112 protein-coding genes (1 of these 112 running past the window's edge) are annotated in these 113,618 nt (G+C 71.9%); 85 read left to right on the top strand and 27 right to left on the bottom strand.

Annotated features, from left to right (window positions below; genetic code table 11):
- A protein-coding gene (locus BFL37_RS12380; protein WP_241534068.1) for an acid phosphatase crosses the window boundary here: on the top strand, positions 1-723 show its 3' portion. The gene continues 537 nt to the left of window position 1, outside the view; only the last 723 of its 1,260 coding nucleotides appear in the window; the start codon falls outside the window, past its left edge; its stop codon occupies positions 721-723.
- Positions 724-802: 79 nt separating this feature from the next.
- Here the strand turns inward: BFL37_RS12380 and BFL37_RS12375 are convergent, their stop codons facing one another.
- The 3 genes from BFL37_RS12375 to BFL37_RS12365 form a co-directional block, all read right to left on the bottom strand.
- On the bottom strand, positions 803-2,467 hold the full coding sequence (locus BFL37_RS12375; RefSeq protein WP_086515424.1) for a catalase: 1,665 nt from the start codon (positions 2,465-2,467) through the stop codon (positions 803-805).
- A gap of 81 nt (positions 2,468-2,548) precedes the next feature.
- The gene (locus BFL37_RS12370) at positions 2,549-4,450 is read right to left on the bottom strand and encodes an amidase family protein (protein ID WP_086515423.1); all 1,902 of its coding nucleotides are present in this window, start codon (positions 4,448-4,450) and stop codon (positions 2,549-2,551) included.
- 115 nt (positions 4,451-4,565) lie between these two features.
- Entirely contained in the window at positions 4,566-4,748 is a 183-nt protein-coding gene (locus BFL37_RS12365) for a PspC domain-containing protein (RefSeq protein WP_086515422.1), read from the bottom strand.
- A gap of 218 nt (positions 4,749-4,966) precedes the next feature.
- Between BFL37_RS12365 and BFL37_RS12360 the strand changes: the two genes are divergently transcribed.
- Positions 4,967-5,545: an ANTAR domain-containing protein gene (locus BFL37_RS12360; protein ID WP_086515421.1), complete on the top strand. Its 579-nt coding sequence runs from the start codon at positions 4,967-4,969 to the stop codon at positions 5,543-5,545.
- A gap of 28 nt (positions 5,546-5,573) precedes the next feature.
- Here BFL37_RS12360 and BFL37_RS12355 read toward each other — a convergent pair whose 3' ends face one another.
- The gene (locus BFL37_RS12355) at positions 5,574-6,593 is read right to left on the bottom strand and encodes a sigma-70 family RNA polymerase sigma factor (RefSeq protein ID WP_086515420.1); all 1,020 of its coding nucleotides are present in this window, start codon (positions 6,591-6,593) and stop codon (positions 5,574-5,576) included.
- A gap of 252 nt (positions 6,594-6,845) precedes the next feature.
- Between BFL37_RS12355 and BFL37_RS12350 the strand changes: the two genes are divergently transcribed.
- Positions 6,846-8,378, top strand: coding sequence for an amino acid permease (locus BFL37_RS12350; RefSeq protein WP_086515419.1), 1,533 nt, complete (start codon positions 6,846-6,848; stop codon positions 8,376-8,378).
- 18 nt (positions 8,379-8,396) lie between these two features.
- Here BFL37_RS12350 and BFL37_RS12345 read toward each other — a convergent pair whose 3' ends face one another.
- The 3 genes from BFL37_RS12345 to BFL37_RS12335 form a co-directional block, all read right to left on the bottom strand.
- Positions 8,397-9,200, bottom strand: coding sequence for a DNA-formamidopyrimidine glycosylase family protein (locus BFL37_RS12345; RefSeq protein WP_086515418.1), 804 nt, complete (start codon positions 9,198-9,200; stop codon positions 8,397-8,399).
- Between the two features lie 69 nt (positions 9,201-9,269).
- A complete protein-coding gene (locus BFL37_RS12340) occupies positions 9,270-14,084 on the bottom strand; it encodes an Lhr family ATP-dependent helicase (protein ID WP_086515417.1) in 4,815 nt (1,604 codons plus the stop codon).
- Positions 14,085-14,165: 81 nt separating this feature from the next.
- Positions 14,166-14,810, bottom strand: a complete 645-nt coding sequence (locus BFL37_RS12335) for an alpha/beta hydrolase (RefSeq protein ID WP_086515416.1) — start codon at positions 14,808-14,810, stop codon at positions 14,166-14,168.
- 140 nt (positions 14,811-14,950) lie between these two features.
- Here BFL37_RS12335 and BFL37_RS12330 point away from each other — a divergent pair, with 140 nt between their 5' ends.
- Positions 14,951-15,505, top strand: coding sequence for an NUDIX hydrolase family protein (locus BFL37_RS12330; RefSeq protein WP_012297862.1), 555 nt, complete (start codon positions 14,951-14,953; stop codon positions 15,503-15,505).
- A gap of 22 nt (positions 15,506-15,527) precedes the next feature.
- Here the strand turns inward: BFL37_RS12330 and BFL37_RS12325 are convergent, their stop codons facing one another.
- The 4 genes from BFL37_RS12325 to BFL37_RS12310 all read right to left on the bottom strand — a co-directional run bounded on the left by BFL37_RS12325 (position 15,528) and on the right by BFL37_RS12310 (position 19,385).
- Entirely contained in the window at positions 15,528-16,151 is a 624-nt protein-coding gene (locus tag BFL37_RS12325) for a TetR/AcrR family transcriptional regulator (protein ID WP_086515415.1), read from the bottom strand.
- Between the two features lie 179 nt (positions 16,152-16,330).
- A complete protein-coding gene (locus BFL37_RS12320; RefSeq protein WP_172403814.1) occupies positions 16,331-17,872 on the bottom strand; it encodes a DEAD/DEAH box helicase in 1,542 nt (513 codons plus the stop codon).
- Positions 17,873-18,108: 236 nt separating this feature from the next.
- Positions 18,109-18,756 carry a DUF1684 domain-containing protein gene (locus BFL37_RS12315; RefSeq protein ID WP_086515413.1) on the bottom strand — a complete coding sequence of 216 codons (648 nt, stop codon included), beginning with the start codon at positions 18,754-18,756 and terminating at the stop codon, positions 18,109-18,111.
- A gap of 53 nt (positions 18,757-18,809) precedes the next feature.
- Positions 18,810-19,385 carry a hypothetical protein gene (locus tag BFL37_RS12310; protein WP_086515412.1) on the bottom strand — a complete coding sequence of 192 codons (576 nt, stop codon included), beginning with the start codon at positions 19,383-19,385 and terminating at the stop codon, positions 18,810-18,812.
- Positions 19,386-19,466: 81 nt separating this feature from the next.
- On the opposite strand from BFL37_RS12310, the gene BFL37_RS12305 reads away from it, so the two are divergent.
- The 3 genes from BFL37_RS12305 (at position 19,467) to BFL37_RS12295 (ending at position 20,978) form a co-directional block, all read left to right on the top strand.
- A complete protein-coding gene (locus BFL37_RS12305; RefSeq protein ID WP_086515411.1) occupies positions 19,467-19,967 on the top strand; it encodes an EVE domain-containing protein in 501 nt (166 codons plus the stop codon).
- Entirely contained in the window at positions 19,951-20,541 is a 591-nt protein-coding gene (locus BFL37_RS12300; RefSeq protein ID WP_086515410.1) for a 2-phosphosulfolactate phosphatase, read from the top strand. The genes BFL37_RS12305 and BFL37_RS12300 overlap by 17 nt, the downstream gene beginning before the upstream one ends.
- Before the next feature lie 134 nt (positions 20,542-20,675).
- Positions 20,676-20,978: a DUF427 domain-containing protein gene (locus BFL37_RS12295; protein WP_043668743.1), complete on the top strand. Its 303-nt coding sequence runs from the start codon at positions 20,676-20,678 to the stop codon at positions 20,976-20,978.
- A 28-nt stretch (positions 20,979-21,006) separates the two neighbouring features.
- Here BFL37_RS12295 and BFL37_RS12290 read toward each other — a convergent pair whose 3' ends face one another.
- From BFL37_RS12290 to BFL37_RS12265, 6 genes are read right to left on the bottom strand one after another with little or no spacing between them, the layout of a single operon-like run.
- Positions 21,007-21,690 carry a CGNR zinc finger domain-containing protein gene (locus BFL37_RS12290; RefSeq protein WP_086515409.1) on the bottom strand — a complete coding sequence of 228 codons (684 nt, stop codon included), beginning with the start codon at positions 21,688-21,690 and terminating at the stop codon, positions 21,007-21,009.
- Complete coding sequence (locus tag BFL37_RS12285; RefSeq protein WP_086515408.1) at positions 21,687-22,196, bottom strand: SprT-like domain-containing protein; 510 nt, start codon at positions 22,194-22,196, stop codon at positions 21,687-21,689. The genes BFL37_RS12290 and BFL37_RS12285 overlap by 4 nt, the downstream gene beginning before the upstream one ends.
- A gap of 36 nt (positions 22,197-22,232) precedes the next feature.
- Positions 22,233-22,763: a hypothetical protein gene (locus BFL37_RS12280; protein WP_086515407.1), complete on the bottom strand. Its 531-nt coding sequence runs from the start codon at positions 22,761-22,763 to the stop codon at positions 22,233-22,235.
- Positions 22,764-22,773: 10 nt separating this feature from the next.
- Entirely contained in the window at positions 22,774-23,958 is a 1,185-nt protein-coding gene (locus BFL37_RS12275; protein ID WP_086515406.1) for a PQQ-dependent sugar dehydrogenase, read from the bottom strand.
- 42 nt (positions 23,959-24,000) lie between these two features.
- Positions 24,001-24,858 carry a spermidine synthase gene (locus tag BFL37_RS12270; protein ID WP_086515405.1) on the bottom strand — a complete coding sequence of 286 codons (858 nt, stop codon included), beginning with the start codon at positions 24,856-24,858 and terminating at the stop codon, positions 24,001-24,003.
- A 53-nt stretch (positions 24,859-24,911) separates the two neighbouring features.
- Entirely contained in the window at positions 24,912-25,580 is a 669-nt protein-coding gene (locus BFL37_RS12265; RefSeq protein WP_086515404.1) for an MBL fold metallo-hydrolase, read from the bottom strand.
- 306 nt (positions 25,581-25,886) lie between these two features.
- Between BFL37_RS12265 and rpoB the strand changes: the two genes are divergently transcribed.
- The 36 genes from rpoB (at position 25,887) to map (ending at position 56,725) form a co-directional block, all read left to right on the top strand.
- Entirely contained in the window at positions 25,887-29,375 is a 3,489-nt protein-coding gene (gene rpoB / locus BFL37_RS12260) for a DNA-directed RNA polymerase subunit beta (RefSeq protein ID WP_086515403.1), read from the top strand.
- A gap of 48 nt (positions 29,376-29,423) precedes the next feature.
- Positions 29,424-33,323, top strand: coding sequence for a DNA-directed RNA polymerase subunit beta' (locus tag BFL37_RS12255; protein WP_086515402.1), 3,900 nt, complete (start codon positions 29,424-29,426; stop codon positions 33,321-33,323).
- 225 nt (positions 33,324-33,548) lie between these two features.
- Positions 33,549-34,028, top strand: a complete 480-nt coding sequence (locus BFL37_RS12250) for a hypothetical protein (protein WP_241534095.1) — start codon at positions 33,549-33,551, stop codon at positions 34,026-34,028.
- A gap of 193 nt (positions 34,029-34,221) precedes the next feature.
- Complete coding sequence (locus tag BFL37_RS12245) at positions 34,222-35,070, top strand: amino acid ABC transporter substrate-binding protein (RefSeq protein WP_086515400.1); 849 nt, start codon at positions 34,222-34,224, stop codon at positions 35,068-35,070.
- A gap of 44 nt (positions 35,071-35,114) precedes the next feature.
- A complete protein-coding gene (locus tag BFL37_RS12240; RefSeq protein ID WP_012039316.1) occupies positions 35,115-35,780 on the top strand; it encodes an amino acid ABC transporter permease in 666 nt (221 codons plus the stop codon).
- Positions 35,767-36,597, top strand: coding sequence for an amino acid ABC transporter ATP-binding protein (locus BFL37_RS12235; protein ID WP_086515399.1), 831 nt, complete (start codon positions 35,767-35,769; stop codon positions 36,595-36,597). The genes BFL37_RS12240 and BFL37_RS12235 overlap by 14 nt, the downstream gene beginning before the upstream one ends.
- A 73-nt stretch (positions 36,598-36,670) precedes the next feature.
- On the top strand, positions 36,671-37,648 hold the full coding sequence (locus BFL37_RS12230) for a hypothetical protein (protein ID WP_086515398.1): 978 nt from the start codon (positions 36,671-36,673) through the stop codon (positions 37,646-37,648).
- 19 nt (positions 37,649-37,667) lie between these two features.
- Positions 37,668-38,093, top strand: coding sequence for a DUF6121 family protein (locus BFL37_RS12225; protein ID WP_241534067.1), 426 nt, complete (start codon positions 37,668-37,670; stop codon positions 38,091-38,093).
- 264 nt (positions 38,094-38,357) lie between these two features.
- Positions 38,358-38,732, top strand: coding sequence for a 30S ribosomal protein S12 (gene rpsL / locus BFL37_RS12220; protein ID WP_012039312.1), 375 nt, complete (start codon positions 38,358-38,360; stop codon positions 38,730-38,732).
- Positions 38,732-39,202 carry a 30S ribosomal protein S7 gene (gene rpsG / locus BFL37_RS12215; protein ID WP_012039311.1) on the top strand — a complete coding sequence of 157 codons (471 nt, stop codon included), beginning with the start codon at positions 38,732-38,734 and terminating at the stop codon, positions 39,200-39,202. The genes rpsL and rpsG overlap by 1 nt, the downstream gene beginning before the upstream one ends.
- Before the next feature lie 47 nt (positions 39,203-39,249).
- On the top strand, positions 39,250-41,364 hold the full coding sequence (gene fusA, locus BFL37_RS12210; protein ID WP_086515397.1) for an elongation factor G: 2,115 nt from the start codon (positions 39,250-39,252) through the stop codon (positions 41,362-41,364).
- A gap of 113 nt (positions 41,365-41,477) precedes the next feature.
- Complete coding sequence (gene tuf, locus BFL37_RS12205; protein ID WP_086515396.1) at positions 41,478-42,671, top strand: elongation factor Tu; 1,194 nt, start codon at positions 41,478-41,480, stop codon at positions 42,669-42,671.
- A 156-nt stretch (positions 42,672-42,827) separates the two neighbouring features.
- Positions 42,828-43,796, top strand: a complete 969-nt coding sequence (locus BFL37_RS12200; protein WP_086515395.1) for a DNA topoisomerase IB — start codon at positions 42,828-42,830, stop codon at positions 43,794-43,796.
- 440 nt (positions 43,797-44,236) lie between these two features.
- Complete coding sequence (rpsJ, locus tag BFL37_RS12195) at positions 44,237-44,545, top strand: 30S ribosomal protein S10 (RefSeq protein ID WP_012039307.1); 309 nt, start codon at positions 44,237-44,239, stop codon at positions 44,543-44,545.
- A gap of 8 nt (positions 44,546-44,553) precedes the next feature.
- A complete protein-coding gene (gene rplC / locus BFL37_RS12190) occupies positions 44,554-45,207 on the top strand; it encodes a 50S ribosomal protein L3 (protein WP_012297754.1) in 654 nt (217 codons plus the stop codon).
- Between the two features lie 2 nt (positions 45,208-45,209).
- A complete protein-coding gene (gene rplD, locus BFL37_RS12185; RefSeq protein ID WP_086515394.1) occupies positions 45,210-45,866 on the top strand; it encodes a 50S ribosomal protein L4 in 657 nt (218 codons plus the stop codon).
- Positions 45,863-46,162, top strand: coding sequence for a 50S ribosomal protein L23 (gene rplW, locus BFL37_RS12180; RefSeq protein WP_012039304.1), 300 nt, complete (start codon positions 45,863-45,865; stop codon positions 46,160-46,162). The genes rplD and rplW overlap by 4 nt, the downstream gene beginning before the upstream one ends.
- A 22-nt stretch (positions 46,163-46,184) precedes the next feature.
- The gene (gene rplB, locus BFL37_RS12175; protein WP_053775257.1) at positions 46,185-47,024 is read left to right on the top strand and encodes a 50S ribosomal protein L2; all 840 of its coding nucleotides are present in this window, start codon (positions 46,185-46,187) and stop codon (positions 47,022-47,024) included.
- Positions 47,025-47,036: 12 nt separating this feature from the next.
- On the top strand, positions 47,037-47,318 hold the full coding sequence (gene rpsS, locus BFL37_RS12170) for a 30S ribosomal protein S19 (RefSeq protein WP_012039302.1): 282 nt from the start codon (positions 47,037-47,039) through the stop codon (positions 47,316-47,318).
- Positions 47,319-47,343: 25 nt separating this feature from the next.
- A complete protein-coding gene (rplV, locus tag BFL37_RS12165; protein WP_086515393.1) occupies positions 47,344-47,736 on the top strand; it encodes a 50S ribosomal protein L22 in 393 nt (130 codons plus the stop codon).
- Positions 47,736-48,533 (top strand): 30S ribosomal protein S3, encoded by a 798-nt coding sequence (rpsC, locus tag BFL37_RS12160; RefSeq protein ID WP_012039300.1) that lies wholly within the window; start codon positions 47,736-47,738, stop codon positions 48,531-48,533. The genes rplV and rpsC overlap by 1 nt, the downstream gene beginning before the upstream one ends.
- A 2-nt stretch (positions 48,534-48,535) precedes the next feature.
- Complete coding sequence (rplP, locus tag BFL37_RS12155; RefSeq protein WP_086515392.1) at positions 48,536-48,955, top strand: 50S ribosomal protein L16; 420 nt, start codon at positions 48,536-48,538, stop codon at positions 48,953-48,955.
- Positions 48,955-49,281 (top strand): 50S ribosomal protein L29, encoded by a 327-nt coding sequence (gene rpmC, locus BFL37_RS12150; RefSeq protein ID WP_086515391.1) that lies wholly within the window; start codon positions 48,955-48,957, stop codon positions 49,279-49,281. Before rplP ends, rpmC begins: the two co-directional genes overlap by 1 nt.
- Positions 49,282-49,283: 2 nt before the next feature.
- Complete coding sequence (rpsQ, locus tag BFL37_RS12145) at positions 49,284-49,580, top strand: 30S ribosomal protein S17 (protein WP_012039297.1); 297 nt, start codon at positions 49,284-49,286, stop codon at positions 49,578-49,580.
- 27 nt (positions 49,581-49,607) lie between these two features.
- On the top strand, positions 49,608-49,976 hold the full coding sequence (gene rplN, locus BFL37_RS12140; RefSeq protein ID WP_086515390.1) for a 50S ribosomal protein L14: 369 nt from the start codon (positions 49,608-49,610) through the stop codon (positions 49,974-49,976).
- A 2-nt stretch (positions 49,977-49,978) separates the two neighbouring features.
- Positions 49,979-50,338 carry a 50S ribosomal protein L24 gene (rplX, locus tag BFL37_RS12135; protein WP_086507724.1) on the top strand — a complete coding sequence of 120 codons (360 nt, stop codon included), beginning with the start codon at positions 49,979-49,981 and terminating at the stop codon, positions 50,336-50,338.
- Between the two features lie 2 nt (positions 50,339-50,340).
- Positions 50,341-50,937, top strand: a complete 597-nt coding sequence (gene rplE, locus BFL37_RS12130; RefSeq protein ID WP_086515389.1) for a 50S ribosomal protein L5 — start codon at positions 50,341-50,343, stop codon at positions 50,935-50,937.
- Positions 50,938-51,066: 129 nt separating this feature from the next.
- Positions 51,067-51,465: a 30S ribosomal protein S8 gene (gene rpsH, locus BFL37_RS12125; RefSeq protein WP_012039293.1), complete on the top strand. Its 399-nt coding sequence runs from the start codon at positions 51,067-51,069 to the stop codon at positions 51,463-51,465.
- Positions 51,466-51,469: 4 nt separating this feature from the next.
- Positions 51,470-52,006 carry a 50S ribosomal protein L6 gene (gene rplF, locus BFL37_RS12120; RefSeq protein ID WP_086515388.1) on the top strand — a complete coding sequence of 179 codons (537 nt, stop codon included), beginning with the start codon at positions 51,470-51,472 and terminating at the stop codon, positions 52,004-52,006.
- Positions 52,007-52,008: 2 nt separating this feature from the next.
- Positions 52,009-52,380, top strand: a complete 372-nt coding sequence (gene rplR, locus BFL37_RS12115) for a 50S ribosomal protein L18 (RefSeq protein WP_012039291.1) — start codon at positions 52,009-52,011, stop codon at positions 52,378-52,380.
- A 35-nt stretch (positions 52,381-52,415) separates the two neighbouring features.
- The gene (gene rpsE / locus BFL37_RS12110) at positions 52,416-53,081 is read left to right on the top strand and encodes a 30S ribosomal protein S5 (RefSeq protein ID WP_012039290.1); all 666 of its coding nucleotides are present in this window, start codon (positions 52,416-52,418) and stop codon (positions 53,079-53,081) included.
- Positions 53,081-53,263 (top strand): 50S ribosomal protein L30, encoded by a 183-nt coding sequence (rpmD, locus tag BFL37_RS12105; RefSeq protein ID WP_012039289.1) that lies wholly within the window; start codon positions 53,081-53,083, stop codon positions 53,261-53,263. The genes rpsE and rpmD overlap by 1 nt, the downstream gene beginning before the upstream one ends.
- Positions 53,263-53,838 (top strand): 50S ribosomal protein L15, encoded by a 576-nt coding sequence (gene rplO / locus BFL37_RS12100; RefSeq protein WP_086515387.1) that lies wholly within the window; start codon positions 53,263-53,265, stop codon positions 53,836-53,838. The genes rpmD and rplO overlap by 1 nt, the downstream gene beginning before the upstream one ends.
- A gap of 124 nt (positions 53,839-53,962) precedes the next feature.
- A complete protein-coding gene (gene secY / locus BFL37_RS12095; RefSeq protein ID WP_086515386.1) occupies positions 53,963-55,285 on the top strand; it encodes a preprotein translocase subunit SecY in 1,323 nt (440 codons plus the stop codon).
- Entirely contained in the window at positions 55,282-55,884 is a 603-nt protein-coding gene (locus BFL37_RS12090) for an adenylate kinase (protein ID WP_086515385.1), read from the top strand. Before secY ends, BFL37_RS12090 begins: the two co-directional genes overlap by 4 nt.
- Positions 55,885-55,888: 4 nt before the next feature.
- On the top strand, positions 55,889-56,725 hold the full coding sequence (gene map / locus BFL37_RS12085; protein WP_086515384.1) for a type I methionyl aminopeptidase: 837 nt from the start codon (positions 55,889-55,891) through the stop codon (positions 56,723-56,725).
- A gap of 60 nt (positions 56,726-56,785) precedes the next feature.
- Here map and BFL37_RS12080 read toward each other — a convergent pair whose 3' ends face one another.
- Positions 56,786-58,792, bottom strand: a complete 2,007-nt coding sequence (locus tag BFL37_RS12080; protein WP_086515383.1) for a BglG family transcription antiterminator — start codon at positions 58,790-58,792, stop codon at positions 56,786-56,788.
- Between the two features lie 210 nt (positions 58,793-59,002).
- Here BFL37_RS12080 and BFL37_RS12075 point away from each other — a divergent pair, with 210 nt between their 5' ends.
- The 17 genes from BFL37_RS12075 (at position 59,003) to glmM (ending at position 72,838) form a co-directional block, all read left to right on the top strand.
- Positions 59,003-59,383 (top strand): PTS sugar transporter subunit IIB, encoded by a 381-nt coding sequence (locus BFL37_RS12075; protein ID WP_086515382.1) that lies wholly within the window; start codon positions 59,003-59,005, stop codon positions 59,381-59,383.
- A 92-nt stretch (positions 59,384-59,475) separates the two neighbouring features.
- Positions 59,476-59,742, top strand: coding sequence for an HPr family phosphocarrier protein (locus BFL37_RS12070; protein WP_012039282.1), 267 nt, complete (start codon positions 59,476-59,478; stop codon positions 59,740-59,742).
- Positions 59,739-61,409: a phosphoenolpyruvate--protein phosphotransferase gene (ptsP, locus tag BFL37_RS12065; RefSeq protein ID WP_086515381.1), complete on the top strand. Its 1,671-nt coding sequence runs from the start codon at positions 59,739-59,741 to the stop codon at positions 61,407-61,409. The genes BFL37_RS12070 and ptsP overlap by 4 nt, the downstream gene beginning before the upstream one ends.
- A gap of 116 nt (positions 61,410-61,525) precedes the next feature.
- Positions 61,526-63,049, top strand: coding sequence for a PTS mannitol transporter subunit IICB (locus BFL37_RS12060; RefSeq protein WP_086515380.1), 1,524 nt, complete (start codon positions 61,526-61,528; stop codon positions 63,047-63,049).
- Between the two features lie 113 nt (positions 63,050-63,162).
- Positions 63,163-63,600, top strand: a complete 438-nt coding sequence (locus tag BFL37_RS12055; protein ID WP_086515379.1) for a PTS sugar transporter subunit IIA — start codon at positions 63,163-63,165, stop codon at positions 63,598-63,600.
- Positions 63,597-64,766: a mannitol-1-phosphate 5-dehydrogenase gene (locus tag BFL37_RS12050; protein ID WP_086515378.1), complete on the top strand. Its 1,170-nt coding sequence runs from the start codon at positions 63,597-63,599 to the stop codon at positions 64,764-64,766. Before BFL37_RS12055 ends, BFL37_RS12050 begins: the two co-directional genes overlap by 4 nt.
- A gap of 232 nt (positions 64,767-64,998) precedes the next feature.
- Entirely contained in the window at positions 64,999-65,220 is a 222-nt protein-coding gene (gene infA, locus BFL37_RS12045; protein ID WP_012039277.1) for a translation initiation factor IF-1, read from the top strand.
- 71 nt (positions 65,221-65,291) lie between these two features.
- Positions 65,292-65,405: a 50S ribosomal protein L36 gene (gene rpmJ / locus BFL37_RS12040; RefSeq protein WP_086515377.1), complete on the top strand. Its 114-nt coding sequence runs from the start codon at positions 65,292-65,294 to the stop codon at positions 65,403-65,405.
- A 154-nt stretch (positions 65,406-65,559) separates the two neighbouring features.
- A complete protein-coding gene (gene rpsM, locus BFL37_RS12035; RefSeq protein WP_015491172.1) occupies positions 65,560-65,934 on the top strand; it encodes a 30S ribosomal protein S13 in 375 nt (124 codons plus the stop codon).
- 43 nt (positions 65,935-65,977) lie between these two features.
- Positions 65,978-66,376, top strand: a complete 399-nt coding sequence (rpsK, locus tag BFL37_RS12030; protein ID WP_012039274.1) for a 30S ribosomal protein S11 — start codon at positions 65,978-65,980, stop codon at positions 66,374-66,376.
- Positions 66,377-66,537: 161 nt separating this feature from the next.
- Positions 66,538-67,533, top strand: coding sequence for a DNA-directed RNA polymerase subunit alpha (locus BFL37_RS12025; RefSeq protein ID WP_086515376.1), 996 nt, complete (start codon positions 66,538-66,540; stop codon positions 67,531-67,533).
- A gap of 52 nt (positions 67,534-67,585) precedes the next feature.
- On the top strand, positions 67,586-68,149 hold the full coding sequence (gene rplQ, locus BFL37_RS12020) for a 50S ribosomal protein L17 (protein ID WP_086515375.1): 564 nt from the start codon (positions 67,586-67,588) through the stop codon (positions 68,147-68,149).
- A 104-nt stretch (positions 68,150-68,253) separates the two neighbouring features.
- Entirely contained in the window at positions 68,254-69,345 is a 1,092-nt protein-coding gene (locus tag BFL37_RS12015; protein WP_241534066.1) for a GNAT family N-acetyltransferase, read from the top strand.
- Complete coding sequence (locus BFL37_RS12010; RefSeq protein ID WP_086515374.1) at positions 69,342-70,331, top strand: tRNA pseudouridine synthase A; 990 nt, start codon at positions 69,342-69,344, stop codon at positions 70,329-70,331. Before BFL37_RS12015 ends, BFL37_RS12010 begins: the two co-directional genes overlap by 4 nt.
- A 151-nt stretch (positions 70,332-70,482) precedes the next feature.
- The gene (gene rplM / locus BFL37_RS12005) at positions 70,483-70,929 is read left to right on the top strand and encodes a 50S ribosomal protein L13 (RefSeq protein ID WP_086515373.1); all 447 of its coding nucleotides are present in this window, start codon (positions 70,483-70,485) and stop codon (positions 70,927-70,929) included.
- Between the two features lie 50 nt (positions 70,930-70,979).
- Entirely contained in the window at positions 70,980-71,465 is a 486-nt protein-coding gene (gene rpsI, locus BFL37_RS12000; RefSeq protein WP_043668864.1) for a 30S ribosomal protein S9, read from the top strand.
- 23 nt (positions 71,466-71,488) lie between these two features.
- Positions 71,489-72,838 (top strand): phosphoglucosamine mutase, encoded by a 1,350-nt coding sequence (glmM, locus tag BFL37_RS11995; RefSeq protein ID WP_086515372.1) that lies wholly within the window; start codon positions 71,489-71,491, stop codon positions 72,836-72,838.
- Positions 72,839-72,871: 33 nt separating this feature from the next.
- On the opposite strand, the gene coaA is transcribed toward glmM, so the two are convergent.
- Positions 72,872-73,831: a type I pantothenate kinase gene (coaA, locus tag BFL37_RS11990; protein ID WP_086515371.1), complete on the bottom strand. Its 960-nt coding sequence runs from the start codon at positions 73,829-73,831 to the stop codon at positions 72,872-72,874.
- Between the two features lie 109 nt (positions 73,832-73,940).
- On the opposite strand from coaA, the gene glmS reads away from it, so the two are divergent.
- From glmS to BFL37_RS11955, 7 genes are all read left to right on the top strand, one after another.
- A complete protein-coding gene (glmS, locus tag BFL37_RS11985; protein ID WP_086515370.1) occupies positions 73,941-75,791 on the top strand; it encodes a glutamine--fructose-6-phosphate transaminase (isomerizing) in 1,851 nt (616 codons plus the stop codon).
- Positions 75,792-75,801: 10 nt separating this feature from the next.
- Positions 75,802-76,161: a holo-ACP synthase gene (locus BFL37_RS11980; RefSeq protein WP_086515369.1), complete on the top strand. Its 360-nt coding sequence runs from the start codon at positions 75,802-75,804 to the stop codon at positions 76,159-76,161.
- Positions 76,158-77,315, top strand: coding sequence for an alanine racemase (gene alr / locus BFL37_RS11975; protein WP_086515368.1), 1,158 nt, complete (start codon positions 76,158-76,160; stop codon positions 77,313-77,315). Before BFL37_RS11980 ends, alr (BFL37_RS11975) begins: the two co-directional genes overlap by 4 nt.
- Positions 77,312-78,991 carry an alanine racemase gene (gene alr, locus BFL37_RS11970; RefSeq protein WP_086515367.1) on the top strand — a complete coding sequence of 560 codons (1,680 nt, stop codon included), beginning with the start codon at positions 77,312-77,314 and terminating at the stop codon, positions 78,989-78,991. Before alr (BFL37_RS11975) ends, alr (BFL37_RS11970) begins: the two co-directional genes overlap by 4 nt.
- 9 nt (positions 78,992-79,000) lie before the next feature.
- On the top strand, positions 79,001-79,618 hold the full coding sequence (gene tsaB / locus BFL37_RS11965; protein ID WP_086515366.1) for a tRNA (adenosine(37)-N6)-threonylcarbamoyltransferase complex dimerization subunit type 1 TsaB: 618 nt from the start codon (positions 79,001-79,003) through the stop codon (positions 79,616-79,618).
- The gene (gene tsaD / locus BFL37_RS14880) at positions 79,615-81,234 is read left to right on the top strand and encodes a tRNA (adenosine(37)-N6)-threonylcarbamoyltransferase complex transferase subunit TsaD (RefSeq protein WP_086515365.1); all 1,620 of its coding nucleotides are present in this window, start codon (positions 79,615-79,617) and stop codon (positions 81,232-81,234) included. Before tsaB ends, tsaD begins: the two co-directional genes overlap by 4 nt.
- A gap of 104 nt (positions 81,235-81,338) precedes the next feature.
- A complete protein-coding gene (locus BFL37_RS11955; RefSeq protein WP_086515364.1) occupies positions 81,339-81,764 on the top strand; it encodes a DUF4190 domain-containing protein in 426 nt (141 codons plus the stop codon).
- Between the two features lie 78 nt (positions 81,765-81,842).
- Here BFL37_RS11955 and BFL37_RS11950 read toward each other — a convergent pair whose 3' ends face one another.
- Complete coding sequence (locus BFL37_RS11950; RefSeq protein ID WP_086515363.1) at positions 81,843-83,045, bottom strand: class I SAM-dependent methyltransferase; 1,203 nt, start codon at positions 83,043-83,045, stop codon at positions 81,843-81,845.
- A 145-nt stretch (positions 83,046-83,190) separates the two neighbouring features.
- On the opposite strand from BFL37_RS11950, the gene groES reads away from it, so the two are divergent.
- The 3 genes from groES to BFL37_RS11935 all read left to right on the top strand — a co-directional run bounded on the left by groES (position 83,191) and on the right by BFL37_RS11935 (position 86,072).
- Positions 83,191-83,487 (top strand): co-chaperone GroES, encoded by a 297-nt coding sequence (gene groES / locus BFL37_RS11945; RefSeq protein ID WP_012039257.1) that lies wholly within the window; start codon positions 83,191-83,193, stop codon positions 83,485-83,487.
- Positions 83,488-83,659: 172 nt separating this feature from the next.
- Complete coding sequence (rarD, locus tag BFL37_RS11940) at positions 83,660-84,613, top strand: EamA family transporter RarD (RefSeq protein WP_086515362.1); 954 nt, start codon at positions 83,660-83,662, stop codon at positions 84,611-84,613.
- 178 nt (positions 84,614-84,791) lie between these two features.
- On the top strand, positions 84,792-86,072 hold the full coding sequence (locus BFL37_RS11935) for an ABC transporter substrate-binding protein (protein ID WP_086515361.1): 1,281 nt from the start codon (positions 84,792-84,794) through the stop codon (positions 86,070-86,072).
- 305 nt (positions 86,073-86,377) lie between these two features.
- On the opposite strand, the gene BFL37_RS11930 is transcribed toward BFL37_RS11935, so the two are convergent.
- Genes BFL37_RS11930 through BFL37_RS11915 form a run of 4 tightly spaced genes read right to left on the bottom strand, consistent with a single transcriptional unit; the run spans position 86,378 to position 90,424 of the window.
- Positions 86,378-87,136, bottom strand: coding sequence for an ABC transporter ATP-binding protein (locus tag BFL37_RS11930; protein WP_086515360.1), 759 nt, complete (start codon positions 87,134-87,136; stop codon positions 86,378-86,380).
- On the bottom strand, positions 87,133-88,056 hold the full coding sequence (locus tag BFL37_RS11925) for an ABC transporter ATP-binding protein (protein ID WP_086515359.1): 924 nt from the start codon (positions 88,054-88,056) through the stop codon (positions 87,133-87,135). The genes BFL37_RS11930 and BFL37_RS11925 overlap by 4 nt, the downstream gene beginning before the upstream one ends.
- Positions 88,049-89,020, bottom strand: a complete 972-nt coding sequence (locus BFL37_RS11920) for a branched-chain amino acid ABC transporter permease (RefSeq protein WP_086515358.1) — start codon at positions 89,018-89,020, stop codon at positions 88,049-88,051. Before BFL37_RS11920 ends, BFL37_RS11925 begins: the two co-directional genes overlap by 8 nt.
- 6 nt (positions 89,021-89,026) lie before the next feature.
- Positions 89,027-90,424 (bottom strand): branched-chain amino acid ABC transporter permease, encoded by a 1,398-nt coding sequence (locus BFL37_RS11915; RefSeq protein WP_241534065.1) that lies wholly within the window; start codon positions 90,422-90,424, stop codon positions 89,027-89,029.
- A 297-nt stretch (positions 90,425-90,721) separates the two neighbouring features.
- Between BFL37_RS11915 and guaB the strand changes: the two genes are divergently transcribed.
- From guaB to guaA, 8 genes are all read left to right on the top strand, one after another.
- The gene (guaB, locus tag BFL37_RS11910) at positions 90,722-92,224 is read left to right on the top strand and encodes an IMP dehydrogenase (RefSeq protein ID WP_086515356.1); all 1,503 of its coding nucleotides are present in this window, start codon (positions 90,722-90,724) and stop codon (positions 92,222-92,224) included.
- A 167-nt stretch (positions 92,225-92,391) separates the two neighbouring features.
- A complete protein-coding gene (locus BFL37_RS11905) occupies positions 92,392-93,489 on the top strand; it encodes a hypothetical protein (RefSeq protein ID WP_086515355.1) in 1,098 nt (365 codons plus the stop codon).
- Positions 93,482-94,600: a GuaB3 family IMP dehydrogenase-related protein gene (locus BFL37_RS11900; protein ID WP_086515711.1), complete on the top strand. Its 1,119-nt coding sequence runs from the start codon at positions 93,482-93,484 to the stop codon at positions 94,598-94,600. Before BFL37_RS11905 ends, BFL37_RS11900 begins: the two co-directional genes overlap by 8 nt.
- A gap of 92 nt (positions 94,601-94,692) precedes the next feature.
- Positions 94,693-95,226, top strand: a complete 534-nt coding sequence (locus BFL37_RS11895; RefSeq protein ID WP_086515354.1) for a cation:proton antiporter regulatory subunit — start codon at positions 94,693-94,695, stop codon at positions 95,224-95,226.
- Between the two features lie 3 nt (positions 95,227-95,229).
- A complete protein-coding gene (locus BFL37_RS11890; RefSeq protein ID WP_086515353.1) occupies positions 95,230-96,744 on the top strand; it encodes a cation:proton antiporter in 1,515 nt (504 codons plus the stop codon).
- Positions 96,744-97,745: an SURF1 family cytochrome oxidase biogenesis protein gene (locus tag BFL37_RS11885; protein WP_086515352.1), complete on the top strand. Its 1,002-nt coding sequence runs from the start codon at positions 96,744-96,746 to the stop codon at positions 97,743-97,745. The genes BFL37_RS11890 and BFL37_RS11885 overlap by 1 nt, the downstream gene beginning before the upstream one ends.
- Positions 97,746-97,754: 9 nt before the next feature.
- On the top strand, positions 97,755-98,297 hold the full coding sequence (locus BFL37_RS11880; RefSeq protein ID WP_086515351.1) for a DUF3817 domain-containing protein: 543 nt from the start codon (positions 97,755-97,757) through the stop codon (positions 98,295-98,297).
- Positions 98,294-99,874 carry a glutamine-hydrolyzing GMP synthase gene (guaA, locus tag BFL37_RS11875; RefSeq protein ID WP_086515350.1) on the top strand — a complete coding sequence of 527 codons (1,581 nt, stop codon included), beginning with the start codon at positions 98,294-98,296 and terminating at the stop codon, positions 99,872-99,874. Before BFL37_RS11880 ends, guaA begins: the two co-directional genes overlap by 4 nt.
- 108 nt (positions 99,875-99,982) lie before the next feature.
- Here the strand turns inward: guaA and BFL37_RS11870 are convergent, their stop codons facing one another.
- Positions 99,983-100,786 (bottom strand): Bax inhibitor-1/YccA family protein, encoded by an 804-nt coding sequence (locus tag BFL37_RS11870; protein WP_086515349.1) that lies wholly within the window; start codon positions 100,784-100,786, stop codon positions 99,983-99,985.
- A 141-nt stretch (positions 100,787-100,927) separates the two neighbouring features.
- Between BFL37_RS11870 and BFL37_RS11865 the strand changes: the two genes are divergently transcribed.
- Positions 100,928-101,992, top strand: coding sequence for a glycerophosphodiester phosphodiesterase family protein (locus tag BFL37_RS11865; RefSeq protein WP_086515348.1), 1,065 nt, complete (start codon positions 100,928-100,930; stop codon positions 101,990-101,992).
- A gap of 136 nt (positions 101,993-102,128) precedes the next feature.
- Positions 102,129-104,579 (top strand): ATP-dependent helicase, encoded by a 2,451-nt coding sequence (locus BFL37_RS11860; RefSeq protein WP_086515347.1) that lies wholly within the window; start codon positions 102,129-102,131, stop codon positions 104,577-104,579.
- Here BFL37_RS11860 and BFL37_RS11855 read toward each other — a convergent pair.
- Both BFL37_RS11855 and BFL37_RS11850 read right to left on the bottom strand, forming a co-directional pair.
- On the bottom strand, positions 104,551-106,449 hold the full coding sequence (locus BFL37_RS11855) for a hypothetical protein (RefSeq protein WP_241534064.1): 1,899 nt from the start codon (positions 106,447-106,449) through the stop codon (positions 104,551-104,553). The genes BFL37_RS11860 and BFL37_RS11855 overlap by 29 nt on opposite strands.
- 187 nt (positions 106,450-106,636) lie before the next feature.
- Positions 106,637-107,458 carry an oxygenase MpaB family protein gene (locus tag BFL37_RS11850; protein ID WP_086515345.1) on the bottom strand — a complete coding sequence of 274 codons (822 nt, stop codon included), beginning with the start codon at positions 107,456-107,458 and terminating at the stop codon, positions 106,637-106,639.
- A 247-nt stretch (positions 107,459-107,705) separates the two neighbouring features.
- Here BFL37_RS11850 and sucC point away from each other — a divergent pair, with 247 nt between their 5' ends.
- From sucC to purH, 5 genes are all read left to right on the top strand, one after another.
- Entirely contained in the window at positions 107,706-108,869 is a 1,164-nt protein-coding gene (gene sucC / locus BFL37_RS11845; RefSeq protein WP_086515710.1) for an ADP-forming succinate--CoA ligase subunit beta, read from the top strand.
- 27 nt (positions 108,870-108,896) lie between these two features.
- Positions 108,897-109,784, top strand: a complete 888-nt coding sequence (sucD, locus tag BFL37_RS11840; RefSeq protein WP_086515344.1) for a succinate--CoA ligase subunit alpha — start codon at positions 108,897-108,899, stop codon at positions 109,782-109,784.
- Between the two features lie 160 nt (positions 109,785-109,944).
- Positions 109,945-111,225 carry a cell division protein PerM gene (locus BFL37_RS11835; RefSeq protein ID WP_086515343.1) on the top strand — a complete coding sequence of 427 codons (1,281 nt, stop codon included), beginning with the start codon at positions 109,945-109,947 and terminating at the stop codon, positions 111,223-111,225.
- Between the two features lie 9 nt (positions 111,226-111,234).
- On the top strand, positions 111,235-111,828 hold the full coding sequence (gene purN, locus BFL37_RS11830; protein ID WP_172403813.1) for a phosphoribosylglycinamide formyltransferase: 594 nt from the start codon (positions 111,235-111,237) through the stop codon (positions 111,826-111,828).
- Entirely contained in the window at positions 111,825-113,453 is a 1,629-nt protein-coding gene (purH, locus tag BFL37_RS11825) for a bifunctional phosphoribosylaminoimidazolecarboxamide formyltransferase/IMP cyclohydrolase (RefSeq protein ID WP_086515341.1), read from the top strand. The genes purN and purH overlap by 4 nt, the downstream gene beginning before the upstream one ends.
- Positions 113,454-113,618 lie beyond the last annotated feature (165 nt).

Raw genomic sequence — 113,618 nt, 5'->3', positions numbered from 1 at the left:
CCCGTGAAGACGTACTTCGACAACCCGCGTCCCTACGTCGCGTTCCCGCTCAAGCTCAAGTACCGCGACAAGCCGAACGGCAACGCGTGGGCCGGCCGGGACGGCTCGTACCCCAGCGGCCACACCTCGCAGGCGTCCTGGCAGGGCACGGCGCTCGCGACGATGCTGCCGGAGCTCGCGCCGCAGATCCTCGCCCGCGCGTCCGACGCCGGGAACAACCGCATCATCATGGGCGCGCACTACCCGCTCGACGTGATGGCCGGCCGCATGATGGGCCAGAAGATCGTCGAGCGCCGTTGGTCCGACCCGTCGTTCCGCACGCTGTTCGAGCAGGCGTCGACCGAGCTGCGCACGGTGCTCGAGGCCAAGTGCGGCGCCGCGCTCGCCGTCTGCATCGCGAAGGACAAGCCGTACCTGCCCACCGCGCAGGCGCTCAAGGTCTACGAGCAGCGCATGAGCTACGGCTTCCCGCTCGTCGGGAACGAGGGTGAGCCGATGACCGTCCCCACCGGCGCCGAGTCGCTCCTCATCTCCAGCCACCCCGACCTCACGCCCGAGCAGCGCCGGCAGGTGCTCGCGCTCACCGCGATCGACTCGGGCGAGCCGCTCGACGCGGGCACCGAGGGCAGCTGGCAGCGCATCGACCTCCCGGCGGCGATGTCCGCGAAGGTCGTCGTCACGGCCGACGGCACGGTCTCGCTCGTGAAGCCGGGGAAGCGCTGACCGGATCCGCATCCGCGCACGCGAGAGGGGCGGGTGGCCGATGGCCGCCCGCCCCTCTCGGCGTCTCAGGTCGTGAGCGCTACGCCGCGTCGACCAGGTTCCGCCGCGCGTCCGGCACGCAGTGCGTCATCACGAGGCCGGTCACGTCCCGCGTCCCGTTGTGCCCCAGGTTCGCGAGGCGGGCCTGCTCCTCCTCCGACAGCGTCTGCGACTGCAGCGGCGGCAGGTCCTTGACCTCGTCCAGCGTGATCCCGAGTCCCTCGCCCACGCGGCGGCCCAGGTCGTCCTCCACGAGGTAGAAGTGCCAGAGCATGCGCTCCTGCACGGGGCGCGCCGCCTGCGAGATCAGGTCGATGAGGTTGGCGACCAGGTCGTCGCGCTCCCAGCCCTCCATGAGCAGGTAGCGCTGGCCGGCCTGCAGGTAGTCGGCGGTCAGCGGGATCCGCTTGCGCGTCAGCCGGCCCGTGATCTCCGGACCCTGGTCGTCGTGCGTCGGGTACTGCCCCTCGCGGAGCCCGCCCGTGATCGACGGCTCGTAGTTGATGTGCGGGTTCTGGCCGCCGTGGTCCTGGTGGAACGTCATCTGCCCGTCGCGCTGGTTCGTCGCCACCCTCGCGTGCTGCGGCGCGTTCACCGGCAGCTGCAGGTAGTTCGGGCCCACGCGGTAGCGCTGCGCGTCCGAGTAGGAGAACGTGCGGCCGACGAGCATCTTGTCGTCGGAGAAGTCGAGGCCGTCCACGAGCACGCCGGTGCCGAACGAGAGCTGCTCGTTCTCGGCGAAGTGGTTGGTCACATTCCGGTCGAGCACCATCTTCCCGACCGTCTTCGGCGGGAAGTCGTTCTCCGGCCACACCTTCGTGTCGTCCAGCGGGTCGAAGTCGAGCTCGGGGTGGTCGCCGTCGTCCATGAGCTGCACGCGGAGCTCCCATTCCGGGAGGTCGCCGCGCTCGATGGCCTCGTAGAGGTCCTTCGACGCGTGGCCGAGGTCGCCGCCCTGCACGACGGCCGCGTCGGCCTCGGTCATGCTGCTGACGCCGACCTTCGGGATCCAGTGGTACTTCACGAGCTTCGTGCCGCCGTCGGCGTCCACCCACTTGTAGGTGTTCACGCCGAAGCCCTGCATGTGGCGGTAGTCCGCGGGGATGCCGCGGGGGCTGAACAGGTTCATCAGCATGTGCATCGACTCCGGCGTCTGCGACATGAAGTCGAAGATGCGCGCGGGCTCCTGGCGGAACGTGACGGGGTCGGGCTTCAGCGAGTGGATCACGTCGGGGAACTTGATGGCGTCGCGGATGAAGAACACGCCCATGTTGTTGCCGACGAGGTCCCAGTTGCCGTCCTCCGTGTAGAACTTCACGGCGAAGCCGCGCGGGTCGCGGGCGGCCTCGGAGGAGTCGCGGCCGCCGATCACGGTGGAGAAGCGGATCGCCACGTCGGTGCGCTTGCCGGCCTCCTGGAAGAGCTTCGCGCGCGTGTACTTCGCGACGGGCTCGTCGCCCCACATGCCGGTGGCCTCGAAGTAGCCGAACGCGACGGCGCCGCGCGCGTGGACGACGCGCTCCGGGATCCGCTCGCGGTCGAAGTGGCTGATCTTCTCGAGGAACTGGTAGTTCTCCAGCGTCGCGGGGCCACGGGCGCCGACCGTCCGCTGGTTCTGGTTGTCGTAGACGGGGTGGCCCTGGCGGTTGGTGAGGACCTCGCGGTCGTCGCCGTCGGCGGGGCCCTGGGAGGAGACGTCGGTCATGGGGAGTCCTTTCGTCGTCGTCCCTCCAGCCTGCCGAGCGGCGCGCGACACGCCCAGGGTCCGGCGGGGACTCCCAGAGGATCAGCCGGGGCGCGCGACGGATCCCCGGCGTCGGCGCACGAGGCCGACCGCGACCGCGATCCCGCCGACGAGCGCGAGACCCGCGGCGATGGCGAGGTTCTCCGCGAGGGTGTTGACGCCGATGCCGTCGATGCGCGCGGCACCTAGGGGCTGGGCGGCGGCGGCCGGGGCGTCGTCCGCGCTCGCGGCGGCCGTCCCCTCGGCGTCGTCCTCGGCGGTCGCGGCGTCGTCCGCGGGATCCGCGACGGCCGCGAGCTCCGGCGTCGTCCCGGGCGCGACCCGGTGCCGCGTCGCCTGCTCGTACGCGTAGGCCATCGCGAGCAGGTCGCCGTCGCGGCTGCGGGGCGCGGCGAGCTCGAGGCCGACCTGCGCGCCGGTGGACGTGGATCCGGCGGGCACCGAGATCGTCGGGATCCCCGTGTTCGCGCCGACGTCGCAGAACGTCGTGCCCGCCCAGTCCGCCGTCGCGCTGGTGGCGCTCGTCGGCATCGCGAGCGCGTCGATCCCCTGCTCGACGAAGAACGCGTCCATCGCCGCCTTGCCCGCGTCCTGCTCGGCGATCGACCGCTCGTACTCGGGGTTCGGGATGTCCTCGTGGCTGAGGAAGTACGCGATGTCGCTGTCGGTGAGCGCGCTCGGCCGGTCGGCCATCACGTCGGCGAAGGAGAGCACGTCGGCGGGCTCGGTGCGGGCCGCGACGCGCGCCGGCCAGGTCGCGGGCGTCTCGCGGAGGAAGCGGTCGATAGCCGGGCGCATGTCCCGCCAGCCGCCGCTCTGCAGCGTCTGCTCCACGAACTCCCGCGTGAGCGGCACCTCGACGACCTCGGCGCCCTGCGCCTCCAGGTCGCGCACGGCCTGCTCCATGACGGCGGCCGTCTCGGCGAGGCCGGGCTTCTCGGGGTCCTCCGCGATGTCCCAGCGCACCCAGCCGATCCGCTTCCCGGCGAGCGCGGTGGTCGACAGGCCGGCGACGTACGCGTCGGTGGCCTGCTGGTCGGCGATCTCCGTGAGCGGATCCGCCGGGTCGCGCCCCGCGAGCACCTCCATGAGGAGCGCGGCGTCGGCGACCGTCGTGGTCATCGGCCCCGAGACGTCCTGCCGGGGCGACAGCGGCACGACGCCGGACGTGCTCGTGAGGCCCATCGTCGGCCGGAAGCCCACGAGCCCCTGGTGCGCGGCCGGTCCGAGGATGGATCCGCACGAGTCGGTGCCGAGGCCCGCCGGCGCGTACGCGGCCGCGACCGCCGCCGCCGTGCCGCCGCTGGATCCGCTCGCGCTCCAGGACCGGTCGTACGGGTTCGCCGTGCGGCCGCGCGCGGAGCTCAGCGTGTACGTCCCGTGCCAGGCGAACTCGGACATGTTCGTCTTCGCGAGGATGATCGCCCCGGCCGCCCGCAACCGCGCGACCGCGGTGGAGTCGGCCGTCGTGCGGTAATCGCGGAGCGCCGCGCTGCCGACCGTGGTGGGCATGTCGGCGGTGGCGTGGTTGTCCTTCACGACGATCGGGACCCCGTGCAGCGGCCCGCGGATCGTGCCGGCCGCGCGCTCCGCGTCGAGGGCGGCGGCCGTCGCGAGCGCGTCCGGGTTGGTGGTGATGACGGCCTTCAGGCCCGGTCCGTCGTCACCGGCGTCGTCGTACGCGTCGATGCGGGCGAGGTAGGCGCGGGTGAGGTCGACGGAGGTGGTGGATCCGGCCTCGAGGAGCGCGACCGCGTCCGCGACGCCCAGGTCGACGACGGCGGGGGCGGGCGCCGCGGGTGCGGCCGCGTCCGCGGCGGCCGATGCCGGGACGGGGCCCGGGGTCATCACGCCGCCCGCCGCGAGGCCGACCGCGAGCGCGGCCGCGGCGAGGTCGCGACCGCCGACGCGGATCCGGGCACGGGCACGTCGACGAGCGGGCATGCGGATCCATCCAGACGGGGGAGAGGCGTCTCCCCAGTCTGGGAACCGGGTGTTGCGGGGGCGTTTCCGGCGCGGGACGATCCCGGGTCGCCGACGCCCGGCGGCCCGGGTCGGGTCATCGCTGCTTGGGGAAGACGATCCAGAGGATCAGGTAGAGCAGGACCTGCGGGCCCGGCAGCACGATGGAGATCACGAACAGCAGGCGGACGAGGAAGCGGCTGATGCCGAAGCGGTCGGCGAGGGCGGCGCAGACGCCGGCGATGATCCTGCCGCGGCGGGGACGGATGAGTGTGGCCATGCATCGAGCATGCCAGGCGGGCCTGCGTCGCCGCCGGGCGGGTGCCCCCGCGGCCATTCCCGACGGCTCCCCGAGAGTCCGCGGCAAAGGCTTTGCACACAAATCCATGGTGCGATACTCGAACGGACGAGCCGGGGCTCGGCGTGTCCTCGCGGTGCCGCGGGTTGCGGGCGGTCCCGCTCCGCGCCGCCGACGCCCCTCCGGACCGGGAGGAGCCCATGGACCAGCACCGTTCGGAGCTGCCCGCCGACGTCGTCGCCGCCGTGCACGCGGCGCGCGACCGCACCGCGTGCCTCGGCCGGATCCTCGCCGCCCTCCTCGAGTCGACCTCGGCGACGGGCGCCGCGGTCGTCCTGCCGCGTGCGGCCGGCGTCGTGGTGGCGGGGGACAGCGGGCCGGTGCTCGGCGCGCTGCTCGAGACGCCGGATCCCGCCGACGCCGACGACGTGCTGCGCATCCCCCTGGCCGACGCACCCGATCCCCGGCGCCACGCGGCGGGGGCCGTCGCGCTGCACCGGGCCACCGGACCCCTCGACGCCCGCGACCGCGCCGTCGCGGGCGAGATCGCCCTGCATGCACGCGTCGCGCTCGCCGCCTGGGACGCGACCGACGACCTCGAGCGCGGCATGGAGTCGCGGACGCTCATCGGGCAGGCCCAGGGGATCCTGATGGAGCGCTTCTCGCTCGACGCCGAGCGCGCGTTCCAGGTGCTCCGCCGCCACTCGCAGGACGGCAACGTGAAGCTCGTCGAGGTCGCGCGCCGCGTGGTGCAGACGGGCGCGCTGCCGAAGGTCTGAGCGGATCCGTCGGCTCTCGCGTTCTGCCTCAGGCCGAGCGGCGGTCGACCCCGCGGGGCCGGATCGGCGAGACGGCGGCGAGCGGCGCCACCTCCGGCAGGGCCTCCGCCTCCCCGCGGGTCAGCTCGGCCCGCAGCGCCCCGAGGATCCGCGCGAGCAGCCGCGACACCTGCATCTGCGTCACGCCGAGCTCGGCCGCGATCTCCGACTGGCTGCACTCGTCGACGAAGCGCAGGTGCAGGATCCGCCGGTCGCGGTCGCTGAGGATGCCGCGCGCCGCGTCCAGCAGCACGGTGCGCTCGGCGCGCGCGTAGCCGGGGTCGTCGTCGCCGAGGGTGTCCGCGAGGGAGGTGCCCTCGTCCTCGTGCACCGTGAAGTCGAGGGACGCGGGCCGGAGACTGGAGTGCGCCGCGAGCGCCTCCCGCACGTCCTCGCGCGCGTGTCCGGTGTGCGCGGCGAGCTCGTCGTCGGTGGGGGTGCGGCCGAGGCGCTGGGTGAGCGCGGGCGCGACCGCGAGCAGCGCGTGCCGCAGCTCCTGGACCTGCCGCGGCGGGCGCACGACCCAGCCGTTGTCGCGCAGGTGCCGCTTGATCTCGCCGGAGATGGTGGGGATCGCGAACGACACGAACGGCGCCCCGAAGCCCGGGTCGTAGCGGCGCGTGGCCTTCACGAGGCCGAGGTAGCCGACCTGGCGCAGGTCGCTCCAGTCGTGGGCGCGGCCCGAGTGCTGGCGGGCGAGCTGGTCGGCGAGCTCCAGGTGGTCGAGCACGATCTGGTCGTGCAGCCGCCGGCGCTCGGCGTCTCCCGCGCGATCCGCGGCCGCGGCGGCGGCGCGCACGAACCGGTCGTGCGTCACCCGGCGCTTCTCGTCCCGGGCCGCCGTGAGCTCCGGCGCGAGGGCTGCCTCGGGCGCGAGGGCCGCGGGACGGGGGAGCGGGGCCGTCCTTGCGGCCGCGGCGGATATCCGGGGAGCGGATGCCCGCGAGGCGGCTCCGCGGGCGGCGGGCGGGGCGGCGGCGAGGGCGCGCGAGCGCAGCGTGTCGGTCACTCAGGACCCTCCGGTGATGGGACGGATGCGGCACGCTGCTTGACCGCTCCTCCAGAGAAGCACTGCTCCTCGAGGGTGCCTAGGTCGGGCGAGCACTTCTCCTCGGCGCTTCTCCCGCTTCTCCGTCGGCCGGGCGTGTCGATGCCCGGCGCATCCGCACCAGCACGGAGCAGCGCCCTCGGACGGGGGCGCCGCCCGCCCGCCGGTAGGCTCGATCCCCGTTCCCCGCCGCCTCACCCGAACGGACGCCCCATGAGCCTGTTCCGCACCAAGAGCATCGAGTCGTCGCTGGCCGACGCCGCAGGAGGCGAGCGCAGCCTCACCCGGTCGCTCGGCACCTGGGACCTGATGCTGATGGGCGTCGCCGTCGCGGTCGGCGCCGGCATCTTCTCCGTCGGCGCGAAGGCGGCCGGCGACTACGCGGGCCCGTCGGTGACGCTCGCGTTCGTGCTCGCCGCCGTCACGTGCGGCCTCGCGATCATGTGCTACGCCGAGTTCGCGTCCGCCGTGCCGGTCGCGGGCAGCGCGTACACGTTCACCTACGCGACCATGGGCGAGCTGCTCGCGTGGATCATCGGCTGGGACCTCATCCTCGAGATGCTCACCGCGGCCGCGGTCATCGCGAAGTACTGGGGCATCTACCTGGAGTCGGCGCTGAAGCTCGCCGGGCTCGACATCCCGTCCACCATCACGGTCTTCGGGCTCGGCATCAGCTGGGGCGCCGTGCTCATCACCGCGATCTTCACCGTCCTGCTGGTGCTCGGCACCAAGCTCTCCAGCCGCGTCTCCAGCGTCTTCACCGTGCTCAAGGTCGCGGTCGTCCTGTTCGTGATCGTCGTGGGCGCGTTCTACGTGAAGGCGGAGAACTACTCGCCCTTCATCCCGCCGCAGCGTCCGGCCGAGGGCGCGTCCGCCGACGTCTGGACCCAGTCCCTCTTCTCATGGGCGAGCGGCCAGGAGCCCACGCAGTACGGCCTCTACGGCCTGCTCGCCGGCGCCTCGCTCGTGTTCTTCGCGTTCATCGGGTTCGACGTCGTGGCCACGAGCGCCGAGGAGGTCAAGGACCCGCAGCGCACCCTGCCGCGCGGCATCTTCGCCGGCCTCGCGGTCGTGACCGTGCTCTACGTGCTCGTGACCCTCGTGCTCACCGGCATGGTGCCGTACACGGTGCTCGCCGACGCCGACGAGCCGTCGCTCACGACCGCGTTCACCGCAGTGGGCGCCGGATGGGCGGCGCAGGTCATCTCCATCGGCACGCTGCTCGGACTCACCACCGTGCTGATGGTGCTGCTGCTCGGCCTCGCCCGCGTCGTCTTCGCGATGAGCCGCGACGGCCTGCTGCCGCGCGGGCTCAGCCGCACGAGCGCCAAGCGCCGCACGCCGGTGCGGGTGCAGATCATCGCGGGCGTCGTGGTCGCGGCCCTCGCCGGCTTCACGGACGTGGGCGTGCTGGAGGAGATGATCAACATCGGCACGCTGTCGGCGTTCGTGCTCGTGAGCATCGGGGTGATCGTGCTGCGGAAGAAGCGCCCGGACATCCGCGCGTCGTTCCGCGTGCCGTTCATGCCGTGGCTGCCGATCCTCTCGGCCGTGCTCTGCGTGTGGCTGATGCTCAACCTCACGACCCTGACCTGGGTGCGCTTCCTCGTGTGGCTCGCGCTCGGCTTCGCCGTCTACTTCCTCTACGGCCGCCGCCACTCGGTGCTCGGCAAGGAGGAGGCGCGCATCGCGGCGGGCGGCGAGCCCGCGCCCGAGCTGCCGTCGGCGTCGACGACCCGGGACTGAGCCGCCGGCGCCCGCGCGTCAGGTCTGGCAGCGCGGGCACCAGTAGGTGACCCGGTCCTGCGAGCCCATGCCCGGCCGCACGGGGTCGCCGAGCTGGCCCTGCTGGATCCGCGTGCCGCACCGCAGGCACGGCTTGCCCTTGCGGCCGTAGACCCAGTCGGTGCGGCCGCGGCGGAGGTCGCCCGTGGTGGTGCGCTCGATGCGGTCGCGGTTGGCGCGCATGGTGCGGCGCGCGAGCGCGACCATCGCGGGCAGGTCCGGCACCTCCCCGACGGGCCGGGTGGGCAGCACGCCGCGGAGGAAGCAGAGCTCGGCGCGGTACACGTTGCCGATGCCCGCGGCGTTGCGCTGGTCGAGGAGAGCCAGGCCGATGGGCCGCTCCGGCTGCGCGGCGATGCGGCGCACGATCTCCTCGGCCGCCGCGTCGCCCCAGTCCGGCCCCAGGATGTCGGGACCGAGGTGCCCGACCACGGTGTGCTCCTGGTCGCGGGGGATCACCTCCAGCACCCCCAGCGAGAACCCCACGGTCACGCGCCCCGCCGTCTCGAGCACGACGCGCGCCTCGAACGCCGGCCGCCGCCACGCGGTGCCGTGCTGGTAGATGTGCCAGGAGCCCTCCATCTTGAGGTGGCTGTGGATCGTGACGTCGCCGACGCGGTGCAGGATGTGCTTCCCGACGCTCACCACCTCGTCGACCTCCTCGCCCGCCAGTTCGAGGGTGGCGAACCGGGGCACGCGGAAGTCGCTGCGCGTCAGCACCCGGCCGCCGATCGCCTCGTGCAGGTGCGCGGCGGTGCGGTAGACGGTGTCGCCCTCAGGCACGCGGGGATCCCGTCGGCGGGGTCGCGCTCGCGCGCCCGATCGCGCTCGCTCCGGCGCCCGTGCGCCCGCTCACGACCGCATCCGCAGCCCGCGCGGCGTCGCCGAGAAGCCGTGCTCCTGGAGCGCGGTGCCGAGCGGCGTGCCGAGGACGAACGCGCCGTTGACCTTCTCGATCGCGAGCTTGGCGACCCCGCCGCGCCGGACGATCCCGCCGAGCGACTCCGCCGCGGCACGCAGCACGGCCTCGTCGTCGTCGAACTGCAGCACGGTCTTGCCGCCGCGCTCCACGTAGAGGACGAGCTCGCCGTCGACCAGCACCACGAGCGCGCCCGCCTTGCGGCCCGCGCGGTGCCCGGTGGGGCGCTCGCCGCGCGCGTCGACGCTGCCGGCCGCCGCGATCGCGCCCACGGCGTCCTCGGCCGGATCCCCGGGCCCGCCGCCCGCGCCGTCGCCCGCGTCGGATCCGCCGCCCGACCCGTCGAGCCGCGGCCACGGCAGCGCCGCCCCGTAGGCGTTCGCCGGATCCGTGGCCGCGAGCGCCAGCGCGTTCAGCGCCCGCTCGCCCGCGTCCGGATCACGCGTGAACCCGCGCAGCCGGTCGACCGTGCCGCCCGTGGAGAACTGCGCGGCACCGAGCGTCTCGATGAAGTACCCGCGCCGGGCGCGCCCGGTGTCCTCGAACCCGGCGAGCACCTTGTAGGTCAGCGCGAAGCCGCCGGGCACGCGCTCGGTCATGACGGACCCGCGCGTGACCACGCCGTACCGCTCCAGCAGCAGCTCGGCCGTGGAGGCCGCGCGCACGGTGGCGTCGGTCTCGGCGAGCGGCACGATCGACCAGCGGCCGGCCGCGGTCGGCGGCCCGGTGCGCGTGGGCATGTCGGGTCGCGGCATGCGCCCGCCCCGGTACATCCGCCCGCGCGGCGCCCGCTGCGGCGTCTTGTGCGCGGTGGATCCGCCCGCCAGCAGCGCCCGTAGCGGGGAGAGCGTGTCGTTCGTGACGAGGCCCGCCCAGACGAGGTCCCACAGCGCCGTGACGAGCGCCTTGTCGTCCGTGGATCCGACGGCGTCGCTCAGCTGCCGGAAGAAGTAGCCGCCGCCCGTGCCGAGCGTGGTGAGGACCTCGCGCTGCAGCTCGTCGGTGTCGTGCGCGTCGGGCTCGGGCAGCGTGAGCGCGACCTGGTCGGCGAGGTGCAGGCTGACCCAGCCGTCGGCGCCCGCGAGCGTGCCGGCGCCCGACCAGATGACCTCGCCCGTGGACGTGAGCTCGTCGAGCATGGCGGGCGTGTAGTCGCGCACGCGGGCCGGCAGCACGAGCGTCTCCCACGCGGAGGCGGGCACGGGCGCGCCGGCCAGCTGCTCGACGACCTGCAGCACGCCGTCCACCCCGCGGAGCCCGCGCTCGCGATCGGCCCCGGCGACGTGCTGCCAGGCGGGAAGGAAGCGCGCGAACGCCGCCTGCTCGACCGGCTCGACCTCGCTGCGGAGCGCCGCGAGCGAGCGGCTGCGGAGGCGCCGCAGCACCTCCACGTCGCACCACTCGCTGCCGGAGGCGCCCGGCCGGAACTCGCCCTCGACCACGCGCCGCTGGGCGCCGAGGCGCGCGAGCGTATCGGCGATGACGGCGGATCCGAGCCCGATGGCGGTGGCCGCGTCCGCGATGGTGAAGGGGCCGTGCGTGCGCGCGTACCGGCCGACGAGGTCGCCGAGGGGATCCGCCACGGGCTCGACGAACGCGAGCGGGGTGCCGATGGGCAGCGGCACCCCGAGGGCGTCGCGGAGACGGCTCGCGTCCTCGATGGCGGCGACGCGCGCGCGCCCGCCGAACGAGACGCGGAGCGCGCGCCTGCCGGTGACGAGCGCGTCGAGGTGGTCGGCGGCGGATGCGGCCTCGTCGGGCTCCAGCCGCGCGGCGACCTCGCCTGCGTCGAGCGGCCCGAGGATCCGCAGCAGGTCGGCCACGCCCTCCAGGCCCTTCGCGCGCCGGTCGGGCGCGGTGCGCTGCAGCTCCAGCTCGGTGCGCGCGATGACCGCGGGATCCAGCAGCTCGCGCAGCTCCGCCCGGCCGAGCAGCTCGGACAGCAGCCCCGCGTCGAGCGAGAGCGCGGCCGCCCGGCGCTCGGCGAGCGGGCTGTCGCCCTCGTACATGAACGCGCCGACGTAGCTGAAGAGGAGGCTGCGCGCGAACGGCGACGCGTCCTCCGTGGTGGTCTCGACGATCTTGATCCGCCGCGCCTCGATGTCCTTCGCGAGCGACGTGAGGGCGGGCAGGTCGTACACGTCCTGCAGCACCTCGCGCACGGTCTCGAGCACGATCGGGAACGCGGGGAACTTCCGCGCCACGTCGAGCAGCTGCGACGCGCGCTGGCGCTGCTGCCACAGCGGCGAGCGACGGCCGGGGTTGTAGCGCGGCAGCAGGAGCGCGCGGGCGGCGCACTCGCGGAACCGCGACGCGAACAGGGCGGATCCGCCCACCTCGCGCGTGACGATGGCGTCGAGCTCGTCGGGCTCGAAGACGAAGAGGTCCGCTCCCGGCGGCTCGCCGTCGGTCTCGGGGATGCGCACGACGATGCCGTCGTCGTTCGCCATGGTCGCGCCGTCGATGCCGTACAGCTCGGTGACCCGCGCGCCGACCGCGAGCGCCCACGGCGCGTGCACCTGCATCCCGTAGGGGGAGTGCAGCACCACGCGCCAGTCGCCCAGCTCGTCGCGGAACCGCTCCACCACGAGCGTGCGGTCGTTCGGCACGTGGCCGGTGGCCTTCTTCTGGTCGTCGAGGAACGCGAGCAGGTTGTTCACGGCGCGGTCGTCGAGGCCCACGCGGCCGGCCCTGGCTCGGGCGTCGTCGACCGCGGATCCGGACAGCTCGCGCACGAACGCCCCGATGGCGCGGCCGAGCTCGAGGGGCCGGCCGAGCCCGTCGCCCTTCCAGAACGGCAGCTTGCCGGGCTCGCCGAACGCCGGCGTCACGAGCACGCGGTCGTGCGTGATCTCCTGGATCCGCCAGCTCGTGGCCCCCAGCGCGAACACGTCGCCGACGCGCGACTCGTAGACCATCTCCTCGTCGAGCTCGCCGACGCGCGACGCCTTCTCGCCGACCATGAACACGCCGAAGAGTCCGCGATCCGGGATCGTGCCGCCGGAGGTGACCGCGAGCCGCTGCGCGCCCGGCCGCCCCTCGATGGTGCCCTCGTCGCGGTCCCACACGATGCGGGGCCGCAGCTCCGCGAACTCGTCCGACGGGTAGCGGCCGCTCAGCAGGTCGAGCGTGGCCTCGTACGCCGAGCGCGGCAGCGTGGCGAAGGGCGCGCTCCGCCGCACGATGTCGAACCACTCCTCGACGCCCACCGACTCGAGCGCGACGGCCGCCACCGTCTGCTGCGCGAGCACGTCGAGCGGGTTGGCGGGCACGCGCAGCGACTCGATCTGCCCGCTCGCCATGCGCTCGGCGGCGACGGCCGAGTGGATGAGGTCGGCCCGGTGCTTGGGGAAGATGACGCCGCGCGAGACCTCGCCGACCTGGTGCCCGGCGCGGCCGACGCGCTGCAGCCCGCTCGCGACCGACGGCGGCGCCTCCACCTGCACCACGAGGTCGACGTCGCCCATGTCGATGCCGAGCTCGAGGCTGGAGGTGGCGACCACGCAGCGCAGGCGCCCGGACTTCAGGTCGTCCTCGATGAGCGCGCGCTGCTCCTTCGAGACGGATCCGTGGTGCGCCTTCGCGAGCACGGGATCCGCGCCCTCCGTGCTCCCGGCCTGCGCCATGACCTCGGCGGGCGGGCGCGCGGGCGCGCGCCGCGTGGCGGAGAAGGCGGTGGCGTCGGCGGTGCCGCCCGTCGTGGTCGAGGTGGCCGACGTGAGCGCCCCGGCCCCCGCCAGCACGGGCACGGCCTCGGCCGCCTCCGCGGATGCGCCCGCGACGGCGTTCCCCTCCGCGTCGATCCGCCCGTCCTCGATGCGCGCCGTGTAGATCTCGTTGAGCCGGGCCGTGAGCCGCTCGGCCAGCCGCCTGCTGTTCGTGAAGACGATGGACGACGTGTGCTGCAGCACGAGGTCGACGATGCCCTCCTCCACGTGCGGCCAGATGGATCCCTGCTGCGGCTGATCCCCCTGCGCCGCCGACCCCTCGAGCGGCGCCGTGGTGCCGAGCTCGGTCATGTCGTCGACCGGCACGATGACGCGCAGGTCGAACTCCTTGGTGTTCCGCGGCGACACGATGGAGACCGGCGAGCGCCCGCCGAGGAACCGCGCCACCTCCTCGGGCGGCCGCACGGTGGCGGACAGCCCGATGCGCTGCGCCGGCTTCTCCAGCAGCGCGTCCAGCCGCTCGAGCGAGAGCGCGAGGTGGCTGCCGCGCTTGGTGGCCGCGACCGCGTGCACCTCGTCGACGATCACGGTCTCTACCCCCGCGAGCGTCTCGCGCGCGGCCGAGGTGAGCATGAGGAACAGCGACTCGGGCGTGGTGATGAGGATGTCCGGCGGCGTCTTCGCGAGCGAGCGCCGGTCGGCCGCCGGGGTGTCGCCCGAGCGCACGCCGACGGTGACCTCGGGCGGCTCGGCGCCCAGCCGCTTCGCGGTCTGCACGATGCCCACGAGCGGCGAGCGGAGGTTGCGCTCCACGTCGACCGCGAGCGCCTTGAGCGGCGAGATGTAGAGGACGCGCGTGCGCCGCATCGGATCCTCCGGCGCGGGCCGCGAGGCCAGCCGGTCGATGGACCACAGGAACGCCGCCAGCGTCTTGCCGGATCCGGTGGGCGCCACGACGAGCGCGTGCGAGCCCTTCTGCACGGCCTCCCACGCACCGGTCTGCGCCGCGGTGGGGCCGGGGAACGCGCCCTCGAACCACTCCCGGGTGGCCGGGGAGAAGCGCGCGAGGACGGGATCCATCTGCCCATCCTCCTCCGCCCCACAGACAACCGGGCGGGCCGGGCGCTCGCCGGACGACCGCCCGGTCGGCCGGGCCCGGCGTCAGCCGGCGTGCTCCCGGATGAACGCCGACACGTCCCGGAGCTCCGGCGCGGAGACGGAGTGCGGCAGGTCCTCGTAGATGCGCTCGGTGAGGTCGGTGTGGCCGCCGATCCACGCGGCCGTGCGCGCGACGGCCTGGTCGGGGATCACCTGGTCGGCCGTCCCGCGGCCCCAGAAGACCGGCGTCGGCGCGGCCGCGAGGGCTGCGTCGCCCGCGTGCTCCCCGCGCACCGAGAACCCGCTGAGCTGGACCGCGTAGGAGAACCGGCCGGGCGCGAGCCGCAGCAGCTGGAGCGCCGTCGCGCCGCCCTGGCTGAAGCCGAGGAGGCCGACCGAGCGCGGCGGCACGGGCAGCGCGTCGAGCCAGTCGAGCACGCCCTGCCCGGCGGCGTCGGCGGCCTCCGGATCCGGGTCGTCGCCGGTGGATCCGGGGACGATCGGGAACCACGCGTGCCCGCCCTGCAGCGCGATCGGCGCCCGCAGCGACGCGACGACGGGCCCGAGCGGCAGGTACGGCGACAGCCCGAAGAGATCGCCCTCGTGGGATCCGTATCCGTGCAGCAGCACGAGCAGCGGGCGGTCGGCGAGCTCGGCGGACGAGGCCGACCAGAGGACGGCGTCGGGATCCAGCGGGAGAGCGGTCACGGTGTCCTGTTCGGTGGGTGCGGGTCGTCCGGCCCGCCCATCCTCGCATCCGTCCCCGGCAGCGGGTCCGGCACCCGTCCCCGTCAGCCGGTCCGCGCGCCGGGTGGTCGGCGCGCTCCGGCCGTGGGTGACAATGGACCATGACCGTTCGCACCCCGGACCCGAACATCCCCGACCCGAACTCCGGCTGGCTGTCGGACGTGGAGCTCGCGCAGATCCGGCAGCGGCTGCCCCTCCTCTACGTGGAGGCCGTGCCCGTGCGGGTCGACGGCATGGGCCGGGTGAAGGACATCGGCGTCCTGCTGCGCGCCACGGTCACCGGGCAGATGACCCGCATGCTCGTCTCGGGCCGCGTGATGTACGGCGAGACCCTGCGCGACGCGCTCTTCCGCCACCTCGAGAAGGACCTCGGGCCGATGGCGTTCCCGCAGCTCCCCGCGAGCCCGACGCCGTTCTCGGTCGCCGAGTACTTCCCGTTCCCCGGCGCGAGCCCGTACACGGACGACCGGCAGCACGCCGTCTCGCTCGCGTACGTGGTGCCGGTGACGGGCACGTGCGATCCTCGCCAGGACGCCCTCGAGATCACGTGGATGACGCCCGAGGAGGCCGCGTCCGACGCCGTCTCGGCCGACATGGAGGGCGGCCGCGGCGCGCTCCTCCGCGCGGCGCTCGCCTCGGTGGGCGTGCTGCCCTAGCCGCGCCGCGCGTGCCGTCGGCTCAGACCGCGGCGGCCCGCTCCGCGAACTCCGGCGGCTCGAGGTAGTGCCGGCGGAGGTCCTCGAAGGCCTGGCTCGCGCCCGCCCCCACGCCGTAGCTGCGCTGCACGTGCAGCCCGTCCATGGCGGAGAGCACGACGGCGGCCGCGGCCGCCGGGTCGAGGTGGGGGTCGATGAGGCCGCGCGCCTGGTCGACGATGACGCCCGACGTGATGCGGTCGAGCTCGCGGGCACGGCGCTCGCGGAAGAGATCGTGCAGCGGATGGCCGGCGGCGGACGCCTCCGACGAGACGACGGCGATCACGCGCGTGAGGCAGACGCTCTGCTCGCCGTCGGCGATGACCACGGCCGCGTGCTCGGCGACGCTCCGGGGCCGGTGCAGCTCGATGGCGGCGGCGAGTCTCTCCTCGCGGCGCTCGAGGACGGCGAGGAGCAGCTCCTCCTTGCCGCTGAAGTGGTGCAGCAGGCCGGCCGGCGTGATCTCGGCGCGTGAGGCGATCTCGCGCAGCGAGCTGCTGCGATAGCCCTGCTCGGAGAACACCTCGATGGCGGTGCGGATCAGGAGCTCCCTGCGCTCCACGCCCTTGCGGTACGGGCCACGGGTGGCGAGGGCGGCGCGTGTCATTGGCACACCGTAACCGGATGCCGCCGAGCGTCCCCGCGACCGTCCCCAGGTGGTGCCTCAGCTGCGGGGACTCGGGGCACGGACGCGTAGTCGGCGGCCCGTCCGGGGACGACGGAGGGCCCCCGTCCGCGGACGGGGGCCCTCGATGCCATGCCGGCGCGCGATGCGCGCCGTGCGGTCTAGCGGCCGCTGCTCACCCGGCGGTGGGTGCGCTCGCGGCCACCGGCCGATGCGCCGCCGGAGGCTGCGGGGCGCTCCTGGCGGGGACGCGCGGTGCCGACGGACGAGCCGCCGCCGAAGCCCTCGGACGAGGTGCTGAAGTTGCGGGGCGCGCCTCCGCGCTGTCCGCCCGAGGCGCCGTCGCGGCGACCCGATGCGGCGCCTTCACGACGACCGCCGCCGACGGGTGCGCCGTCGCGGGCCGCGCGCTTGCGCTGCGCGTTGGCGCCCTGCGAGCGCCCGCCGCCGTTCGCGCGGCCGCCCTGCGACTGGCGCTGGGTGGACTCGCGGACCGACTTCGTCTCGCGCGGCGCGGGCTTCACGTACGCCGCGACGGCGCCCGTCAGCTCGGCCACGGCGGGGGAGGACTCGGTGACCTGCTGCGGGGTGACGTGGATGTCGGCCTTGCGCATGAGGAGCTGCACGTCCTTGCGCTGCGCCGGCAGCATGATCGTGACGACGTCGCCCGCGGAGCCCGCGCGCGCCGTGCGGCCCGAGCGGTGCAGGTACGCCTTGTGCTCGGCCGGCGGGTCGACGTGGATCACGAGCTCGATGTCGTCGACGTGCACGCCGCGCGCCGCGACGTCGGTGGCCACGAGGACCTTGACGTCGCCCGCGGAGAACGCGGCCAGGTTCCGGTCGCGGGCCACCTGCGAGAGGTTGCCGTGCAGGTCGACCGACGGGATGCCCGCGTCGGTGAGCTGCTTCGCGAGCTTCTTCGCGTGGTGCTTGGTGCGCATGAAGAGGATGCGGCGGCCGGTGCCGCCCGCGAGCTTCTGGACGAGGAGGCGCTTGGCCTCGACGTCGGTCGCCTCGAAGACGTGGTGCGTCATGGCCGCGACGGGCGAGTTCGCCTCGTCGACGGAGTGCAGCACCTGGTCGTGCAGGTAGCGGCGGACCAGCTTGTCCACGCCGTTGTCGAGCGTGGCGGAGAACAGCATGCGCTGGCCGGTGTTCGGGGTCTTGTCGAGGATCCGCGTGACGACGGGCAGGAAGCCCAGGTCCGCCATGTGGTCGGCCTCGTCGAGGACGGTGATCTCCACGGCGTCCAGGTTCACGAAGCCCTGCTTCATGAGGTCCTCGAGGCGGCCGGGGCAGGCCACGACCACGTCGACGCCGGCCTTGAGGGCCGCGACCTGGCGCTGCTGCGAGACGCCGCCGAAGATCGTCGTGGTGGTGAGGTCGTACGCCTTCGCGAGCGGCTCCATGGCGGCCGTGATCTGCGTGGCGAGCTCGCGGGTCGGCGCGAGGATGAGGCCGAGCGGGCGGCCCGGACGACGGCGGCCGCCGGCGAGTCCGCCGCCGAGGCGCGCGATCATCGGGATGGCGAACGCCAGCGTCTTGCCGGAGCCCGTCTTGCCGCGGCCGAGCACGTCGCGGCCGTTCAGGGTGTCGGGGAGCGTGTCCACCTGGATGGGGAACGGCGTCGTGATGCCGTTCGCTGTCAAGGCGGAGACGAGGGGTGCGGGCACGCCGAGCGCGCCGAAGGTGTCAGTGGTCATTCGGGGGAGTTGCCTTCCAGGCAGGGGTCCGCCCCGGTGTGCGTTCTCGGGATGTGCTCTCGAGGCACGGAAGCGGAGGATGGCGAAGGCGCCGATGGGCGCATCCGTTCGCCAAAAGAAAGATGTCACTCGGCCCCGTCGGCCTGTGCGGCGATCTGATCGGGGTGAGGAGGGAACGCGTTCTCTCGACGCAGGGAGCACGGTGATGTGCTCGCAAGTTCTGCCACCGTAGCAGGTCAGGCCGGGGAGAAGCCCATCTCGCCCACGGGGACCTCGAAGTCGAGCACGTTGCCGGCCGGCGCGAGGGGGCAGGCCCAGGCCGGGTCGTAGGCGCACGACGGGTTGTAGGCGAAGTTGAGGTCGACCACGATCGAGCCGGGCGAGCCCTGGCCGAGGTCGGATCCCTTCACCGTGTCGAGCAGGTAGCGGCCGCCCCCGTAGGTGCCGCCCTCGCGGCGGTGCGACGCGTCCTTGACGGGCAGGTGCAGGCCGCCCCCGTAGCTGGCGAGGCGCCAGACGTCGAGGCTGCCGGCCTCGCGGCCGTCGACCGCGGGGAGGTGCACGGATCCGAGCAGCTCGAAGGGGACGACGCCGTCGGTGCCCGTCTCGACCTCGTGGCGCTCGTCGCCGCGGTCGTCGTGGATCTCCAGCTCGAACCGCCAGGCCGGGTCGTACTCCGCGACGTCGAGCCGGTCGAAGCCGTCGCGGTGCACGGGCAGGAGCGGCGTGGCCGGGTGGCTGCGGAACATGTCGTCGCGGGTCCGCCGCCAGAGCGCGTGGGCGGCGGCGGGATCCGTCTGCGCGACCCAGCGCACCTCCGCGTACATCTCGTGCGTGCGGCGGCGCCAGTCGGCGACGTGGAGGGCGGTGACGGCGGAGGGCATGGGGACACCGTACGCGTCGGGCCGCGCGGGGCGCCCCCCTCGGGCGCGGGCCGTCAGCGGGCGGACAGCCCCGCGTCGTCGGCCCGGGCGTCGTCGGCGGGTGCGCCGTCCGCGGCGGGGTCGGCCTCCGGCTCCCAGTCGTACGCCCACGTCGGCGCGAGCTGGCGCAGGCGGAACGCGCGCCACTGCCAGAAGGCCCAGAAGGTCGGCCACATCGCGGGGCCGAGGAGGCCCGCCTCGAACTCGAGCTGGTCGCGGAAGAGCGTCTTCACGCGGCCGTCGGCGTCGGGTCCGGCGGGATCCGCCGAGACGGCCATGCTGTGCCGCATGCTCGTGGGGATCGCCATGAGGCCGGAGAGCCCGTGGCCGTCGTCCCGCACGATGCGGACGCCCTCGACGCGCGGCTTCATGTCGCGGAGCCGGATGCCCTGGCGTCCGGCCGCGAACGGGCCGGCCTGCATCACGGCGACGTGCTCGCGGCCGTCCCAGCTCGACGGGAAGCCGCCGTCCTCCAACGGCACGAAGTCGACGAGCGGACCCGCGACCTCGCGCATCACGGTGGGCGAGTGGAGCGCGCGCCAGGCGGCGTCGGGATCGCAGTCGAGGATGGTCTTCAGCAGCACGCGCATGGCCCCAGCATGCTCCGCGCGGCTGGGGGATCGTCCGGCCGCGTCCGCCGCCCGGCCGCGGTGGGACAGGATGGGACGGACATGATCAGGTACTGGGTGGGCGTCGTCTCGCGCGACCGCGTGCTCGACGGCCTCGACCTCGGCATCGCGCAGGTCAACCGCGGCGCCCGCGAACCGGTCGAGCGGCTCGGCGAGGCCGACGGCTTCGTCTACTACTCGCCGCGCGAGTCGTACCCGGACGGGCAGCTCCTCCGCTCCTTCACCGCCATCGGCCGGGTCGCCGACGCCGCGCCGTACCAGGGCCGCGTGGGCGAGTGGCGGCCGTGGCGGCGCCGGATGGACTGGGACCTCGGCGCCGTCGACGCGCCCATCCGCCCGCTCGTCCCCGTGCTCGACTTCACGCGCGACTCCCTCGAGTGGGGCAGGAAGCTCGCGCCCGGGCTCCTCGAGATCACGCGCGACGACTTCGAGGTGATCCGCCAGGCCATGCGCCGCGGGGCGCCCGAGCCGTCGCGCCGCGTCATACGCGGAGGGACCGGCCCGTGGACGCCCGTAGCATCGGATCGTGACCTCCTCCGCTGACGCCGCGCACCCCGACCCGTCGACGCAGGCCCGCTACCAGGTGCGGTTCGACGGCGGCGTGGCCGGCGCCCGCCGCATCGTGACCGGCGCCGACGTCATCGTCTGGGTCGACGCCCTCCCGTCCGTCCCGCCGCCCACGGCCGCGCGCCGCGACGAGGTCCTCGCGACCATGCCCGCGCGCCCGGCCGTCGTGAGCGCCGGCCTCGCCGACGCGCCCGCCGTCGCCGACTGGATCCTCGCCCTCCAGACCGCGCTCGGCCGCCGCGCCTACGTGGCCGTCGTCGCCGCGGGCACCGTCGAGGCCGACGGATCCTGGCGCGCCTGCGCCGAGGACCAGCTCGCCGCGGGCGCCGTGGTCGACGCGCTCGCCGCCCTGGGGATCGACGCGGCGTCGCCCGAGGCCGCCGTCGTGTGCGCCGCGTACCAGCAGCTCCGGCCTGCCGTCGGGCACCTGGTGACCGCGAGCGTCTCCGCGCGCCGGCTCGCCGCCGCGGGGCACGACGGGCTCGTCGCCGAGGCGCTCGCCGCGGGTCCCGCGGACGTGGTCGTGCACCGCCTCCACCGCGACGCCTGAGTCCGCGCGCCGCCGCCGGCCGTCCGCTCCCCGACCGCTCGCCGAACGCCCGGAATGGGCGCCCCGGGACGCGTGTTCCCCTGTGCACCAGGCGCCGCACCCGTGACGACGCCGCGCAACCGGAAGGTCATCACATGAAGGCAGTCATCAACGGCGTCACCGTCGCCGAGGCCCCGAAGGACGAGCTCATCGAGATCGAGGGCAACTGGTACTTCCCGCCGCAGAGCGTCGACATGTCGCTCCTCGCGGAGACCGCCACGCCGTACCACTGCCCGTGGAAGGGCGACACGCAGTACTACTCCGTCAAGGACGGCGAGACCGTGCTGCAGGACCGCGCCTGGTCGTACCCGACGCCCATCCCGTCGTCGTTCGACCGCGTCGGCCGCGACTACAGCGGCTACGTCGCGTTCTGGAAGGAGGTCCGCGTCGGCGAGTGACGCGGATCCGCGCGCACGGCCCGGGGGCTCAGGCCCCCGGGCCGTCGTCGTCCCCGGGGGTCTCCGCGGATGCGGGCCGCAGCGGCGCCACGCGCGCCGGGATCCCCGTCCGCCGCTCCCGCAGCTGCCTCGCGCGGTGCGCGCGCACCTTCGCGCGGTTGCCGCAGCGCCGCATCGAGCACCAGCGCCTCGTGCCCGAGCGTGTGGTGTCGAGGTAGAGCACGGTGCAGTCGTCGGCGGAGCAGCGGTGGATCCGCTCGGATCCGGCGCCGAAGACCGCCACCGCGTCGCGCGCCGCCGACGCGAGCGCCTGCGCGGGCCGGGCGAGCGCGCGGCCGGCCTGGCGGGATCCGCCGTCGAGCGCGGGCGGGAGGTCGGGCGTCGCCGCGTAGAGGTTGAGCACGTCGACGTCACGCGGCGAGGGCTCGCCGCCGTCCGCGATCGCGGCCGCGATGTCGCCGACGGCCTGCCGGAGCGTGCGGGCGTCGGCGAGGTCGCGCTCGGTCGGCTCGGAGACCGGCGCGAGGTGGTCGCTCAGCCACGCGCCGAGGGCCGCCGCGTCGGGCAGCGTCTCGCGCGGCTCGGGATCCCCGAGCGCGCCCGTGTAGGCGAGGTCGAGGCTCACGGCGCCCGTGTCGAGGAACCAGCGGAGCCCGTCCGGGTCGTCGATCCACTGGCCGGTCGGCCGCTCGGATCCCGGCGCCCGGCTCACGCGGCGCCTTCGCGGCGGTCAGGCACCCGAGCGGGCGCGGCGGTGGTGGCCGACGGCACGTCGCGCTTCGTCCACGTGATCAGGTGCGCGGCGTCGAACCGCTTCGAGCACAGCCCGCACGCCAGAGGCCGGGTGGGCTTGCGGTAGCGGAAGTGCGCGTGTCCCGCCGAGCACGCGCCCACCCACGGCGCGAGCTCCTCCGCGACCCGGCCCGAGTGCAGCCGCGAGCCCTCGTAGCCGAGCCCGGCCGCCGTCTTCTTCCACTCCGGCCCGTGCCCCGCGCGGGATCCGGCCAGCGCGTGCGCGACCTCGTGCAGGAGGACCTGGTGGATCTCGTCGTCCTCGAACCGCCCGGCCAGATGCCGGGAGACGGTGATGCGCTTCTCGCCGTAGTGGCAGGCGCCGGCGCGCGTGCGGGCGTGGTCGAAGGCGAACGTCCACGAGGGATCCAGGTGGAGGGCGATCAGGGCGTCGGCCCAGACGCGCACGCGGGCGAGGTCAGCCACGGCCGACCGCCGTCGGCCGGCAGGCGAGGGGACCCATCACGCGGGCTGGGCGGCGATGCGCTCCTTGGCGACGTCGATCGCGAGCGCCGAGCTCTCCAGCTGGTCGCTCGGCAGGCCCTCGCGCGTGCGCAGCGTGTAGGCGTCCTCGAAGTCGCCGAGCGCGAGGCGGTAGTCGCCGCGGTCGAAGTGCACCTTGCCGCGGTGCTGCAGCGCGAACGCCTCCAGCGCGTACCACTCGTGCGCGCGGGCCTCGTCGACGCAGCCGCCGAGGTCCTGCAGCGCGATGTCGAGCTTGCCCTGGTACTGCTGCACCTGCGCGCGGCGGATGCGGCACGCGAGCAGCGTCTCCCGGTCGCCCGTGAAGCGCGCCTGCCGGACGGCCGCGTTCGCCATGTCCCACGCCTCGTCGAGGCGGCCGAGCATGCGCAGCAGCGCGACCTTCTCGGTGATGGCGGAGAGGCTGCGGAGGGCCTCCAGCTCGTCCAGGCGCTCGCCGGCCGCCCGCAGGTCCACCTTCTCCCGGAGGGTGTCCCTGTCGTAGCCGATGATGATCGCGGTGCCTGTCACGAGGAAGAGATTATCCCGCCTGGATCGGCACGAGCTCGACCCGGAGCAGCTTGTCGTCGCCGTCACGCGGGGTGCCGCGTCCGTCGGTGTTGCCGGTGAGCATGCGCAGCGACCCGTCGGGGGCCGCCTGCACGTCCCGGATCCGCCCGAACTCGCCCGTGTAGAACTCGGTCACGCGGTCGTCGGCGATCGGGTCGGTGACCACGGCGCCGGGCCGGATCACCCAGAGGCGCTCGCCGCCGAGGCCCGCCATGAAGATCGTGTCGCCGACGACCGCGATGCCGCTCGGGCTCGCCTCGTCGGTGCCCCACTGCCGCACCGGGTCGATGTACGCGTCCGCTGCCGCGTCGTCGCTCGCGCCCTCCACGACCGGCCAGCCGTAGTTCCCGCCCGGCGTGATGAGGTTCAGCTCGTCCCACGTGTTCTGGCCGAACTCGGACGACCACAGGTTGCCGTCCGCGTCCCACGCGATGCCCTGCGGGTTGCGGTGCCCGAGCGAGTAGACGGGGGATCCGGGCGTCGGGTTGTCCTCGGCGCCCTGGCCGTCGGGGGTGAGGCGGAGGATCTTGCCGGCGAGCGACACCGGGTCCTGCGCGGCGTCGCGCAGGTTGGCGTCGCCGATCGTGGCGTAGAGCATGCCGTCCGGCCCGAACGCGATGCGGCCGCCGTTGTGCGTGGTGTCCCTCGGGATCCCCGTCACGACGTCCTCGGCCGCGCCGAGCCCCAGGGACCCGGGCTCGCCGGTCACGTCCATGCGCACGATGCGGTTGTCGGTGTCGCTCGTGAAGTACGCGTAGAGCTGCGTGCCGCCGTCGACCTCGCGGAGGGCGATCCCGAGCAGGCCGCCCTCGCCCTGCGGGCCCACGCCCGCGATCGTCCCGGCGACCCGCGTGCTGCCGTCGCCGAGCACCTCGACGATCCGCGACGTGTCGCGCTCGCTCACGAGCAGCGCCCCGGATGGCAGCTGCGCCGTCGACCACGGCGACACGAGGTCGGCCGCGATCTGCGTCGGCGTGCCCGACGGCGCGACGCCCGCGGACGCGGCGTCCGTGCTCGTGGGGCTCGGCGCGGGCGGCTCGGTCGCGGACACGTCGACGGGCGACCCGTCGTCGTTGGTGCAGCCCGTGAGCGCGATGAGGGCGGCGAAGCCGAGCGCGGCGAGTCGCGCCGGGCGGGAGCGGGAGCGGCGGTTCATGGGGACTCCGGTGGATCGGCGGGCGTCGGTGCCCGGGGCCGGTCAGGGCTTGGTCTGGAAGATGCTGCGGGCGGGGGAGGGGGACGGGACGGCCGTGGCGTCGGTGACGACGGACGCGCCCGCGATGAAGTCGGCGAGCTCGCGTCCCTCGACGACCTTGGCGGGATGCGGGCCGCCCGCGAGCAGGCGCGGCACGAAGTCGAGCGGCAGCGGGGTGGCGGACGCGGCGAAGACCACGTTGCCGAAGCGCCGGCCCTTGAGCACCTGCGTCTCGGCGAGCGCGGCGACGTGCGGCAGCACGTCCTGGATCGTCGCGGCCTGCCCGCGCGCGAACGCGAGCCCGTGGCCGTCGGCGACGTTGACCGTCATGATCCCGCCGGGCGCGAGGAAGGCGGCGGCCTCCGCGTGGAACTCGCGGCTCGTGATGTGGGCGGGCGTGCGGGCGCCGCTGAAGACGTCCACGACGACCAGGTCCACGGATCCGCGGAGCCCCTGCGGCAGCCGCCCCATCACCTCCCGGGCGTCGCCGTAGCGCAGCCGGATGGAGGCCTTGCGGGACCACGGCAGGTGCTCGCGGACGAGCTCCACGAGGTCCTGCTCGAGCTCGATGACCTGCTGGCGGGATCCGGGCCGGGTCGCCTCGACGTACCGCGGGATGGTGAGCGCGCCGGCGCCGAGGTGCAGCGCCGTGATCGGCTGGCCGGGATCGCCGACGAGGTCGATGACGTGGCCCATGCGCTGCACGTACTCGAAGAACAGCTCGCCCGGGTCGTCCATGTTCACGTGCGACTGGGGCGTGCCGTCGACCACGAGCTGGTACGCGCCCGGCACGAACCGGTCGGGCTCGATGACGGCCCGGTGCCCGCTCAGGGACAGGACGGTCGACGGGTGCTCGGGCATCTCCTCAGCCTAGGCGTCCGCCCTGCGCCGCGGCCCGGCCGCCGGGCGACCCGTCACCAGCCGCGCGAGCGCCACTCGGCGAGGGATCCGCGCTCCGCGCCGAGCGTGGTCGAGTCGCCGTGCCCGGGGTGCACGTGCGCGTCGTCGGGGAAGCGCGCGAACAGGCGCTCCTCCACGTCGTCCATCAGCTGCCGGAAGCGGCCCGCGTCCCCCTGCGTGCTCCCGACGCCGCCCGGGAAGAGCGAGTCGCCCGTGAAGAGGTGGGTGCTGCCGTCGCCCGGCTCCAGGACGAGCGCGACGCTCCCCGGCGTGTGCCCGCGGAGCGCGACGACCTCGAGCGTCACGCCGCCGAACGCCACCCGGTCGCCGTGGGCGAGGCGCCGGTCGGGGTCGACGGGCAGGTCGCCCGCGTCGGCGTCGCCCACGGCGGACGACGCGTCGGTCGCGTCGAGCACGGCCGCGAGCGCGCCGTGGTGGTCGGCGTGCCCGTGCGTGGTGACGACGACGGCGAGGCGGCCCACGGGATCCGGCTCCGCCACCAGGCCCAGCAGCCGGTCGACGTCGGCCGCCGCGTCGACGAGCAGGCGCTCGCCGGAGTCGAGGTCGGTGAGGAGGTACGCGTCGTTGTCCATGGACCCCACGGAGGACTTCCGGATCTCCACGTCGCCCGCCACGTGCACGTGCGAGGGGCCGCCGGGGGACACGTGCCAGGGAGCGCTCATGCCGGGAAGGCTACGCGGGCGAGGAGCCCGTCCGAGAGGGCGACCGGACGTTATACACCGAGACACGCCGGGGATGCAAGATTCCGCTGGACATGGCGCGTCGCGACCCGTATGGTGATCCTTTGCGCTCCCACTCCCTTTTGCCTTCATATTGCGGTCGGTCATCGTGTGCGCTCGGGTCCATCCCGAGCCCATCCCGCGAGGTGTGGCGAGCAACTCCATCAGGATCGGCCAGGGTCACGTCCCGGGTCGGTCTCGGCGTATCGACGACATCGGAGCCCGACGGGGCCCACGGAGGTAATTTCCTTGGCTGCTGCGCGCAACGCAACTCCCACTCCCCAGAACGGTCGCGACGCATCGCGGCTCTCGTTCGCGAAGATCACTGACACCCTCACCGTCCCCGACCTCCTCGCCCTGCAGACCGAGAGCTTCGACTGGCTCGTCGGCTCGGACGCATGGAAGAAGCGCGTCGAGGAGGGCACCGCGCAGGGTCGCACCGACCTGGCGCTCAACTCGGGCCTCGAGGAGATCTTCGAGGAGATCTCCCCCATCGAGGACCTGGGCGAGACCATGCAGCTCGGGTTCACGAACCCGTACCTCGAGGAGCAGAAGTACTCCATCGACGAGTGCAAGGAGCGCGGCAAGACCTACTCCGCTCCCCTCTACGTCGAGGCCGAGTTCATGAACCACCTCACGGGTGAGATCAAGACCCAGACGGTCTTCATGGGCGACTTCCCCCTCATGACGGAGAAGGGCACGTTCATCATCAACGGCACCGAGCGTGTCGTCGTGTCCCAGCTCGTCCGCTCGCCCGGCGTGTACTTCGAGCGCCAGCAGGAGAAGACCTCCGACAAGGACATCTACTCCGCCCGCGTCATCCCGTCGCGCGGTGCCTGGCTCGAGTTCGAGATCGACAAGCGCGACCAGGTCGGCGTGCGCATCGACCGCAAGCGCAAGCAGTCGGTCACCGTGTTCCTCAAGGCCCTCGGCCTCACCAGCGAGCAGATCCTCGAGGAGTTCAAGGGCGTCGCGTCCATCGAGCTCACGCTCGAGAAGGACTCCATCCTCACCAAGGAGGAGGCCCTCAAGGACATCTACCGGAAGCTCCGTCCCGGCGAGCAGGTCGCCGCCGAGGCCGCCCGCGCGCTGCTGGACAACTTCTACTTCAACCCGAAGCGCTACGACCTGGCGAAGGTGGGTCGCTACAAGATCAACCGCAAGCTCGGCATCGACAAGCAGCTCACCGACTCGGTGCTCACGGTCGAGGACATCCTCGCGACCATCAAGTACCTCGTCTCGCTGCACGCGAACGAGACCAAGATGGACGGCACGCGCGACGGCAAGCCCGTCGAGCTGCGCCTCGACGTGGACGACATCGACCACTTCGGCAACCGCCGCATCCGCGCGGTCGGCGAGCTCATCCAGAACCAGGTGCGCACCGGCCTGTCCCGCATGGAGCGCGTCGTCCGCGAGCGCATGACCACGCAGGACATCGAGGCCATCACGCCGCAGACCCTGATCAACGTGCGCCCCGTCGTCGCCGCGATCAAGGAGTTCTTCGGCACGAGCCAGCTGTCGCAGTTCATGGACCAGAACAACCCGCTCGCGGGTCTCACCCACAAGCGCCGCCTGTCGGCGCTCGGCCCGGGCGGTCTGTCCCGTGAGCGCGCCGGCGTCGAGGTCCGCGACGTCCACCCGTCGCACTACGGCCGCATGTGCCCCATCGAGACCCCGGAAGGCCCGAACATCGGCCTGATCGGCTCGCTGGCGTCGTTCGCCCGCATCAACTCGTTCGGCTTCATCGAGACCCCGTACCGTCGCGTCGTCGACGGCGTGGTCACGGACACGATCGACTACCTCACGGCCAGCGAGGAGGACGAGTTCCTCGTCGCCCAGGCCAACGCGCCCCTCACGAAGGACTTCCGCTTCGCGGAGGACCGCGTCCTCGTCCGCCCCAAGGGCGGTGAGGTGGAGCTCGTCGCGAAGGAGAACGTCCACTACATGGACGTCTCCCCGCGCCAGATGGTGTCGGTCGCGACCTCGCTCATCCCGTTCCTCGAGCACGACGACGCGAACCGGGCCCTCATGGGCGCGAACATGCAGCGTCAGGCCGTCCCGCTGCTGCGCAGCGAGAGCCCGCTCGTCGGCACCGGCATGGAGGGCTACGCGGCGATCGACGCCGGTGACGTCCTCACCGCCGACGCCTCGGGCGTCGTGCAGGAGGTGTCGGCCGAGGTCGTCACCATCCAGCTCGACGAGGGCGGCACGCAGACCTACTACCTGCGCAAGTTCGACCGCTCCAACCAGGGCACGAGCTACAACCACCGCGTCCTGGTCTCGGCCGGCGAGCGCATCGAGGCCGGCGAGGTCATCGCCGACGGCCCCGCCACGGAGGACGGCGAGCTCGCGCTCGGCAAGAACCTGCTCGTCGCGTTCATGCCGTGGGAGGGCCACAACTTCGAGGACGCGATCATCCTGAGCCAGAACCTGGTCAAGGACGACACCCTCTCCTCCATCCACATCGAGGAGTACGAGGTCGACGCGCGCGACACGAAGCTGGGCAAGGAGGAGATCACCCGCGACCTCCCCAACGTCAGCCCGGAGCTGCTCGCCGACCTCGACGAGCGCGGCATCATCCGCATCGGCGCCGAGGTCCGCCCCGGCGACATCCTCGTGGGCAAGGTCACGCCGAAGGGCGAGACCGAGCTCAGCGCCGAGGAGCGCCTGCTGCGCGCGATCTTCAACGAGAAGAGCCGCGAGGTCCGAGACACGTCCCTGAAGGTGCCCCACGGCGAGCAGGGCACGATCATCGGCGTCAAGGTCTTCGACTCGCAGGACGGCGACGACGAGCTCGGCTCGGGCGTCAACCAGCGCGTCGTGGTGTTCATCGCGCAGAAGCGCAAGATCACCGAGGGCGACAAGCTCGCCGGCCGTCACGGCAACAAGGGCGTCATCTCCAAGATCCTGCCGGTCGAGGACATGCCGTTCCTCGCCGACGGGACCCCGGTCGACGTCATCCTCAACCCGCTCGGCATCCCCGGCCGCATGAACTTCGGCCAGGTCCTGGAGACCCACCTCGGGTGGATCGCCAAGCAGGGCTGGGAGGTCGAGGGCAAGCCGAAGTGGGCCGAGCGCCTGCCGGACCACGCGCGCCAGGCCCCGGCCGGCACGAAGGTCGCCACCCCGGTGTTCGACGGAGCGCTCGAGGAGGAGATCGCCGGCCTGCTCGACTCGACGACGGTCACCCGCGACGGCGACCGCCTCATCGGGTCCAGCGGCAAGACGCGCCTGTTCGACGGCCGCTCCGGCGAGCCGTTCCCCGAGCCCGTCTCGGTCGGCTACATGTACATCCTGAAGCTGCACCACCTGGTGGACGACAAGATCCACGCGCGCTCGACGGGTCCCTACTCGATGATCACGCAGCAGCCCCTGGGCGGTAAGGCCCAGTTCGGCGGCCAGCGGTTCGGCGAGATGGAGGTCTGGGCGCTCGAGGCCTACGGCGCCGCGTACGCGCTGCAGGAGCTCCTCACCATCAAGTCGGACGACATCCTCGGCCGCGTGAAGGTGTACGAGGCCATCGTCAAGGGCGAGAACATCCAGGAACCGGGTATCCCCGAGTCCTTCAAGGTCCTGATCAAGGAGATGCAGTCCCTCTGCCTGAACGTCGAGGTCCTCTCGGCGGACGGCCAGGCGGTCAGCCTGCGCGACACGGATGACGAGGTGTTCCGCGCCGCGGAGGAGCTCGGCATCAACATCTCCACCCGCTTCGAGTCGTCCAGCATCGACGACATCTAAGCCCGCTCAAGACTTTCGACTCGAAGCTTTCCAAGGAGAGAAGGAAAATTGCTCGACGTAACAACTTTCGATGAGCTGCGGATCGGCCTGGCCACGGCCGACGACATCCGCCGCTGGTCGCACGGTGAGGTCAAGAAGCCCGAGACCATCAACTACCGCACGCTGAAGCCCGAGAAGGACGGCCTCTTCGGAGAGCAGATCTTCGGACCCAGCCGCGACTGGGAGTGCTCCTGCGGCAAGTACAAGCGGGTGCGCTTCAAGGGGATCGTCTGCGAGCGCTGCGGCGTCGAGGTCACCAAGTCCGCGGTCCGCCGCGAGCGCATGGGCCACATCGAGCTCGCCGCGCCCGTCACGCACATCTGGTACTTCAAGGGCGTCCCGTCGCGCCTCGGCTACCTGCTCGACATGGCGCCGAAGGACCTCGAGAAGGTCATCTACTTCGCCGCCTACATGGTGATCAGCGTGGACGAGGATGCTCGCCACGAGGACATGCCGGGCCTCGAGAACGAGCTCCGGCTCGAGATCAAGACCCTGCAGGACCAGCGCGACAGCCAGATCGCCGAGCGCCTCGGGCGTCTCGAGACCGACCTGGCCGCGCTGGAGGCCGAGGGCGCCAAGAGCGACCAGAAGCGCCGCGCGAAGGACGGCGCCGAGAAGGAGATGGGTCAGACGCGCAAGGCGTTCGACGAGGACATCTCCCGTCTCGAGCGCGTCTGGGAGGAGTTCCGCAGCCTCAAGGTCGGCGAGCTCAAGCCCGAGGACGCCGTCTTCCACGAGCTGCAGGACCGCTTCGGCATCTACTTCGAGGCCCACATGGGCGCCGAGGCGATCCAGAAGCGCCTGGAGGCCTTCGACCTCGAGGCCGAGGGGGAGCTGCTCCGCGAGCAGATCGCCACCGGCAAGGGCCAGAAGAAGATCCGCGCCATCAAGCGCCTGCGCGTCGTCAGCTCCTTCCTCGCCACCGGCAACTCGCCGGCCGCGATGGTGCTGCAGGTCGTCCCGGTCATCCCGCCGGAGCTGCGCCCGATGGTGCAGCTCGACGGCGGCCGGTTCGCGACCAGCGACCTGAACGACCTGTACCGCCGCGTGATCAACCGCAACAACCGCCTCCGTCGTCTGCTGGATCTCGGCGCCCCCGAGATCATCGTCAACAACGAGAAGCGCATGCTGCAGGAGGCCGTCGACGCGCTGTTCGACAACGGCCGCCGCGGTCGTCCCGTCACGGGCACCGGCAACCGCGCGCTCAAGTCCCTCAGCGACATGCTGAAGGGCAAGCAGGGCCGGTTCCGCCAGAACCTGCTCGGCAAGCGCGTGGACTACTCGGGCCGCTCGGTCATCATCGTCGGACCGCAGCTCAAGCTGCACCAGTGCGGTCTGCCCAAGCAGATGGCGCTCGAGCTGTTCAAGCCGTTTGTCATCAAGCGCCTGATCGACCTGAGCCACGCCCAGAACATCAAGGCCGCCAAGCGCATGGTCGAGCGCAGCCGCGGACAGGTCTGGGACGTGCTCGAGGAGATCATCCGCGAGCGCCCCGTGCTGCTCAACCGCGCGCCCACGCTCCACCGCCTGGGCATCCAGGCGTTCGAGCCCCAGCTCGTGGAGGGCAAGGCCATCCAGCTGCACCCGCTCGTCTGCGCCGCGTTCAACGCGGACTTCGACGGCGACCAGATGGCCGTCCACCTGCCCCTGTCGGTCGAGGCCCAGGCCGAGGCGCGCATCCTGATGCTCGCCTCGAACAACATCCTCAAGCCGTCGGACGGACGCCCGGTCACCCTGCCCACGCAGGACATGATCATCGGCCTGCACCACCTGACCACCCTCAAGGAGGGCGTCGCCGGTGAGGGTCGCGCGTTCAGCTCGGTGGCCGAGGCCATCCTGGCGAAGGACCAGCTCTCGCTGGACCTCAACGCCAAGGTGCGCATCCGCCTGCACGACATCTACTTCGGCGAGGGCGAGGCGCCCGAGGGCGTCGAGCTCGACGAGAAGGGCAAGACGGTCGGTCCCGTGCTGCTCGAGACCACCCTCGGTCGCGCGCTGTTCAACGAGACCCTGCCGGTCGACTACCCCTACATCGAGGCCGTCGCCGACAAGGGCAAGCTCTCCGAGATCGTCAACGACCTCGCCGAGCGGTACCCCAAGGTGGAGGTCGCGGCCGCGCTCGACCGGATCAAGGACGCGGGCTTCTACTGGGCCACGCGCTCCGGCGTCACGGTCGCCCTCTCCGACGTGCTGACCCCGCCCTCCAAGGCGGCCATCCTGTCGGGCTACGAGAAGCAGGCCGCCAAGGTCCAGGGCCAGTTCGAGAAGGGCCTCACGACGAACGCCGAGCGTCGTCAGGAGCTCATCGAGATCTGGAACAAGGCCACCGCCGAGGTCGCGAAGGCGATGGAGGACAACCTCCCCGCCGACAACAACATCAACCGCATGGTGTCCTCCGGGGCACGAGGCAACTGGATGCAGGTCCGCCAGATCGCCGGCATGCGCGGCCTCGTGTCGAACCCGAAGGGCGAGATCATCCCCCGCCCGATCGTCCACTCGTACCGCGAGGGCCTGACGGTGGCGGAGTACTTCATCTCCACCCACGGTGCTCGGAAGGGACTGGCCGACACCGCGCTGCGCACCGCCGACTCCGGGTACCTCACCCGTCGTCTGGTGGACGTGTCGCAGGACGTCATCATCCGCGAGGACGACTGCGGCACCGGTCGCGGTCTCGACCTGCCGATCGCCACGAAGGCCGCTGACGGCTCGTCCGTCCGCGACTCCAACGTGGAGAACTCGGTGTACGCCCGCTCGCTGGCCGCCGACGCGGTCAACGAGGCCGGCGAGGTCGTCGCCCCCGCGGGCAGCGACGTCGGCGACGTCATGATCGACCACCTGATCGCTGCCGGCGTGCACGAGATCAAGGTGCGCTCGGTCCTGACCTGCGAGTCCGCCGTCGGCGTGTGCGCGGCCTGCTACGGCCGCTCGCTCGCCACCGGCAAGCTCGTCGACATCGGCGAGGCCGTCGGCATCATCGCGGCCCAGTCGATCGGCGAGCCCGGCACGCAGCTCACGATGCGCACCTTCCACACCGGTGGTGTGGCATCGGCGGATGACATCACGCAGGGTCTGCCCCGCGTGCAGGAGCTCTTCGAGGCCCGCACCCCCAAGGGTGCGTCGCCCATCGCGGAGGCCGCCGGTCGCATCACGATCGAGGACACGGATCGCAGCCGCAAGGTGATCCTGACCCCGGACAACGGCGACGAGCCGCACATCTACCCGGTGCTCAAGCGCGCGACCCTCCTCGTCGAGGACGGCCAGCACGTCGAGCTCGGGCAGCAGCTGCACGTCGGCGCCATCGACCCGAAGGAGGTCCTCCGGGTCAAGGGCGTGCGCGAGGTGCAGAAGCACCTCGTGGGCGGTGTCCAGGGCGTCTACCGCTCGCAGGGCGTCCCGATCCACGACAAGCACATCGAGGTCATCGTGCGGCAGATGCTGCGCAAGGTCACGGTCGTCGAGCACGGCGACACGGACCTCCTCCCCGGTGAGCTGGTCGACCGGGCCCGCTACAACGAGGTCAACCGCGCCACGCTGACGGAGGGCAAGAAGACCGCCTCCGCCCGCCAGGAGGTCATGGGCATCACCAAGGCCTCGCTCGCGACCGAGTCGTGGCTGTCGGCCGCGTCCTTCCAGGAGACGACCCGCGTGCTCACGCAGGCCGCCATGGAGGGCAAGTCCGACCCGCTGATGGGCCTCAAGGAGAACGTCATCATCGGCAAGCTGATCCCGGCCGGGACGGGGCTCGCGAAGTACCGCGACGTCACCGTCACCGCGACGGAGGAGGCGAAGGCCGAGCGCTATCCGAACCGCATCTTCACGGATGAGTCGGTGTTCAACGAGTCCGACCTGAGCTTCGTCGACTTCGACAGCTTCAGCTCGGACGACTACACGCCCGGCACCTACAACTAGGAACGCCGGCGCGTGAGCGCAAGACGAGAAGGGCCCCGCTCCGGCGGGGCCCTTCCTCGTCCCCGGGGCCTTTCCTCGTCCCCGGGGCCTTTCCTCGTCCCCGGGGCCTTTCCTCGTCCCCGGGCGCCTGCCGCGACCGCGGGGCGGGGCCGGGCGCCGTCGCGGCGATACAGTGGGCGGGACCCGGCGGCGGCCGACCCGGGGATGCGAGGAGGCGTCGTGCGGATGCTGGAGGACGTGGTCCTGGCGTGGCGGGCGCACGCCCTGCGCTACGCGACGGAGACCCCGACGGGGCCGAGCGGCGGATCCGGTTCCTGTCCCGCCTGCGAGGCCTCGCCCTTCTCGGAGCAGGACGCCATCCCCCGGGATGCGCCCCACACGGCGATCCACCCCCTCATCGCCGCGCTCGAGGTCGCGCGCGCCGAGGCGGCGCGCGAGGCCAGGGAGAGCCTGTACCGCGAGACCCGCGGGCCCGTCTACCGCGAGCACCCCTTCGGCATGCCCGCGTTCGTCGACTACGGGGAGCGCGAGGAGGAGGTCCAGCGCGTGATCGACCACGCGATGGCGGGCGAGCTCGCACCGCTCGCGCCGGTCATCCGGCAGGCCCTCGACCGCTTCGTCAACCTGCGCCTCCAGGAGCTGGAGGGCGAGATCGGCCCGGTGCCCGACGGCCGTGACGGCACGGATCCCGAGCCGCTCTTCTAGCCGCCGGGCGGTACGCCCGACGACCGGCGTCCGTCATGCGACGACATGGGAATACCGACACGGCGACGGCGTTGAGACCATGGCGGTCGGCGTACCCGGACGGCTTCCGGGACGAGGCGCCGCAGCACCGCCCACGCATCACCCGCACGAGGCGATCCCGCACCGGGGATCCGCCGTGACCGCAAGGACCCCCATGACGCTCCGCTCCCGCCCCCGTACCTCCCTCGCCCTCACCGGCCTCCTGGCCGCGGCCGCCCTCGGCCTCGCGGGCTGCGCCTCGGGCGACGCGGGCACGGGATCCGCGGACGGCACCTCCGGCACCCCCGCCGCCGCGACGAGCCTCTCCGACGTCCAGGCCAAGGGCGAGCTCGTCATCGGCACCGAGGGCACGTACTCGCCGTTCTCCTTCCACGAGGGATCCGGCTCCGGCGCGCTCACGGGCTACGACGTCGAGGTCGCGACCGCGGTCGCCGAGAAGCTCGGCGTGGAGCCGGTCTTCGAGGAGACCCAGTTCGACGGCATCTTCGCGGGCCTCGAGGCCGGGCGCTGGGACGTCATCGCCAACCAGATCTCCATCACGGACGAGCGCGAGCAGGTCTACGACTTCTCCGAGCCGTACACGGTCTCGCCCGGCGTCATCATCGTGAAGGGCTCCGACTCGGGCATCTCCTCGTTCGCCGACCTCGCCGGCAAGACCACCGCGCAGTCGCTCACGAGCAACTGGAACGAGCTCGCGACCGAGAGCGGCGCCCGGGTCGAGGCCGTCGAGGGCTTCGCCCAGGCCGTCACGCTCCTCCAGCAGGGCCGCGTCGACGCGACGATCAACGACCGCCTCACGCTCCTCGACTACCAGAAGCAGCAGGGCGACTCCGACCTGCAGGTGGCCGCGGAGACCGACGACCCGTCGCTCAGCGCGCTCGTCTTCCGCAAGGGCAGCGACGACCTCGTGGCCGCGGTCGACCAGGCCCTCGCCGACCTCCGCGCCGACGGCACGCTCGCGTCGATCTCCGAGGAGTACTTCGGCGCGGACGTCTCGCAGTAGCCCGCCGCGTACGCTGACGGACGAGGACGAGACGAGGGGATCGCATGTCGAGGGAGTGGGACCTGTTCTGGTCGTCCTTCGGGCCGCTCGCGCTCGAGACGATCCGCGGCACCATCCCGCTCGCCCTCGTCACGTTCGCCCTGGGGCTGGCCATCGCCCTGGGCCTCGCGCTCATGCGCCTCTACGGCAACCGGCTGGTGTCCGGGATCGCGCGCTTCTACATCTCGGTCGTGCGCGGCACCCCGCTCCTGGTGCAGCTGTTCGTGATCTTCTACGGCCTGCCGTCCATCGGCGTCGTGCTGCCGCCGTGGCCGAGCGCGGTCATCGCCCTGTCGGTGAACGTGGGCGGCTACGCGGCGGAGATCATCCGCGCGTCGATCCTCTCGGTGCCGCGCGGGCAGTGGGAGGCGGGCCACACCATCGGCATGTCCCGCGCGCTGACGCTGCGCCGGATCATCGTCCCCCAAGCCGCGCGCGTGTCCGTGCCGCCGCTGTCGAACACGTTCATCAGCCTCGTGAAGGACACGTCCCTCGCCTCGGTGATCCTCGTGACCGAGCTCTTCAAGCAGGCGCAGCTCATCGCGTCGTCGACCTTCGAGTACATGCTCCTGTACCTCGAGGCCGCCCTGATCTACTGGCTCGTCTGCCTCGTGCTCTCCTTCGCGCAGACCCGCCTCGAGAGGAGGCTCGACCGGTATGTCGCCCACTGATCCCGCAGCCCGCGCCCCGCGCGCGACCGGCGAGCCCGTCCTCACCGTCCGCGGCCTCCGCAAGTCGTTCGGCGACAACGAGGTCCTCCGCTCCATCGACCTCGAGGTCCTCCGCGGCGGCGTGACCGCGCTCATCGGCCCGAGCGGATCCGGCAAGACCACCGTCCTCCGCTCCCTCAACGGCCTCGAGGTGCCCGAGCAGGGCGTGGTCGAGGTCGCCGCGGCCGACGCCGACTCCCGCGCCGGCACCACCGGCCCGCTGCGCGTCGACTTCGCCGCGAAGCCGCGCCACCGCGAGCTGCTCGCGCTGCGCGACCGCTCGGCCATGGTCTTCCAGCAGTACAACCTGTTCCCGCACAGGACCGTGCTGGAGAACGTCATCGAGGGACCGGTGCAGGTGCAGCGGCGGCCCGTCGCCGAGGCCACGCGGGAGGCGGAGGAGCTGCTCGCCCGCGTGGGCCTCGCCGACAAGCGCGACCAGCATCCCTTCCAGCTGTCCGGCGGGCAGCAGCAGCGCGTGGGGATCGTGCGCGCGCTGGCGCTCCGGCCGCAGATCCTGCTGTTCGACGAGCCGACCTCGGCGCTCGACCCCGAGCTGGTGGGGGAGGTGCTGAGCGTCATCAAGGAGCTCGCCGACGAGGCCTGGACCATGGTGATCGTCACGCACGAGCTCGCCTTCGCCCGGCAGGTCGCCGACGAGGTCGTCTTCATGGACGGGGGAGTGGTCGTCGAGCGCGGGCACCCGTCGCGGATCCTGCAGCACCCGGCCGAGGAGCGCACGCGCCGGTTCCTCCAGCGGCTCCTCGAGCCCTTCTAGCCGCGCGCGGTCATCTCGGCGCTCCCCGGCACGCCGCCCCGGCCGCGGCGCGACGCCGAGGTAGGTTCGAGCCATGACCGACGACAGGCCCGCCCCGCACCGACAGCCCGACGAGGCCGACCAGCCGCTGGATCCCCGCACCCCGGACGAGCGCGCCGCCGCCGCCTTCGACGACGGCCCCGCCGACCGGAGCCCCGACTCCGCGCGCTCCGACACCTCGACCTTCGACCAGACGGCGTTCGTCGCCCCGGGCGACGAGGACCGCGAGGCGCGCGAGCGCGAGCAGCGCGAGTCCGACGCCCGGGTCGCCGAGGCCCGTGAGCGCGACGACCGCGAGCGCGAGGCCCGTGAGGCCGAGGCCCGCGAGGCGGAGGCCCGCCAGCGCGACGTCGAGGACCGGGAGCGCCGCGAGCGCGAGGCCCGCGAGGCGGACGCCCGCGAGCGGGAGGAGCGCGACCGTCGCGCCCGCGACGACGAGGCCGCGCGCCAGTCGCAGTCGCAGCCCATCTACGTGCAGGCCCCCGTCCCGCCGGAGAAGCGCGGCAACCGCGGCTTCGGCGTGCTCATCGCCGTCGTCGCCGCCATCCTCTTCGCCCTGCTCTACTCGCTCGGCACGGCGCTGCTGGCCTCCGTGCGGAACCCCGACGCGTTCGGCGACGTCTTCGGCCGCTACCTGCTGTCGCCCGTCTTCTACGTCCCGACCATCGCGTTCCTCGTCCTCTTCGTGCTGCTCGCGCTCCTGGTCAACCGCGGCAAGTGGTGGGCGTTCGTCCTCGGCGGCCTGCCCGTCGCGATCCTCGTCTACGCCGCCTACGTCGGCACCCGCCTCCTCCAGGGCGGCGTCATGGACCTGGCCCCCTCCGAGCAGGCGCTCCTGCTGCAGCGCACCGTGACCTTCCCCGACGGGATCCTCGCGGGCTTCCTCGCCCGCGAGCTCGTCACCTGGCTGGGCGCCGGCATCAGCGCCCGCGGCCGCCGGGTCAAGGCGAAGAACGTCGAGGCCCGCGCCGAGTACGACCGGAAGCTCCAGGAGCAGCCGGACCACCGCTGACGCGTGTCAGGCTGGGGGAGTGATCCCCCTCCTGGCCGCCGTCATGCACGTCGCGCTCGTCGTGTGCGTGTTCGGCTTCGTCGCCCTCCTCGGCGGTGACGACGTGATCCCCGAGCGGGACGCGGGCGTGCTCCTCGGGCCGGTCATGGTCGTGAGCGCCACGCTGGTGTTCGCCGGCGGGCTCGTCCGCACCGCGCGCGAGGCCGACCGCGACAGGCGGATCCCCGTCCTGCCCGTGCTCGGCTGGGGCGCGGGCGCGTGGCTCGCCTACGGCGTGGTCGGCGCGGTCGTCTACCTCGTCGGCGGCGCGGACGTGTTCGCCAGCCTGGCCTTCGCCGTGCGCCATCTGGTGGATCCGTTCGGCATCGCCGTGCTCGGGATCTCGGCCCTGCTGGGGCTCGGCGCCGTCGCCCTGGCGGCGCGCGGCCCCTCGTCCACCGTTTGACCGGCGAGTCGCGGAACTGTATCGTTGCGGGGGTGTGCGCTCAGGCGTGCGCTCGTGTCGTGCCGTGAAGTCGGTGCGGGCGGGCCCACCAGGAGCGCACCGCTCAGGGTTCGTCCATTCGGCCGGCCCCCACGGCATACCCGCCGGCGCCTCCCACTCCCGTGGTCGGCGGACGCGCGGGTCCAGTTGAACTCGATCCCGCTCTCAGGGCTCGAATGCTGACCATCAACCCGCTGTCACCGTGCAGCATCGAGGAGTCCCGTAGTGCCCACCATCCAGCAGCTGGTCCGCAAGGGCCGCACGCCCAAGGTCGTCAAGACCAAGGCGCCCGCCCTGAAGGCGAACCCCCAGCAGCGCGGCGTCTGCACCCGCGTCTACACGACCACGCCCAAGAAGCCGAACTCGGCCCTGCGCAAGGTCGCCCGCGTCAAGCTCAGCAACGGCCAGGAGGTCACGGCCTACATCCCCGGTGAGGGCCACAACCTCCAGGAGCACTCCATGGTGCTCGTCCGCGGCGGTCGCGTGAAGGACCTGCCCGGCGTCCGCTACAAGATCGTCCGCGGCGCGCTCGACACGCAGGCCGTGAAGAACCGCAAGCAGGCTCGCAGCCGGTACGGCGCGAAGATGGAGAAGAAGTAATGCCTCGCAAGGGTCCCGCCCCCAAGCGCCCCGTCGTCGCAGATCCCGTCTACGGTGCGCCGATCGTCAGCCAGCTCGTCAACAAGATCCTGCTCGACGGCAAGAAGGGCCTCGCCGAGAAGATCGTGTACGACGCCCTCGCCGGCGTCGCCGCGAAGAACGGCCAGGACGCCGTCGTCACGCTGAAGAAGGCGCTCGACAACGTCCGACCGGCCCTCGAGGTCCGCTCGCGCCGCGTGGGTGGCTCCACCTACCAGGTGCCGATCGAGGTCAAGCCGCACCGCGCGAACACCCTCGCGCTCCGCTGGCTCACGACGTACGCCAAGTCGCGTCGCGAGAAGACCATGACCGAGCGTCTCACCAACGAGATCCTCGACGCATCCAACGGCCTCGGTGCCGCGGTCAAGCGCCGCGAGGACACCCACAAGATGGCCGAGTCGAACAAGGCCTTCGCGCACTACCGCTGGTAGTCGACCACCTCGTTCGACAGCACCACCAACCCCTTTCGGAGGAACCTGTGGCACAGGACGTGCTCACCGACCTGAACAAGGTCCGCAACATCGGCATCATGGCTCACATCGATGCCGGCAAGACCACCACCACCGAGCGCATCCTGTACTACACGGGCATCACTCACAAGATCGGCGAGGTCCACGACGGCGCCGCCACGATGGACTGGATGGCCCAGGAGCAGGAGCGCGGCATCACCATCACGTCCGCCGCGACGACGTGCTTCTGGAACAAGAACCAGATCAACATCATCGACACCCCCGGGCACGTCGACTTCACCGTCGAGGTGGAGCGTTCGCTCCGCGTCCTCGACGGCGCGGTCGCCGTGTTCGACGGCAAGGAGGGCGTCGAGCCCCAGTCCGAGACGGTGTGGCGCCAGGCCGACAAGTACGACGTGCCGCGCATCTGCTTCGTCAACAAGATGGACAAGCTCGGCGCCGACTTCTACTTCACGGTCGACACGATCATCAACCGCCTCGGCGCCAAGCCGCTGGTCATCCAGCTGCCCATCGGCGCGGAGGGCGGCTTCGAGGGCGTCGTCGACCTCGTCGAGATGCGCGCGCTGACCTGGCGGGGCGACTCCAAGGGAGACGTCGCGCTCGGTGCGAAGTACGACATCGAGGAGATCCCCGCGGACCTCAAGGACAAGGCGGACGAGTACCGGGCCAAGCTGCTCGAGACCGTCGCCGAGACCGACGACGTGCTGCTCGAGAAGTACTTCGGCGGCGAGGAGCTGACGGTGGCGGAGATCAAGGCCGCCATCCGCAAGCTCACCGTCAACAGCGAGATCTACCCCGTGCTCTGCGGCTCCGCGTTCAAGAACCGCGGCGTCCAGCCGATGCTCGACGCGGTCATCGACTACCTCCCCAGCCCGCTCGACGTGCCCCCCATGGAGGGCCACGACGTGCGCGACGAGGAGAAGGTCATCATCCGCAAGCCGGACTCGACCGAGCCCTTCTCGGCGCTCGCGTTCAAGGTCGCGGTGCACCCGTTCTTCGGTCGCCTCACCTACGTGCGCGTCTACTCGGGTCACATCGCGAGCGGCTCGCAGGTCATCAACTCGACCAAGGGCAAGAAGGAGCGCATCGGGAAGATCTTCCAGATGCACTCCAACAAGGAGAACCCGGTCGACTCGGTCACCGCCGGTCACATCTACGCGGTCATCGGCCTCAAGGACACGACCACGGGCGACACGCTCTGCGACCCGACGGACCAGATCGTCCTCGAGTCGATGACGTTCCCCGAGCCCGTCATCGAGGTCGCCATCGAGCCGAAGACGAAGGCCGACCAGGAGAAGCTGGGTGTCGCCATCCAGAAGCTCGCCGAGGAGGACCCGACCTTCCGCACCGAGCAGAACCAGGAGACCGGTCAGACGGTCATCAAGGGCATGGGCGAGCTCCACCTCGACATCCTGGTGGACCGCATGAAGCGCGAGTTCAACGTCGAGGCGAACGTCGGCAAGCCGCAGGTCGCGTACCGCGAGACCATCCGCGGCACCGTCGACAAGCACGACTTCACCCACAAGAAGCAGACGGGTGGATCGGGCCAGTTCGCCAAGATCCAGATCAAGATCGAGCCCATGGAGGTGACCGCGGAGAAGACCTACGAGTTCGACAACAAGGTCACCGGCGGTCGCGTCCCCCGGGAGTACATCCCCTCGGTGGACGCGGGCATCCAGGACGCCCTCCAGGTCGGCATCCTCGCCGGCTACCCGATGGTCGGCGTGAAGGCGACGCTGCTCGACGGCGCCGCGCACGACGTCGACTCCTCGGAGATGGCGTTCAAGATCGCCGGCTCGATGGCCTTCAAGGAGGCCGCGCGCAAGGCGAAGCCCGTGCTGCTCGAGCCGCTCATGGCCGTCGAGGTCCGCACGCCCGAGGAGTACATGGGCGACGTCATCGGCGACCTGAACTCCCGTCGTGGGCAGATCCAGGCGATGGAGGACGCGAGCGGCGTGAAGGTCATCACCGCGAACGTCCCCCTGTCGGAGATGTTCGGCTACGTCGGCGACCTGAGGAGCAAGACCTCCGGCCGCGCGGTGTACTCGATGAGCTTCGGCAGCTACGCCGAGGTCCCGAAGGCTGTCGCCGACGAGATCGTCCAGAAGAACAAGGGCGAGTAGCCCTCCAGTTCGAGCGGCATCCGCCGTTTCAGTACCATAAGCAAGATCTCCAACACGCAGGGCGTCCGGGAACGACCGGACGCCCCGCAACCGAGTCCTGAGGAGGACCCACAGTGGGTAAGGCCAAGTTCGAGCGGACCAAGCCGCACGTCAACATCGGAACGATCGGTCACGTCGACCACGGCAAGACGACGCTGACGGCAGCGATCTCCAAGGTCCTGGCGGACAAGTTCCCGTCCGCGACCAACGTGCAGCGCGACTTCGCGTCCATCGACTCCGCTCCCGAGGAGCGCCAGCGCGGCATCACGATCAACATCTCGCACGTCGAGTACGAGACGCCCAAGCGTCACTACGCTCACGTCGACGCCCCGGGTCACGCTGACTACATCAAGAACATGATCACGGGCGCCGCCCAGATGGACGGCGCGATCCTCGTGGTCGCCGCCACCGACGGCCCCATGGCGCAGACGCGTGAGCACGTGCTGCTCGCGAAGCAGGTCGGCGTGCCGTACCTGCTCGTCGCGCTCAACAAGTCCGACATGGTCGACGACGAGGAGATCCTCGAGCTCGTCGAGCTCGAGGTCCGCGAGCTGCTCTCCAGCCAGGACTTCGACGGCGACAACGCCCCCGTCGTCCAGGTCTCCGGCCTCAAGGCGCTCGAGGGCGACGAGAAGTGGGTCGAGCAGATCGTCAAGCTCATGGACGCGGTCGACGAGTCCATCCCGGAGCCCGTCCGCGACAAGGACAAGCCGTTCCTCATGCCCGTCGAGGACGTCTTCACGATCACCGGTCGTGGAACCGTCGTCACGGGTCGCGCCGAGCGCGGCACCCTCGCCATCAACTCGGACGTCGAGATCGTGGGCATCCGTCCCACCGTCAAGACCACCGTCACGGGCATCGAGATGTTCCACAAGCAGCTCGACGAGGCCTGGGCCGGCGAGAACTGCGGGCTCCTGCTCCGCGGCACCAAGCGCGAGGACGTCGAGCGCGGCCAGGTCATCGTCAAGCCGGGTTCGGTCACGCCGCACACGGACTTCGAGGGCACCGCGTACATCCTCTCCAAGGAGGAGGGCGGGCGTCACAACCCGTTCTACGCGAACTACCGTCCGCAGTTCTACTTCCGCACCACCGACGTCACCGGCGTCATCACGCTGCCCGAGGGCACCGAGATGGTCATGCCCGGCGACACCACCGACATGAACGTCGCGCTGATCCAGCCGATCGCCATGGAGGAGGGCCTCGGCTTCGCCATCCGCGAAGGTGGCCGAACCGTCGGCGCCGGCACGGTCACGAAGATCGTCAAGTAGCACAGCTCCACCAGCACGACCAGCACCACCTCCGACAGGGTCGGGCCGTCATGGCCCGGCCCTGTCGGCCGTTAAGGGGGCTCGATGTGTCACGGCTGGCCGGGAGCCCTCGCATCGTGCACTAACCGACGGCGGCGGGACGCGTAGGTTCGATCAATGGTCAGACTCCGGCGCAGCGACGCCACCGGCAAGGGCTACACCCGCAAGAGGGCCGGCAAGGGCTGGACGTACCTCGACGCCGACGGGAACCGCGTCACCGACAAGGCGCTCCGCGCGCGCATGGAGCACCTCGGCATCCCGCCGGCGTGGACCGACGTCTGGATCGCGCCGTACGAGAACGGCCACGTGCAGGCCACGGGCATGGACAGCGCCGGCCGCCGGCAGTACATCTACCACCCGACCTGGCGCGAGCAGAAGGACCGGATCAAGTTCGACCGCGCGCTGCAGCTCGCCGAGTCGCTGCCGGCCGCCCGTCGCCAGGTCACCATCCACCTCCGCCAGGACGGGTACACGCGGGAGCGGGCGCTGGCCGCCGGCTTCCGGATGCTCGACACGGGCAGCCTCCGGGTCGGCAGCGAGCGGTACACGGAGTCGAACGGCAGCCACGGGCTGTCGACGCTGCTCTGCTCCCACGTGACGGTCCACGAGGACACCGTCCACCTCGAGTTCCCCGCGAAGAGCGGCCAGGAGTGGTCGAGCGACATCCGCGACCGCGATCTCGTCCAGGTCGTGCGGGGGCTGCAGGACCGGGGTCCGAACGCGCGGCTGCTGGCGTACGAGGACGGCGACGCGTGGCATCCGCTCGGCGCGGCCGACATCAACGAGTACGTACGCGAGCGCACCGGCGGCGAGTTCACCGCGAAGGACTTCCGCACGCTGCACGGCACCGTCGCCGCCGCGATCAGCCTCGCGAAGCACGGACCGGAGGAGACGAAGGCCAAGCGGCAGCGCGCGCTGGCGCAGGCCTACCGGGACGCCGCGGAGGTCCTGAGCAACACCCCGACCATCGCGAAGAACAGCTACGTGGATCCGCGCCTCGTCGACGAGTACGCGCACGGCCGGACCATCGACCCGCACCGCCTCGCCTCGGGGGAGACGGAGCTCCGGAACCTGCTGTTCCGGTGAGCGGGACGGGGTTCCACGCGCCTCCCCTCGGGGCGCCGCCAGCCCCGGAAACACGGGGGTGCGAGCGCGACACGCCCGGGTTGCACGCATGGCCGGACTATGACAAACTCTTCTAGTTCAACATTCCGACGCACGCCGCCCTGCGCGCGAGACGTCGGATCACTGCCAGGCAGTGCATAGCCGCCCGGAGCGCACGTCGCTCCCGGAGCAGGTTAGGCCGCGGGCAGCAGAGCAGAGGCACACGACACCCACCGGATGAGCACCGCTCGTCCGCGCCCGCATGCGGGCGGGTGCACGAGCTGCCCGAGGCCGCGTCCCACGATGCGCGCCCGGGTGCACGACGGAGGCGACGCGCCATCAGGCGCAGCGCACCGAGCGAGGGACACACGCGTCCAATACGGTCCGAGGCCGCATGACGCACGAAAGAGAGAGAGTCACACATGGCGGGACAGAAGATCCGCATCCGACTTAAGTCGTACGACCACTCGGTCATCGACTCCTCGGCCCGGAAGATCGTCGACACGGTGACCCGCGCGGGCGCCACGGTCGTCGGCCCGGTGCCGCTGCCCACGGAGAAGAACGTGATCTGCGTGATCCGTTCCCCCCACAAGTACAAGGACAGCCGCGAGCACTTCGAGATGCGCACGCACAAGCGTCTGATCGACATCGTCGACCCGACGCCGAAGGCGGTCGACTCGCTCATGCGACTCGACCTCCCGGCCGACGTCAACATCGAGATCAAGCTCTAAGGGAACCCATGTCTACCGCTAACAGGACTTTCACCGGTCTGCTCGGCACGAAGCTGGGCATGACGCAGGTGTGGGACGAGAACAACAAGCTCATCCCCGTGACCGTCGTGCAGATCACCCCGAACGTCGTCACCCAGGTGCGCACGCCCGAGGTCGACGGCTACGGCGCCATCCAGATCGCCTACGGCCAGATCGACCCGCGCAAGGCCGACAAGCCGAGCACCGGTCACTTCGACAAGGCCGGCGTGACGCCGCGCCGCCACCTCACCGAGGTCCGCACGGCCGACTTCGCCGAGTACACGCTCGGCCAGGAGATCACCGTCGGCGCCTTCGAGCCCGGCACCAAGGTCGACGTCGTCGGCACCAGCAAGGGCAAGGGCTTCGCCGGCGTCATGAAGCGCCACAACTTCAAGGGCGTCTCCGCCTCGCACGGTTCGCACCGCAACCACCGCAAGCCCGGCTCCATCGGCGCCTCCTCGACCCCCAGCCGTGTCTTCAAGGGCATGCGCATGGCCGGTCGCATGGGCGGCGAGCGCGTCACCGTGCTGAACCTCGTCGTCCACAGCGTGGACGCCGAGAAGGGCCTCCTGCTCGTCAAGGGCGCAGTGCCCGGCGCGCGTGGCCGCATCGTCTTCGTCCGCAACGCAGTGAAGGGGAAGTAGTCATGGCTACCGACACCCAGCTCGACGTCCTCGACGCGACCGGTGCAGTCACCGGCTCCGTCGACCTGCCCGCGTCGATCTTCGACGTGCAGACCAACGTCCCGCTCATCCACCAGGTCGTCGTCGCCCAGCTCGCCGCGGCGCGCCAGGGAACGCACAAGACCAAGGGCCGCGGCGAGGTCTCCGGCGCCGGCCGCAAGCCGTTCAAGCAGAAGGGAACCGGTCGCGCTCGTCAGGGCTCGATCCGCGCCCCCCAGATGACCGGCGGTGGCATCGTCCACGGACCCACGCCCCGCAACTACTCGCAGCGCACCCCCAAGAAGATGATCGCCGCGGCTCTGCTCGGCGCGCTCTCCGACCGCGCGCGCGGCGCCCGCCTCCACGTCATCGAGAGCCTCTCCGCCGGAGACGTCCCCTCGACGAAGACCGTGGTCGCGCTGCTCGACGGCATCGCCACGAGCAAGCACGTCCTCATCGTCCTGGAGCGCACCGACGAGGTCAGCCTCCGCAGCGTGCGCAACATCCCGACGGTCCACGTGCTGTCCTACGACCAGCTCAACGCGTACGACGTGCTCGTGAGCGACGACATCGTCTTCACGAAGGGCGCGTTCGACGCGTTCGTCGAGTCGAAGACGGCCAAGGAAGAGGTTGCCGCATGAGCGCCACCCAGAAGGACCCCCGCGACATCATCATCGCGCCGGTCGTCTCCGAGAAGAGCTACGGCCTGATCGACCAGGGCAAGTACACGTTCATCGTGGACCCCCGCTCGAACAAGACCGAGATCAAGCTCGCGATCGAGAAGATCTTCGGCGTGCAGGTCGCGTCGGTCAACACGCTCAACAAGCAGGGCAAGACCCGCCGGACCAAGTTCGGGATGGGCAAGCGCAAGGACACCAAGCGCGCCATCGTCTCCCTCAAGTCGGGCTCCATCGACATCTTCACGACTGTCGGCTGAGACCGGGACTAGGAAAACACCAATGGCTATTCGCAAGTACAAGCCCACGACCCCGGGTCGTCGCGGTTCGTCCGTCGCCGACTTCGTGGAGATCACGCGCTCGACGCCCGAGAAGTCGCTGCTCCGCCCGCTCTCCAAGACCGGTGGCCGCAACAACCAGGGTCGGATCACGACCCGTCACATCGGTGGTGGCCACAAGCGCCAGTACCGCGTGATCGACTTCAAGCGCAACGACAAGGACGGCGTCATCGCGACCGTCGCCCACATCGAGTACGACCCCAACCGCACGGCGCGCATCGCGCTCCTGCACTTCATCGACGGCACGAAGCGCTACATCCTCGCGCCGAACAAGCTGAAGCAGGGCGACAAGATCGAGTCGGGCGCCCAGGCCGACATCAAGCCCGGCAACAACCTGCCGCTGCGCAACATCCCGACGGGTACCGTCATCCACGCCATCGAGCTCCGCCCCGGCGGCGGCGCGAAGATGGCCCGCTCCGCCGGCGCCTCCGTGCGCCTCGTGGCGAAGGACGGCCCCTACGCCCAGCTGCGCCTGCCCTCCGGCGAGATCCGGAACGTCGATGCGCGCTGCCGCGCGACCATCGGCGAGGTCGGCAACGCCGAGCAGTCGAACATCAACTGGGGCAAGGCCGGCCGCATGCGCTGGAAGGGCGTCCGCCCGACCGTCCGCGGTGTCGCGATGAACCCCGTCGACCACCCGCACGGTGGTGGTGAGGGCAAGACCTCCGGTGGACGCCACCCGGTCAGCCCGTGGGGCCAGAAGGAAGGCCGCACGCGCCACATCAACAAGCCCAGCGACAAGCTCATCGTTCGCCGCCGCAACGCCGGCAAGAAGCGCAAGTAGGAGTTGTAGAAGATGCCACGCAGTCTGAAGAAGGGCCCCTTCGTCGACGACCACCTGCTCCGCAAGGTGATCTCGGCGAACGAGGCCAGCAGCAAGAACGTGATCAAGACCTGGTCGCGCCGCTCGATGATCATCCCGGCGATGCTGGGTCACACCATCGCGGTGCACGACGGTCGCAAGCACGTCCCCGTGTTCGTCACGGAGTCCATGGTCGGACACAAGCTCGGCGAGTTCGCGCTCACGCGCACCTTCCGCGGCCACGTGAAGGACGACAAGAAGGGTCGTCGCCGCTAGCGCGGCGACGAGAAGGAGGAGAGAAATGGTGGAGTCGATCGCACGCGTGCGTCACATCCGCGTCACCCCCCAGAAGGCCCGTCGTGTCGTGGACCTGATCCGTGGCAAGCAGGCCGAGGAGGCCCTGGCCATCCTGAAGTTCGCGCCGCAGGGCGCGAGCGAGCCGATCTACAAGCTGGTGGCCTCGGCCATGGCGAACGCGCGGGTCAAGGCCGACGCGTCCAACAGCTTCCTCGCGGAGCAGGACCTCTACATCGCCAAGGCGTTCGTGGACGAGGGCACCACCCTCAAGCGGTTCCAGCCGCGCGCACAGGGTCGCGCATTCCGTATCAACAAGCGCACCAGCCACATCACGGTCGTCCTCGCGACGCCGGATGAGGCGGACGTGGCGACGACCACGAAGAAGGCGAGCAAGTAATGGGACAGAAGGTCAACCCGTACGGGTTCCGTCTCGGGATCACGACCGACCACGTGTCGCGTTGGTTCTCGGACAGCACGAAGAAGGGGCAGCGTTACAGCGACTACGTCGCCGAGGACGTGCGCATCCGCACCATGCTGAAGACGAGCCTCGACCGCGCCGGAGTGGCGCGCATCGAGATCGAGCGCACCCGTGACCGTGTCCGCGTGGACATCTACACGGCCCGCCCGGGCATCGTCATCGGCCGCCGCGGCGTCGAGGCCGAGCGCATCCGCGCCGACCTCGAGAAGCTCACGGGCAAGCAGATCCAGCTGAACATCCTCGAGGTGAAGAACCCCGAGGCCGAGGCGCAGCTGGTCGCCCAGGGCATCGCCGAGCAGCTCGCGGGTCGTGTGGCGTTCCGCCGCGCGATGCGCAAGGGCCTGCAGGGCGCGCAGCGCGCCGGCGCCAAGGGCGTCCGCATCCAGGTGTCCGGCCGCCTCGGCGGCGCCGAGATGAGCCGTTCGGAGTTCTACCGCGAGGGCCGCGTGCCGCTGCACACCCTCCGCGCGAACATCGACTACGGCTTCTACGAGGCCCGCACGTCCTTCGGCCGCATCGGCGTGAAGGTCTGGGTCTACAAGGGCGACATCACCAACAAGGATCTCGCTCGCGAGCAGGCGAACCAGAAGTCGTCGCGCCCCGAGCGTCGTAACGACCGTTCCGACGGTCGAACCGGAGATCGCCGCACCAACGCGCCGCGCACCGCGCCGGCCGCCGAGGCAGCGCCGGTCGCCGCAGCAGGAGTTGAGGCGTAACCATGTTGATCCCCCGTCGAGTCAAGTACCGCAAGCAGCACCACCCCGGCCGTTCCGGCCAGGCGACCGGTGGCACCACCGTGTCGTTCGGTGAGTACGGCATCCAGGCCCTCACGCCCGCCTACGTCACCAACCGCCAGATCGAGTCCGCTCGAATCGCCATGACGCGTCACGTCAAGCGCGGCGGGAAGGTGTGGATCAACATCTACCCCGACCGCCCGCTCACCAAGAAGCCCGCCGAGACCCGCATGGGTTCCGGAAAGGGCTCGCCCGAGTGGTGGGTCGCGAACGTCAAGCCGGGTCGCGTCCTCTTCGAGCTCGCCGGCGTCGACGACGTCACGGCGCGCGAGGCGCTCACCCGGGCCATCCACAAGCTGCCCCTCAAGGCACGCATCATCAAGCGCGAGGAAGGCGACGCATAATGGCGATCGGTTCCAAGGAGCTCGCCCCCGTCGAGCTGGACACTTTCGAGGACGAGCGACTCGTCGAAGAGCTGAAGAAGGCCAAGGAGGAGCTGTTCAACCTGCGCTTCCAGTCGGCCACCGGTCAGCTCGACAGCCACGGCCGCCTCCGCGCGGTCAAGCGCGACATCGCTCGGATCTACACGGTCATCCGCGAGCGCGAGCTGGGCATCCGTGCCACGCCCGTCCCCGTCGAGGTCCCCGAGAAGCCCGAGAAGAAGAAGGCGACGAAGAAGGCCGCGAAGGCCGACGACGCCGCCGTCACCGAGAAGGCTGAGGAGGCTTGATCATGGCGAACGCCGAAGAGAAGAACACGGCTGACACCGCGACGGCCGACCGCGGCTACCGCAAGTCCCGTCGTGGCTACGTCACCAGCGACAAGATGGACAAGACCATCGTCGTCGAGGTCGAGGACCGCGTGAAGCACCCGCTGTACGGCAAGGTCATCCGCCGCACCTCCAAGGTCAAGGCGCACGACGAGGCGAACACCGCCGGCATCGGCGACCTGGTCCTGATCAACGAGACCCGTCCCCTCAGCGCCTCCAAGCGCTGGCGCCTGGTCGAGATCCTCGAGAAGGCCAAGTAGCCCCGGCTGCTTGGATAAGGAGCAACAGTGATTCAGCAGGAATCCCGCCTCAAGATCGCCGACAACACGGGTGCCAAGGAGATCTTGACCATCCGCGTGCTCGGTGGCTCGGGTCGCCGCTACGCCGGCCTCGGTGACATCATCGTCGCGACCGTCAAGGACGCGATCCCCGGCGGAAACGTCAAGAAGGGCGAGGTCGTCAAGGCCGTCATCGTCCGCACCAAGAAGGAGACGCGCCGTCCCGACGGCTCGTACATCAAGTTCGACGAGAACGCCGCCGTCATCCTGAACAGCAACGGGGAGCCCCGCGGCACCCGCATCTTCGGACCGGTGGGCCGCGAGCTCCGGGACAAGAAGTTCATGAAGATCATCTCGCTGGCACCGGAGGTCATTTAGTCATGGCGAACATCAAGAAGGGTGACCTCGTGCAGGTCATCACGGGTCGCACGCAGGCCAAGGGCGGCGACCGGGGCAAGCAGGGCCGCGTCCTGTCCGTCCTGGTCGAGCGCAACCGCGTCGTCGTCGAGGGCGTGAACTTCATCACGAAGCACGTCCGCGTCGGCCAGACGCAGCGCGGCTCCAAGACCGGCGGCATCGAGACCGTCGAGGCGCCCATCCACATCTCCAACGTCGCGCTCGTCGACCCCGAGTCCAAGAAGCCCACGCGAGTCGGCTTCCGGACCGAGCAGGTCGAGAAGGACGGCGTCTCCAAGACCGTCCGCGTCCGCTACGCCAAGAAGTCAGGTAAGGACCTCTAGCAATGACCGACACCGCAACCGCTGGCACGGCCGAGGGCACGCAGCTCCCGCGCCTGAAGCAGAAGTACCGCTCCGAGATCGTCAGCCAGCTGACCGCTGATCTCGGCTTCACGAACGTGCACCAGGTGCCCGGGCTCACGAAGATCGTCGTGAACATGGGCGTCGGCGACGCGGCTCGCGACGGCAAGATCATCGACGGCGCGGTCGCCGACCTCACCAAGATCACGGGCCAGAAGCCGCAGGTCACGAAGGCCCGCAAGTCGATCGCCCAGTTCAAGCTGCGTGAGGGCCAGGCCATCGGCACCCACGTGACGCTGCGCGGCGACCGCATGTGGGAGTTCCTCGACCGGCTGCTGTCCCTCGCCCTGCCCCGCATCCGCGACTTCCGCGGGCTCAGCCCGAAGCAGTTCGACGGCAACGGCAACTACACGTTCGGTCTCAACGAGCAGTCCATGTTCCACGAGATCGACCAGGACCGCATCGACCGGGTCCGCGGCATGGACATCACGGTCGTCACGACCGCTCGGACGGACGACGAGGGGCGCGCGCTGCTCAAGGCGCTCGGCTTCCCGTTCCAGACGCCCGAGAACACGCCGTAACCAGCACCACCCGCACGACCAGCACCACCGCACGATCGGCGCCGGGCACCTCCGCCCGGCGCCGCCACCACCACAGGTCGTCATCCGTGTCCGGATGAACGAAACCAGGCGAGAGAGGCACCACCAGATATGACAATGACCGACCCGGTCGCTGACATGCTGACCCGACTCCGGAACGCGAACTCCGCGCACCACGACACGGTCTCCATGCCGCACTCCAAGCTCAAGTCGCACATCGCCGACATCCTCAAGTCCGAGGGCTTCATCGCCGGCTGGGACGTCGCGGACGCCCGCGTCGGCCAGACGCTGACGCTCAGCCTCAAGTTCGGCCCGGACCGCGAGCGCTCCATCCGGGGCATCAAGCGCGTGTCGAAGCCCGGCCTCCGCGTGTACGCGAAGTCCGCGGAGATCCCCCAGGTCCTCGGTGGCCTCGGGGTCGCCATCCTGTCCACCTCCTCGGGGCTCCTCACGGACCGCCAGGCTGCGAAGAAGGGCGTGGGTGGGGAAGTCCTCGCCTACGTGTGGTAACGACATGTCCCGCATCGGAAGACTCCCCATCGACGTCCCCGCAGGGGTCGACGTCACCGTCACCGGCCAGGTCGTCACGACCAAGGGCCCCAAGGGCGAGCTGAGCCTCACCATCGCCCAGCCGATCCGCGCCGAGGTCCAGGACGGACAGGTGCTCGTCACCCGTCCCGACGACGAGCGCGAGTCGCGCTCGCTCCACGGCCTCACGCGCAGCCTCATCGCCAACCAGATCATCGGCGTCACCACGGGCTACACCAAGGGCCTCGAGATCGTCGGCACGGGTTACCGCGTCGCGATCAAGGACAAGGGCGTCGAGTTCGCGCTCGGCTTCTCGCACCCCGTGTACGTCGAGGCGCCCGAGGGCATCAGCTTCACCGTCGAGGGCGTCAACAAGATGACCGTCGTCGGCATCGACAAGCAGCTCGTCGGCGAGACGGCCGCCAACATCCGCAAGATTCGCAAGCCCGAGCCCTACAAGGGCAAGGGCGTCCGCTACGCCGGCGAGAACGTTCGCCGCAAGGCCGGAAAGAGTGGTAAGTGATCATGGCTCTCGGAGTTAGAGGAAAAAGCAAGTCCGCCGCCCGCGGCCGCAGGCACGCACGCCTGCGCAAGAAGGTCGAGGGCACCGAGCTGCGTCCGCGCCTGGTCGTCACCCGTTCGGCCCGTCACGTCTTCGTGCAGGTCGTGGATGACAGCCGTGGTCACACCGTCGCGTCCGCGTCGACCCTCGAGGCCGACATGCGCACGTTCGACGGCGACAAGACCGCCAAGTCGCGCAAGGTCGGCGAGCTCGTCGCCGAGCGCGCCAAGGCGGCCGGCGTGGAGAGCGTCGTATTCGATCGTGGTGGCAACCGCTACGCAGGACGCGTCGCGGCCATCGCCGAAGGAGCTCGAGAGGGTGGTCTGAGCCTGTGAGCGCAGCCGAGAACAACAACAAGGAGCCCGAGGTCGTGGCAGTGGCGGAGACGCCCGTCGAGACCGCGGCGTCCACCGCACCCGCGCAGAACGAGGGCCGCGAGGGCCGTCGTGGCGGGCGTGACCGGAACCAGGGCGGCCGCGACAGCCGCGGCGGCCGTGATGCCGACAAGAGCCAGTTCCTGGAGCGCGTCGTCACCATCAACCGCGTGTCCAAGGTCGTCAAGGGCGGTCGTCGCTTCAGCTTCACCGCGCTCGTGATCGTCGGAGACGGCAACGGACTGGTCGGCGTCGGCTACGGCAAGGCCCGCGAGGTCCCGACCGCCATCTCCAAGGGGGTCGAGGAGGCGAAGAAGAACTTCTTCCGCGTCCCCCGCATCGGCCTGACCATCCCGCACGCCGTGCAGGGTGAGGCCTCCGCCGGAGTCGTCCTCCTGCGTCCCGCGTCCGCGGGTACCGGCGTCATCGCCGGTGGCCCCGTCCGCGCGGTGCTCGAGTGCGCCGGCATCCACGACGTGCTGAGCAAGTCGCTCGGCTCGTCGAACACGATCAACATCGTGCACGCCACGGTCGAGGCGCTCAAGCAGCTCGAGGAGCCGCGCGCCGTCGCAGCTCGTCGTGGGCTCGAGCTGGAGCAGGTCGTCCCGGCCCGCATCCTCCGCGCCCAGCGTGCCGAGGCCGACGCGAAGGCAGGTGTCTGATGGCTCAGCTCCGAGTGACGCAGATCAAGTCCAAGATCAGCGAGAAGCAGAACCAGCGCGACACCCTGCGGAGCCTCGGGCTCCGTCGCATCGGTGCCGTGGTGGTCCGAGAGGACAACGCCCAGAACCGCGGCTACGTCAACACCGTCGCGCACCTGGTGAAGGTGGAGGAGATCGACTGATGGCTGAGAAGAACGAGTCGGCCGAGGCGCCTGTGAAGGCGCCCAAGGCCGCACCCAAGAAGACCGCGAAGGCCCCTGCGGCCGCCGCCGCCTCCGCTGAGACGACCACGGTCGGCCAGACGGAGACGGTCAAGCGCGAGCAGGTCCTCAAGGTCCACCACCTCCGTCCCGCCGCCGGGGCCAAGAAGGCACGCCAGCGTGTCGGCCGCGGTGAGGGCTCGAAGGGCAAGACCGCGGGTCGTGGCACCAAGGGCACGAAGGCCCGCTACACGGTCCGCGTCGGCTTCGAGGGTGGGCAGATGCCGCTGCACATGCGCACCCCGAAGCTCCGCGGGTTCAAGAACCCGTTCCGCGTCGAGTACCAGGTCGTGAACCTGGAGAAGCTCGCCGTGCTCTACCCCGACGGCGGCGACGTCACCACGAGCGACCTGGTCGCCAAGGGTGCCGTGCGCAAGAACGAGAAGGTCAAGGTCCTCGGGGACGGCGACATCTCGGTTAAGCTGACGGTTGCTGTCGACAAGGTCTCCGGCTCCGCTGCGGAGAAGATCGTCGCAGCAGGCGGCTCCGTCAAGTAGCACTGCAGGACGCACGGGAGGGGCGGTCGGGAAACCGACCGCCCCTACCGGCACCTGGGGCCGCATCGGGTCGGCCCGACCCCCGCCTCCCGGCGGACCTCCCACAGAAAGCAGGACACCCTCCGTGTTGAGCGCCGTCGTCAGGATCTTCCGCACCCCCGATCTGCGTCGCAAGATCGGGTTCACGCTGGGCATCATCGCCCTCTTCCGCCTCGGATCCTTCATCCCGGCGCCGTTCGTCGACTTCGCCAACGTGCAGTCGTGCCTCGCGGCGAACCAGGGCACCTCGGGCCTCTACGAGCTCGTCAACCTCTTCAGCGGCGGAGCGCTGCTGAAGCTCTCCATCTTCGCGCTGGGCATCATGCCGTACATCACGGCGTCGATCATCGTCCAGCTGCTCCGCGTGGTCATCCCGCACTTCGACACCCTCTACAAGGAGGGCCAGTCCGGCCAGGCCAAGCTCACGCAGTACACGCGCTACCTCACGATCGCCCTCGCGGTGCTCCAGTCCACGACGCTCATCACGGTCGCGCGCAGCGGTGCGCTCTTCGGCCAGACCAACGTCAGCGCCTGCACGCAGCTCATCACGAACGACGCCTGGTACGCGATCATGCTCATGGTCATCACGATGACCGCCGGCACCGGCCTCATCATGTGGATGGGCGAGCTCATCACCGAGCGCGGCATCGGCAACGGCATGTCGCTCCTCATCTTCACGTCGGTCGCCGCCGCGTTCCCCACCTCGCTCCTCGCGATCCAGCAGAGCCGCGGCTGGGAGGTCTTCGCCCTCGTCATCCTGGTCGGGCTCCTCGTCGTCGCCGCCGTCGTCTACGTCGAGCAGTCGCAGCGTCGGATCCCCGTCCAGTACGCCAAGCGCATGGTCGGCCGCCGCACCTACGGCGGCAACAACACCTACATCCCCATCAAGGTGAACATGGCCGGCGTCGTGCCCGTCATCTTCGCGTCGTCGCTGCTGTACCTGCCCGCCCTGGTCGCGCAGTTCAACCAGCCGCCCGTCGGCCAGCCGCCGGCGCCGTGGGTCCAGTGGATCACCGACAACCTCACCACGGGCGACCACCCGCTCTACATGGCGATGTACTTCCTGCTCATCGTCGGCTTCACGTACTTCTACGTCGCCATCACCTTCAACCCGGAGGAGGTCGCCGACAACATGAAGAAGTACGGCGGCTTCATCCCCGGCATCCGCGCGGGACGCCCGACGGCGGAGTACCTCGACTACGTGCTCACGCGCATCACGCTGCCGGGCTCGCTGTACCTCGGGCTCATCGCGCTCCTGCCGCTCATCGCCCTGTCGCTCGTCGGCGCCAACCAGAACTTCCCGTTCGGCGGCGCGAGCATCCTGATCGTCGTCGGCGTCGGCCTCGAGACGGTGAAGCAGATCGACTCGCAGCTGCAGCAGCGGCACTACGAGGGGCTGCTGAAGTGACCCGGCTCCTCATCGTCGGCCCGCCCGGTGCGGGCAAGGGCACGCAGGCGAAGCGCATCGCGGAGGAGTTCGGGATCCCGGACGTCTCCACGGGCGACATCTTCCGGCAGAACATCAAGGACCGCACGGAGCTCGGCCAGCAGGTGCAGGCTCTCGTCGACGCGGGCGACTACGTGCCGGACGAGCTCACCAACCGGCTAATCACCGCGCGCCTCCAGGAGGAGGACGCGCAGGGGGGCTTCCTGCTCGACGGCTACCCGCGCACGCTCGACCAGGTCGCGTACCTGGAGGAGCTGCTGCAGGGGTGGGGCCAGGAGCTCGACGCCGTGATCCAGCTCGTCGCGGACGAGGAGGAGGTCGTCGCCCGGCTCACCCGCCGCGCCGAGGAGCAGGGCCGCGCCGACGACGGCGAGGCCGAGATCCGCCACCGACAGGAGGTCTACGTCCGCGAGACCAGCCCCCTCATCGCGGTGTACCGCGAGCGCGGGCTGCTCCTCGAGGTCGACGGGCTGGGAGAGATCGACGAGGTCGCCGCGCGCATCCGCACGGCCCTCTCCGGTCGCGGCGTCCGTCCCTCCTCCGACGCCGGCCGCGCGTAGAGACGTGGGCGCGCTCCGCCGCACGCCGGGGATCTACAAGACCCCGGACGAGATCCGCCGCATGGTGGCGCCCGGCCTCGCGACCGCCGCGTCCCTCGACGCGGTGCGCGAGCTCATCGCCCCGGGTGTCACGACGGGTGAGCTCGACGTCGCCGCCGACGCCGCCATCCGCGCGCTCGGCGGGCGCTCGAACTTCCAGCTCGTGCCGGGCTACCGCCACACGGTGTGCGTCTCCGTCAACGACGAGGTCGTGCACGGCATCCCCGGCGACCGCGTGCTGCAGCCGGGCGACATCGTCTCGGTGGACAGCGGCGCGGAGATCGACGGCTGGAACGGCGACTCCGCCATGACGGTCGTGGTGCCGGATCCCGCGCGTCCCGACGTCGTCGAGGCCCGCGAGCGCCTGTCCCGCGTCACGGCGGATGCGCTCTGGGCCGGCATCGCCCGGCTCGCGACCGCGTCGCACCTCAACGAGGTGGGCGAGGCCGTCGAGGAGAGCGTCGAGGCGGCCGGGTCGTTCGGCATCGTCATGGACTACACGGGCCACGGCATCGGCCGGAGCATGCACGAGGATCCGCCCGTCTTCAACTACCGCGTGCGCGGCAAGGGCCCCGCGGTGAAGCCGGGCCTCGTCGTCGCGATCGAGCCGATGATCACCGACGGCGAGGCGGAGACGCGCGTCCTCGACGACGACTGGACCGTCGCGACCGTCGACGGCAGCATGGCCTCGCACTGGGAGCACAGCGTCGCGGTGCACGCGCGCGGCATCTGGGTGCTCACGCTCGCAGACGGCGGGGCCTCGCGACTCGTCCCCCTCGGCGTCACGCCCGTCGCGCCCTGATCGCCGGGCGCCCGCGCCGCTGAGCGCAGGGCGGGAGCGCCGGACCCGGGAGAGGGCCGGTCAGGTGTCCATGACGTGCACGAGCTCCTCGATGAAGGAGCCGTGGGATCCCGACGCCCGCATGATCGCCTGCACGTCGCGGTGGTCGGAGAAGACCTCGACGAACTGGTCGAACACGTGCTGGAAGCTCGTGCGGCCGCTCGCGCTGAAGGCGACGAGCGCGACGACGTGCACGCGGTTGCCGCCCCACTGCATCGCCTCGTCGTTCACCACGATGGCGATGGCCGTGCGGTGCGCGGTCATGGCGAGCGAGTGCGGCACGGCGAGCGTGTCGGTGAACGCGGTCGACGAGAGGCGCTCCCGCTCGATGGCGCCGTCGATGTACTCGGGCTCGATGATGCCCTGCTCCACCATCCGCTGACCGAGCAGCCGGATCATCGCCTCCTCGTCGGGCGCGTGCAGGTCGCGGAAGAAGAGCGACTCGTCGAGGAAGCGCAGCAGGTCGTGCTTCATCGAGCTGCGGCGCGCGTGCCGGCGGACGCGGGCGACGGCTCGGCGGATCGACTCGATGTCGTCGGGCGTCGGCAGCGGCTGGACCACCACGACGTCATCGCCGGGCGGACGCGTGCCGGTCGCGTCGATCACGAGCTGCACGCCGAGGACGTCCGCATCGACGTCGGTGCGAGTCACGACCGCGTCGACGCTGATGTCCGCCCCGAGCGCCTGCTCGATGCGCTGCCGCATGATCTGGTGCAGGTCGTAGTAGTTCGGGCACACGAGCGCGCACGCGACCCGGTCGTCGCGCCGGGCGACGCGCTCCCGGTGAGATCCCACGTGGAGGGCGATGTAGGCGATCTCGTCGTCGTTGATCGCGATGCCCCGCCTCCGCTGCACCTCGCTCGCGATGAACACCGCGATCTCGTACGTCATCGGGTAGCTGGTCTTGATGGAGCGGGCCAGCGGGTTGCGGGAGAACGACCGGTCGGCGGCGCGGGCCACGAGGTTGCCGAGGTGCAGCGAGAAGCGGACCGTGAAGTCCTCGTCCTCGAGGTCCACCAGGTACTCCTGCTTCACCCGGCGGACGATGGCGCGCACCACGTCGAGGTCGCTCTCGACGACGTGCTCGCGCATCACGGTGGCGAGCGACTGCTCGTTGCCGGGGGTGACGACCCGCGTGCGGACGAGCAACGCGAGGTAGGCGACGTCGCCGGCCGGCACCGGCACGTCGAAGTGCGCGGCGAGGAGGCGGGCGAGCACCTCGCGGATCGCCAGGGCGGTGGGGTCGACGGCGGGCACGGCGGACGCGTCCTCGGAGGAGGCGTCCTCGGAGGAGGCGTGCACGTGCGCGTGCTCGGCGTCGAGCGCGCCCCCGGCGGCGGGATCCGCGTCGCCGTCCGGCCGCCGCGGCGACCGCGCGAGCCGGTCGACCGCGATCGCCACGTGCAGCAGCACGTTGTCGACGCCGTACTCGTTGACGAAGAAGCCGCCCTCCGTGAGCTCGCGGACGAGGTCCGTCTTGAAGGCGCGGAGCGAGTCGGACGCGAACTCCCGCTGCACCGTCTCGAGCGGCAGGAAGCCCTGCGCGCTCTCGTCGCGGAACATGCGCGACAGCAGGCGGCGGAAGTCGCGCTCCGAGCCCTCGAGGACGACGGTGGAGCCGGTGCGGCGGAGGGCGAGCCCGGCGTCCTCGACGAGCGCGCGCACCTTGCGGAGGTCGGCCTCGACCGTGGACTCGCTCACGTGCAGCTCGCCCGCGAGAGCGAAGACGTCGAGGCCGTCGGGCGCGTCACCGAGGCGGCGGACGAGCGCGTGCAGCCGGTCCCGGGGCGTGCCCTGCGGATCCGCGGACATCCGGGCCCCGAGGTGCCGCGCGTAGCTCCCGGCGTCGATGCGGTAGCCGTCGGGGGAGGAGGCGATGCCGACGGTCGAGCGCTCCCGCACCGCCTGGACGTAGGTGCGGACGCTGCGCGTGGTGACGCCGAGGCGGTCCGCGAGCTCGCCGGCCTCGACCCAGCGGTCGGCGGTGGACAGGTAGTCCAGCAGCCTCTCCTGGTTGTCGCTCAGCATCGTCGTCTCCCTGCGCGGCGGCTCGCGACCGCGGATGGCGGTCGGAGCGGGGCCCGTGTACGGACGAGTCAACCATCCGGACCCGCGGGCGATGCCCGCTCGGGCGCACGGGGGCGTCGTCTTCCTACCCCGCGGAAGAGGATCTGCTGGCACCGGGCTCCCTCCGCGGAGCACGATGGGACGACCAGCGACGACGCGAGGAGGCACAGCATGACCGGGAGGATCCTCGTCGTCTGCGGCTCCGGCGCATCCAGCACCTTCCTCGCCCAGCGCCTCCGCGCCCTCGCCGAGGCCGACGGGCTCCAGATCGAGGCCGTCGCCGGATCCCTCGCCCAGGTGCGCCTCGACGCCGCCGGCATGGACGTCGTCCTCCTCGGCGCGCACCTCGCCGACCGGCTCGAGGCCGTGCGCGCCGCGGCCGCCGACGAGGGCGCGACCGCCGTCCTCCTCGACGCCGACGCCTCCCGCCCCGAGGGCGCGCGCGCCGCGCTCGACCGGGCCGTCGCCGCCATGCGCCAGGGCGCCCGCTCGCTCCGCCTCGCGCCGGGGCTGCACGGCCGCCCTCTCGGCGGATCCCCGCCCGTCGCCTGAACCCGGCGCCCGCGCCGCCCCCGCACGACCCGCAGCACCGCACGATGACCGCCACCAGGGCCCCGACGACGGGGCCGACCGAAGGAGCCACCATGGCAGAACGCACCGTCACCATCGCCTCGTCGCACGGGCTGCACGCCCGCCCCGCCTCGCTGTTCACGCAGGCCGCCGCGAAGGCCGGGATCCCCGTGCAGCTCGCCAAGGGCGACCGCAGCGTCAACGCCGCCAGCATCCTCGGCGTGATCTCCCTGGGCGTCGACACGGGCGACGAGGTCGTCGTCTCGGCCGAGGGCGAGAACGCGGAGCAGGTCGTCACCGACCTCGCGACGCTCCTCGAGTCCGACCTGGACGCCGCATGAGCTCCCGCACCCTGAACGGCATCGGCATCGGCCGGGGATCCGCCGTCGGTCCCGTCATCCGCATGCCCGACCCGCTGCCCGAGCCCGCGGACACCCCGAGCACCCTCACCGCCGACGAGGAGCGCATCCGCGTGAGCGCATCGCTCGCCGCGACCGCGGCCGACATCCGCATCCGCGGGGAGAAGGCCGGCGGCGCCGCGAAGGACGTGCTCGAGGCGCAGGCCTTCATGGCCGAGGACCCGACGCTCGTCGACGACATCGCCGCGCGCCTCGCCACGGGCCGCACCGCCGAGCGCGCCGTGCACGAGGCGTTCGCGGGCTTCCGCGACCTGCTCCTCAGCATGGGCGGCTACATGGGGGAGCGCGCCACCGACCTCGACGACGTCTCCCAGCGCGTCGTCGCGCACCTGCAGGGCGTCGCCGCGCCGGGCGTCCCGGATCCCGACCACGCGTTCGTGCTCGTCGCCCGCGACCTCGCCCCTGCCGACACCGCGCTGCTCGACCTCGACAAGGTGCTCGCGCTCATCACGACCGACGGTGGACCCACGTCGCACACCGCGATCCTCGCCCGCGAGAAGGCGATCGTCGCGGTCGTCGGCGTCGCGGACGCGAAGGACCTCGCCGACGGCGAGACCGTCGTGGTCGATGCGCTCACGGGCGCCGTCACCGTCGACCCGACGCCCGAGGAGGAGTCCGCCGCGCGCGACGCCATCGCGGCCCGGAAGGCACGCGTCGACGTGCCCACCGGACCGGGGGCGCTGTCCGACGGCACGACGATCCCCCTGCTGGCCAACCTCGGATCCGCCGACGGCGCGGCCGACGCGGTCGAGAAGGGCGCCGAGGGCGTCGGCCTCTTCCGCACCGAGTTCCTCTTCCTCGACGCCACCAGCGCGCCGACGGTCGACGAGCAGCGCGAGCACTACACGCGCCTGCTCGAGGCGTTCCCCGGACAGAAGGTCGTCGTCCGCGCGCTCGACGCCGGCGCCGACAAGCCGCTGAGCTTCCTCAACGACGCCGACGAGGAGAACCCGGCGCTCGGTCTCCGCGGCCTCCGGGCCCTCCGCGCCAACGAGCAGATCCTCCGCGACCAGCTCACCGCGCTCGCGCAGGCCGACGCCGCCACCGACGCCGACCTGTGGGTCATGGCGCCCATGGTCTCGACCGTCGAGGAGGCGCGCTACTTCACGGCCCTCGGCCGCGAGCTCGGCCTCACGACCGTCGGCGTGATGGTGGAGGTCCCGTCCTCCGCGCTCCTGGCCGACCGCATCCTCGCCAACGCCGACTTCGCGAGCATCGGCACCAACGACCTCACGCAGTACACGCTCGCGGCCGACCGGCTGCTGGGGTCCGTGGCCGCGTTCCAGGACCCGTGGCACCCCGCCGTCCTCCGCCTCGTGCAGGAGGTCGGCACCGCCGGCCGCGCGCTGGGCAAGCCCGTCGGGATCTGCGGCGAGGCGGCGGCCGACCCGCTGCTCGCCGTCGTGCTCGTCGGCCTCGGAGCCACCAGCCTCTCGATGTCGCCCGCGGCCCTCGCCGACGTGCGCGCCGAGCTCGCCCTCCACACGCGCGAGGAGGCGGAGGCCCTGGCCGCCGTCGCCCTCGCCGCCGACAGCGCCGTCGAGGCGCGCGCCGCGGTCACCGCGGCGTCGGCGTCCGCCACCGTCTGACCCGCACCGCCGACCACCCGCACGGCCCTCTCCACCGCACCACCGCACATCCCCCACCACCGCAGCACGGCGGGCCGCAGCAGGCCCGCCACCACCACGACAGGAGCACCACCCCCATGACGACGACGTCACCCACCCGCAGCACGGGACAGTCCGTGCGCACCGGCGTGCAGAAGTTCGGCACGTTCCTCAGCGGCATGATCATGCCGAACATCGCGGCGTTCATCGCCTGGGGCCTCCTCACGGCCCTGTTCATCCCGGACGGCTACCTGCCGAACGCCGATCTCGCCAGCCTGGTCAACCCGGTGCTGTTCTTCCTCCTCCCGCTGCTCATCGCGAACACCGGTGGCCGCATGGTCTACGACACGCGCGGCGGCGTGGTGGCGAGCATCGCCACCATGGGCGTCATAGCGGGCACCGTCGGCGACCCGTACTTCGACGGCGGCAGCCCGATGTTCCTCGGCGCCATGATCACGGGCCCGCTCGCGGCGTACCTGCTGAAGGTCATCGAGCGGCTCTGGATCGACCGGATCCGCCCCGGCTTCGAGATGCTCGTCAACAACTTCTCCGCCGGGATCCTCGGCGCGGTGTTCGCGATCGGCGCGTACTTCCTCCTCACGCCCGTCATCACCTGGATCACCGCCCGCCTCGGCGACGGCGTCGCCTTCCTGGTGAACAACAACCTGCTGCCCATCACGAGCATCGTGATCGAGCCCGCCAAGGTGCTGTTCCTCAACAACGCCATCAACCAGGGCATCCTCACCCCGCTCGGCACGACCGAGGCGCTCGAGAACGGCAAGAGCATCCTGTTCCTGCTCGAGGCGAACCCCGGCCCCGGCCTCGGCGTGCTCCTCGCGTTCGCGATCTTCGGCGCGGGCGCTGCCCGCTCCACCGCCCCCGGCGCGATCCTCATCCAGTTCGTCGGCGGCATCCACGAGATCTACTTCCCGTACGTCCTCTCGAAGCCGCTCCTGTTCCTCGCGGTCATCGCGGGTGGCGCCTCGGGCGTCGCGACCAACGTCGCGTTCGATTCCGGCCTCCGCGGCCCCGCCTCGCCCGGCAGCATCATCGCCGTGCTCGGCCAGACCGAGCGCAACAGCTTCCTCGGCGTGATCCTCTCGGTCATCATCTCCGCGGCCGTCACCTTCGTCGTCGCGGCGGTCATCCTCCGCACAGGCAAGAAGGGCTCCGGCGACTTCGGCGCCGCGGTCCAGGCCACGCAGGCCAACAAGGGCAAGGAGTCCTCGATCCTCTCCGGGCTCGGCGCCGAGACCGGCACCGCGGGCACGGTCGGCGGCCTCTCCGACGGCGCGTCCAGCACGGACGGCGGCACGGCCACGGCCACCCGCATCCAGGACATCGTCTTCGCCTGCGACGCCGGGATGGGCTCGTCCGCCATGGGAGCCTCGGTCCTCCGCAACAAGATGAAGAAGGCCGGCGTCACCGACGTCACGGTCGTCAACAAGGCCATCGCCGCCCTCGACGGCACGGCCGACCTCGTGATCACCCAGCGCGAGCTCACCGACCGGGCGCGCCAGAAGAGCCCGTCCTCGGAGCACGTCTCCGTCGACAACTTCATGAACTCGCCGCGCTACGACGAGATCGTGGAGCTGGTCCAGAAGCAGCGCTCGGAGGGCTGATCCCCTCGGGTCCGCCCTCGAGGCGGACCCGCCGCACCACCGCAGTCGCGGGGGCCGGGCCATGCTGGAAGGCACGGCCCGGCCCCGCACCCCGCACACACGTCAGGAGCAACATGTCGAACGTCCTCGAACCCGCCCAGATCCGCGTCGGCGGCACCGCCGCGAGCGTGGAGGAGGCCATCGCCGAGGCGGCGGGCATCCTCGTCGCCGCGGGCGCCGTCACCCCCGAGTACGAGGGGTCCATGCTCGAGCGCGAGAAGACCGTCTCGACCTACATGGGCAACCTGCTCGCCATCCCGCACGGCACCAACGAGGGCAAGGACACGATCCTCGACTCCGCCCTCTCCTTCGTCCGCTACGACGCCCCCATCGACTGGGCGGGCAACGAGGTCCGCTTCGTCGTCGGCATCGCCGGCAAGGACAACGGGCACCTCGACATCCTCAGCAAGATCGCGATCATCTTCAGCGACGACGACGAGGTGCAGAAGCTCCTCGACGCCCCCGACGCCCAGGCGCTGTACGCGCTCCTCGCCGAGGTGAACGAGGCGTGAAGGCCGTCCACTTCGGCGCCGGCAACATCGGGCGCGGCTTCGTCGGGCTGATCCTGCACGAGGCCGGCTACGAGGTCGTGTTCGCCGACGTCAACGCCGAGCTCATCGGCCACCTCGCCTCCGCCGACTCCTACCGGGTCACCGAGGTGGGGCCGCACGCGCGCGACTGGACCGTCACGGGCTTCCGCGCGATCGACAGCGCGGCCGACGGCGAGGCGCTGATCGCCGAGATCGCGACCGCCGACGTCGTCACCACCGCGGTCGGCCCGAACATCCTCCGCTTCGTCGCGCCCGCGATCGCCGCCGGCCTCCGCGCGCGGTCCGCCGACCTCGGCCCGGTCGCGGTGATGGCGTGCGAGAACGCGATCAACGCGACGGACACGCTCCGCGCCGAGATCCAGGCCGCGCTCGGGGACGAGGCCGAGGCGCTCACCCGCGCGGTCTTCGCGAACACGGCCGTCGACCGCATCGTGCCGAACCAGGATCCCGCGGCGGGCCTCGACGTCACCGTGGAGGACTTCTCGGAGTGGGTCGTGGAGCGCGCGCCGTTCGGCGACGCCGTGCCCGAGATCCCCGGCGCCACGTTCGTCGACGACCTCGCGCCCTACATCGAGCGCAAGCTCTTCACGGTCAACACCGGCCACGCGACCGTCGCCTACCACGGGTACGCGCGCGGCGCCGTGAGCCAGTCGGACGCGATGGCGATCCCCGAGGTCGCCGACGAGGTGCGGCAGGTGCTCGAGGAGACGAGCGCGCTGCTCGTCGCGAAGCACGGGCTCGACGAGGCCGAGCAGACGGCGTACCGCGAGAAGAACCTCGCGCGCTTCGCCAACGCGGCGCTCGCGGACACCGTCGAGCGCGTCGGCCGCCAGCCGCTGCGCAAGCTCTCCCGCGAGGAGCGGTTCGTCGGCCCCGCGTCGCAGCTCGCCGAGCGCGGCCTCCCGCACGACGCCCTGGTGCGCGCGATGGGCCAGGCGCTCCGCTTCGACCCGGCGGGCGACCCGCAGGCGCTCGAGCTGCAGGGCCTGCTCGCGACGGACACGGCCGCCGACCTGGTGCGGCGCGTGACGGGTCTCACGGACCAGCACCCGCTGACCGCCGACCTCGTCGCCCTCGTCGACGCCGCGCAGGCGGACCACCGGAGCGCCCCGCGTCATCGCGCGTAGCGGATGCACCAGCACGGGCCGGGCGGGTGACCGTCCGGCCCGTCGTGCGTCCCGCTAGCGCAGGATCCGCGGATCCGCCCGCGACACGCGGGGAGAATTGCGACACGCCCGGGGATGCCGTACTCTCGACCCTTGGTGCTCAGCCGCCTCCCGGCGTGCCACGGGCACCTGCGCTTCACCATGATGCGCATCCGCACGAACAGCAGACACCACCTCTAGCGACAGTGAGTATATGGCCAAGAAAGACGGCGTCATCGAGATCGAAGGCGGAGTTGTCGAAGCTCTGCCGAACGCGATGTTCCGCGTTGAGCTGAGCAACGGGCACAAGGTCCTCGCCCACATCTCGGGCAAGATGCGTCAGCACTACATCCGCATCCTCCCCGAGGACCGCGTGATCGTGGAGCTGAGCCCGTACGACCTCACCCGCGGCCGGATCGTCTACCGCTACAAGTAGGCCTGCTGCGAAGGAACGGCCCCGCATCCGCGGAGGCACGAGGCCAGCGAGAACGAAAGCAAGGAAGCATCATGAAGGTCAACCCCAGCGTCAAGAGGATCTGCGAGAAGTGCAAGGTCATCCGACGCAACGGCCGCGTGCGCATCATCTGCGAGAACCCGCGACACAAGCAGGTCCAGGGCTAGTCAGCACGATCGCACGGCACCACCGCACCACATAAGAAGAGCACGACAGCAGCGCCGGAAGCCGGGGTCCTGAGGGATCCGGGGGACACCATCGGTCGGAGGCCGATGCACAGGCTCTGCTGCAGACCTCCATCCATCACCAGGAGAAGCCTCAATGGCACGTCTAGCAGGCGTCGACCTCCCGCGCGACAAGCGCGTCGAGATCGCACTCACGTACATCTACGGCGTCGGCCGCACCTCGAGCGTCAAGACCCTCGAGGACACCGGCATCGACAAGAACATCCGCGTCAAGGACCTGAGCGACGACCAGCTCATCGCCCTCCGCGACTACATCGACGGGAACTTCAAGGTGGAGGGCGACCTCCGCCGCGAGGTGGCCGCCGACATCCGCCGCAAGGTCGAGATCGGCAGCTACGAGGGCATCCGCCACCGCCGCGGCCTCCCTGTCCACGGGCAGCGCACGAAGACCAACGCTCGTACCCGCAAGGGCCCGAAGCGCACCGTAGCCGGCAAGAAGAAGGCGCGCTAGGCCTCGGCCCGCGCCTCGCCACCCGTAGACACAGGAGAATTCCATGGCAGCACCCAAGTCGGCTGTTCGCAAGCCGCGCCGCAAGGACAAGAAGAACATCGCCGTGGGCCAGGCCCACATCAAGAGCACCTTCAACAACACCATCGTCTCGATCACGGACCCGACCGGCGCCGTCATCAGCTGGGCGTCCTCGGGCGTCGTCGGCTACAACGGGTCGCGCAAGTCGACGCCGTTCGCCGCGCAGCTCGCCGCTGAGTCGGCCGCCCGCCAGGCGCAGGAGCACGGCATGAAGAAGGTCGACGTGTTCGTCAAGGGACCCGGCTCCGGCCGTGAGACCGCGATCCGCTCGCTCCAGGCCGCCGGCCTCGAGGTGGGCTCGATCAACGACGTCACCCCGCAGGCGCACAACGGCTGCCGCCCGCCCAAGCGCCGCCGCGTCTAGCGCGCGCTGATCGGCCGCTGCCGTCCCGCTCCACCAGGAGGGGACGGCGTCGGCCGATCCGCCGTGTGTCCGATCGACCAAATCTCTACCCGCCCGGGCCGCCACCCGGGGGGCATCGCAGGCGTCATATATCGGTCGCCTCGCCGAAAGGAAACAACACAGTGCTCATTGCGCAGCGCCCCACCCTCACCGAGGAGCAGATCTCGGAGTTCCGCTCGCGGTTCGTCATCGAGCCGCTCGAGCCCGGCTTCGGCTACACGCTCGGCAACTCGCTCCGCCGCACCCTCCTCTCGTCCATCCCCGGCGCGGCCGTCACCAGCATCCGGATCGACGGCGTGCTGCACGAGTTCAGCACCGTCCCCGGCGTGAAGGAGGACGTGACCGAGATCATCCTCAACATCAAGGGCCTCGTCGTCTCCAGCGAGCACGACGAGCCGATCACCGCGTACCTGCGCAAGCAGGGTGCGGGCCAGGTCACGGCTGCCGACATCTCGGCTCCGGCCGGCGTCGAGATCCACAACCCCGAGCTCGTCATCGCCACGCTCAACGAGAAGGCGAAGTTCGAGCTGGAGCTCACGATCGAGCGCGGCCGCGGCTACGTCTCCGCGACCCAGAACCGCAGCGAGTTCAGCGAGGCCGGCCAGATCCCGGTCGACTCGATCTACTCGCCCGTGCTCAAGGTCACCTACCGCGTCGAGGCCACCCGTGCCGGCGAGCGCACCGACTTCGACCGCCTGGTGGTCGACGTCGAGACGAAGTCGGCCATCACGCCGCGCGACGCCATCGCATCCGCCGGTCGCACGCTCACCGAGCTGTTCGGCCTGGCGCGCGAGCTCAACTCGGCCGCCGAGGGCATCGAGATCGGCCCCGCGCCGGTCGACGCCGTCCTCAGCTCCGAGCTGTCGATGCCCATCGAGGACCTCGACCTCTCGGTCCGGTCGTACAACTGCCTCAAGCGCGAGGGCATCAACAACGTCAGCGAGCTCGTCGCCCTCTCGGAGACGCAGCTCATGAACATCCGCAACTTCGGACAGAAGTCGGTGGATGAGGTCAAGGACAAGCTGGTCGAGCTCGGTCTGTCGCTGAAGGACGCCGTCCCCGGCTTCGACGGCGCGCACTACTACAGCTACGACGAGGACGAGACCACCACCAACTGATCCGTCCGGCCTCGGCCGTACGCCTTCTTTCGACACCTACGGAGACAAGACCATGCCCAAGCCCACCAAGGGTCCCCGCCTCGGAGGCGGCCCGGCGCACGAGCGCCTCATGCTCGCGAACCTGGCCCAGAGCCTCTTCGAGCACAAGTCCATCAAGACGACCGAGACGAAGGCCAAGCGCCTGCGTCCCGTCGCCGAGCGCCTCGTGACGTTCGCCAAGCGCGGCGACCTGCACGCCCGCCGCCGCGTCATGGGGATCATCCCCTCGAAGAGCGTCGTGCACGAGCTCTTCACGGAGATCGCGCCCCTCGTCGCCGAGCGCGACGGCGGCTACACGCGCATCACCAAGCTCGGCTTCCGCAAGGGCGACAACGCCCCCATGGTGCAGATCGAGCTCGTGCTCGAGCCCGTGACCCCGAAGGTCCGCTCCTCGCGCACCACGACCGCGACGGCTCCGGCCGCCGCGGCCCCGGTCGCCGAGGTGGAGGCCGAGGAGTCCGAGGTCCCCGTCGAGGAGACCGACGCCGTCGAGCACACCGACGAGACCCCCGCGGAGGCGACCGACGAGGCCGCCGCCGAGGTCGAGGCCGACGCCGCGGAGAAGTCCGACAAGTAGCGCCCGCATCACCCGAGAGCCCCCGTCGCCCCGCGCGACGGGGGCTCTCGCGCGTCCGCCGCAGGGCTCGGGAGATGCCGCCGGCGCCCCGCTACCCTGGACGGATGACCGACAGCAGCACGACCATGCCGGACGACGCCTCCTCCACCACCGCGATCCCGCTCCCCGAGGGCCCCGACGGCATCACGTGGCGCGCCATGTCGCTCGACGACGTCGATGCGCTCGTGGAGCTGCAGAGCGCGGTCGCGGACGCCGACCACCCCGAGTACCGCGCCTCCCGTGAGGAGATCGCCATGGCGCTCGGGTTCTCCTACGTGGACGTCGCCCGCGACGGCATCGTGGCCGTGGACGCCGACGGCCGCCTCGCCGCGGAGGGCCACGCGATCGTCAAGCCCGACGACGAGGCCGTCGTGCGCGCGGACGTCTCCGGCGCCGTCCGACCCGACCTCCGGCGCACGGGCATCGGCGGACGCCTGCTCGACTGGCAGATCGCCCGGGCGACGCAGAAGCTCGCGGTCGCCCAGCCCGCCGCGCACGTCGAGGAGCCCGTCCCGACGCGCCTGTCGACCGAGGCCCGGGCGGAGGACGCGGGCGCCGCGGCGCTCCTCGCGTCGCGGGGGTTCGGCATCGGCCGCTACTTCGTCGAGATGCACCGTGACCTCGCAGCCGACCTCCCCGAGGTCCCGTCCCCCGAGGGCCTGCGGCTGATCCCGGTCTCCCGCGAGTGGTGGGAGCGCACGCGCCAGGCCAAGAACGAGGTGTTCCGGGATCACTGGGGATCCGAGCCCATCAGCGTCGAGCGCTGGGAGGCGTTCCTGTCGCTGCCGACCGCGCGCGGCGACCTGTCGGTCATCGCGGTGACCGGTGACGGCGAGGACGCGGTCGTCGCCGGCTTCGCGCTGGCGGAGGTGTACCCGGACCACTGGGAAGCCGCCGGCTACTCGTCCGCGTACATCGGCCTCGTCGGCGTGCGCCGCGAGTTCCGCGGCCGCCGGCTCGCCCAGGCGCTGCTGTCGGCGGCGTTCGCGGGCTTCCGCGCCGAGGGCCTCCAGCGCGCGGTCCTCGACGTCGACTACGACAGCCCCACGGGCGCGCTCGACCTGTACGAGCACGTCGGGTTCACGCAGGCCACGCGCACGGCCGTGCACGAGCGGGAGGTCGGGACGACCCGGCCGCGGGGATCCGCCGCCCGATGACGGAGGACGGCGGCGCGCGCGTCCGCCTCGACGTCGCGTACGACGGCACGGGATTCGCCGGCTGGGCCAAGCAGCCGGGTCTCCGCACCGTGCAGGGCGTCCTCGAGGACGCGCTCGCGCAGCTGCTCGCCCGGACGCCTCCCGCGCCGACGCTCGTGGTCGCCGGCCGCACCGACGCGGGCGTCCACGCGACCGGCCAGGTCGCCCACCTCGACCTCGCGGACGCGCAGATCGCCTCCCTCGACCGGGCGCCGCGGGGCCGTGCGGCCGACGCGGACGCGGGTCGGCCGCCGCACGTCCCGTCCGCGGAGCGCGCCGCCGCCGCCCTCGCGCGCCGGCTGAACGGCGTGCTCGGCGCGCGCTCCGACGTCGTCGTGCTCGCCTGCGCGCCCGCGCCCGCGGGCTTCGACGCGCGCTTCTCCGCGACCTGGCGGGCGTACCGCTACCGGATCTCCGACGCCTCCGGCCCCCGCGACCCGCTCCAGCGGCACCGCACGGTCGAGGTCCCGGCGGCGCTGGACCCGCGCGTGCTGCAGGAGGCGGCTGACGCGCTCCTCGGCCTCCACGACTTCGCGGCCTACTGCAAGCCCCGTGAGGGCGCGTCCACCATCCGCACCCTGCAGGTGCTGACGTGGACGCGGGCGGCCGACGGCGCGCTCGAGGCGGTCGTGCGGGCGGACGCCTTCTGCCACAGCATGGTGCGTGCGCTCGTCGGCGCGTGCGTCGCGGCCGCCGCCGGCAGGGTGGGCGTCGCCCGGCTGCGCCAGCTGCTGGAGCTGCGGGAGCGGACGAGCGAGTTCACCGTGATGCCCGCGCGGGGCCTCGTGCTCGAGCGCGTCGGCTACCCGCCGGACGAGGAGCTCGCGGCGCGGAACGAGATCACCCGGGCACGGCGCGGCGCGCACGAGGTGGATCCGGTGTCCGAGGGCGCCGAGGTGGCCGCGCGCGACCTCGCCCGGCTGGCCGACACGCCCGGGATTGCCTGACGGGCCGGGATCGCGTACTCTGAACCGGTTGTCTGCACGTCCGCGTGCGACGACGTACAAGGTTGAGCCCTCCACCGGATGCGTTCTCGTCAGAACGCCCACGGAGCGGGATCCACGACCATCTCACCTCGAAAAGAAGGCAGTCAGATCAATGACGCGCACCTATTCCCCCAAGGCCAGTGAGGTCCAGCACGACTGGGTCGTCATCGACGCCCAGGACATCGTCCTCGGCCGTCTCGCCAGCCACGCCGCCGCGCTGCTGCGCGGCAAGCACAAGGCCACGTTCGCCCCCCACATGGACATGGGCGACTTCGTGATCATCGTCAACGCCGACAAGGTGGCGCTGACGGGCCAGAAGCTCGAGAAGAAGCTGGCCTACCGCCACTCCGGCTACCCGGGCGGCCTCTCCTCGATGACCTACGTCGAGATGCTCGAGAAGCACCCCACGCGCGCGGTCGAGAAGGCCATCCGCGGCATGCTGCCGAAGAACTCGCTGGGTGCGGCGCAGCTGAAGAAGCTCAAGGTCTACGCGGGCCCCGAGCACCCCCACGCTGCCCAGCAGCCCACCCCGTACATCCTCGGCCAGGTCGCTCAGTAGCCCCGGCTGCCGACAGCGACGACCAAAGACCTCAGAAGGAATCGAACCCAGTGGCTCAGATCTCAGACTCCCTCGACGTGGCTCCCGAGAGCTTCTCGACCGAGACCCCGAACGAGGAGGCCCCCAAGGCCCCCCGCGCGGTCCTCAACGTGTCCGGCGGCGCCGTCGGACGACGCAAGCAGGCCATCGCCCGCGTGCGCCTCGTCCCCGGCTCCGGCAGCATCACGGTCAACGGCCGTGAGTTCGCGGACTACTTCCCCAACAAGCTGCACCAGCAGCTCGTGAACGACCCGTTCAAGGTGCTCGACCTCCTCGGCAGCTACGACGTCGTCGCGCGCATCTCCGGCGGCGGCCCCTCCGGCCAGGCCGGCGCCCTGCGCCTCGGCATCGCCCGCGCCCTCAACGAGATCGACGAGGAGAACAACCGCGCGACGCTGAAGAAGAACGGCTTCCTCAGCCGCGACGCGCGCGTCAAGGAGCGCAAGAAGGCCGGACTCAAGAAGGCCCGCAAGGCGCCGCAGTTCTCGAAGCGCTAAGGCGCTCGGGCACACCGGCAGCCATGCCCCGGCTCTTCGGCACGGACGGCGTCCGCGGACTCGCCAACGGCGAGACCATCACCGCGGACCTCGCCCTGCGCCTGGCCCAGGCCGCCGCGCACGTGCTCGGCCAGGACGCCCGGGATTCCGGACGACGACCCGTCGCGGTCGTCGCCCGGGATCCCCGCGTCTCCGGCGAGTTCATCGCGGCGGCCGTGGCCGCCGGCCTCGCGAGCTCCGGCGTCGACGTGTTCGACGCCGGGGTCATCCCGACGCCGGCCACGGCGTACCTCATCGCGGACTTCGACGCCGACTTCGGCGTGATGATCTCCGCGTCGCACAACCCCGCTCCCGACAACGGGATCAAGTTCTTCGCCGCGGGCGGACGGAAGCTCGCCGATGAGCTCGAGGACCGCATCGAGGCGCAGCTCAGCGAGCCCGTCCTGCTCCCCACGGGAGCCGACGTCGGCCGCATCCGCCGCTTCGCGGACGCCGAGGACCGCTACGTCCTCCACCTCCTCGGCACGCTGCAGCACCGGCTCGACGGGATCCACGTGGTCCTCGACTGCGCGCACGGCGCGGCGGCCGGCATCAGCCCCGAGGTCTTCACCGACGCGGGCGCCCGCGTCACCGTCATCGGCAACGACCCCGACGGCATGAACATCAACGACCGCGTGGGGTCGACGCACCTCGACCTCCTGGCCGAGGCCGTCCTCGCGCACGGCGCCGACGTGGGCATCGCGCACGACGGCGACGCCGACCGCTGCCTCGCGGTCGACCACACCGGCGCCATCATCGACGGCGACCAGATCATGGCCGTCCTCGCGCTGTCCATGGCCCGCCGCGGCCTGCTGGTCGAGCGCACGCTGGTCGCGACCGTGATGAGCAACCTCGGCCTCCGCATCGCGATGGCCGAGAACGACATCACGGTGCTGCAGACGCGCGTCGGCGACCGCTACGTGCTCGAGGCCATGAACGAGGGCGGCTACTCCCTCGGCGGCGAGCAGTCCGGGCACCTCGTCATCGCGGAGCACGCGACGACCGGCGACGGCATCCTCACGGGGATCCAGCTGCTCGGCGAGATGGCGGCGACCGGCAGGAGCCTCCGCGAGCTCGCCTCGGTCATGACCGTCTACCCGCAGGTGATGATCAACGTCCGCGGCGTCGACCGCGAGCGCGTGGGCGACGACGCCGAGCTGAACGCCGCCGTCGCGCGCGCGGAGGCCGAGCTCGGCGACACCGGCCGCATCCTCATGCGGGCGTCGGGCACCGAGCCGATGATCCGCGTGATGGTGGAGGCCGCCGACCAGGCGACCGCCGAGCGGCACGCCGAGGAGCTCGCCGCGCTCGTCACCGAGCGCCTCGCCATCTAGCCCGGGCGCCGACCGCGGCGCCGACCGCGCGGGTCAGAGCTTGCGCAGCAGGACGTTCGCGACCGAGTGGTCGGCGTCCTTCCGCAGCACGAGGGTCGCGCGCGAGCGGGTGGGGCGGATGTTCTGCTCGAGGTTCGGCTCGTTGATGGTCGACCAGATCCGCCGCGCGCGCTCCACGGCCTCGGCCGGGCTGAGCTCCGCGTACCGGTGGAAGTACGAGCGCGGGTTGCTGAACGCGCCGCGCTGGAGGCTGAGGAAGCGCTCCTCGTACCACTGCGCGATGTCGTGGGTGCGCGCGTCCACGTAGATCGAGAAGTCGAAGAGGTCGCTCACGGCGAGCTTCGCGCCGGACGCCGCCGGCTGCAGCACGTTGAGGCCCTCGATGATCAGCACGTCCGGCTGGCGGACGACGACCTCGGCGCCCGGCACGATGTCGTAGGCGAGGTGCGAGTAGAACGGCGCGCGCACCTCGGGCACGCCGCTCTTGACCTGCGTGACGAACCGCAGCAGGGCCCGCCGGTCGTACGACTCCGGGAAGCCCTTCCGCTCCATGAGGCCGCGGCGCTCGAGCTCCGCGTTCGGGTGCAGGAAGCCGTCGGTGGTCACGAGCTCGACGCGCGGGGTGTCGTCCCAGCGCGCCAGCATCTCGCGGAGCAGGCGGGCGACGGTGGACTTGCCGACCGCCACGGATCCGGCCACGCCGATGACGAACGGCGTGCTCTTGGCCCGCTCGCCGAGGAACGCGCTCGTGTCGCGGTGCAGCTTCTTCGTGCCCGTGACGTAGAGGTTCAGCAGGCGGCTGAGCGGCAGGTAGACGTCCTCGACCTCGCGCATGTCGAGCCGGTCGCCGATCCCGCGCAGCTGGATGAGCTCGGTCTCCCGGAGCGGGAGGTGCGTGGCGGGGGCGAGGGCCGCCCAGTCGGCACGGGCGATCTCCACGAAGGGGGAGACGTGGGCGTGGCTCGTCGGGGATCCCGTCGCGGTGTCTGGCATGTCGGATCGATCCTACGGGCGGGTCGGGCGGGTCGGGCGGTCGGCGGGGCGCGCCCGGCGCGCGGGCCGCGCAGGGGAACGCGGATCCCCGACGGTAAACTCGGGCCCCATGTGCGGAATCGTGGGTTACGTCGGTGAGGCCAGGAGCCTCGAGGTCCTCCTCGGAGGGCTGCGGAGGCTGGAGTACCGCGGATACGACTCCGCGGGCGTGGCCGTGCTCGACGCGGACGGGACGCTGGGCGTCCGCAAGCGCGCGGGCAAGCTCGACCGCCTCCTGGAGGACCTGGAGGCGTCGCCGCTGCCCAACGGATCCACCGGCATCGGCCACACACGCTGGGCCACGCACGGCGGCCCCACCGACCGCAACGCGCACCCGCACCTGGGCGACGACGGCAAGCTCGCCCTCATCCACAACGGGATCATCGAGAACTTCGCGGAGCTCAAGGACGACCTCCTCGCGGACGGCTACGAGTTCCACAGCGACACGGACACCGAGGTCGCCGCGCAGCTGCTCGGGCGCGAGTACGGCATCACGCACGACCTCGAGCAGGCGTTCCGCAACACGGTCAGCCGGCTGGAGGGGGCGTTCACGCTCCTCGCGGTGCACCGCGACCAGCCCGGCCTCGTGGTCGGCGCCCGCCGCAACTCGCCGCTCGTCATCGGGCTCGGCGAGGGCGAGAACTTCCTCGGATCCGACGTCGCCGCGTTCGTGGAGTTCACGCGCCGCGCCGTCGCCATCGGGCAGGACCAGATGGTCGCCATCCGCCCGGACTCCGTCACCGTCACCGACTTCCACGGCGCGCCCGTCGAGACGCACGAGTTCGAGATCGCCTGGGACGCCTCCGCATCCGAGAAGGGCGGCTGGTCGAGCTTCATGGCGAAGGAGATCAGCGAGGGCCCGGATGCCGTCGCGAACACCCTCCGCGGCCGCATCGTCGACGGCGTCGTGGTGCTGCCCGACCTCGACGCGATCGGCGAGGCCGACCTCGCGGACATCTCCCGCATCGTCATCGTCGCGTGCGGCACCGCCGCGTACTCCGGGATCCTCGGCAAGTACGCCATCGAGAAGTGGGCGCGCGTGCCCGTCGAGGTCGAGCTCGCGCACGAGTTCCGCTACCGCGACCCGGTGCTCGACGCGACGACGCTCGTGATCTCCATCAGCCAGTCCGGCGAGACCATGGACACGCTGCTCGCCGTGCGGTTCGCCCGCGAGGCCGGCGCCCGGGTGCTGTCGATCTGCAACACGCAGGGCGCCACCATCCCCCGCGAGTCGGAGGCCGTCGTCTACACGCACGCCGGCCCCGAGGTCGCCGTGGCGTCCACGAAGGCGTTCGTCGCGCAGGTGGCGGCGCTGTACCTCTTCGGGCTGCACCTGGCGCGGATCCGCGGCACGCTGTCGGCCGACGAGATCGTGGCGAACACGGAGGAGCTCCTCGCCATCCCGGAGAAGCTCGCCACCGTCGTGGAGCAGGGCGAGAAGATCAGCCAGCTCGCGAAGTGGATGGCGGACACGCGCGCCGTCCTCTTCCTCGGGCGGAACGTCGGCTTCCCGGTCGCGCTCGAGGGCGCGCTGAAGCTCAAGGAGCTCGCGTACATCCACGCCGAGGGCTTCGCGGCCGGCGAGCTGAAGCACGGGCCCATCGCCCTCATCGAGCCGGGCCAGCCCGTGTTCGTCGTGGTGCCGAGCCCGACGCACCAGCTCGCGCTGCACAAGAAGGTCATCTCGAACATCGAGGAGATCCGCGCGCGCGGCGCCCGCGTCATCGCGATCGCCGAGCAGGGGGACGCGTTCGTGCTGCCGCACGCCGACGAGGTCATCCCGATCCCGCTCGCCGCGCCGCTGTTCGAGCCGCTCCTCGCCGTCACGCCGCTGCAGATCTTCGCGATGGAGCTCGCCGCGGCCAAGGGACTCGACGTCGACCAGCCGCGCAACCTCGCGAAGTCCGTCACGGTCGAGTGACCGGCCGCGCGTGATCAGGGGCATCGGCGTCGACGTGGTCGACGTGGCGCGGTTCGCCCGGAGCGCCGAGCGCACTCCGGGCCTCGTGCCGCGCCTGTTCGCGCCCGCCGAGCGCAGCCTGCCCGTGCGCTCGCTCGCGGCCCGGTTCGCGGCCAAGGAGGCGCTGATCAAGGCGCTCGGCGGACCCGGCGGGATCAGCTGGCAGGACATGGAGGTCGTGCGCGACGACCACGGCGACCCGTCGTTCCGGGTGGCCGGGGTCGTCGCCGAGGTCGCGGCCGCCCGGGGCGTGACGCGGATCCACCTGAGCATGAGCCACGACGCCGGCCTCGCGACCGCGTTCGTGGTGACCGAGGGGGAGGGCGCATGACGGACGAGGCCACGCTGCAGGCGCCGACGGCCCTCCGCCGCGAGGCGCGCATCGACGCCGACGCGATCTCCGCGAACGTCCGCACGCTGCGCGCGGCCACGGGCGCGCCGCTCGTGATGGCGGTCGTCAAGGCCGACGGCTACGGGCACGGCGCGGTCGCGTCGGCGCGCGCCGCGCTCGCGGGCGGGGCCGACCGGCTCGGCGTGGTCGACGTCCGCGAGGCGCTCGCGCTGCGGGCCGCCGGCATCGGCGCGCCGATCCTCACCTGGATGCACGCGCCCGGCGCGGACTTCGCGACGGCGATCGAGGCCGGCGTCGACCTGGGGCTCAACAGCCTGCGCCAGGTGCGCGAGGTCGCCGACGCCGCGCGGCGCCTCGGGCGCCCCGCCGAGGTGCACCTCAAGGTCGACACCGGCCTCGGGCGCAACGGCGTGACGCCGGCGGAGTGGCCGGGCGTCGTCGCCGAGGTCGCCGCGCTCGTCGCGGAGGGCGCGATCCACCTCGGCGGCGTCTTCAGCCACCTCGCCAACGCCGGCGAGGAGGAGGACCTGGCCCAGGTGCGCGCGTTCCACGCCGCGGTCGACGTGGTGCGTGCCGCGGGGCTCGAGCCCGGGATCCGCCACCTGGCCGCGACCGCCGGCGCCCTGCGCGTGCCGGACGCCCGCCTCGACATGGTCCGCCTCGGCATCGGGATCTACGGCATCTCGCCGCTCGACGGCGTCACGTCCGCCGACCTCGGTCTCGTGCCCGCCATGACCCTCGTCGGCAGCGTCGTCGCGGTGAAGCGCGTGCCCGCGGACACCGGCGTCTCCTACGGCTACACGTACCGCACCACCCGCGCCACCACGCTCGCGCTCGTCTCGCTCGGCTTCGCCGACGGCGTGCCTCGGCTCGCGAGCAACCGCGCGCCCGTCGCGATCCACGGCGCCCGCTTCCGCGTGAGCGGCCGGATCGCGATGGATCAGTTCGTGGTCGACGTGGGCGACGGCGTCGTCGACGGCACCCCGGTGGCGGTCGGCGACGACGCCGTGCTGTTCGGGGATCCCGCGACGGGCGCCCCCGCGGTGGAGGAGTGGGCCGAGGCGACCGGCACCATCGGCTACGAGATCGTCACGCGCGTGGCCGGCCGCGTGACCCGGAGGTACGGCGCGTGAGCGACATCGTCCCCGCACCCCTGTCGCCCGGCCGCCGCGCCGTGGTCGGCCTCGACGCCATCCGCCACAACGTCCGCACGCTCGCGGCGCTCGCCGCCCCCGCGCGCACGATGGTCGCCGTGAAGGCCGACGCGTACGGGCACGGCGCCCTCCAGGTCGCGCGCGCCGCCCTCGAGGCCGGCGCCGAGAGCCTCGCGGTGCTCGACGTGGGATCCGCCGTCGAGCTCCGCCGCGCCGGCATCACGGCCCGCCTCCTCGCCTGGCTGCACGGCGTCGACACGGACTTCCGCCAGGCGGTCGAGGAGGGCATCGACCTCGGCGTCTCGGCGCTGTGGGAGCTGGAGCGCATCGCCGCCGCGGGACGCGCCACGGGGATCCGCGCCCGCGTGCACCTCAAGGCCGACACGGGCCTCAGCCGCAACGGCGCCACGCCGGAAGCGTGGCCCGACCTGGTGCGCGCGGCGGTCGCGGCCGACGCCGCGGGCGAGCTGACCCTGCACGCGGTCTGGTCGCACCTCGCCGACGCCTCGCCCGAGGACGACGACGCCGCGCTCGCGCGCTTCCACGAGGCCGTGCGCGTCGCCGAGGAGCTCGGCGCGCGGCCCGTGGAGAAGCACCTCGCCGCGAGCTCCGCTGGGATCCGCCTGCCCGCCGCCCGCTTCGACATGGTCCGCTTCGGCATCGCCGTCTACGGCATCTCGCCCTTCGACGACCGCTCCGGCCGCGACCTCGGCCTGATCCCGGCGATGACGCTCGAGGCCGACGTCGTCTCCGTCAAGCGCGTCGCGGCCGGCCACGGCGTCTCCTACGGGCTCGACCACCGGACGACCGGGCCGTCGACGCTCGCGCTCGTGCCGCTGGGGTACGCCGACGGGATCCCGCGCATCGCCGCCCCGCGCGCCTCCGTGCTCCTGAACGGCCGCCGCTTCCCCGTCGCCGGCCGCATCGCCATGGATCAGCTCGTGCTCGACGTGGGCGACCTGCCCGTCGAGGTCGGCGACACCGCGGTGATCCTCGGCCCCGGCGACCGCGGCGAGCCCACGGCCGAGGAGTGGGCCGGCTGGGCCGAGACCATCGGCGACGAGATCGTGACCCGGGTGGGTCCGCGCGTCGATCGGGTGCACCTGCACGAGCGGGCGGGCGGCGACGGGCCGGCCGAGGAGGTCCTCTCCGACGAGCTCGTCCCCGTCGCGACCACCGACGACATGGAGGAGCTCGGCCGCGCCGTCGCGCGCGAGCTCGGCGCCGGCGACCTCGTCGTCCTGTCCGGCCCGCTCGGCGCCGGCAAGACCACGTTCACCCGCGGGCTCGGCGACGGGCTCGGCGTCCGCGGTCCCGTCACGAGCCCGACGTTCGTGCTCGCGCGCACGCATCCGAGCCTGGTCGACGGGCCGCCGCTCGTGCACGTGGACGCCTACCGCCTGGCGGACGCCCGCGAGCTCGACGACCTCGACATCGACTTCGCGCGCTCCGTCGTGGTGGTCGAGTGGGGCGAGGGCAAGCTCGACGGCGTCGCGGACCAGTGGTGGGACCTCCGGATCGCGCGGCCCACGGGCGCCGGCGACGGGGATCCCGACGCGTCCGACGACGCGGACGCCGACCGGGATCCGGACGCCGCCCCCGACGAGCCCCGCACCGTCCGCATCCGGCGGCTCCGCGCGCGCCCCCACGCCTAGACTCGTCCAGTGCTCCTCGCGATCGACACCTCCGCCGGCACGGGCGTCGCCGTCATCGACCCCGACGGCCGCGTGCTCGCTGAATGCCAGGAGGCCGACACCATGCGGCACGCCGAGGTCATCGGCACGCTGCTCGACGAGTGCCTCACGGCGTCCGGCATCGACCGGTGCGACGTCCGCGCCGTCGTCGCGGGCATGGGCCCCGGTCCCTTCACCGGCCTCCGCGTCGGCATCGCCGCGGCCCGCGTCCTCGCGACCGGGCTCGACGTGCGCGTGATCCCCGTGGTCAGCCACGACGCCGTCGCCCACGACCACTACGCGTCGGGCGGCACCGGATCCCTCGTGGTCGTCACCGACGCGCGCCGCCGCGAGCTGTACTGGTCCGTCTACCGCGCCCCCGTCGACGGCGGCGTCGCCGAGCGCACCGCGGGCCCCGGCTTGAGCAAGCCCGACGACGTGCCCTCCGCCGACCACCGCGTCGACGCCGCCGGGGTGCGCGCGGCAGCCCTCGCGCAGGTCGCCCGCCGGATGGACGAGCTCGACCTGCCCTTCGCGGCCGACGAGGCGCTCTACCTCCGCTCGCCCGACGTCACCCTCTCCGCGGGCCCCAAGCGGGTCACCTCGTGAGCGTCCTGTTCCGCGCCGCCGAGGTCGCCGACCTGCCCGCGCTGATGCACCTCGAGACCACCACGTTCGTCTCCGACGCCTGGTCGGCCGACGCGATGCGCGGCGAGCTGACGGCCCGCCACGGCTGGTACGTCGTCGCCGTCGACGAGACGGACGGCCGGATCCTCGGCTACGCCGGCCTCTCCTGCCCGCGCGGGGCGCACGCCGCCGACGTCCAGACCATCGCCGTCGCGGACGGCAGCCGGGGACGCGGCATCGGCCGGGCCCTCCTCACCCGGCTGGTCGCCCAGGCGCACGCCCGCGGCGCCCGCGAGGTCCTGCTCGAGGTGCGCGCCGACAACCCGGTCGCACAGGCCCTGTACTCCTCGCTCGGGTTCGAGCCCATCGCCGTCCGCCCGCACTACTACCAGCCGGACGACGTCGACGCCGTGGTGATGCGGGTCGCCCTGTCCGAGGCGCCGCCCGAGCCGACGGAGCCGCGCGACGCGCCGGCCGGCGCCGCATCCGGTGCGCATGACGAGCCGGCCCCGGACGCGGGGACGGACGACGACCCCGACGCCGGCCCCCTCGTCCTCGGCATCGAGACCTCCTGCGACGAGACCGGCATCGGCATCGTCCGCGGCCAGACGCTCCTCGCCAACGTCATCTCCAGCTCGATGGAGGAGCACGCCCGCTACGGCGGCGTCGTGCCCGAGGTCGCCGCCCGCGCGCACCTCGAGGCGCTGACCCCCGCGATCGACGCCGCGCTCGCCGAGGCGGGCGTCGCCCTGCGTGACCTCGACGCGATCGCCGTCACCGCGGGCCCGGGCCTCTCGGGCGCGCTGATGGTCGGGGTCGGCGCGGCGAAGGCGCTCGCCGTGGCCCTCGACATCCCCCTGCACGGCGTCAACCACCTCGTCGGCCACGTGGGCGCGGACCTCCTCAGCACCGACGGGGGCCCCGGCGTCCCGCTCGAGACGCCGAGCATCGCGCTCCTCGTCTCCGGCGGCCACACCTCGCTCCTCCTCGTGCGCGACCTCGTGGACGACGTCGAGCTCCTCGGCGAGACCATCGACGACGCCGCGGGCGAGGCCTTCGACAAGGTGGCCCGCGTGCTCGGCCTGCCGTACCCCGGCGGCCCGCACATCGACCGCGTCGCGGCCGACGGCGACCCGCGCGCGATCCGCTTCCCCCGCGGCCTCTCCCTCCCGAAGGACATGGAGCGCCACCGCTACGACTTCTCCTTCTCCGGGCTCAAGACCGCGGTCGCCCGCTGGGTCGAGAAGCGCCAGGACGCGGGCGAGCCCGTGCCCGTGGCGGACGTCGCCGCGAGCTTCCGCGAGGCCGTCGTCGACGTGCTGCTCACGAAGGCCGTCGCCGCGTGCGTCGACCACGGGATCCCGCGCCTCCTGCTCGGCGGCGGCGTCGTCGCGAACGCGCGGGTCCGCGAGCTCGCGGCGGAGCGGTGCGCCGCCGCGGGCATCGAGCTGCGGATCCCGCCCCTGTCGCTCTGCACCGACAACGGGGCCATGATCGCGGCGCTCGGCGCCCGCCTCATCGCGTCGGGCCGCGCGCCGTCCGGTCTCGCGTTCGGCGCCGACTCGACGCTGCCCGTCACCGTCGTCCAGGTCGGCTGAGCGGCGCGGCGCCCCCATTGCGGGGACCTTTCGCGGCTATTTCCCGAACGGGAGAATCCCGGGGCACGCATCACGGTATGTTCCCAGGGACGAAAGGAACGACAATGACCGATCCGCAGAACCCGGACCGCTCCAACGACGGCTTCCCGCCCGCGCCGAGCCAGCCCGCCTACCCGGCCGCTCCCGCCGCCGGCTCCGACTCGCCCTACGCGGCGCCCTACCAGCCCGGCCAGGGCGGTGCGCCCAAGAAGGGCCTCGCCATCACGTCGATGGTGCTCGGCATCGTCTCCGTCCTGCTGTCCCTGCCGCTGTGGTTCCTCACGTTCTTCGTGGGCATCGCCGCGATCATCACGGGTGTCCTCGCGCGCAAGCGCAACCCCGGCACCAAGGGCTTCTGGCTCACCGGCATCATCACCGGCATCGTCGGCGTGCTGGTCAGCATCCTCGTGGTCCTGTTCGTCGTCGTCTTCGTGAACACCGCGATCCAGACCGGCGAGATCAACGGCACCCCGATCCCGACGGCGCCGTAACCCGCACCACCCGCACGACACGACGCGGCCGTCCCCTCGGGGGCGGCCGCGTCGTCGTGTGCGGGAGCCGCGCAGGCGTCAGCCCGCGGCGACCCCGTGCCGGTCCGCGAGGATCGCGACGCGCCGCCCGCCGACCCGCGTCGCGATGAGCGTCGCCGAGCCGTCGCCCTTCAGCTGCAGCCGCGTGCGCAGCCTGGCCGGGTCCACGTCGACCCCGCGCTTCTTGATCTCCAGCGTCCCGATCCCGCGCGCCCGCAGCTCGCGCTTGAGCCGCTGCTCGTCGAGCGGCAGCACCTCCCGCACCCGGAAGCCGCGCGCGAACGGCGTCGCCTGCTCGCGCTCGGACGTGATCCACGCGATGCCCTCGCCGACCATCCGCCCGTCGAGCGAGCGCGCGAGGTCGCCGATGAGGCGGGCGCGGATCACGGCGCCGTCCGGCTCGTAGAGGTGCGCGCCCAGCTCGCCGAGCTCGGCGTCCTCGCTGTCGGCCGCCGCCGTGAGCTCCGCCTGCGTCCCGCCGCCGATCACGAGCGCCGCCCGCCGCACGCCGTCGCGCCGCGTCGGCCCGAACCACAGGCCCATCTCGACGGCCTGCCCGTCGACCGACACCCACTGCGCCTCCGCCTCCGCGGGGATGAGGTCGCGGTCGAGGCCCGGCCCGAGCTTGATGCCCGCGGCCCGTCCGGCGGCCAGCTCGAACGCGGCGGAGAGGGTGGGGGAGTACGCGTCCGGATCCGAGATGCGGCGCGTGGAGGAGTGCCCGTCCGTGCGCCTGGCCGGGTCGAGGTACACGCCGTCGACGCGCCCGGCGTCGAACGCCTCGGCCGTGCCCTGCTCGACCTCGGCCTCGGGGAACGGCGCCAGGTTCCAGCCGGCGACCGCCGCGGTCACCTCGTCGCGCTCGACGGCCGTGACGCGGATCCCGATGGCCGCCATGGCCATCGCGTCCCCGCCGATCCCGCAGCCGAGGTCGGCCACGTGCGCGACGCCCGCCTGCTGGAAGCGCCCCGCGTGCTGCGCGGCGACAGGGAGGCGCGTCGCCTGCTCGAGCCCGGCCTCGGTGAAGAGCATGCGCTCCGCGAAGTCGCCGAACTTGCCCCTGGCCTTCGCGCGCAGGCGCGACTGCGTGAGGACGGCGGAGACGAGCGCGGGGGAGTGTCCCTCGCCGCGCAGCGCGCTCACCATCCGCACCATGTCGTCCCCCGGCGCGGGCGCGGGGAGGGAGTCGAGCAGGCGGAGCCCCTCGAGCGAGAGCACCTCGCGGAGGTCGGTCTGATCCATCCGCCCACCGTACCGGGGCGCCTCCGCGCGGATTGGCACTCGCGTTGCGCGAGTGCAAGCGCGGCCCGTAGAATCTCACCTGGCACTCTCCCCGGGAGATTGCCAACGAAGTCTTGTCCCTTAGTCACGAAGGAAGAGGTCAACCGTGTCGGTCTCCATCAAGCCGCTCGAGGATCGCATCGTCATCCAGCAGGTCGAAGCCGAGCAGACCACCGCGTCTGGTCTGGTCATCCCCGACACCGCCAAGGAGAAGCCGCAGGAGGGCGAGGTCGTGGCCGTGGGCCCCGGCCGCATCGACGACAACGGCAACCGCGTCCCGCTCGACGTCGCCGTGGGCGACAAGGTCATCTACTCCAAGTACGGCGGAACCGAGGTCAAGTACGACGGCCAGGACCTCCTCGTCCTCTCGGCGCGCGACGTGCTCGCCGTCATCGAGCGCTGACGCTCCGCACCAGCGACACCGCACCACCCGGGAGCCCGGCCGACGCGTTCGGCCGGGCTCCCGTGCGTCCGGGCCCGGGTGCATCAGGGGAGCTGGGCCGCCGCGGGCACCGAGCCGCTGCGGGCACCGCCCGCCGCGGGCAGCCGACCCGCCGCGCCGCTAGCCTCGTGAGGTGACGCGCCCCGCCCCCGAGTCCTCGACCCGCACCGGCCTCATCGCCGCGGTCGGCGCGTACGGGCTGTGGGGCGTCCTTCCCGTCTTCTTCCTGCTCCTCGTGCCGGCGGGCGCGTTCGAGATCGTCGGCTGGCGGATCCTCTTCTCGCTCGTCGTCTGCGCCCTCGTCATCACGGCCGCGAGGCGCTGGTCGCGCGTGGTCGCCATCGTCCGGCGGCCGCGGATCCTGCTCGGTCTCGGGCTCGCCGGCCACCTGATCCTCGTCAACTGGACCGTCTACGTCTACGGCACGCTCTCCGGCCACGTGGTCGAGACGGCGCTCGGCTACTTCATCAACCCGATCGTCACGGTGCTGCTCGGCGTGATCCTCCTGCGCGAGGGCCTCCGTCCGCTGCAGTCGGCGGCCGTCGGCCTGTCCGCGGTGGCCGTGGCGGTCATCGCGATCGGCTACGGGCAGCTGCCCTGGGTGTCGCTCGCGCTCGCCGGGTCCTTCGGGCTCTACGGGCTCGTGAAGAAGCGCGTGAGCGGCGGAGCGGACGCGCTCTCGGGCCTGGCGCTCGAGACCGCGTGGCTCGTCCCCGCCGCCACGACCATGCTCGTGATCACGGGCGCGGGCGCCGGGCTCACCATCGGCACGGTCTCGCTCGGGCACACGCTCCTGCTGGTCAGCACCGGCGTCGTCACCGCCGGGCCGCTCCTCCTCTTCGGGTTCGCCGCCGGGCGCCTGCCCCTCTCGGTGATCGGGCTCACGCAGTACCTGGCGCCGCTCCTGCAATTCGGATTCGGCGTCTTCGTGATGCACGAGGCCATGCCGCCCGAGCGCTGGGCGGGTTTCGCGATCGTGTGGGCGGCGCTCGTCCTGCTCACGGTCGACATGCTCCGGGTGTCGCGCCGCCGCATCTCGACCCGGGTGCCCGTGCAGAGGGATCCGGCGGTCGTCGAGGGCATCTGATTCGGATCCCGTCGCGCTTTCTCCGAATGGTAACGATCGGGTCGCGTTACACGACGGAAATGCCGATGCATTGTGCCCGTCTCATCCGCGCCATAGGGTCGCACCAGGCGAGGCGCGCATTCGCGTGCCTCATGCATCACATTCCCGAGCATCACCACACACATCCATAAGGAGCACCATGAGCGCATTCGGCAGGGCTTCGGCCTCCCGCTCACGACCCGCCCGCACGGCCCTCAGCGCGATCACCATCGCGGCGGCCGGCGCCCTCGTCCTCGCCGGCTGCTCCGGCGGCGGCACCAGCGGCGGCACCACCGAGTCGGGCGACCTCGACCTGAAGATCGGCACGATCCTGCCGCAGACGGGTTCCCTCGCGGTCCTCGGCCCGCCCGAGTTCGCGGGCGTGCACCTCGCGGAGCAGGACATCAACGAGGCTGCCGCCGGCATCCAGGTCACCGTCACGGACAAGGACTCGGGCGACACCACGACCGACATCGCGAGCCAGTCGGCCACCTCGCTCATCGCGGACGGGAACAGCGCCATCGTCGGCGCCGCGTCCTCCGGCGTCTCGAAGACCTTCATCGACCAGGTCACGCAGGCCGGCGTCGTGCAGCTGTCGCCGGCGAACACCTCGCCCGACTTCACCGACTACGCGGACGACGGCTACTTCTGGCGCACCGCCCCGTCGGACGTGCTCCAGGGCCGCATCCTCGGCACCAAGATCCTCCAGGACGGCAAGACCAACGTCTCGATCCTCTACATGAACGACGCCTACGGCACGGGCCTCCAGGAGAACATCAAGAAGACGCTCGAGGAGGGCGGCGCCACCATCGCGGCCGAGAGCGTCTTCGAGCCGTCCGCGACGGACTTCAACAGCGCCATCACCTCGGTGCTCGCGCCGAACCCCGACGCGCTCGTCGTGATCTCGTTCGACGAGATCAAGACCATCGCCGACCAGCTGGCGTCCAAGGGCTTCGACTTCAACAACTTCTACGGCACGGACGGCAACTACGGCGTCATCACCGAGGACGACACCAACGTCGACATCGCGGGGGCGCAGTTCACGAACCCCGGCGTCGAGGCGAAGGAGGACTTCCAGCAGCGTCTCCAGGACATGGTGAAGGCCGACGGGGACCCCGAGCTCTCGGTGTTCAGCTACTCCGCGGAGTCGTACGACGGCACCGTGCTCCTCGCGCTCGCCGCGCTCCAGGGCGGGGCGACCGACGGGGCCACCATCAAGGACAACCTCCAGTCGGTCTCCGAGGGCGGGGAGAAGTGCGAGTCGTTCGCGGACTGCGCCGAGCTCATCGAGGCCGGCACCGACATCGACTACGACGGCCTCTCCGGCCCGATCACGTTCGATGAGAACGGCGACCCGACCGAGGCGTACGTCTCCGTCTACAAGTACGGAGAGGGCAACACGCGCACCTTCTCCGAGCAGGTCTACGGCAAGCTCGACTAGCACCCGCACCACGCACGGCTGAGGGCCCGGTCCGCATGGACCGGGCCCTTCGGCGTGCGCGGGCGCGGCTCCGCTCGCGTGCTCGCCAGGGCGCAGGATGACGGTCAGCGGGCGTGCGAGCCTGCCGGAGAGAGGACGCGGCTGGCACCGGGTCAGGAGGCCGTGCACCCACGCTGCCGCGGTGGGTGGACCGGTGCCCCGGTCCGCCCTGCTTGCGCGGTCGCCGCCCGCGAGAGCCCGACCCGCGCATACGACGACGCGGCACCCCCGAGGGGATGCCGCGTCGCGTCGTGCGTGGGTCGGGATCAGGGCTGGGGCGCCGCCTTGGCCTTCTCCTGGTCGGCGGCGAGCGTGCCGAGGTACAGCTCGATCACCTTCGGGTCGTTCATGAGCTCGCGCCCGCGGCCCTCGTACGCGTCCTTGCCCTGGTCGAGCACGTAGCCGCGGTCGCAGATCTGGAGCGCGCGGCGGGCGTTCTGCTCCACGATCATCACGGAGACGCCCGCGCGGTTGATCTGCGCCACGTTGATGAACGTCTCGTCCTGGCGCACGGGGGACAGGCCGGCGCTCGGCTCGTCGAGCAGCAGCACCGTCGGATCCATCATGAGCGCGCGCGACATGGCGACCATCTGGCGCTCGCCGCCCGAGAGGGATCCGGCGCGTTGCTTGAGCCGCTTGCCGAGCTCCGGGAACAGGTCGGTGACGAACGCGAGCCGCTCCTTGTACATCTTCGGCTTCTGGTACGCGCCCATCTGCAGGTTCTCGTCGATGGTGAGCGTGGGGAACACGTTGTTGTTCTGCGGCACCATGCCGACACCGCGCGACACGAGCTTGTCGGCCTTGAGCCCCGTGATGTCCTGGCCGTTCAGCTCGATGCTGCCGCCGCGGATGTTCACCTGCCCGAAGATGGCCTTCAGCAGCGTGGACTTGCCCGCGCCGTTCGGGCCGATGATGCCCACCAGCTCGCCCTTGTCGACGTGGACGTTGCACCCGTTGAGGATGTTGACCCCGGGCAGGTAGCCCGCGTGGAGGTCGGTGGTCTGGAGGACCCGCTCTGTCGTCACTTGTCTGCCGCTTCCTTCTCGATCTCGTCCTTGACGAGGTCGGACTCCATGTCCTTCGCCACCTCGCGCTGGCCCGTGAGGGTGCCGAGGTCGGTGTCGTGGTGGGCGCCGAGGTAGGCGTCGATGACGGCCGGGTCGCTCATCACGGTCGAGGGCGGGCCCTCGGCGACGATGCGTCCCTCGGCCATGACGACGACCCAGTCCGCGATCTCGTTGACCATGTGCATGTCGTGCTCGACGAACAGCACGGTCATGCCCTCGGTCTTGAGGTCGAGGATGTGGTGGAGCAGCGACTGCGTCAGCGCCGGGTTGACCCCGGCCATCGGCTCGTCGAGCATCACGAGATCCGGCTTCGTCATGAGCGCGCGCGCCATCTCGAGGAGCTTCCGCTGGCCGCCGGAGAGGCTGTCCGCGTAGTCCTCCTCCTTGGCGTCGAGCTTGAACTTCTTGAGGAGGGTGCGCGCGCGGTCGGTGATCTCCTCCTCCTTCCTCTTCCAGAGGGGGCGGATCAGCGCGGCGAAGAAGCTCTCGCCGCCCTGGCCGGTGGCGCCGAGGCGCATGTTCTCCAGCACCGTCATGCCGCCGAGGGCCTTGGTGAGCTGGAACGTGCGCACCATGCCGAGGCGGGCGACGCGGAACGCGCTCATCCCGGCGAGGTCCTTGCCCGAGAACTCCCACGTGCCGGTGTTCGGCTTGTCGAAGCCGGTCAGCAGGTTGAAGAACGTGGTCTTGCCGGCGCCGTTCGGGCCGATGAGGGCCGTGATGGAGCCGCGGGGGATCTCGAGATGGTCGACGTCGACCGCCTTCAGGCCGCCGAACTGCCGGCTGACGCCGTGCGCGACGATGATGGGGTCCTTCTTGGCGCAGCCCGGACCGGCATCGCCGTCGAGGATGGCCGAGACCGGGGTCTTGTCAGGCAAAGTGCGTCTCCTTCTTCTTCCCGAAGATGCCCTGTGGTCGGAAGATCACGAGCAGCATGAGCGCGACGCCCACGATGATGAAGCGGATCGGGCCCTGCTGGGTGCTCGAGATGGGCAGCCAGTCGTTCGTGACCGCGAGGCTGAGCAGGCCGTCCGAGAGCGACAGCGTGACCCAGAAGATGATCGAGCCGATGACCGGCCCGAAGATCGTGGCAGCGCCTCCCAGCAGCATGATCGTGTAGAGGAAGAACGTGAGCTGCGTGCCGTAGTTGTCGGGCTGCAGCGACCTCGGGAGGATGAAGACCACGCCCGCGAGCCCGCCGAACACGCCGCCGAGCACGAGCGCCTGCATCTTGTAGGAGTAGACGTTCTTGCCGAGCGCGCGGACCGCGTCCTCGTCCTCGCGCACGCCCTTCAGCACGCGGCCCCAGGGGCTGCGCATGAGGAGGAAGACCAGCAGGCACGCGATGCCCACGAGGCCCCAGCCCACGATGCGGATCCACCACTGGTCGGAGGAGTAGGTGAGCACGCCCGCGCCGAAGCGGCCCTCGGGCAGCGGGTTCAGCTCGTTGAAGCCGATGGCCGCGCCGTTGATGCCCTCGGAGCCGCCCGTGACGTCCGAGAACTCGGGCGTCTTGACGCTCAACCGGATGATCTCCGCGGCCGCGATGGTCACGATGCTGAGGTAGTCGGCCCGGAGCCTGAGCGTCGGTATTCCGAGGATGAGCGCGAACACCGTGGACGCGACGATCGCCGCGAGCAGCGACGCCCAGACGGGCCAGTCGTACATGACCGCCGTGATGGCGAACGCGTAGCCGCCGATGGCCATGAAGCCGGCCTGGCCGAAGTTGAGCAGGCCCGTGAAGCCGAAGTGGATCACGAGGCCGACGGTCGCGAGCGCGTACGCCGCGGTGGTCGGCGAGAAGATCTCGCCGAGCGCCAGGAAGATGAAGTTGGAGTTCATGCGCGGCTAACCGATCCGATCTTTCCGACCCAGGATGCCCTGGGGCCTGATGAGCAGGATGACGATCATGACCACGAGAGCGGCCACGTACTTCATGTTCTCGGGCAGGACCATGGTGCTGACGTTGATGAAGACGCCGATCACGATCGAGCCGATGAGCGCGCCGAACGCCGTCCCCAGGCCGCCCAGGACGACGGCGGAGAAGACGAGCAGCAGGATGGACGCGCCCGTGTCCCAGCGCAGCGACTGGTAGTAGGCGATGAAGACGCCGGACAGGGCCGCCAGCGCGGCGCCGCCGATCCAGACCACGCGGATCACGCCCTCCACGTCGATGCCCGACGCCGCCGCGAGCGAGCGGTTGTCGGACACGGCGCGGGTGGCCTTGCCGATCTTCGTGTACAGCAGCACGTACGCGACCGCCAGGAGCAGCACGATCGAGACGATCGCGCCGGCGACGTCAGTGAACTTGAGGCTCACCGGCCCGACCACCAGGAACGGCGCGGGGCTGTTGGGGAGCGTCAGGCGGTCGGCGCCGAAGATGAACTGGAAGAGGTAGCGCAGCGCGAGCGACAGGCCGATGGTGACGATCATCAGCGGCACGAGCCCGAGGCGCCTCTTCCGCAGCGGCTTCCAGATCGCCGCGTCCTGCGCGAACCCGAACGCCCCGCCGAGGACCACTGTGATCACGATCGCGAGCACCGGGTTGAGCCCCAGCACGTTGCTGAAGAGGTACGCCATGAGCGCGCCGAAGGTGACCAGCTCGCCGTGCGCGAAGTTGTTGAGCCCCGTGGTGCCGTAGATGAGGGAGAGGCCGATCGCCGCGAGGGCGAGCAGCAGGCCGAAGATCAGGCCCGTCACCACCTTGGGCCAGAAGATCTTCCAGAAGTTGTTCTCGGTCACGGGCTCCGCCGTGGCGGTGACGGTGCCCGTCTCCGTGTCCGGCGCGGCGGTCTCGCCGCCGGTGGAGGTTCCCGTGCCCGCACCGGTGCTGGCGCTCGGCGCGGGAGCGGATCCGGCCGCCGCGCCGTCCGGGGAGATGAAGAAGAAGGCGGGGACGTTCTTGTTCCCCGCCGCCACGTCGATCTCCCGGGGGCTGGAGCCCGCGCGGGGGACGCCGGCCCCTTCGGGGATGGTCGACTCGTCCACCTCGACCGTGAAGGAGCCCGGCGCGCTGAGGCCGACCTCCGCCTTGCCGTCCGGACCGGTCGTGCCGGTGGCGTCGCCGCCGCCGCCCGAGACCGTCACGGTGACCCCGGCGATGCCGGTCTTGTCGGCATCCGCCCGGACCCACACGAGCAGGGACTGCTCGGCCGCGGCCGGGTCGACGGCCTGGGGCGCCGCGCGTGGATCCGCGTGGGCGGCCGCCGGGGCCGAGAGGAGAAGTGCGGTGCAGGCGAAAGCCACCGCGAGAATCAGGGCCCACAAGCGCTGCGCGCGTGCTCCGGCCGAACCAGTGGCTATCACTAGACCTCCATAGGGGGAGCCGGCGGATGGTGAGTTCCGCGCAGGCGCCGCGACTACCGTCAGGACGACGTTGGTTGACAGTACGTGCTGATTATGTCCTGGATGTTTCCGGCCTGTGCCGCGTGGCGGCGTGCTACGGCGGGAATAGCGCGGGATCGCGGCCGTTAACATCGAGACACCGGTTGCCGACGCGGTCCCCCGGCTCCACCATCCGCCTCTCATCCCCCTGGAGGAAAATTGGATCAGTCCGACCCGTTCGGCGTCATCGGCCTCACCTACGACGACGTCATGCTCCTGCCGGGGCACACCGACGTCATCCCGAGCGAGGCGGACACGACCTCGCGCCTCACCCGCAACATCGACGTCGCCGCACCTCTCCTCTCCTCCGCGATGGACACCGTCACCGAGGCGCGCATGGCGATCGCGATGGCACGCCAGGGCGGGCTCGGCGTGATCCACCGCAACCTCTCCATCGAGGACCAGGCCGCCTTCGTCGACAAGGTGAAGCGCAGCGAGTCGGGCATGATCACGAACCCGGTCACCACGCGCCCCGACGCGACGGTCGCCGAGGTGGACGCGCTCTGCGGCCAGTTCCGCGTCTCCGGCCTCCCCGTCGTCGAGTCCGACGGCACGCTGGTCGGCATCATCACCAACCGCGACATGCGCTTCGTCTCGCCCGTGCAGGCGGCCACGACGCTCGTGCGCGACGTGATGACCCGCACCCCGCTCATCACGGGCCGCGTCGGCATCGACCCGGACCACGCGATCGCGATCTTCGCGGAGCACAAGATCGAGAAGCTCCCGCTGGTGGACGACGCCGGCAAGCTGCGCGGCCTCATCACCGTCAAGGACTTCGACAAGTCGGAGCAGTACCCGGACGCCACGAAGGACCCCGAGGGACGCCTGCGCGTCGGCGCGGCCATCGGCTTCTTCGGCGACGCCTGGCAGCGCGGCATGGCGCTGGTCGACGCGGGCGTCGACGTGCTCGTGGTCGACACGGCCAACGGCGACAGCAAGGGCGTGCTCGACATCATCCGCCGCCTGAAGTCCGACCCGGCGTCCGCCCACGTGGACGTCATCGGCGGCAACGTCGCCACCCGCTCGGGCGCGCAGGCGCTCATCGAGGCGGGCGCGGACGCCATCAAGGTCGGCGTCGGCCCCGGGTCCATCTGCACCACGCGCGTCGTCGCGGGCGTCGGCGTGCCCCAGGTCACCGCGGTCTACGAGGCATCGCTCGCCGCGCGTGCCGCGGGCATCCCCGTCATCGCGGACGGCGGCCTCCAGTACTCGGGCGACATCGCGAAGGCGCTCGTCGCGGGCGCCGACACCGTCATGCTCGGCAGCCTCCTCGCCGGTTGCGACGAGAGCCCCGGCGACCTCATGTTCGTGGGCGGCAAGCAGTTCAAGAGCTACCGGGGGATGGGGTCGCTCGGCGCCCTGCAGACCCGCGGCTCGAAGACCTCCTACTCGAAGGACCGCTACTTCCAGTCCGACGTGCCGAGCGACGACAAGCTCATCCCCGAGGGCATCGAGGGCCAGGTGCCCTACCGCGGGTCCCTCGCCAACGTCGTCTACCAGCTCACGGGCGGCCTGCGGCAGTCGATGTTCTACGTCGGCGCGCGCACGGTCGGCGAGCTCAAGGACCGCGGGCGCTTCGTGCGCATCACCGCGGCCGGGCTCAAGGAGTCGCACCCGCACGACGTGCAGATGGTCGTCGAGGCGCCCAACTACCGGCGCTGATGCGGTGAGCCGCGCGGCCTCCGCGCGGTGGCGACGAGGGGCCGGTGCCGTGCGCACCGGCCCCTCGTGCGTCCGGGCTCTCCCTCACAGGGCGCGTCTCCGGACGCGCGTCCGGCGGTTCTCGGTCGGGCGGATCCCCGAGCCGGCCCGGGCGCGACACTGCACGCATGCCACCGCCCCCGCCGCCCGCCTCCCATCCCCTCGAGGCGACGGCGCTCGGGCCACCCGCGGTGGCGCTGATCCTCTCGGGGAGCGCGCCCGCGTCCCCGGCGGATCCCGTCGGCGCGGAGGAGCGCGCGGCCGCGGCCGCCGTCGCCCGGGCCGAGGCGCGCGGCGAGCTGGTGCGGCTGCGGGCGGGGATCCACGTGGAGCGCGTCTCCTGGGAGGGGGTGTCGGCGCGGGAGCGGCACCTGCTGCGGATCCGCGCGCTGGTCCGGGTCTCCGTCGCGCCGATCGTGCTCGGCGGCCCGTCGGCGGCGGCCGTCCACGGCCTGCCCCGCCTCGCGCCGTGGCCGCAGCAGGTGACGCTGCTCGACGTGCCGGGTCTGCCTCCGGGTCGCCGGGCGGGGACGCGCATCGTGCGGGATCCCTCCGGCGGGCGTTCGGCGCTCGTGCTGGCCGCTGACGGCGTGCGCCTCCCGGGGCTCGCGGCGACGGCGCTCGCGGCGTCGCACGATGCGGCCGTGCTCGCCGTGCGCACGGCCGCGGTCCCTGCGCCGGGCTGGTTCGCGCACGGGCTGGTCGCGCTCGACGCCGCGCTCGCGGCCGGGCGGGCGGTAGCCACGACCCACGCGGAGCTCCACGCGCAGCGGGAGCTGCGAGGGCCGGGCCCGTGGAGCCGGCGCGCAGGGCGACTGGTCGACGCGGCGGACGGCGCGGCGGCCGGTCCCGCCGAGTCGGTCGCCCGCGGCGTCGCGGAGGAGACGGGGCTCCCGCGACCGGCCGTCGGGGTGCTCGTGCAGGGCCACGGGCGGCTCGCGCTCGCCTGGCCGGGGGAGCGGGTCGGCCTGCGGATCACCGGCCAGCGGCCGGTCGCGTCCGCCGCTGCCCACGTTCCGACGGCGGGGCTGCGGGCAGGCGGGCGGTGGCGCATCGTCGACGCGACCGAGAGGGACGTCCTGGCGGCCGGGCGGGTGCGCGCGCTCCTGCTGCACGCGGGCGTGGAGCCCGAGCGGCGTGCCGCGCGCGCCGGCTCCTCGGTGCGCCCGGATCCGGGCGGGGGCCGGTCGCGCAGGAGCCCGCCGCTAGGCTGTGCGGGTGAGTGATGTAGAGATCGGCCGCGCCAAGCGGGCCCGCCGTGTGTACGCGTTCGACGACATCGCCATCGTCCCGTCGAGGCGCACGCGCGACCCGCAGGACGTGTCGGTCTCCTGGTCCATCGACGCGTACCAGTTCGAGATCCCGTTCCTCGCGGCGCCCATGGACTCCGTGGTCTCCCCGGCGACGGCCATCGCGATGGGGCGCCTCGGCGGCCTCGGCGTCCTCGACCTCGAGGGCCTCTGGACCCGGTACGAGCACCCCGAGCGCCTGCTCGAGGAGATCCGCTCGCTGCCGCCCGAGTCGGCCACCGCCCGCATGCAGCAGATCTACGCCGAGCCGATCAAGCCCGAGCTCATCACGGCGCGCATCGCGGAGATCCGCGCGGCCGGCGTCGTCGTCGCGGCTGCCCTCTCCCCCCAGCGCACGGCCGACCACTACGAGACCGTGGTCGCGGCCGGCGTCGACCTCTTCGTCATCCGCGGCACCACCGTCTCCGCCGAGCACGTCTCGAAGGCGGCCGCGCCCCTCAACCTCAAGAAGTTCATCTACGAGCTCGACGTGCCCGTCATCGTCGGCGGCGCGGCCACGTACACGGCGGCCCTGCACCTCATGCGCACGGGCGCGGCCGGCGTGCTCGTCGGGTTCGGCGGGGGAGCGGCGTCCACCACGCGCTCCACCCTCGGGATCCACGCGCCCATGGCCACCGCGCTCTCCGACGTGGCCGGCGCTCGCCGCGACTACATGGACGAGTCCGGCGGCCGCTACGTGCACGTCATCGCCGACGGCGGCCTCGGCAGCTCGGGCGACATCGTCAAGGCCATCGCGGTCGGCGCCGACGCGGTCATGCTCGGCTCCACGCTCGCCCGCGCGACCGACGCCCCCGGCCAGGGCTTCCACTGGGGCGCCGAGGCGCACCACTCCGAGCTGCCCCGCGGCCACCGCGTGCGGGTCGACCAGGTCGCGCCGCTCGAGCAGATCCTCTACGGCCCGTCCACCACGGCCGACGGCAGCGCCAACCTGGTCGGCGCGCTGCGCCGCGCCATGGCCACCACCGGCTACTCCGACCTCAAGGAGTTCCAGCGCGTCGAGGTCGTCGTCGCGCCGTACGGCAAGTAGGCAGTCCACCCGAGCGCCGGTCGTCCGTCCTCGGGCGGGAACACCCGGGGCACGGCCCGCGTTGTGATCCACAGGAAGAGGGAGGTGCGCGCATGGCGGAGGTCCGTCGCGTCAAGCTGCCGGGTGTCGGCGTGCTGCACACCTTCATCACGGACGACGGGGGCAAGGTCGGCGTCATCGCGCACCGCTCCGGCCACAGCGACCTCATCACCTTCTCGGAGGAGCAGGACGGGCCCGACACGCAGAAGGTCTCGCTCCGCCTGAGCGAGGACGAGGCGCACACCCTCGCGGAGCTGCTCGGCGGCACGCGCATCACGGAGTCGATCGACAAGCTCGACCAGATCCCCGGCCTCAGCATCGACTGGTTCACGGTCGACTACGACGACCACATCGCCGGCCAGGCGCTCGGCAACCTCGCCTCGCGCGGGGTCGTCGGCCTCACGGTCGTGGCCGTCGTCCGCGGCGAGTCCGCCAATCCCGCGCCGTCCGACGACTTCACCGTCTACCCGGGCGACACGCTCGTGGTCGCCGGATCCCCCGAGAAGGTCGCCAAGGCCTTCGCGTTCTACCGGACGGGCGAGTTCCCGCACCGTCCCGCGCCCGGCTCCGCGCCGGACGGAGGGTAGCGGGTGCACCACGGCCACGACCTCATCGTCCTCGGCCTGCTGTTCGTCCTCGCCTACGCGTTCGGCCAGCTCGGCAAGCGCATCGGCCTGCCCGCGATCCCCATCTACATGCTCGTCGGGCTCCTCGCGAGCCCGAACGTCGACTGGTTCCCGCTCGACTTCGCCTCGGGCGACATGGAGCTCATCGCCGTCTTCGGCCTGATCCTCCTGCTGTTCAACCTCGGGCTGGAGTTCGACCAGGACGAGTTCTTCGGCAACGCCGGCAAGCTCATCGTCTCCGGCGGCTCGTACGTCCTCATCAACATGGGCGTCGGGTTCGCGTTCGGCTTCGCGCTCGGGTGGGGCACGCGCGAGGCGCTCATCATCGCGGGCATGACGGCGACCTCCTCGAGCGCCATCGTCACCAAGCTCCTCATCGAGCTCAACCGCCTGGCCAACGACGAGACGCCCATGATCCTCGGCGTCACCGTCGTCGAGGACATCTTCATCGCCGTCTACCTCGCGATCGTGTCGGTCGTGCTGAGCGGCCAGACCGAGCCCTGGGCGGTGGTCGGCCAGCTGGCGGTGTCGTTCGCCTTCCTCGTGGTGATGTTCACGGTGGCGCGGAAGGGCGGCGCGTTCCTGTCGCGGTTCCTGCGCACGCGCGACGTCGAGCTCTTCACCGTGCTGTTCTTCGGGCTCGCGATCATGTTCGGCGGCATCGGCGAGGTGCTCGGCGTCACCGACGCCATCGGCGCGTTCCTCATCGGCCTCGTGCTCGGCGCGACGCGCGTGCGCAACCGCATCGAGCAGATCGCCATCCCGCTGCGCGACGTCTTCGGCGCGTTCTTCTTCTTGAACTTCGGGCTGGCGCTGGATCCCGGGGAGTTCCCCACGGTCGTCGTCCCGGTGCTCCTCGCCGTGGTCATGACCTTCACGCTGAACCTCATCGCCGGGCAGTTCGTCGCGTGGCTCAACGGGTACGGCGCCCAGGCCGGCATCAACACGGCCTTCATCCTGCAGAACCGCGGCGAGTTCGCGCTCATCCTCGCGACGCTGTCGCTGTCGGCGGGGCTCGACGAGCGGATCCAGCCGTTCGCGGGCCTCTACGTGCTGGTGATGGCGATCATGGGTCCGCTGCTCGCCGCCAACTCGGTGCGCATCGGCACGGCCGTGCTGCCCACGCGGTACCGCTCCGCCACGAAGCGCGCGGTCGAGAAGGCCGCGCGCGACGCCGAGCGGGCCGGCGCGCTCGCGCTCTTCGAGGCGGCCGAGCGCGGAGAGCAGGTGCCGGCCGACGCCTTCGACGACGGCCTCGCGGCGGCGGGAGCCCGGCCGGGAACCGCGGCGCGCGGCACGACGCCGGGCACCGGCCCCGAGGCGGAGGGCGCGCGCGACCGGCCCGCCGCGGGCGCAGCCGGCGACGCCGACCCCGATGCCCCGCGTCCCGCCCCCGACCGCCGCGCCGAGCAGGCAGGCCAGCAGTCCGACCACGACACCTGGACACCACCCACCCGCGAACGGGAACCCGACTACTGATGACGCACGCACCCGACCCCCGCCCCGACGCCGCCGCGCGTCCCGACGCCGCGCCAGCGGGATCCGGCCCGGGCGGCCCCGCCGCCCCCGGACCCACGATCGGCCAGGTCGCCCGCCGCCCTCGCTCGGTCGCGCTCCTGGCGCTCGCCCTGGTCATCGCTGCGGGCTTCGCCGCGCTCGGCCAGTGGCAGCTGGCGCGCGCGGTCGAGTCGGGCGTCGTCATCGAGCGCGACACCGAGACGGCGCTGCCGCTCGGCACGCTGGTCGAGCCGCAGGGCTACGTCACCGACCGGTCGGCCGGGCACATGGTGACCGTCCAGGGTGCCCTCGTCCCCGGCGACTTCGTCGTCGTCTCCGACCGGCTCAACGCCGGCCGCACGGGCGCCTGGGTCGTGGGGCACCTCGCCATCACGGACGACGGCGCCCCCGCGGATCCCGCGCCCGAGGCGCTGCCCGACAGCGTCCCGGTCGCGCTCGGCTGGGCCCCGACCGACGAGGCGGCGGCGGGCGTCGCCGCATCGCTGAACGCGGGCGACGGATCGCCCACCGGGGTCCAGGAGGTCGTCGGCCGCTTCCTGCCGAGCGAGCAGCCCGAGCCCCCAGGCGAGGGCCAGGACCCCGAGCGCATGACCCGGCTCAGCACCGCCGCGCTCATCAACCTCTGGCCCGGCGACGTCGGCGACGTCTACAACGGCTTCATCGTCGCGTCCGAGCCCGTCGCGGGTCTCGCGTCCATCGACTCGCCGCCGCCGAGCGAGGCCGTGCAGCTCAACTGGCTCAACATCTTCTACGCGGCCGAGTGGGCGGTCTTCGCGATCTTCGCGATCGTGATCTGGTACCGGACGGTCCGCGACACGTGGACCCGCGAGCAGCCCGGCTACCGCGAGGACGAGGACGACGACGACGACGAGGACGACGACGACGAGCCGCTCCCCGAGGGCGGCCGCGACGACGCCGTCGACGCGCGCCGGCCCGGGAGCCGCGCAGACGCCGACCGGTAGGATCCACGCATGGCCTACGGACTCAAGCGCTCCGACATCCCGCAGATCCGGAGGGTCCTCGGCTTCTACCGCGTCATGGCGTTCATCACCGGCGCGTTCCTCCTCCTCCTCGTCGTGGAGATGGGCATCAAGTACCTGCCGGGCTTCCAGTTCGTCGACGGGTCGCTGCAGTACCTGGCCGGCGCCGGCTACGAGCTGGAGCTCAACGGCCCGTCCGGCTTCCTCGCGCTGTCGCCGGCGGACACGCTCACGGGCACGAACCTGAGCCTCCTGATCCAGATCGTCCACGGCAACATCTACGTGGTCTACCTCATCAGCGACTTCCTGCTCTGGCAGAAGATGCGCTGGTCGTTCACGCGCTTCATCCTCATCGCCGCGGGCGGCGTCGTGCCGTTCCTCTCCTTCGTCGTGGAGGCGCGCATCGCCCGCCGGGTGCGGGAGACGATCGCGGAGCTCGAGGCGCCGCGCCGCAAGGTGCCCGCCGCCGACGACCGCGACGACGCGGAAGCCCGACCCATCGACCCGACCACCACCACGGAGGCCACCACTTGAGCGTCGACAACCCCACGAACCAGCGTCCCGTCCTCGTCGTCGACTTCGGCGCCCAGTACGCGCAGCTGATCGCCCGCCGCGTGCGCGAGGCCAACGTCTACTCGGAGATCGTGCCGTCCACGATCACGGCCGAGGAGATCCGCGCGAAGGACCCGTCCGGCATCGTCCTCAGCGGCGGCCCGTCGAGCGTCTACGAGGAGGGCTCGCCCGGCCTCGACGAGGGGATCCTCGACCTCGGCGTCCCCGTGCTCGGCATCTGCTACGGCTTCCAGGTCATGGCGCGCGCCCTCGGCGGCGAGGTCGCGCACACCGGGCAGCGGGAGTACGGATCCACCGCTGTCACGCTCACGCCCGGCAGCACCCTGCTCGACGGCCAGCCCGACGACCAGACGGTGTGGATGAGCCACGGCGACTCCGTGTCGAAGGCGCCCGCGGGCTTCGAGGTGCTCGCCTCCAGCGCGTCCACGCCCGTCGCCGCGTTCGCGAGCGACGAGCGCCGCCTCTACGGCGTGCAGTGGCACCCCGAGGTCAAGCACTCCGCGCACGGCCAGGCCGTGCTCGAGAACTTCCTGCACCGCGCGGCCGGCATCCCGGGCGACTGGAACAGCGGCAACGTCATCGCCGAGCAGGTCGAGCGGATCCGCGCCCAGGTCGGCGACGCCCGCGTCATCTGCGGCCTCTCCGGCGGCGTCGACTCCGCGGTCGCCGCCGCGATCGTGCACCGCGCGGTCGGCGATCAGCTCACGTGCGTCTTCGTCGACCACGGCCTGCTCCGCCAGGACGAGCGCCGCCAGGTCGAGGAGGACTACGTCGCGGCCACGGGCGTGCGGCTGGTCACGGTCGACGCGGCGGACCAGTTCCTCGACGGCCTCGCGGGCGTCACGGATCCCGAGGCCAAGCGCAAGATCATCGGCCGCGAGTTCATCCGGTCGTTCGAAGGCGCCGCCGAGGCTCTCGTGCTCGAGGCGAAGGCCGACGGCGAGCCCATCCGCTTCCTCGTGCAGGGCACGCTCTACCCGGACGTGGTCGAGTCGGGCGGCGGCACGGGCACCGCGAACATCAAGAGCCACCACAACGTCGGCGGCCTGCCGGAGGACCTGAAGTTCGAGCTCGTCGAGCCGCTCCGCACCCTGTTCAAGGACGAGGTGCGCGCGATCGGCCGCGAGCTGGGCCTGCCCGAGGTCATCGTGGGTCGCCAGCCGTTCCCCGGCCCCGGCCTCGGGATCCGCATCGTCGGCGAGGTCACGGCCGAGCGCCTCGAGCTGCTGCGCAAGGCGGACGCCATCGCGCGCGCCGAGCTGACCGCCGCGGGCCTCGACCAGGAGATCTGGCAGTGCCCCGTGGTGCTGCTCGCCGACGTCCGCTCGGTGGGCGTGCAGGGCGACGGCCGCACCTACGGCCACCCCATCGTGCTGCGCCCCGTGTCCAGCGAGGACGCGATGACCGCCGACTGGACCCGCCTGCCGTACGACGTGCTCGCGCGCATCTCGAACCGCATCACGAACGAGGTGGACGGCGTGAACCGCGTCGTGCTCGACGTGACGTCGAAGCCGCCGGGCACCATCGAGTGGGAGTGATCCTCCCTCAGGCGCCCCGGCGCTGACACGACGAAGGCCGCTCCCCTCGGGGAGCGGCCTTCGTCGTGCTGCCGGTCCGCGGTGCTGTGCCGGGGACCTGCGGTGGTGCTAGTCGTTGCCGCGCAGGATCGCGAACAGGCGGAGCAGCTCGACGTACAGCCACACGATGGTGACGATGAGGCCGAAGGCCGCCGTCCAGCCGTACTTGCGGGGTGCGCCCGCGCGCACGCCGCGCTGGATGAAGTCGAAGTCCATCACGAGGGAGTAGGACGCGAGGAACACGGCGAGGATGCCCAGGAAGAAGCCCAGCGGGATGCCGAAGATCGGCTCGCTGCGAAGACCCCAGGCGTTGTCCGTAGCCCCGAAGATCATCATGCCGAAGTTGACGAGCGAGAACAGGCCGTAGCCGACCATGGCGATGAGGAAGATCTTCGTGGCCTTCGCGGACGCACGGATCTTGCCGCTGCGGAACAGCAGGAGGACGGTGACGAACACAGCCGCGGTGCCGAGGACGGCCTGCGTGGCCACGCCGGGGTACATGGAGTCGATGAAGTACGAGAGACCGCCGACGAGCAGCCCCTCGAACGCCGCGTACGCGACGATGAGCGGGACGGAGGGCTCCTTCTTGAAGGAGTTGACGAGGCCGAGCACGAGGCCGCCGATGGCGCCGAGCATGGCCAGGGGGAGCGCGAGCGGTCCCGAGAGCCAGGCGACGGCGCCGAGGACGATGACGATGGCGAGCAGGCTGACCGTCTTGACGGTCGTGTCCTCGAAGGTCATGCGGTCGGTCTCGGCCGAGGTCGCCGACGGGCGGTTGTAGAGCTCGTCGAGGCTCTCCGGGGTCACATCCCTCGTGGGCGTCGCACCCCGGCCGTTGAAGACCGGGTTGTTGGAGAACGTGGGGTTGGCCATGGTCCTTCTACTCTCAATGGTGGTTGAACGTGATCGTGGGCCAATTTAGCTGACCAGGCTGGGAGAGCACTCGTCCGGGCCGTGTATTTCCTCGGATGAGTACGCGCTCGCCGTCCACCTGGCGCATGTAGCGTCCCCCGCGTGGACCACGCCCCTCGCCCCCGCCCCCTCGTCATCGCCCACCGCGGAGCCAGCGGCTACCGCCCCGAGCACTCCGCCGCCGCCGTGCGGCTCGGCTTCGCGCAGGGCGCGGACGCCGTCGAACCCGACCTCGTCGCCTCCTCGGACGGCGTGCTCGTCATCCGGCACGAGAACGAGCTCGCCGGCACGACCGACGTGGCCGACAGGCCGGAGTTCGCCGACCGGCGGACCACGCGGCTCGTCGACGGCGTCGAGCGGAGCGGCTGGTTCACGGAGGACATGACGTGGGCCGAGATCCGCACGCTCCGCTGCCGGGAGCGGATCCCCGCGGTGCGGCCGGACAGCGCGACCCACGACGACGAGGAGACCGTGCTCTCGCTGCCCGACCTGCTGCGGATCATCGACCAGGAGTCGGCGCGCCACGGACGTCCGCTCGGCATGGTCGCGGAGATCAAGCACGCCACGCACTTCGCCGCGCTCGGCCTGCCGCTCGACGAGCTGTTCGCCCGCGACCTCCGCGCGCACGGCTGGGCGGATGACGCATCGCGCCTCACGATCGAGTCCTTCGAGCGGGATGCGCTCCTGCGCGTCCGGGCGCACGGCGTGGAGGCGCGTCTGGTGTACCTCCTCGAGGGACGCGGCGCTGCGGTGGACGAGGTCGCCCGGCACGGCGACGCCGCGGTCACGTTCGACGAGCAGCTGACCGACGGGGGTCTCGCGGCGCTCGCCGAGGAGGTGGACGGAATCAGCGTGGGCGTCGAGCGGATCTGCCCGGCCGTGGGGTTCCGCGCACCCGACGGCGCGGGGGCATCCTCACCCGCGCCGGTCTCCGACCTCGTCGAGCGCGCGCACCGCGTCGGCCTGACCGTCTTCACCTGGACGCTGCGCCCCGAGAACGCGTTCCTGCCCCGGCCCCTCCGCGGGCCCGGGCCGAAGTCGGCGCACGGCGACCACGGCGCGCACTGGGGCCGGCTCCTCGACGCGGGCGTCGACGGCGTCTTCGCCGACCACCCGGATCTCGCGGTCGCGCTCGTCGGGGGGCGCGCGGCGGCCGTCGTGCGCTGAGGCGGGGCTCCGGCGCCGAGGCCGGTCGGCCCGGTCGGCTCGCCCGCCGGCCCGTCGGACGGGACACCGCTCGGCTCGCTGGCTCGCTGCTCAGCCCGGTCGCGCGTCGGGGGCAGCGCCTAGGATCGATGCCGACATGAGTGCTGACCCCGCCGCCCTTCGCCCCTCCAGCACCCCGATCATCCTCGACGGCCGGTCGGGTGCCGATGGAGGGTCGGGAGCCCCCGAGGATCCGCTGCTGGAGGGCCTCAACCCGGAGCAGCGCGAGGCCGTCGTGTACCGGGGTCCCGCCCTCCTCATCGTCGCCGGTGCCGGTTCCGGCAAGACGCGGGTGCTCACCCACCGCATCGCGAGCCTCATCGAGTCCCGGGAGGCGTGGCCGAGCCAGATCCTCGCCATCACCTTCACGAACAAGGCCGCGGCCGAGATGCGCGAGCGCGTCGAGTCGCTGCTCGGCCAGGCGTCCGAGGGCATGTGGATCTCGACCTTCCACTCCGCGTGCGTCCGCATCCTGCGCCGGGAGGCGGAGGCCTTCGGCTTCACGCAGAACTTCACCATCTACGACTCCGCCGACAGCCGCGTGCTCATCAAGCGGATCATCAAGCAGCTCGACGCGGACACGCTCGGCTTCACGGTCTCCTCCGTGTCGGGCCGCATCTCGAAGCTCAAGAACGAGCTGTCGGACGCGGACACGTTCGCGCGGACGGCCAACTTCAACGATCCGGCCGAGGCCATGTTCGTGGAGATCTTCCGGCAGTACACGCGCTCGCTGGCGGCCGCCAACGCCTTCGACTTCGACGACCTCATCGGGCAGACCGTCTACCTCTTCCGCGCGTTCCCGAAGGTCGCGGCGCTCTACCAGCGGCGGTTCCGGCACGTGCTGGTGGACGAGTACCAGGACACGAACCACGCCCAGTACTCCCTCATCCGCGAGCTGACGCGCGCGGTGGCGCCGGAGGACGTGCCCGTCGACACGCGCATGTCCACGAACGGGATGGGCGGGATCGACGGGGCGTCGCTCACCGTGGTGGGCGACAGCGACCAGTCCATCTACGCCTTCCGCGGTGCCGACATCCGCAACATCACCGAGTTCGAGCGCGACTTCCCGCAGTCGAGGGTCGTGCTCCTCGAGCAGAACTACCGGTCGACGCAGAACATCCTCACCGCCGCCAACGCCGTCATCTCGAACAACTTCGACCGCAAGGACAAGAAGCTGTGGACCTCCATCGGCGACGGCGACAAGATCGTCGGCTTCACGGGGTACTCGGGGCACGACGAGGCGCAGTTCGTCGCCGACGAGATCCAGAAGCTGCACGAGGAGGGCACCGCGTACTCCGAGATCGCGGTGTTCTACCGGACGAACGCCCAGACCCGGGCGCTCGAGGAGATCCTGATCCGCTCGGCCGTGCCGTACCGCATCATGGGCGGCACGAAGTTCTACGAGCGGGCGGAGATCAAGGACGCCATGGCGTACCTGATCGCCGTCGCGAACCCCGCGGACGTGCTGGCGCTGCGCCGCATCCTCAACACCCCGAAGCGGGGCATCGGCCCGGCCACGGAGACCGCCCTCGCGAACTTCGCGGAGTCGCACGGCGTGACCTTCCGCGAGGCCATGCGCCGCGCATCCGAGCTGGGCCTCGGACCCAAGGTGACGCAGGCGATCCTCGCGCTCTCGCGGATGCTCGACGAGGTGGCGCTGCTCCTGGATCCGGAGCGGCCGGAAGGACGGACCTCCGTCGGCGACCTGGTGACCACGCTGCTGGAGAAGAGCGGCCTCGTGCAGGCGCTGCGGGCGAGCAAGGACGCGCAGGACGAGGCCCGCGCGGAGAACGTCGAGGAGCTCGTCGCCGTGACGAAGGAGTTCTCGCGCAACAACCCCGAGGGCCAGCTCGTGGACTTCCTCACGGAGGTCTCGCTCGTCGCCGCGGCGGACGAGCTCGACGACTCGAGCGGCACCGTGTCCCTCATGACCCTCCACACGGCGAAGGGCCTCGAGTACGACTCGGTGTTCCTCACGGGCGTGGAGGAGGACCTGCTGCCGCACCGCATGTCCGCGAACGAGCCCGGCGGACCGGCGGAGGAGCGGCGCCTGTTCTACGTGGGCATCACGCGCGCCCGTCGCCGCCTCTTCATCTCGCTCGCCATGACGCGGGCGCAGTTCGGCGAGGTCAACGTCGCCATGCCGAGCCGGTACCTGCAGGAGATCCCGGCTGAGCTCATCGACTGGAAGCAGTCGCCGGGCATGGCCACCTCGCGCGGCGGCACGCAACCCCGCGCCCTGAACGCCCGGCGTGAGGGAGGCGGCTACGGGGGCCGATCCCGCTCGTCGAGCGGATTCGAGGACCCGGCCCTGCCGCCGCCTCCTCGCCCCAAGACCCAGTGGGCCAACACGGTCACCGGGCAGGTGCGCGACAACGGCGACCTCGAGCTCGCCTTCGGCGACCGCATCCGCCACACGGACTTCGGCGACGGCCGGGTGACCGGCGTCACGGGCGAGGGACGCAAGCGCATCGCCGAGGTCCAGTTCGACGGCCCGGCGGGTCGCAAGCGGCTGCTCATCAAGATCGCGCCCATCGAGAAGCTCTAGGGATCCCGCGGCGACGGCCGGTGCGGCGGATGCCGACTCCCACGGCTCCGAGTGCGCCGATCGTCGCCGCTGCGCATGCGAGCTGCTGCGCGCCCACCCGCTCGGTCCCACCGGGACCCGGCACGTCGATCCCGGGTGCCCCGCCCGTCATCGCGAGCTGGGCGTGCGCGGGCGGTGCGGGGACGTCGGTGGCCGGCGGAGGGGCCGCGTGGAACGTCTCGCCGGCGTGCGCCACGTGATCGGCGAACGGCGCGATGGCTGCCCCGTCCGCATCCCCGGCGGGTCGGCCCGGGCTGTCGAGCACGGCGACGTACCAGCCGGGCGAGGAGACGCGCATGCAGGGCGTGGTCACGTCGCCGTCGCCGGTGAGGACGACGTCCGAGGCGAGGCCGGCCGCGCCGCCGTCGTCCGGCACGAGCACGGGCTCGCCGTCGGCGGGCGCCGTCGGGAACGGACCCGCGAGGCGGACGTGCACGGGCACGGAGCCGACCCCGACGAACGACGCCGCGTGCAGCGTGTCGGTCTGGCAGTCGCCCGTCGTGATCTCCCGGGCCCCGATGGTCGTCGTGATCCGCGGCGGCTGCGGGACCTGCGACGTCTCGGTGGCGGCGCCGAAGGTCGACCGCCAGGGCAGGACCCGCGCTCGTCCGTCCGGGATCGCGGTGTCGTCCGGCGAGATGGACTCGACCCAGGTGTAGAAGCCGCCGGACGGGAGCCGGCAGGCGGGCGAGGCGTAGTCGCCCGGACCGCGGTCGACGCGCGTCGCGACCTCGCACACCTGCGGGGCGTCGGCGGGGGCGTCGTCGCGCTCGGGCCCGACCTGCTCCGGGAAGGGCCCGAGCAGCCGGCTGCGGACGATGACCGGCACGGGCACCAGGCTGCCGTCCTCCCGGCGGGTCAGCCCCCAGCCGTCGGAGGTGGCCGGCCTGCCGTGGTCGGCGGGCGCCGCGTGGTCGGCGGACACGCTGAGCGCGTCCGAGAGCTCGTCGCCGATCCCCGCGACGGACTGCGACGTGCGGGTGACGACGCGCGGCGCGAAGGGGAGCGGGCTCGGGGCCTGCGCGTCCGCGCTCGCCTCGGCCCGGGCATCCGCGGGGCGGGCCAGGATCATCCGCTGGGACGCGCCGCCGTCGCCCACCGCGTCCAGGACGTCGCCGTAGGGGAGCGAGGTGAAGACGGCGCTCGCCGTCACATGCAGCGCCGCGGCGGATCCCGTCGCCCGCAGCGCCATCGGGGTGCCGTTCGCCACCTGCGCCGTCGTGCTCCCGTCGTCGAACACGGCGCCGGTGAGGGAGACCGTGCCCGTCTGCGATCCGGCGGGGACGTCCGTCTGCCCGCTCGCGACGAGGTCGGCGCGCAGGTCCACGCGCACGGTGCCGTGCCCGTCGTCCCCGAGCGCCACGGTCGCGGCCGCGGTCGCGGAGCGCGAGGCGCGGGATCCGGCCTCGGCCAGCATCTCCCGGGCACGTGACTCGACGGCGGCGGCACGATCGCCGGCCCGCGCCGCGTACCAGGACAGGTCATGCGCTCCCAGTCCGGTGATGCTCCACGTCGCCAGCTGACCGGCGGCGGCGTCGTCGGGATCCGCTGATCCGGCCCATCGCCGGGAGATGTAGGCGAGCCGCGCGCGGTCGTCGGGCGACGTGCCCGCGTCCGCGACAGGCGCGTACGCGTGGCCGGGCGGCGCGGCGAGCCCGACATCGATGCAGAAGCCGAGCCGCCCGTCGTCCATCCGGTACGAGCCCAGCCAGCGTCCGTCCGCCCCCGAGGAGTACCCGACGCCGTGGGAGACCGCGCTCAGCGCCTGCGCGGGAGGCGCGGCGCTCGCCGCGAAGCCCAGCGCGAGGCCGACGCCCACGAGCGCCGACACGAGCCGGGGAGCGCGCGGCCGCCGTGGTGGGCGGTCGTGCCGTCGGGGAGAGGAGGAGGGAGGGGCCGAGGTGATCCATGTCATGGCCGCACAGTGCGGCGCACCGGATCCGATCGGGTGCCCCGCGCGAGGAGCCGGGGACGGGACCGGTGCCCGCCGGCCTGTGCAGGAGCGGCCCGGGCGTCCGCTATCCCGGGCTGCGCCGACGGTACCTGCGCGTGATCACCGACCGGGGCGCCTCGCGGACGGCGCGCGGCAGCACCCGGTACACGGCGAGGACGGGCGCGAGGAGGCGCGCGTAGCGGCGCTCGAGGCGCGCGTCCCACCTCATCCCGAAGCCCGCCCGGATCCGTGGCGGCAGGAGACCCGCCGTCACGAGGGCGACGAACGGCATGACGGCGCGGATCGCCGGGGGTCCGTCCCGGGGGTCCAGCAGCGTCCGTGCGACCCGCCGGGCGTCGGCCGTCGGCTCGAGGGTCGCGATCCGCTCGTCCCAGTAGACGCGGAAGGCCGCGCGGTCGGCGGGCCACAGCTCCTCCGGGACCTGCAGCGCGGTGCCGAGGACGGCGTACTGACGGTGGATCCTGTCGGCGGACTCCTCCGGGAGCGGACCGAAGCAGAGCTCGAACATGGTGATCGCGGACTGGTACACCGTCGCCGCGACCCACAGCTGCAGCTCGGGGTCGTAGGCGCTGTACGCGGGGGCGGATCCGTCCGCCGCGGGGACCGCCGACCGGACGGGAGCGTGAGCGCGACCGACGATCCGCCGCGCGCGCGCGACCTCCGCGGGCGAGCCGAACACGACGGCGTAGATGTAGCCGAGCGTGCCCTCCAGCCGGTCGAGGGGCCGGGACGCGAAGTCGCTGTGCTCGGCGACGCCGCGGGCGACGGACGGGTCGGCGACCTGGAGGAGGATCGCCCGCGCTCCGGCCGCCAGGAGGATCCCCTCGCCCGCGATGTCCCGGATGGCGCCGCCCGGTCGGCGGGCGGGATGCGGCCTCGGCGTCATCCGCCCAGTCTCCCTCCCCAGGGCCGCCGATAGCGCGTCGGCGCACGGCCCGAACGCCCCCGGGCCGGCCGACCCGCGACCCGATAGGCTCTCCACGGTCGTCGACGCGGCGGACCGTTCCACCCTGTGGGCGGCACGCGCGTCGACCAGCCGCAACACACCGGGTGCCGCCACCAGACGGTCGTGGCACCGCAGCCTCGAACGACGCACGTAACCGCCTGGCGCGGGTGCGGATGGGATGACACGCGTGGATCTTTTCGAATACCAGGCCAGGGACCTCTTCGAGTCCTACGGCGTCCCGGTCCTCCCGGGGATCGTCGCCGACACCGCCGAGGAGGTGCGCGCCGCGGCCGAGAAGCTGGGCGGCACCGTCGTCGTGAAGGCGCAGGTGAAGACCGGAGGCCGCGGCAAGGCCGGCGGCGTCAAGGTCGCCCAGAGCGCCGACGCGGCGTTCGAGGCGGCCGAGGGCATCCTCGGGCTCGACATCAAGGGGCACACCGTGCACCGCGTGATGGTGGCGGCCGGTGCCCGCATCGCCGAGGAGTTCTACTTCTCGATCCTCCTCGACCGCGCCGAGCGCTCGTACCTCTGCCTCGCCAGCTACGAGGGCGGGATGGAGATCGAGGAGCTCGCCGTCACGCGGCCCGAGGCGCTCGCCCGCATCGAGATCGACCCGGTCGCCGGCATCGACGCCGCGAAGGCCGAGGAGATCGCCCGCGCCGCCTCGTTCCCCGAGGAGCTCATCGCCAAGGTGGCGCCCGTGTTCGAGCGCCTCTGGTGGGTCTACCGGGACGAGGACGCGACGCTCGTCGAGGTCAACCCCCTCGTGCTCACCGAGTCCGGCGACGTCATCGCCCTCGACGGCAAGGTCACGCTCGACGAGAACGCCGGCTTCCGTCACGAGGGCCACGCCGCCCTCGAGGACGCGGCCGCCGCGGATCCCCTCGAGGCCAAGGCCAAGGAGTCCGACCTCAACTACGTCAAGCTCGACGGCCAGGTCGGCATCATCGGCAACGGCGCGGGGCTCGTCATGTCCACGCTCGACGTCGTCAGCTACGCGGGCGAGTCGCACGGTGGCGTGCGCCCCGCGAACTTCCTCGACATCGGCGGCGGAGCGTCGGCCGAGGTCATGGCCGCGGGTCTCGACGTCATCCTCGGCGACGAGCAGGTCACGAGCGTCTTCGTCAACGTCTTCGGCGGCATCACGTCGTGCGACGCGGTCGCGAACGGCATCGTCGGCGCGCTCGACAAGCTGGGCGACGCCGCCACCAAGCCGCTCGTCGTCCGCCTCGACGGCAACAACGTCGAGGAGGGCCGCCGCATCCTCGAGGAGCGCGCGCACCCCCTGGTCACCGTCGTCGGCACCATGGACGAGGCGGCTGACAAGGCCGCCGAGCTGGCCGCCGCTTAACTCCCGAGAGAGAACAGGAACAGGTACATGTCGATTCTTCTCGACGAGAACAGCAGGATCATCGTCCAGGGCCTCACGGGCTCCGAGGGGACCAAGCACGCGGGTCGCATGCTCGCGTCCGGCAGCAAGGTCGTGGGCGGCGTCAACCCGCGCAAGGCGGGCAGCACGGTCACGATCGAGGGCGTCGAGCTCCCGATCTTCGGCTCGGTCGCCGAGGCCATGGCCGAGACGGGCGCCGACGTGTCGGTCATCTTCGTCCCGCCGGCATTCGCCAAGAGCGCGGTGGTCGAGGCCATCGACGCGGCCATCCCGCTCGCGGTCGTCATCACCGAGGGCATCCCGGTCAAGGACTCCGCCGAGTTCTGGTCGCACGCCAAGAGCACGGGCGGGAAGACGCGCATCGTCGGCCCGAACTGCCCCGGCATCATCAGCCCCGGCAGGTCGAACGCGGGCATCATCCCGGCCACGATCACCGAGGCGGGCCCCATCGGCCTCGTGTCGAAGTCGGGCACGCTGACCTACCAGATGATGTTCGAGCTGCGCGATCTCGGCATCTCGACCGCCATCGGCATCGGCGGCGACCCCATCATCGGCACGACGCACATCGACGCGCTCGAGGCGTTCGAGGCCGACCCGGAGACGCGCGCCATCGTCATGATCGGCGAGATCGGCGGCGACGCGGAGGAGCGCGCGGCCGAGTACATCAAGGCGCACGTCACCAAGCCGGTCGTCGCCTACGTCGCCGGATTCACCGCTCCCGAGGGCAAGACGATGGGCCACGCCGGCGCCATCGTGTCCGGCGGCAGCGGCACGGCGCAGGGCAAGAAGGAGGCCCTCGAGGCCTCGGGCGTCAAGGTCGGCAAGACGCCGACCGAGACGGCCAACCTCCTCCGCGAGGTCTTCGCCGCCCTGTAGGCACGATGCGCTCGCGCGCACGACGACGGCCCGCATCCCCGGTGGATGCGGGCCGTCGTCACGCCCGCGGCTCCTCCCCGGTCGGATCGACCGGCGGATGCCCCGGCGCGCCCGCGCTCGGACCGGTCGCGCGGGACCCGGCCGGTAGGGTCGTCGAGGCATGAACCGACACGCAACCGCCCTGTTCGCGGCACTCGAGGCGCTCCTGGTGGTGGGGGTCGGCGTCGCCCTGCCCCTCGTCCCGCTCACCGCGCTCTGGGCCGGTCAGTACGACCTGCAGGTCGACTGGGGCGTCTTCGCACGCACGGCCGTCGACCTCTGGCTCCTCGGTCACGGCGTGCCGCTCGCGGCGTCGCTGGATCCGTCGCTCGCGACCGCCCTCGGCCTGCCGCCCGTCGACGCGCCCTTCGCGCTCACGCTCGCGCCCCTGGGGTTCGCCCTCCTCACGCTGCTCCTCGGGATCCGCGCCGGACGCCGCATCGTCGAGACCGACCACCCCGGCGTCGGAGCGGTCTCCGCCGTCGTCACGACGGCCCTCCTGTCCCTCGGCCTCGCGCTCGCGGTCCAGCACGAGGGCATCGCGCCGGCCATCGCGCGGGGCGCGATCCTGCCGACCCTGGTCCTCGCGCTCGGCCTCCTCATCGGCGGCGTCGCCCGCGTCGACCGCGCGCGGGCAGCCCGGTGGGGCGCGTCCCTGTCGTCGGGCCGGGCGGCCGGCGCCATCCGGAGCGCGCGGGATGCGCTCGACCGCCTGCCGGACGGCGCGGTCTCCGTCGCCGGGACGGCCGTCCGCGGGGGAGCCGCCGCGGCCTTCGCCGTCGTGGCGATCTCCGCCGTCGTGGTCGCGGTGCTGCTGGGCCTGCAGTACGCGACCGTGATCACCCTCTACGAGACGCTGCAGACGGGGATCGTCGGCGGCGTCGCGCTCACGCTGGCGCAGATCGCGCTCCTGCCGAACCTGGTCATGTGGGCGGCGTCCTGGCTGATCGGGCCCGGCTTCGCGCTCGGCACCGGCTCGTCCATCTCGCCGCTCGGCACGGCCGTCGGCCCCATCCCGTCGGTGCCGGTGCTGGGCGTCCTGCCGCAGGGGGCGTTCGACCTCGGCTACCTCGGCATCCTCGTCCCCGTGGTCGTGTCCTTCGTCGCGGCGGTCGCGCTCTCGCCGCGGGTGGCGCGGATCCCCGAGCCCGAGGCGCGACGCTGGCCGTGGTTCCTCATCGCGGGTCTCGGCATGGGCCTCGTCGGCGCAGGCGCGCTCGCCCTGCTGGCGGTCCTGTCCGGAGGCGCGGCGGGCCCCGGCCGGTTGGCGGACGTGGGTCCGGCTGCCGGGTGGATCCTCCTGGTCGCGTTCCTCGAGATCGGCGTCGCCTCCGTGGCGGGCATGTTCGTGTCCGGGCTCATGGCCCCCCTTGTCCGGCGCAGCGTCGAGGGACGCGGATAGGCTGTGGCCGTGCTCAACGTGGTCGTCCTCATCTCCGGCAGCGGGACCAACCTCCACGCCCTCCTGCAGGCGGCCGAGCACGCGGACTACCCCGCCCGGGTGATCGCCGTCGGCGCCGACCGCGACGCGGACGGGCTCGCCTTCGCCGAGGAGCGCGGCATCCCCACCTTCACCGTGCCGTTCGCGAGCTTCCCCGACCGCGCGGCCTGGGGCGACGAGCTCGCCGCGGCCATCGCCGGCTGGCAGCCCGACCTCGTGGTCCTCAGCGGCTTCATGCGCCTCCTCCCGCCGCGCGCGGTGGAGGCCTTCGCGCCCCGCATCGTGAACACGCACCCGGCGTACCTCCCCGAGTTCCCGGGAGCCCACGCCGTCCGCGACGCCATCGCGGCCGGGGCCACGAGCTCCGGGGCGTCCATCATCGTCGTCGACACCGGGGTCGACACCGGGCCGGTGCTCGCGCAGGAGCGCGTGCCCGTGGAACCCGGCGACACCGAGCACACCCTGCACGAGCGCATCAAGGTCGTGGAGCGCAGGCTCCTCGTCGACACGGTGCGCGCCATCTCCCTCGGCACCATCGACCTCAAGGAGCTGTCCCCGGCATGAGCGGACCCCGTCACGACCCGTCCCTGTTCCGCGATCGAGACGGGATCCGGGTGGCACGCGCGCTCGTCTCCGTCAGCGACAAGACCGGGCTGCTGGAGCTCGCGCGGGCGCTCGCCGAGGCCGGGGTCGAGATCGTCTCCACCGGTTCCACGGCGAGCACCATCGCGGAGGCGGGCTTCGCCGTGACCCAGGTGCAGGACGTCACGGGGTTCCCGGAGTCGCTCGACGGGCGCGTGAAGACCCTGCACCCCGCGGTGCACGCCGGACTCCTGGCCGACCTCCGCCTCGAGTCGCACGAGGTGCAGCTCGCCGAGCTGGGCATCGCGCCGTTCCAGCTCGTCGTCGTGAACCTGTACCCGTTCGTCGAGACCGTGGCCTCGGGCGCCCCGGCGTCCGACGTCATCGAGCAGATCGACATCGGCGGCCCCGCCATGGTGCGCGCATCGGCCAAGAACCACGCCAACGTGGCCATCGTCGTGTCCCCGTCGAGCTACGACGAGGTGATCGCGGCGGTCGGCTCCGGGGGCACGACCCTCGAGCAGCGGCGGCGGCTGGCGGCGGCGGCGTTCACGCACACGGCCGACTACGACCGCGCAGTCGCGGACTACTTCCGATCGGCGGTCGTCGGGGGCGGGTCCGTCGCCGCAGACGGCGACACGACCTGGCCCGACAGCTGGGACGTCGGCGGCGAGCTCGCGCAGGTGCTCCGCTACGGCGAGAACTCCCATCAGGACGCGGCGCTCTACCGCCGGGCCGACGGCGCGGGCATCGCCCAGGCGGTCCAGCTGCACGGCAAGGAGATGTCCTACAACAACTTCGTCGACGCGGACGCGGCGGTCCGGGCCGCGTACGACTTCCGGGAGCCGGCCGTCGCCATCATCAAGCACGCGAATCCCTGCGGCATCGCCGTCGCGGCCCCGAGAGCGGTCGACGCGATCGCCGCCGCGCACCGCAGCGCGCACGACTGCGATCCGGTCTCGGCGTTCGGCGGCGTCATCGCCGCGAACCGCACGGTCACGCTCGGCATGGCGGAGACGGTGAAGGAGATCTTCACCGAGGTGCTCGTGGCCCCCGGGTTCGACGACGACGCGCTCACGCTCCTGAAGACGAAGAAGAACCTGCGGCTGCTCACCCTCCCGGAGGGGTACCACCGCGAGGAGCTCGAGGCCCGTCAGATCTCGGGTGGCTACCTGGTGCAGTCCGGCGACGTGTTCCCGACGGACGGCACGCGGCTCTCCGAGTCGTGGACCCTGGCGACCGGCGAGCCCGTCGACGACCAGACGCTCGCGGACCTCGAGTTCGCCTGGAAGGCCTGCCGCGCGGTGAAGTCGAACGCGATCCTGCTCGCGCACCACGGTGCGTCCGTCGGCGTGGGCATGGGCCAGGTCAACCGGGTGGACTCCTGCCAGCTCGCCGTGCAGCGCGCAGGGGAACGTGCGGCCGGGTCGGTCGCGGCCTCGGATGCGTTCTTCCCCTTCGCCGACGGGCTGCAGGTCCTCCTCGACGCCGGGGTCCGCGCCGTCGTCCAGCCCGGGGGCTCGGTCCGCGACGAGGAGGTCGTCGAGGCGGCCCGCGCGGCCGGCGTCGCCATGTACTTCACGGGCGAGCGCCACTTCTTCCACTGATGTCGCAGCCGACGGTCCGCGGGACCGTCGGCGCGCGACCGTCGCGACACGCCCGGGATGCGGGTTGTTTTGCGGGGGTGGGGTGGTCCGCGTAATGTCTCCTCTTGTCGCCGGAACGGGCGGGGAGCGAAAAGCTTCCGGAGCTGTTCTGGCGGGTGATGATCC

Source organism: Clavibacter michiganensis, assembly GCF_002151125.1.
Lineage (GTDB): Bacteria > Actinomycetota > Actinomycetes > Actinomycetales > Microbacteriaceae > Clavibacter > Clavibacter michiganensis_C.
Note: the sequence above shows the minus strand (reverse complement) of the source record. Positions and strands in the feature narration are given on the sequence as shown.

What these genes read in the sequence shown, in the direction of transcription:
- BFL37_RS12375 (WP_086515424.1), bottom strand. Translation starts at nt 2,467, where the DNA reads ATGACCGACGTCTCCTCCCAGGGCCCCGCCGACGGCGACGACCGCGAG.
- BFL37_RS11955 (WP_086515364.1), top strand. Translation starts at nt 81,339, where the DNA reads ATGACCGATCCGCAGAACCCGGACCGCTCCAACGACGGCTTCCCGCCC.
- BFL37_RS12275 (WP_086515406.1), bottom strand. Translation starts at nt 23,958, where the DNA reads ATGAACCGCCGCTCCCGCTCCCGCCCGGCGCGACTCGCCGCGCTCGGC.
- BFL37_RS11935 (WP_086515361.1), top strand. Translation starts at nt 84,792, where the DNA reads ATGAGCGCATTCGGCAGGGCTTCGGCCTCCCGCTCACGACCCGCCCGC.
- BFL37_RS12075 (WP_086515382.1), top strand. Translation starts at nt 59,003, where the DNA reads ATGACCGGGAGGATCCTCGTCGTCTGCGGCTCCGGCGCATCCAGCACC.
- alr (WP_086515368.1), top strand. Translation starts at nt 76,158, where the DNA reads ATGACGGACGAGGCCACGCTGCAGGCGCCGACGGCCCTCCGCCGCGAG.
- rplP (WP_086515392.1), top strand. Translation starts at nt 48,536, where the DNA reads ATGTTGATCCCCCGTCGAGTCAAGTACCGCAAGCAGCACCACCCCGGC.
- infA (WP_012039277.1), top strand. Translation starts at nt 64,999, where the DNA reads ATGGCCAAGAAAGACGGCGTCATCGAGATCGAAGGCGGAGTTGTCGAA.
- glmM (WP_086515372.1), top strand. Translation starts at nt 71,489, where the DNA reads ATGCCCCGGCTCTTCGGCACGGACGGCGTCCGCGGACTCGCCAACGGC.
- BFL37_RS12340 (WP_086515417.1), bottom strand. Translation starts at nt 14,084, where the DNA reads ATGGATCCCGTCCTCGCGCGCTTCTCCCCGGCCACCCGGGAGTGGTTC.
- BFL37_RS12330 (WP_012297862.1), top strand. Translation starts at nt 14,951, where the DNA reads ATGACCGTTCGCACCCCGGACCCGAACATCCCCGACCCGAACTCCGGC.
- BFL37_RS12310 (WP_086515412.1), bottom strand. Translation starts at nt 19,385, where the DNA reads ATGCGCGTGCTGCTGAAGACCATCCTCGACTGCGATCCCGACGCCGCC.
- rpsG (WP_012039311.1), top strand. Translation starts at nt 38,732, where the DNA reads ATGCCTCGCAAGGGTCCCGCCCCCAAGCGCCCCGTCGTCGCAGATCCC.
- BFL37_RS12245 (WP_086515400.1), top strand. Translation starts at nt 34,222, where the DNA reads ATGACGCTCCGCTCCCGCCCCCGTACCTCCCTCGCCCTCACCGGCCTC.
- rplC (WP_012297754.1), top strand. Translation starts at nt 44,554, where the DNA reads ATGTCTACCGCTAACAGGACTTTCACCGGTCTGCTCGGCACGAAGCTG.
- rplQ (WP_086515375.1), top strand. Translation starts at nt 67,586, where the DNA reads ATGCCCAAGCCCACCAAGGGTCCCCGCCTCGGAGGCGGCCCGGCGCAC.
- rplV (WP_086515393.1), top strand. Translation starts at nt 47,344, where the DNA reads ATGGTGGAGTCGATCGCACGCGTGCGTCACATCCGCGTCACCCCCCAG.
- rpsC (WP_012039300.1), top strand. Translation starts at nt 47,736, where the DNA reads ATGGGACAGAAGGTCAACCCGTACGGGTTCCGTCTCGGGATCACGACC.
- rpsM (WP_015491172.1), top strand. Translation starts at nt 65,560, where the DNA reads ATGGCACGTCTAGCAGGCGTCGACCTCCCGCGCGACAAGCGCGTCGAG.
- BFL37_RS11860 (WP_086515347.1), top strand. Translation starts at nt 102,129, where the DNA reads ATGAGTGCTGACCCCGCCGCCCTTCGCCCCTCCAGCACCCCGATCATC.
- rpmC (WP_086515391.1), top strand. Translation starts at nt 48,955, where the DNA reads ATGGCGATCGGTTCCAAGGAGCTCGCCCCCGTCGAGCTGGACACTTTC.
- BFL37_RS12350 (WP_086515419.1), top strand. Translation starts at nt 6,846, where the DNA reads ATGAGCCTGTTCCGCACCAAGAGCATCGAGTCGTCGCTGGCCGACGCC.
- glmS (WP_086515370.1), top strand. Translation starts at nt 73,941, where the DNA reads ATGTGCGGAATCGTGGGTTACGTCGGTGAGGCCAGGAGCCTCGAGGTC.
- rplD (WP_086515394.1), top strand. Translation starts at nt 45,210, where the DNA reads ATGGCTACCGACACCCAGCTCGACGTCCTCGACGCGACCGGTGCAGTC.
- BFL37_RS11885 (WP_086515352.1), top strand. Translation starts at nt 96,744, where the DNA reads ATGACGCACGCACCCGACCCCCGCCCCGACGCCGCCGCGCGTCCCGAC.
- rpsJ (WP_012039307.1), top strand. Translation starts at nt 44,237, where the DNA reads ATGGCGGGACAGAAGATCCGCATCCGACTTAAGTCGTACGACCACTCG.
- BFL37_RS12080 (WP_086515383.1), bottom strand. Translation starts at nt 58,792, where the DNA reads ATGCTGAGCGACAACCAGGAGAGGCTGCTGGACTACCTGTCCACCGCC.
- BFL37_RS12230 (WP_086515398.1), top strand. Translation starts at nt 36,671, where the DNA reads ATGACCGACGACAGGCCCGCCCCGCACCGACAGCCCGACGAGGCCGAC.
- BFL37_RS12370 (WP_086515423.1), bottom strand. Translation starts at nt 4,450, where the DNA reads ATGCCCGCTCGTCGACGTGCCCGTGCCCGGATCCGCGTCGGCGGTCGC.
- rplF (WP_086515388.1), top strand. Translation starts at nt 51,470, where the DNA reads ATGTCCCGCATCGGAAGACTCCCCATCGACGTCCCCGCAGGGGTCGAC.
- BFL37_RS12070 (WP_012039282.1), top strand. Translation starts at nt 59,476, where the DNA reads ATGGCAGAACGCACCGTCACCATCGCCTCGTCGCACGGGCTGCACGCC.
- rpsK (WP_012039274.1), top strand. Translation starts at nt 65,978, where the DNA reads ATGGCAGCACCCAAGTCGGCTGTTCGCAAGCCGCGCCGCAAGGACAAG.
- rpsS (WP_012039302.1), top strand. Translation starts at nt 47,037, where the DNA reads ATGCCACGCAGTCTGAAGAAGGGCCCCTTCGTCGACGACCACCTGCTC.
- BFL37_RS12325 (WP_086515415.1), bottom strand. Translation starts at nt 16,151, where the DNA reads ATGACACGCGCCGCCCTCGCCACCCGTGGCCCGTACCGCAAGGGCGTG.
- BFL37_RS12360 (WP_086515421.1), top strand. Translation starts at nt 4,967, where the DNA reads ATGGACCAGCACCGTTCGGAGCTGCCCGCCGACGTCGTCGCCGCCGTG.
- BFL37_RS11920 (WP_086515358.1), bottom strand. Translation starts at nt 89,020, where the DNA reads ATGAACTCCAACTTCATCTTCCTGGCGCTCGGCGAGATCTTCTCGCCG.
- BFL37_RS11905 (WP_086515355.1), top strand. Translation starts at nt 92,392, where the DNA reads ATGCCACCGCCCCCGCCGCCCGCCTCCCATCCCCTCGAGGCGACGGCG.
- BFL37_RS12315 (WP_086515413.1), bottom strand. Translation starts at nt 18,756, where the DNA reads ATGCCCTCCGCCGTCACCGCCCTCCACGTCGCCGACTGGCGCCGCCGC.
- BFL37_RS12200 (WP_086515395.1), top strand. Translation starts at nt 42,828, where the DNA reads ATGGTCAGACTCCGGCGCAGCGACGCCACCGGCAAGGGCTACACCCGC.
- BFL37_RS12060 (WP_086515380.1), top strand. Translation starts at nt 61,526, where the DNA reads ATGACGACGACGTCACCCACCCGCAGCACGGGACAGTCCGTGCGCACC.
- rplM (WP_086515373.1), top strand. Translation starts at nt 70,483, where the DNA reads ATGACGCGCACCTATTCCCCCAAGGCCAGTGAGGTCCAGCACGACTGG.
- BFL37_RS11850 (WP_086515345.1), bottom strand. Translation starts at nt 107,458, where the DNA reads ATGACGCCGAGGCCGCATCCCGCCCGCCGACCGGGCGGCGCCATCCGG.
- BFL37_RS12365 (WP_086515422.1), bottom strand. Translation starts at nt 4,748, where the DNA reads ATGGCCACACTCATCCGTCCCCGCCGCGGCAGGATCATCGCCGGCGTC.
- BFL37_RS12235 (WP_086515399.1), top strand. Translation starts at nt 35,767, where the DNA reads ATGTCGCCCACTGATCCCGCAGCCCGCGCCCCGCGCGCGACCGGCGAG.
- rplE (WP_086515389.1), top strand. Translation starts at nt 50,341, where the DNA reads ATGACCGACACCGCAACCGCTGGCACGGCCGAGGGCACGCAGCTCCCG.
- BFL37_RS12305 (WP_086515411.1), top strand. Translation starts at nt 19,467, where the DNA reads ATGATCAGGTACTGGGTGGGCGTCGTCTCGCGCGACCGCGTGCTCGAC.
- BFL37_RS12270 (WP_086515405.1), bottom strand. Translation starts at nt 24,858, where the DNA reads ATGCCCGAGCACCCGTCGACCGTCCTGTCCCTGAGCGGGCACCGGGCC.
- BFL37_RS12055 (WP_086515379.1), top strand. Translation starts at nt 63,163, where the DNA reads ATGTCGAACGTCCTCGAACCCGCCCAGATCCGCGTCGGCGGCACCGCC.
- BFL37_RS12240 (WP_012039316.1), top strand. Translation starts at nt 35,115, where the DNA reads ATGTCGAGGGAGTGGGACCTGTTCTGGTCGTCCTTCGGGCCGCTCGCG.
- rplR (WP_012039291.1), top strand. Translation starts at nt 52,009, where the DNA reads ATGGCTCTCGGAGTTAGAGGAAAAAGCAAGTCCGCCGCCCGCGGCCGC.
- BFL37_RS11880 (WP_086515351.1), top strand. Translation starts at nt 97,755, where the DNA reads ATGGCCTACGGACTCAAGCGCTCCGACATCCCGCAGATCCGGAGGGTC.
- BFL37_RS11895 (WP_086515354.1), top strand. Translation starts at nt 94,693, where the DNA reads ATGGCGGAGGTCCGTCGCGTCAAGCTGCCGGGTGTCGGCGTGCTGCAC.
- BFL37_RS12265 (WP_086515404.1), bottom strand. Translation starts at nt 25,580, where the DNA reads ATGAGCGCTCCCTGGCACGTGTCCCCCGGCGGCCCCTCGCACGTGCAC.
- ptsP (WP_086515381.1), top strand. Translation starts at nt 59,739, where the DNA reads ATGAGCTCCCGCACCCTGAACGGCATCGGCATCGGCCGGGGATCCGCC.
- rpsH (WP_012039293.1), top strand. Translation starts at nt 51,067, where the DNA reads ATGACAATGACCGACCCGGTCGCTGACATGCTGACCCGACTCCGGAAC.
- rplO (WP_086515387.1), top strand. Translation starts at nt 53,263, where the DNA reads ATGGCTGAGAAGAACGAGTCGGCCGAGGCGCCTGTGAAGGCGCCCAAG.
- rplB (WP_053775257.1), top strand. Translation starts at nt 46,185, where the DNA reads ATGGCTATTCGCAAGTACAAGCCCACGACCCCGGGTCGTCGCGGTTCG.
- BFL37_RS11950 (WP_086515363.1), bottom strand. Translation starts at nt 83,045, where the DNA reads ATGGATCAGACCGACCTCCGCGAGGTGCTCTCGCTCGAGGGGCTCCGC.
- BFL37_RS12015 (WP_241534066.1), top strand. Translation starts at nt 68,254, where the DNA reads ATGACCGACAGCAGCACGACCATGCCGGACGACGCCTCCTCCACCACC.
- coaA (WP_086515371.1), bottom strand. Translation starts at nt 73,831, where the DNA reads ATGCCAGACACCGCGACGGGATCCCCGACGAGCCACGCCCACGTCTCC.
- BFL37_RS12010 (WP_086515374.1), top strand. Translation starts at nt 69,342, where the DNA reads ATGACGGAGGACGGCGGCGCGCGCGTCCGCCTCGACGTCGCGTACGAC.
- rplX (WP_086507724.1), top strand. Translation starts at nt 49,979, where the DNA reads ATGGCGAACATCAAGAAGGGTGACCTCGTGCAGGTCATCACGGGTCGC.
- rpmJ (WP_086515377.1), top strand. Translation starts at nt 65,292, where the DNA reads ATGAAGGTCAACCCCAGCGTCAAGAGGATCTGCGAGAAGTGCAAGGTC.
- BFL37_RS11835 (WP_086515343.1), top strand. Translation starts at nt 109,945, where the DNA reads ATGAACCGACACGCAACCGCCCTGTTCGCGGCACTCGAGGCGCTCCTG.
- BFL37_RS12320 (WP_172403814.1), bottom strand. Translation starts at nt 17,872, where the DNA reads ATGACCACTGACACCTTCGGCGCGCTCGGCGTGCCCGCACCCCTCGTC.
- rplW (WP_012039304.1), top strand. Translation starts at nt 45,863, where the DNA reads ATGAGCGCCACCCAGAAGGACCCCCGCGACATCATCATCGCGCCGGTC.
- rpmD (WP_012039289.1), top strand. Translation starts at nt 53,081, where the DNA reads ATGGCTCAGCTCCGAGTGACGCAGATCAAGTCCAAGATCAGCGAGAAG.
- rpsQ (WP_012039297.1), top strand. Translation starts at nt 49,284, where the DNA reads ATGGCGAACGCCGAAGAGAAGAACACGGCTGACACCGCGACGGCCGAC.
- BFL37_RS12295 (WP_043668743.1), top strand. Translation starts at nt 20,676, where the DNA reads ATGAAGGCAGTCATCAACGGCGTCACCGTCGCCGAGGCCCCGAAGGAC.
- sucD (WP_086515344.1), top strand. Translation starts at nt 108,897, where the DNA reads ATGTCGATTCTTCTCGACGAGAACAGCAGGATCATCGTCCAGGGCCTC.
- BFL37_RS11870 (WP_086515349.1), bottom strand. Translation starts at nt 100,786, where the DNA reads ATGGCCAACCCCACGTTCTCCAACAACCCGGTCTTCAACGGCCGGGGT.
- purH (WP_086515341.1), top strand. Translation starts at nt 111,825, where the DNA reads ATGAGCGGACCCCGTCACGACCCGTCCCTGTTCCGCGATCGAGACGGG.
- BFL37_RS12250 (WP_241534095.1), top strand. Translation starts at nt 33,549, where the DNA reads ATGCTGGAGGACGTGGTCCTGGCGTGGCGGGCGCACGCCCTGCGCTAC.